Source organism: Erwinia sp. E_sp_B01_1 (genome assembly GCF_036865545.1).
Lineage (GTDB): Bacteria > Pseudomonadota > Gammaproteobacteria > Enterobacterales > Enterobacteriaceae > Erwinia.
The window spans coordinates 630837-746179 of sequence record NZ_CP142208.1 but is presented as its reverse complement, the minus strand read 5'-3'; the positions used below and the strand labels follow the sequence as shown (position 1 = coordinate 746179).

General features: G+C 53.0%; 101 protein-coding genes, 3 tRNA genes and 7 pseudogenes (1 of these 111 only partly in view). 31 read left to right on the top strand and 80 right to left on the bottom strand.

Going from position 1 to position 115343, the window contains the following annotated elements; genetic code table 11:
• The first annotated feature begins 163 nt into the window (after window positions 1-163).
• From atzF to VRC33_RS03535, 9 genes are all read left to right on the top strand, one after another.
• Window positions 164-1966, top strand: a complete 1803-nt coding sequence (atzF, locus tag VRC33_RS03575; protein ID WP_338560910.1) for an allophanate hydrolase — start codon at window positions 164-166, stop codon at window positions 1964-1966.
• The gene (gene uca / locus VRC33_RS03570; protein ID WP_338560908.1) at window positions 1959-5576 is read left to right on the top strand and encodes an urea carboxylase; all 3618 of its coding nucleotides are present in this window, start codon (window positions 1959-1961) and stop codon (window positions 5574-5576) included. The genes atzF and uca overlap by 8 nt, the downstream gene beginning before the upstream one ends.
• 10 nt (window positions 5577-5586) lie before the next feature.
• Complete coding sequence (locus VRC33_RS03565) at window positions 5587-6297, top strand: GntR family transcriptional regulator (protein ID WP_338560906.1); 711 nt, start codon at window positions 5587-5589, stop codon at window positions 6295-6297.
• A gap of 27 nt (window positions 6298-6324) precedes the next feature.
• The gene (urtA, locus tag VRC33_RS03560; protein WP_338560904.1) at window positions 6325-7593 is read left to right on the top strand and encodes an urea ABC transporter substrate-binding protein; all 1269 of its coding nucleotides are present in this window, start codon (window positions 6325-6327) and stop codon (window positions 7591-7593) included.
• Window positions 7594-7718: 125 nt separating this feature from the next.
• Entirely contained in the window at window positions 7719-9293 is a 1575-nt protein-coding gene (urtB, locus tag VRC33_RS03555; protein ID WP_338560902.1) for an urea ABC transporter permease subunit UrtB, read from the top strand.
• Window positions 9293-10369 (top strand): urea ABC transporter permease subunit UrtC, encoded by a 1077-nt coding sequence (urtC, locus tag VRC33_RS03550; RefSeq protein WP_338560900.1) that lies wholly within the window; start codon window positions 9293-9295, stop codon window positions 10367-10369. The genes urtB and urtC overlap by 1 nt, the downstream gene beginning before the upstream one ends.
• The gene (urtD, locus tag VRC33_RS03545) at window positions 10362-11153 is read left to right on the top strand and encodes an urea ABC transporter ATP-binding protein UrtD (RefSeq protein ID WP_338560898.1); all 792 of its coding nucleotides are present in this window, start codon (window positions 10362-10364) and stop codon (window positions 11151-11153) included. The genes urtC and urtD overlap by 8 nt, the downstream gene beginning before the upstream one ends.
• 1 nt (window position 11154) lies before the next feature.
• Entirely contained in the window at window positions 11155-11853 is a 699-nt protein-coding gene (gene urtE / locus VRC33_RS03540) for an urea ABC transporter ATP-binding subunit UrtE (protein WP_338560896.1), read from the top strand.
• Between the two features lie 331 nt (window positions 11854-12184).
• Window positions 12185-16180 (top strand): amino acid adenylation domain-containing protein, encoded by a 3996-nt coding sequence (locus VRC33_RS03535; RefSeq protein WP_338564020.1) that lies wholly within the window; start codon window positions 12185-12187, stop codon window positions 16178-16180.
• A 12-nt stretch (window positions 16181-16192) separates the two neighbouring features.
• Here VRC33_RS03535 and VRC33_RS03530 read toward each other — a convergent pair whose 3' ends face one another.
• From VRC33_RS03530 to rbsK, 3 genes are read right to left on the bottom strand one after another with little or no spacing between them, the layout of a single operon-like run.
• Window positions 16193-17212: an aldose 1-epimerase family protein gene (locus tag VRC33_RS03530; RefSeq protein WP_338560894.1), complete on the bottom strand. Its 1020-nt coding sequence runs from the start codon at window positions 17210-17212 to the stop codon at window positions 16193-16195.
• Window positions 17209-18534: an L-fucose:H+ symporter permease gene (gene fucP / locus VRC33_RS03525; RefSeq protein ID WP_338560892.1), complete on the bottom strand. Its 1326-nt coding sequence runs from the start codon at window positions 18532-18534 to the stop codon at window positions 17209-17211. The genes VRC33_RS03530 and fucP overlap by 4 nt, the downstream gene beginning before the upstream one ends.
• 9 nt (window positions 18535-18543) lie before the next feature.
• Window positions 18544-19461, bottom strand: a complete 918-nt coding sequence (gene rbsK, locus VRC33_RS03520; protein ID WP_338560889.1) for a ribokinase — start codon at window positions 19459-19461, stop codon at window positions 18544-18546.
• Window positions 19462-19650: 189 nt separating this feature from the next.
• Between rbsK and deoC (VRC33_RS03515) the strand changes: the two genes are divergently transcribed.
• On the top strand, window positions 19651-20325 hold the full coding sequence (deoC, locus tag VRC33_RS03515) for a deoxyribose-phosphate aldolase (RefSeq protein WP_338560887.1): 675 nt from the start codon (window positions 19651-19653) through the stop codon (window positions 20323-20325).
• A gap of 24 nt (window positions 20326-20349) precedes the next feature.
• The gene (gene deoR / locus VRC33_RS03510) at window positions 20350-21105 is read left to right on the top strand and encodes a DNA-binding transcriptional repressor DeoR (RefSeq protein WP_338560885.1); all 756 of its coding nucleotides are present in this window, start codon (window positions 20350-20352) and stop codon (window positions 21103-21105) included.
• Here deoR and VRC33_RS03505 read toward each other — a convergent pair.
• Window positions 21102-22049 (bottom strand): 2-hydroxyacid dehydrogenase, encoded by a 948-nt coding sequence (locus VRC33_RS03505; protein ID WP_338560883.1) that lies wholly within the window; start codon window positions 22047-22049, stop codon window positions 21102-21104. The two genes, deoR and VRC33_RS03505, sit on opposite strands and share 4 nt — an antisense overlap.
• A gap of 202 nt (window positions 22050-22251) precedes the next feature.
• Between VRC33_RS03505 and ettA the strand changes: the two genes are divergently transcribed.
• Window positions 22252-23919: an energy-dependent translational throttle protein EttA gene (gene ettA / locus VRC33_RS03500; RefSeq protein ID WP_338560881.1), complete on the top strand. Its 1668-nt coding sequence runs from the start codon at window positions 22252-22254 to the stop codon at window positions 23917-23919.
• 142 nt (window positions 23920-24061) lie between these two features.
• On the opposite strand, the gene VRC33_RS03495 is transcribed toward ettA, so the two are convergent.
• Window positions 24062-24958 carry a LysR family transcriptional regulator gene (locus VRC33_RS03495; RefSeq protein ID WP_338564017.1) on the bottom strand — a complete coding sequence of 299 codons (897 nt, stop codon included), beginning with the start codon at window positions 24956-24958 and terminating at the stop codon, window positions 24062-24064.
• Between the two features lie 97 nt (window positions 24959-25055).
• Here VRC33_RS03495 and VRC33_RS03490 point away from each other — a divergent pair, with 97 nt between their 5' ends.
• Entirely contained in the window at window positions 25056-26057 is a 1002-nt protein-coding gene (locus VRC33_RS03490) for a zinc-binding alcohol dehydrogenase family protein (protein WP_338560879.1), read from the top strand.
• 225 nt (window positions 26058-26282) lie between these two features.
• On the opposite strand, the gene VRC33_RS03485 is transcribed toward VRC33_RS03490, so the two are convergent.
• The 4 genes from VRC33_RS03485 to serB form a co-directional block, all read right to left on the bottom strand.
• Window positions 26283-26699 carry a hypothetical protein gene (locus VRC33_RS03485; protein ID WP_338564683.1) on the bottom strand — a complete coding sequence of 139 codons (417 nt, stop codon included), beginning with the start codon at window positions 26697-26699 and terminating at the stop codon, window positions 26283-26285.
• 151 nt (window positions 26700-26850) lie between these two features.
• Window positions 26851-28077, bottom strand: a complete 1227-nt coding sequence (nadR, locus tag VRC33_RS03480; RefSeq protein ID WP_338560877.1) for a multifunctional transcriptional regulator/nicotinamide-nucleotide adenylyltransferase/ribosylnicotinamide kinase NadR — start codon at window positions 28075-28077, stop codon at window positions 26851-26853.
• Between the two features lie 170 nt (window positions 28078-28247).
• Window positions 28248-29627, bottom strand: a complete 1380-nt coding sequence (gene radA, locus VRC33_RS03475) for a DNA repair protein RadA (protein ID WP_338560875.1) — start codon at window positions 29625-29627, stop codon at window positions 28248-28250.
• 9 nt (window positions 29628-29636) lie between these two features.
• Complete coding sequence (gene serB, locus VRC33_RS03470) at window positions 29637-30614, bottom strand: phosphoserine phosphatase (protein ID WP_338560873.1); 978 nt, start codon at window positions 30612-30614, stop codon at window positions 29637-29639.
• A 116-nt stretch (window positions 30615-30730) separates the two neighbouring features.
• On the opposite strand from serB, the gene VRC33_RS03465 reads away from it, so the two are divergent.
• Entirely contained in the window at window positions 30731-31399 is a 669-nt protein-coding gene (locus tag VRC33_RS03465) for a YtjB family periplasmic protein (protein WP_338560871.1), read from the top strand.
• A gap of 204 nt (window positions 31400-31603) precedes the next feature.
• On the opposite strand, the gene deoD is transcribed toward VRC33_RS03465, so the two are convergent.
• The 10 genes from deoD to VRC33_RS03415 form a co-directional block, all read right to left on the bottom strand.
• Window positions 31604-32323: a purine-nucleoside phosphorylase gene (deoD, locus tag VRC33_RS03460; protein WP_338560869.1), complete on the bottom strand. Its 720-nt coding sequence runs from the start codon at window positions 32321-32323 to the stop codon at window positions 31604-31606.
• A gap of 59 nt (window positions 32324-32382) precedes the next feature.
• Window positions 32383-33606, bottom strand: coding sequence for a phosphopentomutase (gene deoB, locus VRC33_RS03455; RefSeq protein ID WP_338560867.1), 1224 nt, complete (start codon window positions 33604-33606; stop codon window positions 32383-32385).
• A gap of 62 nt (window positions 33607-33668) precedes the next feature.
• Window positions 33669-34991 carry a thymidine phosphorylase gene (gene deoA / locus VRC33_RS03450; RefSeq protein ID WP_338560865.1) on the bottom strand — a complete coding sequence of 441 codons (1323 nt, stop codon included), beginning with the start codon at window positions 34989-34991 and terminating at the stop codon, window positions 33669-33671.
• A 27-nt stretch (window positions 34992-35018) separates the two neighbouring features.
• Window positions 35019-35795 (bottom strand): deoxyribose-phosphate aldolase, encoded by a 777-nt coding sequence (gene deoC / locus VRC33_RS03445; protein ID WP_338560864.1) that lies wholly within the window; start codon window positions 35793-35795, stop codon window positions 35019-35021.
• 364 nt (window positions 35796-36159) lie between these two features.
• Window positions 36160-36936 carry a TatD family hydrolase gene (locus tag VRC33_RS03440; protein ID WP_338560863.1) on the bottom strand — a complete coding sequence of 259 codons (777 nt, stop codon included), beginning with the start codon at window positions 36934-36936 and terminating at the stop codon, window positions 36160-36162.
• Window positions 36933-37985 carry a patatin family protein gene (locus VRC33_RS03435; RefSeq protein ID WP_338560861.1) on the bottom strand — a complete coding sequence of 351 codons (1053 nt, stop codon included), beginning with the start codon at window positions 37983-37985 and terminating at the stop codon, window positions 36933-36935. Before VRC33_RS03435 ends, VRC33_RS03440 begins: the two co-directional genes overlap by 4 nt.
• A 140-nt stretch (window positions 37986-38125) precedes the next feature.
• The gene (locus VRC33_RS03430; RefSeq protein ID WP_071995405.1) at window positions 38126-38287 is read right to left on the bottom strand and encodes a DUF1328 domain-containing protein; all 162 of its coding nucleotides are present in this window, start codon (window positions 38285-38287) and stop codon (window positions 38126-38128) included.
• Window positions 38288-38417: 130 nt separating this feature from the next.
• A complete protein-coding gene (gene osmY, locus VRC33_RS03425) occupies window positions 38418-39032 on the bottom strand; it encodes a molecular chaperone OsmY (protein WP_338560857.1) in 615 nt (204 codons plus the stop codon).
• Window positions 39033-39333: 301 nt separating this feature from the next.
• A complete protein-coding gene (gene prfC, locus VRC33_RS03420; protein WP_338560855.1) occupies window positions 39334-40923 on the bottom strand; it encodes a peptide chain release factor 3 in 1590 nt (529 codons plus the stop codon).
• 278 nt (window positions 40924-41201) lie between these two features.
• Entirely contained in the window at window positions 41202-41849 is a 648-nt protein-coding gene (locus VRC33_RS03415; RefSeq protein ID WP_338560853.1) for a DNA-3-methyladenine glycosylase I, read from the bottom strand.
• A gap of 204 nt (window positions 41850-42053) precedes the next feature.
• On the opposite strand from VRC33_RS03415, the gene yghU reads away from it, so the two are divergent.
• From yghU to VRC33_RS03400, 3 genes are all read left to right on the top strand, one after another.
• Complete coding sequence (gene yghU, locus VRC33_RS03410; RefSeq protein ID WP_338560851.1) at window positions 42054-42920, top strand: glutathione-dependent disulfide-bond oxidoreductase; 867 nt, start codon at window positions 42054-42056, stop codon at window positions 42918-42920.
• 282 nt (window positions 42921-43202) lie between these two features.
• A complete protein-coding gene (locus VRC33_RS03405) occupies window positions 43203-43763 on the top strand; it encodes a helix-turn-helix transcriptional regulator (protein WP_338560848.1) in 561 nt (186 codons plus the stop codon).
• 758 nt (window positions 43764-44521) lie between these two features.
• Complete coding sequence (locus VRC33_RS03400) at window positions 44522-44734, top strand: SymE family type I addiction module toxin (protein ID WP_338560846.1); 213 nt, start codon at window positions 44522-44524, stop codon at window positions 44732-44734.
• On the opposite strand, the gene VRC33_RS03395 is transcribed toward VRC33_RS03400, so the two are convergent.
• The 8 genes and pseudogenes from VRC33_RS03395 to VRC33_RS03360 form a co-directional block, all read right to left on the bottom strand.
• Window positions 44639-45286 carry a hypothetical protein gene (locus VRC33_RS03395; RefSeq protein ID WP_338564415.1) on the bottom strand — a complete coding sequence of 216 codons (648 nt, stop codon included), beginning with the start codon at window positions 45284-45286 and terminating at the stop codon, window positions 44639-44641. The genes VRC33_RS03400 and VRC33_RS03395 overlap by 96 nt on opposite strands.
• A 127-nt stretch (window positions 45287-45413) precedes the next feature.
• Window positions 45414-45848, bottom strand: coding sequence for a hypothetical protein (locus tag VRC33_RS03390; RefSeq protein WP_338560844.1), 435 nt, complete (start codon window positions 45846-45848; stop codon window positions 45414-45416).
• 16 nt (window positions 45849-45864) lie between these two features.
• Entirely contained in the window at window positions 45865-46161 is a 297-nt protein-coding gene (locus VRC33_RS03385) for a hypothetical protein (RefSeq protein WP_338560842.1), read from the bottom strand.
• Between the two features lie 206 nt (window positions 46162-46367).
• A pseudogene (locus VRC33_RS03380) lies at window positions 46368-46682 on the bottom strand (contractile injection system protein, VgrG/Pvc8 family); the annotation flags it as partial.
• A 512-nt stretch (window positions 46683-47194) separates the two neighbouring features.
• Window positions 47195-47776: a hypothetical protein gene (locus VRC33_RS03375; RefSeq protein WP_338560840.1), complete on the bottom strand. Its 582-nt coding sequence runs from the start codon at window positions 47774-47776 to the stop codon at window positions 47195-47197.
• A 19-nt stretch (window positions 47777-47795) separates the two neighbouring features.
• Window positions 47796-48233, bottom strand: coding sequence for a hypothetical protein (locus VRC33_RS03370; RefSeq protein ID WP_338560838.1), 438 nt, complete (start codon window positions 48231-48233; stop codon window positions 47796-47798).
• Between the two features lie 305 nt (window positions 48234-48538).
• Window positions 48539-48976, bottom strand: a complete 438-nt coding sequence (locus VRC33_RS03365) for a hypothetical protein (RefSeq protein WP_338560836.1) — start codon at window positions 48974-48976, stop codon at window positions 48539-48541.
• 57 nt (window positions 48977-49033) lie between these two features.
• Complete coding sequence (locus tag VRC33_RS03360) at window positions 49034-49468, bottom strand: hypothetical protein (protein ID WP_338560834.1); 435 nt, start codon at window positions 49466-49468, stop codon at window positions 49034-49036.
• Between the two features lie 320 nt (window positions 49469-49788).
• Between VRC33_RS03360 and VRC33_RS03355 the strand changes: the two are divergent.
• A pseudogene (locus VRC33_RS03355) lies at window positions 49789-50130 on the top strand (helix-turn-helix transcriptional regulator).
• 79 nt (window positions 50131-50209) lie between these two features.
• Window positions 50210-50428 (top strand): annotated as a pseudogene (locus VRC33_RS03350) (SymE family type I addiction module toxin); the annotation flags it as partial.
• Window positions 50429-50519: 91 nt separating this feature from the next.
• On the opposite strand, the gene VRC33_RS03345 reads toward VRC33_RS03350, so the two are convergent.
• The 46 genes and pseudogenes from VRC33_RS03345 to VRC33_RS03120 all read right to left on the bottom strand — a co-directional run bounded on the left by VRC33_RS03345 (window position 50520) and on the right by VRC33_RS03120 (window position 99842).
• The gene (locus VRC33_RS03345; RefSeq protein ID WP_338560832.1) at window positions 50520-50882 is read right to left on the bottom strand and encodes an SMI1/KNR4 family protein; all 363 of its coding nucleotides are present in this window, start codon (window positions 50880-50882) and stop codon (window positions 50520-50522) included.
• A 278-nt stretch (window positions 50883-51160) separates the two neighbouring features.
• Complete coding sequence (locus tag VRC33_RS03340; RefSeq protein WP_338560830.1) at window positions 51161-51373, bottom strand: hypothetical protein; 213 nt, start codon at window positions 51371-51373, stop codon at window positions 51161-51163.
• 280 nt (window positions 51374-51653) lie between these two features.
• A complete protein-coding gene (locus VRC33_RS03335) occupies window positions 51654-51833 on the bottom strand; it encodes an RHS repeat-associated core domain-containing protein (protein ID WP_338564015.1) in 180 nt (59 codons plus the stop codon).
• A gap of 119 nt (window positions 51834-51952) precedes the next feature.
• Complete coding sequence (locus VRC33_RS03330; protein WP_338560828.1) at window positions 51953-52081, bottom strand: hypothetical protein; 129 nt, start codon at window positions 52079-52081, stop codon at window positions 51953-51955.
• Window positions 52082-52303: 222 nt separating this feature from the next.
• Window positions 52304-52834, bottom strand: a complete 531-nt coding sequence (locus VRC33_RS03325) for a hypothetical protein (RefSeq protein WP_338560826.1) — start codon at window positions 52832-52834, stop codon at window positions 52304-52306.
• Complete coding sequence (locus VRC33_RS03320) at window positions 52806-56693, bottom strand: RHS repeat-associated core domain-containing protein (protein ID WP_338576888.1); 3888 nt, start codon at window positions 56691-56693, stop codon at window positions 52806-52808. The genes VRC33_RS03325 and VRC33_RS03320 overlap by 29 nt, the downstream gene beginning before the upstream one ends.
• Window positions 56694-56754: 61 nt before the next feature.
• Window positions 56755-57171, bottom strand: coding sequence for a hypothetical protein (locus VRC33_RS03315; RefSeq protein WP_338560824.1), 417 nt, complete (start codon window positions 57169-57171; stop codon window positions 56755-56757).
• 202 nt (window positions 57172-57373) lie between these two features.
• On the bottom strand, window positions 57374-58141 hold the full coding sequence (locus VRC33_RS03310; protein ID WP_338560822.1) for an ankyrin repeat domain-containing protein: 768 nt from the start codon (window positions 58139-58141) through the stop codon (window positions 57374-57376).
• Window positions 58142-58149: 8 nt separating this feature from the next.
• Window positions 58150-59445 carry a PAAR-like domain-containing protein gene (locus tag VRC33_RS03305; protein WP_338560820.1) on the bottom strand — a complete coding sequence of 432 codons (1296 nt, stop codon included), beginning with the start codon at window positions 59443-59445 and terminating at the stop codon, window positions 58150-58152.
• Window positions 59438-60592, bottom strand: a complete 1155-nt coding sequence (locus tag VRC33_RS03300; RefSeq protein WP_338560818.1) for a DUF2169 domain-containing protein — start codon at window positions 60590-60592, stop codon at window positions 59438-59440. Before VRC33_RS03300 ends, VRC33_RS03305 begins: the two co-directional genes overlap by 8 nt.
• Before the next feature lie 2 nt (window positions 60593-60594).
• Complete coding sequence (gene tssI, locus VRC33_RS03295; protein ID WP_338560816.1) at window positions 60595-62733, bottom strand: type VI secretion system tip protein TssI/VgrG; 2139 nt, start codon at window positions 62731-62733, stop codon at window positions 60595-60597.
• Between the two features lie 162 nt (window positions 62734-62895).
• On the bottom strand, window positions 62896-63489 hold the full coding sequence (locus VRC33_RS03290) for a hypothetical protein (RefSeq protein ID WP_338560814.1): 594 nt from the start codon (window positions 63487-63489) through the stop codon (window positions 62896-62898).
• Window positions 63486-63962: a hypothetical protein gene (locus tag VRC33_RS03285; protein ID WP_338560812.1), complete on the bottom strand. Its 477-nt coding sequence runs from the start codon at window positions 63960-63962 to the stop codon at window positions 63486-63488. Before VRC33_RS03285 ends, VRC33_RS03290 begins: the two co-directional genes overlap by 4 nt.
• Before the next feature lie 17 nt (window positions 63963-63979).
• Window positions 63980-64417 (bottom strand): hypothetical protein, encoded by a 438-nt coding sequence (locus VRC33_RS03280; RefSeq protein ID WP_338564013.1) that lies wholly within the window; start codon window positions 64415-64417, stop codon window positions 63980-63982.
• 24 nt (window positions 64418-64441) lie between these two features.
• A complete protein-coding gene (locus VRC33_RS03275) occupies window positions 64442-65500 on the bottom strand; it encodes a PAAR domain-containing protein (RefSeq protein ID WP_338560810.1) in 1059 nt (352 codons plus the stop codon).
• Window positions 65501-65521: 21 nt separating this feature from the next.
• Window positions 65522-67483 (bottom strand): type VI secretion system tip protein TssI/VgrG, encoded by a 1962-nt coding sequence (gene tssI, locus VRC33_RS03270; protein WP_338560808.1) that lies wholly within the window; start codon window positions 67481-67483, stop codon window positions 65522-65524.
• Between the two features lie 56 nt (window positions 67484-67539).
• Window positions 67540-69033, bottom strand: coding sequence for a serine/threonine-protein kinase (locus VRC33_RS03265; protein WP_338560806.1), 1494 nt, complete (start codon window positions 69031-69033; stop codon window positions 67540-67542).
• Window positions 69034-69062: 29 nt separating this feature from the next.
• Window positions 69063-71675, bottom strand: a complete 2613-nt coding sequence (gene tssH, locus VRC33_RS03260) for a type VI secretion system ATPase TssH (RefSeq protein WP_338560804.1) — start codon at window positions 71673-71675, stop codon at window positions 69063-69065.
• A gap of 480 nt (window positions 71676-72155) precedes the next feature.
• Window positions 72156-73220, bottom strand: a complete 1065-nt coding sequence (tssG, locus tag VRC33_RS03255) for a type VI secretion system baseplate subunit TssG (protein ID WP_338560801.1) — start codon at window positions 73218-73220, stop codon at window positions 72156-72158.
• Entirely contained in the window at window positions 73217-75094 is a 1878-nt protein-coding gene (tssF, locus tag VRC33_RS03250; protein ID WP_338560798.1) for a type VI secretion system baseplate subunit TssF, read from the bottom strand. The genes tssG and tssF overlap by 4 nt, the downstream gene beginning before the upstream one ends.
• Window positions 75095-75096: 2 nt before the next feature.
• Window positions 75097-75678: a type VI secretion system baseplate subunit TssE gene (gene tssE / locus VRC33_RS03245; protein ID WP_338560796.1), complete on the bottom strand. Its 582-nt coding sequence runs from the start codon at window positions 75676-75678 to the stop codon at window positions 75097-75099.
• A complete protein-coding gene (locus VRC33_RS03240; protein ID WP_338560794.1) occupies window positions 75675-76499 on the bottom strand; it encodes a type VI secretion system accessory protein TagJ in 825 nt (274 codons plus the stop codon). Before VRC33_RS03240 ends, tssE begins: the two co-directional genes overlap by 4 nt.
• Before the next feature lie 25 nt (window positions 76500-76524).
• Entirely contained in the window at window positions 76525-77502 is a 978-nt protein-coding gene (locus tag VRC33_RS03235) for a hypothetical protein (protein ID WP_338560792.1), read from the bottom strand.
• A gap of 18 nt (window positions 77503-77520) precedes the next feature.
• Window positions 77521-78315: a protein phosphatase 2C domain-containing protein gene (locus VRC33_RS03230; protein ID WP_338564882.1), complete on the bottom strand. Its 795-nt coding sequence runs from the start codon at window positions 78313-78315 to the stop codon at window positions 77521-77523.
• Entirely contained in the window at window positions 78315-80600 is a 2286-nt protein-coding gene (gene tagH, locus VRC33_RS03225; protein WP_338560790.1) for a type VI secretion system-associated FHA domain protein TagH, read from the bottom strand. The genes VRC33_RS03230 and tagH overlap by 1 nt, the downstream gene beginning before the upstream one ends.
• 150 nt (window positions 80601-80750) lie before the next feature.
• The gene (locus VRC33_RS03220) at window positions 80751-81161 is read right to left on the bottom strand and encodes a putative T6SS immunity periplasmic lipoprotein (RefSeq protein WP_338560787.1); all 411 of its coding nucleotides are present in this window, start codon (window positions 81159-81161) and stop codon (window positions 80751-80753) included.
• A complete protein-coding gene (locus VRC33_RS03215; protein ID WP_338560785.1) occupies window positions 81158-81700 on the bottom strand; it encodes a hypothetical protein in 543 nt (180 codons plus the stop codon). The genes VRC33_RS03220 and VRC33_RS03215 overlap by 4 nt, the downstream gene beginning before the upstream one ends.
• A gap of 202 nt (window positions 81701-81902) precedes the next feature.
• Entirely contained in the window at window positions 81903-82514 is a 612-nt protein-coding gene (locus VRC33_RS03210; protein WP_338560783.1) for a hypothetical protein, read from the bottom strand.
• 137 nt (window positions 82515-82651) lie between these two features.
• On the bottom strand, window positions 82652-83047 hold the full coding sequence (locus VRC33_RS03205; RefSeq protein ID WP_338560780.1) for a lysozyme inhibitor LprI family protein: 396 nt from the start codon (window positions 83045-83047) through the stop codon (window positions 82652-82654).
• Between the two features lie 118 nt (window positions 83048-83165).
• Window positions 83166-83666 carry a lysozyme inhibitor LprI family protein gene (locus VRC33_RS03200; RefSeq protein WP_338560778.1) on the bottom strand — a complete coding sequence of 167 codons (501 nt, stop codon included), beginning with the start codon at window positions 83664-83666 and terminating at the stop codon, window positions 83166-83168.
• A 335-nt stretch (window positions 83667-84001) separates the two neighbouring features.
• A complete protein-coding gene (locus VRC33_RS03195; protein WP_338560776.1) occupies window positions 84002-84373 on the bottom strand; it encodes a hypothetical protein in 372 nt (123 codons plus the stop codon).
• A gap of 32 nt (window positions 84374-84405) precedes the next feature.
• A complete protein-coding gene (locus VRC33_RS03190; RefSeq protein ID WP_338560774.1) occupies window positions 84406-84768 on the bottom strand; it encodes a T6SS amidase immunity protein Tai4 family protein in 363 nt (120 codons plus the stop codon).
• The gene (locus VRC33_RS03185; RefSeq protein WP_338560772.1) at window positions 84765-85256 is read right to left on the bottom strand and encodes a type VI secretion system amidase effector protein Tae4; all 492 of its coding nucleotides are present in this window, start codon (window positions 85254-85256) and stop codon (window positions 84765-84767) included. Before VRC33_RS03185 ends, VRC33_RS03190 begins: the two co-directional genes overlap by 4 nt.
• Window positions 85257-85303: 47 nt before the next feature.
• Window positions 85304-85786 (bottom strand): type VI secretion system tube protein Hcp, encoded by a 483-nt coding sequence (locus VRC33_RS03180; RefSeq protein WP_338560770.1) that lies wholly within the window; start codon window positions 85784-85786, stop codon window positions 85304-85306.
• Window positions 85787-86265: 479 nt separating this feature from the next.
• Window positions 86266-87765: a type VI secretion system contractile sheath large subunit gene (gene tssC / locus VRC33_RS03175; RefSeq protein ID WP_338560767.1), complete on the bottom strand. Its 1500-nt coding sequence runs from the start codon at window positions 87763-87765 to the stop codon at window positions 86266-86268.
• Between the two features lie 2 nt (window positions 87766-87767).
• Window positions 87768-88295: a type VI secretion system contractile sheath small subunit gene (gene tssB / locus VRC33_RS03170; RefSeq protein ID WP_338560764.1), complete on the bottom strand. Its 528-nt coding sequence runs from the start codon at window positions 88293-88295 to the stop codon at window positions 87768-87770.
• Between the two features lie 47 nt (window positions 88296-88342).
• Window positions 88343-89356 carry a type VI secretion system protein TssA gene (gene tssA / locus VRC33_RS03165; protein ID WP_338560761.1) on the bottom strand — a complete coding sequence of 338 codons (1014 nt, stop codon included), beginning with the start codon at window positions 89354-89356 and terminating at the stop codon, window positions 88343-88345.
• A gap of 17 nt (window positions 89357-89373) precedes the next feature.
• Window positions 89374-90084 carry a type VI secretion system-associated protein TagF gene (gene tagF / locus VRC33_RS03160; protein WP_338560757.1) on the bottom strand — a complete coding sequence of 237 codons (711 nt, stop codon included), beginning with the start codon at window positions 90082-90084 and terminating at the stop codon, window positions 89374-89376.
• Window positions 90085-90100: 16 nt separating this feature from the next.
• Entirely contained in the window at window positions 90101-93721 is a 3621-nt protein-coding gene (gene tssM, locus VRC33_RS03155) for a type VI secretion system membrane subunit TssM (protein ID WP_338560755.1), read from the bottom strand.
• A gap of 3 nt (window positions 93722-93724) precedes the next feature.
• On the bottom strand, window positions 93725-94963 hold the full coding sequence (locus VRC33_RS03150; protein ID WP_338560752.1) for a DotU family type VI secretion system protein: 1239 nt from the start codon (window positions 94961-94963) through the stop codon (window positions 93725-93727).
• Window positions 94964-94980: 17 nt separating this feature from the next.
• Window positions 94981-96324 carry a type VI secretion system baseplate subunit TssK gene (gene tssK, locus VRC33_RS03145; protein ID WP_338560750.1) on the bottom strand — a complete coding sequence of 448 codons (1344 nt, stop codon included), beginning with the start codon at window positions 96322-96324 and terminating at the stop codon, window positions 94981-94983.
• A gap of 25 nt (window positions 96325-96349) precedes the next feature.
• Window positions 96350-96856, bottom strand: a complete 507-nt coding sequence (tssJ, locus tag VRC33_RS03140) for a type VI secretion system lipoprotein TssJ (protein ID WP_338560748.1) — start codon at window positions 96854-96856, stop codon at window positions 96350-96352.
• A 24-nt stretch (window positions 96857-96880) separates the two neighbouring features.
• Window positions 96881-97377 (bottom strand): annotated as a pseudogene (locus VRC33_RS03135) (SH3 domain-containing protein).
• A 947-nt stretch (window positions 97378-98324) separates the two neighbouring features.
• Window positions 98325-99005: a pyrimidine 5'-nucleotidase gene (yjjG, locus tag VRC33_RS03130; RefSeq protein ID WP_338560746.1), complete on the bottom strand. Its 681-nt coding sequence runs from the start codon at window positions 99003-99005 to the stop codon at window positions 98325-98327.
• A gap of 14 nt (window positions 99006-99019) precedes the next feature.
• Complete coding sequence (rimI, locus tag VRC33_RS03125; RefSeq protein WP_338560744.1) at window positions 99020-99460, bottom strand: ribosomal protein S18-alanine N-acetyltransferase; 441 nt, start codon at window positions 99458-99460, stop codon at window positions 99020-99022.
• Window positions 99423-99842, bottom strand: a complete 420-nt coding sequence (locus tag VRC33_RS03120) for a DNA polymerase III subunit psi (RefSeq protein ID WP_338560742.1) — start codon at window positions 99840-99842, stop codon at window positions 99423-99425. The genes rimI and VRC33_RS03120 overlap by 38 nt, the downstream gene beginning before the upstream one ends.
• 180 nt (window positions 99843-100022) lie before the next feature.
• Between VRC33_RS03120 and rsmC the strand changes: the two genes are divergently transcribed.
• The 4 genes from rsmC to VRC33_RS03100 all read left to right on the top strand — a co-directional run bounded on the left by rsmC (window position 100023) and on the right by VRC33_RS03100 (window position 101569).
• Window positions 100023-101057, top strand: coding sequence for a 16S rRNA (guanine(1207)-N(2))-methyltransferase RsmC (gene rsmC, locus VRC33_RS03115; protein WP_338560740.1), 1035 nt, complete (start codon window positions 100023-100025; stop codon window positions 101055-101057).
• A gap of 185 nt (window positions 101058-101242) precedes the next feature.
• Window positions 101243-101329: transfer RNA gene (locus tag VRC33_RS03110), tRNA-Leu, on the top strand.
• 32 nt (window positions 101330-101361) lie between these two features.
• A tRNA-Leu gene (locus VRC33_RS03105) sits at window positions 101362-101448 on the top strand.
• Window positions 101449-101482: 34 nt separating this feature from the next.
• Window positions 101483-101569: transfer RNA gene (locus tag VRC33_RS03100), tRNA-Leu, on the top strand.
• Window positions 101570-101758: 189 nt separating this feature from the next.
• Here VRC33_RS03100 and VRC33_RS03095 read toward each other — a convergent pair.
• The gene (locus VRC33_RS03095; protein ID WP_338560738.1) at window positions 101759-102043 is read right to left on the bottom strand and encodes a DUF1435 domain-containing protein; all 285 of its coding nucleotides are present in this window, start codon (window positions 102041-102043) and stop codon (window positions 101759-101761) included.
• Window positions 102044-102101: 58 nt separating this feature from the next.
• Complete coding sequence (locus VRC33_RS03090; RefSeq protein WP_338560735.1) at window positions 102102-102245, bottom strand: hypothetical protein; 144 nt, start codon at window positions 102243-102245, stop codon at window positions 102102-102104.
• An 80-nt stretch (window positions 102246-102325) separates the two neighbouring features.
• Here VRC33_RS03090 and VRC33_RS03085 point away from each other — a divergent pair.
• The 5 genes and pseudogenes from VRC33_RS03085 (at window position 102326) to VRC33_RS03065 (ending at window position 107571) form a co-directional block, all read left to right on the top strand.
• Window positions 102326-103425: pseudogene (locus VRC33_RS03085) on the top strand (diguanylate cyclase).
• Window positions 103426-103900: 475 nt separating this feature from the next.
• Window positions 103901-104695 (top strand): siderophore-iron reductase FhuF, encoded by a 795-nt coding sequence (fhuF, locus tag VRC33_RS03080; RefSeq protein ID WP_338560734.1) that lies wholly within the window; start codon window positions 103901-103903, stop codon window positions 104693-104695.
• Window positions 104696-104768: 73 nt separating this feature from the next.
• Window positions 104769-105236: a YbaK/EbsC family protein gene (locus VRC33_RS03075; protein ID WP_338560732.1), complete on the top strand. Its 468-nt coding sequence runs from the start codon at window positions 104769-104771 to the stop codon at window positions 105234-105236.
• 85 nt (window positions 105237-105321) lie between these two features.
• A complete protein-coding gene (locus tag VRC33_RS03070; RefSeq protein ID WP_338560730.1) occupies window positions 105322-105885 on the top strand; it encodes a DUF2946 domain-containing protein in 564 nt (187 codons plus the stop codon).
• 84 nt (window positions 105886-105969) lie between these two features.
• Window positions 105970-107571: a PepSY domain-containing protein gene (locus tag VRC33_RS03065; protein ID WP_338560729.1), complete on the top strand. Its 1602-nt coding sequence runs from the start codon at window positions 105970-105972 to the stop codon at window positions 107569-107571.
• 160 nt (window positions 107572-107731) lie between these two features.
• Here the strand turns inward: VRC33_RS03065 and VRC33_RS03060 are convergent, their stop codons facing one another.
• The 3 genes and pseudogenes from VRC33_RS03060 to VRC33_RS03050 form a co-directional block, all read right to left on the bottom strand.
• On the bottom strand, window positions 107732-108709 hold the full coding sequence (locus VRC33_RS03060; RefSeq protein ID WP_338560726.1) for a nucleoside hydrolase: 978 nt from the start codon (window positions 108707-108709) through the stop codon (window positions 107732-107734).
• Window positions 108706-109754 (bottom strand): annotated as a pseudogene (locus tag VRC33_RS03055) (LacI family DNA-binding transcriptional regulator). Before VRC33_RS03055 ends, VRC33_RS03060 begins: the two are co-directional and overlap by 4 nt.
• Window positions 109755-109802: 48 nt before the next feature.
• Window positions 109803-111182 carry an MFS transporter gene (locus tag VRC33_RS03050; RefSeq protein WP_338560723.1) on the bottom strand — a complete coding sequence of 460 codons (1380 nt, stop codon included), beginning with the start codon at window positions 111180-111182 and terminating at the stop codon, window positions 109803-109805.
• A 572-nt stretch (window positions 111183-111754) separates the two neighbouring features.
• Here VRC33_RS03050 and VRC33_RS03045 point away from each other — a divergent pair.
• A complete protein-coding gene (locus VRC33_RS03045) occupies window positions 111755-112324 on the top strand; it encodes a histidine phosphatase family protein (RefSeq protein WP_338560721.1) in 570 nt (189 codons plus the stop codon).
• Window positions 112325-112352: 28 nt separating this feature from the next.
• On the opposite strand, the gene VRC33_RS03040 is transcribed toward VRC33_RS03045, so the two are convergent.
• Window positions 112353-113210 carry a LysR family transcriptional regulator gene (locus tag VRC33_RS03040; protein ID WP_338560718.1) on the bottom strand — a complete coding sequence of 286 codons (858 nt, stop codon included), beginning with the start codon at window positions 113208-113210 and terminating at the stop codon, window positions 112353-112355.
• 92 nt (window positions 113211-113302) lie between these two features.
• Between VRC33_RS03040 and VRC33_RS03035 the strand changes: the two are divergent.
• Both VRC33_RS03035 and VRC33_RS03030 read left to right on the top strand, forming a co-directional pair.
• Window positions 113303-114118: pseudogene (locus tag VRC33_RS03035) on the top strand (SDR family oxidoreductase).
• Window positions 114119-114329: 211 nt separating this feature from the next.
• A complete protein-coding gene (locus tag VRC33_RS03030) occupies window positions 114330-115061 on the top strand; it encodes an SDR family oxidoreductase (RefSeq protein ID WP_338560715.1) in 732 nt (243 codons plus the stop codon).
• 115 nt (window positions 115062-115176) lie between these two features.
• Here the strand turns inward: VRC33_RS03030 and VRC33_RS03025 are convergent, their stop codons facing one another.
• Window positions 115177-115343: the 3' end of an AraC family transcriptional regulator gene (locus VRC33_RS03025; protein WP_338560713.1), read on the bottom strand. Its footprint extends 850 nt past the window's final position; 167 of the gene's 1017 nt are visible here — the last part of the coding sequence; the start codon falls outside the window, past its right edge; it ends in the stop codon at window positions 115177-115179.

Here is a 115343-nt window from a genome sequence, read left to right as displayed (position 1 = left end):
CCGCAGTCTGCCTTACCGCCCCATTTTTGTTCATCTGTTGCCCGTCAAGCGTGCAACCCACAGCATTAACGCAATAATATTTCATACAAATCAATAATATAATCTGTTGGCACAACTTTTGCTCTATTGAATTCCATCTTGTATACCAGACGGAATCCAACGTATGGCTTTGACCACCGGCTTCACCCTGAGCGACTGGCAGCACCATTATCAACAGCATCCTGATGACGTTCTCGTCACGCTGGAAAATCTGGTGGGCGGACTCTCCACCGACGATAACGCCTGGCTTTATCTCGCCACCCCCGCGCAGATTCACGTGCAGGTGGAGCCTCTTCTGGTTGCCTGGCAGAAAGACCCAGCCTCACTGCCGCTGTTTGGTGTGCCCTTTGCCGTAAAAGACAATATCGATGTGGCGGGCTGGCCGACCACCGCCGCCTGCCCTGCCTTCACTTATCAAGCTGCCGCCGATGCCACAGCCGTAGCGAACCTTAAAGCTGCTGGCGCGGTGGTGATTGGCAAAACCAACCTGGACCAGTACGCCACCGGCCTGGTAGGCACGCGCTCGCCGTTTGGTGCAGTTAAAAATACCTTTAACCCGGACTACGTCAGCGGCGGCTCAAGTTCAGGTTCAGCCTCGGTTACCGCTCGCGGTCTGGTCGGCTTTGCGCTGGGAACCGATACCGCAGGCTCTGGCCGCGTTCCGGCTGGCTTCAATAACATCGTCGGGCTGAAGCCGACCAAAGGCTGGTTATCTGCCACCGGCGTGGTGCCCGCCTGCCGCCTGAACGACACAATTTCGGTATTTGCCCTGACGGTGGAAGATGCTTTCCTGGCGGCGACCTGTGCCGGAGGCTATGACAGCAGCGATGCTTACTCCCGCGTTAATCCGGGTCTGGCTCCCGCTTCACTGCCTGCCACACCGCGCCTGGCAATACCCTCAAGACTGGAATTCTATGGCGATGCTCTGGCGCAGGCCGCCTGGGAAGCCTCCGTCACCGCGCTGCAAGCCGCGGGTGCCACGCTGCATCCGATCAATTTCTCGGCTTTCCACCAGCTTGCGGAACAGCTCTATTACGGCCCGTGGGTGGCTGAGCGCACCGTGGCCGTGGGCGAAATGCTGGATCGTAAAGAAGAGATGGACCCGGTGGTGCATGGCATCGTCGCCAGCGGCCATAACTACAGCGCCGTTGATGCCTACAAAGCGGAATACCTGCGTGCAGAACTGACCCGTCAGATCCAGCAAACCCTGAGCCAGTTCGATGCGCTGGTAGTACCGACCTCACCGACCATCCACACGCTGGAAGAGATGAAGCAGGAGCCGGTGCGTTTCAATTCACAGTTCGGCACCTACACCAACTTTACTAACCTGGCGGATCTCTCTGCTCTCGCTTTGCCGGGGCCGTTCCGTGCAGACGGATTACCCGCCGGGATCACTTTAATTGCTCCGGCCTGGTATGACCGTGCGCTGGCAACCTTCGGCCAGCGCTGGCAGGCCAGCCAGGCGCTGAGCCTGGGAGCAACCGGCAAGCCGCAACCCCACACTCACACACCCTTCCCCGCTTCACCCCTGCATGTGCGCGTGGCCGTTGTCGGTGCGCATCTCACCGGAATGCCTCTGAACCACCAGCTCACCAGCCGCGATGCGGTACTGGTTGAAGAGACGATAACCGCGGCCTGCTACCGCCTGTATGCCCTGGCCAACACCAGGCCACACAAGCCAGGTCTCGCCAGAGGCCACGACGGTGCCGCCATTATCGTGGAGTTGTGGGATATCCCGCTGGCGCGTTTCGGCGAGTTTGTGGCTGAAATTCCCTCTCCGCTGGGCATCGGCACGCTGGAACTGGCCGATGGCCGCCTGGTGAAAGGCTTTATCTGTGAACCGGCCGTGCTGCCTGAAGCCACGGACATTACCGAATTCGGCGGCTGGCGTAACTGGCTGAGCCGTAGGGAGACTGACAATGTTTAATACCGTGCTGATCGCCAACCGTGGCGAAATTGCCTGCCGCGCCATCCGAACCCTGAAACGGCTGGGCATTACCAGCGTGGCGGTCTATTCCGCCGCCGATAAAAATGCTCAGCACGTTAAGGATGCTGATATCGCCATCGCACTGGGTGGAGAGAAAGCCAGCGACAGCTATTTACGCATTGATAAGATCCTTGCGGCAGCCACAGAGACCGGCGCTCAGGCCATCTGGCCGGGCTATGGTTTTCTTTCTGAAAGCCTGCCGTTTGCCGCCGCCTGTGAAGAAGCCGGCATCGTTTTTGTCGGGCCAACTGCCCATCAGATTGGCGAGTTTGGCCTTAAGCACCGCGCGCGTGAGCTGGCAGCCGATGCAGGCGTACCGATGACGCCGGGCACACCGCTGCTGGAAACGCTGGAAGAGGCGCTCAGTGCCGCCGTGCGCATTGGCTATCCGGTGATGCTGAAAAGCACCGCTGGCGGCGGGGGAATTGGCCTGACCCGCTGCGCGGATGCAGAGGCATTGCGTAACGCGTGGGAAAGCGTCCGTCGTCTGGGTGAACAGTTCTTCAGTGATGCTGGCGTGTTCCTGGAGCGCTGCATCGATCGCGCGCGGCATGTGGAAGTGCAGATTTTTGGCGATGGCAAAGGCAAGGTCATCGCCCTGGGCGAACGTGACTGTTCCCTGCAACGCCGCAACCAGAAAGTAGTGGAAGAAACCCCGGCCCCCCAATTGCCGGAAGCCACACGCGCCGCGCTTCTGGCATCGGCCGTGAAACTGGGCGAGCTGGTCAGCTATCGCAGCGCCGGAACGGTTGAATATATTTACGATGCAGAACGGGATGAATTCTTCTTCCTGGAAGTGAATACCCGCCTGCAGGTAGAGCATCCGGTCACCGAATCCGTTACCGGGCTGGATCTGGTGGAGTGCATGCTGCTCGTGGCGGCAGAAGAACAAATTGACTGGGATCGCCTGACGAAAGCGCCGCAGGGTGCGTCGATTGAAGTACGCATCTACGCTGAAGATCCGCTGAAAAACTTCCAGCCAAGTCCCGGTGTCCTCACTGAGGTCTGTTTCCCGGATGACGTGCGCGTGGATGGCTGGATCTCCACCGGCACCGAAGTTTCTGCTTTTTACGATCCGATGATTGCCAAGCTGATTGTCCATGCGGAAAACCGCGAAGCGGCGCTGGCTAAAATGCAGCAGGCGCTCAGCGAAACCCGCCTGCACGGCATCGCCACCAACCTGGATTATCTGCGTCAGATTGTCGCCACGGAAGCCTTCCGCAGCGGCAAAATCTGGACCCGGATGCTGGACAGCTTCACCCCGCTGTCACCCGTGGTTGAAGTTATTCAACCAGGCACCTGGAGCAGCATTCAGGATTACCCTGGCCGTCTCGGCTACTGGGATATTGGCGTGCCGCCTTCCGGCCCGATGGATGACTTTGCCTTCCGCCTGGCGAACCGTATTGTGGGTAACGCTGAAGAAGCAGCGGGCCTGGAATTCACCTTGCAGGGGCCAACGCTGCGCTTCCACAGCGACGCGCTGATCTCTCTGACCGGCGCGGAATGCCCGGCCACGCTGGATGGCGAAACCGTAGCTTACTGGCAGCCAGTGAATGTTAAAGCGGGTCAGACTCTGACGCTGGGCCGCGCGCAGATGGGCTGCCGAACCTACCTTGCAGTACGCAACGGGTTTGACGTACCGGAATATCTGGGCAGCCGTTCCACCTTCGCGCTGGGTCAGTTTGGCGGTCACGCCGGACGCACGTTGCGCGTAGCCGATATGCTGGCCATCTCCCAACCTGAACTGGCCGCCTGCACCACGCCTGCGCCGGTCAGCGAACCTCAGGCGGTGGAAGCTTCTCTGGTGCCGGTTTACGGCGACGAGTGGCGTATCGGCGTGCTTTACGGCCCTCATGGCGCACCGGATTTCTTTACTCAGGAATCGATCGACGAATTCTTTGCCAGCGAGTGGCAGGTTCACTACAACTCTAACCGCCTGGGCGTGCGTCTGGTCGGGCCGAAACCGGGCTGGGCCCGCGCCAACGGCGGCGAAGCTGGCCTGCACCCTTCCAACGTTCACGACTGCGAATATGCCATAGGCGCGGTGAACTTCACCGGCGACTTCCCGGTGATCCTGACCCGTGACGGACCCAGCCTCGGCGGCTTTGTTTGCCCGGTCACCATCGCCAAAGCCGAGCTGTGGAAAGTAGGCCAGGTTAAACCTGGCGATCGCATTCGTTTTCATCCCATCAGCTTTGACGAGGCACATGCTCTGGAGCAGGCCCAGGCGAAAGGCGTGGAAAGGCTGCACGCCATCCCGCTGCCCGCTTATCAGGTCCCTTCTCTGGCAGAAACGGAACATGGCTCAGCGACCGTGCTGGCCGCCATCAAAGCCACCGCCTTCACGCCAGCGGCTCTGTACCGTCAGGCGGGCGACAACTACATCCTGATGGAGTACGGCGATAACGTGCTGGATCTGGCGCTGCGCCTGCGGGTTCACCTGCTGATGACCGCCCTGCGCGAAGTGGGCCAGCCAGGCATTGAGGAGCTTTCGCCGGGCGTGCGTTCGCTGCAGATCCGTTATGACAGCCGCATCCTCAGCCAGAAGCAACTGCTGAACCTGCTGCTGAATCTGGAGAAAAACCTCGGCGACGTCAGCAAAATGAAAGTGCCTTCGCGCATTGTGCATATGCCGATGGCCTTTGAAGACAGCGCCACTCTTGGCGCCGTGGAACGCTATAAAGAGACGGTAAAGGCCAGCGCGCCCTGGCTGCCGAACAACGTCGATTTTATCCAGCGTATCAACGGCCTGAACACTCGGGAAGCAGTCCGCGACACGATTTTCGACGCCAGTTACCTGATTCTGGGGCTGGGCGACGTCTATCTCGGCGCACCTTGTGCCGTGCCTGTCGATCCCCGTCATCGCCTGCTGAGCTCCAAGTACAACCCGGCCCGAACCTTCACCGCAGAGGGCACGGTAGGCATCGGCGGCATGTACATGTGTATTTACGGCATGGACTCCCCCGGCGGCTATCAGCTGGTTGGCCGCACGTTGCCGATCTGGAATAAATTCCTGAAAAACGCGCAGTTCGCGGCCAGTGAGCCGTGGCTGCTGCACTTCTTCGATCAGGTCCGGTTTTATCCGGTCAGCGAAGCGGAGCTGGACCTGCTGCGCGATGATTTCCGCGAGGGACGCGCCACCATCAAAATCGAAGAGACGGTGTTTGATTTCGCGGAGCACACGCAGTTCCTCAGTGAAAACGCCGACTCTATCGCCGACTTCCGGGCCAGGCAGGCGACCTCGTTTGAAGCTGAAGTCGCGCTGTGGGCGCAGGAAGAGGAAGGCGCCCCTCTGACCAGCGATGAGAATCTGCTGCCGCAGGAAGAAGAGGAAGGGGCGTTGCAGGTCAGCGCGGATTTGAACGGCAACATCTGGAAAGTGCTGGTGGAGCCGGGCGATGAAGTCACGGCCGGTCAGCCGCTGATCATTGTGGAAGCGATGAAAATGGAACTGGCGATCAACGCGCCGCAGGCCGGGCGGGTAAAACGCATCGCCTGCCAGCCGGGTCGCGCCGTCAGTCCTGGTGATGCCCTGTTGTGGCTGGAATAAGGAAGTCAGGATGCAGGAAGTTCAGTCCGGACGCGGCAAGGCCAGGCCAGAAGCCCTGGCTGAAAAGGTCTACCAGACCATTAAAAACGACATCTTCGACTTCCGGCTGATGCCGGGTGACCGCTTCAGCGAGAGCGAAATGGCCACGCGGATGGAGGTCAGCCGCACGCCAGTCAGGCAGGCGCTGTTCTGGCTGGAGCGGGAAGGCTATGTCGAAGTCTGGTTTCGCAGCGGCTGGCAGGTTCGCCAGTTCGATTTCGGCTACTTCGAAGAGCTTTACGATTTGAGGATTGTGCTGGAGTGCGAGGCCGTGCGCCGCCTCTGCTCTCTGCTGCCGGGCCGGGCCAGCGAACTGCTGAATGAATTGCAGCACTTCTGGGTGGATTCTCCGCGCCTGGAAGAGGGCAAAGCGGTCTCTTGGCATGACGAAGCTTTCCATATGGCGATAGTCGCCGCCGCTGGCAACAGCGAAATGGCCCGCATCCATGCCGAAGTCACGGAAAAAATCCGCATCATTCGCCGCCTCGACTTTACCCGCGAGGATCGGATAGAGGCGACTTATAACGAGCACGCCCGGATTTTGCAGGCGGTCTTACAACAACGTACCGGGGAGGCACAGCGCATTCTGACCGATCACATTTCAGTCAGTAAGGCCGAAGTCAGGAAGATCACACTACACATGCTGCAGCAGGCAAGGATTCAACCAGATTCTCCAACTTAAACAACATTACCTTTGAGGGTTCGCCAGATGAAAAGACGTTCACTGCTTAAGGCTTTTGCACTTTCCGCTACGGTAGTCAGTATGGGTTTAGCCTGGGGTGCGCAGGCTGCGGACACCATTAAAGTGGGGATCCTCTCTTCGCTCTCCGGCACCATGGCGATCTCTGAAACGCCGCTGAAGGATGTGGCGCTGATGACCATCGACGAGATCAATGCCAAAGGCGGCGTGCTGGGCAAAAAGCTGGAGCCGGTGGTGGTTGACCCCGCGTCAAACTGGCCGCTGTTTGCTGAAAAAGCCCGCCAGTTGCTGACGCAGGATAAAGCGGCGGTGGTCTTTGGCTGCTGGACCTCGGTTTCCCGTAAATCGGTGCTGCCGGTCTTTGAAGAGCTGAATGGTCTGCTGTTCTATCCGGTGCAGTATGAGGGGGAAGAGATGTCGCCAAACGTGTTCTACACCGGCGCGGCACCTAACCAGCAGGCGATTCCGGCCGTGGAATATCTGATGAGTGAGGATGGTGGCAGCGCCAGACGCTTCTTCCTGCTGGGCACTGACTACGTTTATCCGCGCACCACCAATAAAATCCTGCGGGCCTTCCTGCACTCAAAAGGGGTGAAGGACAGCGATATCGAAGAGGTCTATACGCCGTTTGGTTACAGCGATTACCAGACCATCGTCTCCAACATCAAAAAATTCTCCGCTGGCGGTAAAACGGCGGTGGTCTCCACCATCAACGGCGACTCCAACGTGCCGTTCTACAAAGAGCTGGCTAACCAGGGCATTAAAGCCACGGATGTGCCGGTGGTGGCCTTCTCCGTGGGTGAAGAAGAGCTGCGCGGCATCGATACCAAACCTCTGGTCGGTAACTTAGCGGCATGGAATTACTTTGAATCCGTGGATAACCCGGTCAACAAGCAGTTTGTGGCGGATTACCGTGCTTACGCCAAAGCTCACAACCTGCCGAACTCGGCCACGGCGGTGACCAACGATCCGATGGAAGCCACCTATGTCGGCATCCATATGTGGGCGCAGGCGGTAGAGAAAGCGGGCACCATCGATGTGGATAAAGTGCGTGCGGCAATGGCCGGACAAACCTTTAAAGCGCCGGATGGCTTTACGCTGACCATGGATAACACCAACCACCACCTGCACAAACCGGTGATGATTGGCGAAATCGAGGACGGCGGCCAGTTCAACGTGGTCTGGCAGACCGACAAACCGGTTCGCGCTCAGCCCTGGAGCCCGTATATCGCTGGCAATGATAAAAAGCCCGATCATCCGGTGAAATCAACTCAGTAACCCCGGCACGGGCGGATCGTTTTCCGCCCGTATAGCCCTGCCCGACTGCCGCCAGTCGGGTAATTCCCTTCAGGGGCCGACTCACCGGCCCGTTTTATGCAACCCTGACATGGACGGGCAATGCGATGATGATTCGCCCCTTTATAACGCTGCTCTTTTCGCTGTGTCTGATGGCACCCTGGCTTGCTTTTGCCGGGCCCGCAGCCGACTTTGCCACCGCCAGCCGGACAGATCAGATCAGGCTGCTTCAGGCCTGGGCCGCAACACCGGACGCGACCCGCCTGCCCTTTCTTCAGGCACTGCGTAAAGAGAACGTGGTGCTGGATGAGAATAAACAGCCCTTCAGCGAGGTTAACGGCAAGCTCACCGCGCTGGACAGCCCTGCCCAGCCGGTAGGCAACACCAAAAAGCTGTTTATGAATAACCGTCTGCGCGTGATGATTGCCACCACGCTGGCGGCCCATCAGCTGGTGAGCGACAGCGTTGCCACCCGTCTGAGCGCCGCCCGTGCGCTGCAAAATGATGCGCAGGCCGACCAGCTACCGCTGCTTACCCAACGGCTGGCAGCGGAACAGGATCCAGGCGTGCATGCCGTGCTAGCGCAGGCTGTTGCCGGTCTGCAACTTGCCGACCCTGCGCCCCAGGTACGGCTTCAGGCAGTGAAACTGCTCGGCGAAACCAGCGATCCTCAGACGCAGGCCGCGCTTGACCGCATTTCCCAGCCGCAGAATGAGCCGGATGCCGCTGTCCGCGCTGCCGCGACCGACAGCCTGAAACAGATCAAACAGCGCCTGATGCTGGGCGATTTGCTGGGCCAGGCGTTTACCGGCCTGTCACTTGGCTCGGTGCTGCTGCTGGCGGCACTGGGTCTGGCTATCACCTACGGCCTGCTGGGGGTCATCAACATGGCCCACGGTGAAATGCTGATGCTGGGTGCCTATTCCACCTGGATGGTACAGACGCTGTTTCAGCGTTTTGCTCCGGAGTGGCTGGCGTTCTATCCCCTGCTGGCGCTGCCGGTGGCCTTTTTTGTCACCGCCGCCATTGGCATGGCGCTGGAACGCACCATTATCCGTCATCTCTATGGTCGCCCGTTAGAAACCCTGCTCGCCACCTGGGGCATCAGCCTGATGCTGATCCAGCTGGTTCGCGTGCTGTTTGGCGCGCAAAACCTGGAGGTGGCTAACCCGCCGTGGCTCTCCGGCGGGCTTCAGGTTCTGCCGAATCTGGTGCTGCCTTATAACCGCCTGGCGGTCATTGTGTTTGTCTTTGCCGTGCTGTTCCTGACCTGGCTGTTGCTGAACAAAACCCGCCTGGGCATGAACGTCCGCGCCGTCACTCAGAACCGCGCGATGGCGGACTGCTGCGGCGTGCCAACTGGCCGGGTAGATATGCTGGCGTTTGGCCTTGGATCAGGGATTGCCGGGCTGGGCGGCGTGGCGCTGTCGCAGTTGGGCAACGTCGGACCGGAACTCGGCCAGGGCTATATCATCGACTCCTTCCTGGTGGTAGTCACCGGCGGCGTCGGCCAGCTTGCCGGCACGGTGGTGGCGGCCTTTGGCCTGGGGATCCTTAACAAAGTGCTGGAGCCGCAGATTGGCGCGGTGCTCGGCAAAATCCTGATTCTGGTGCTGATCGTCCTGTTTATCCAGAAGCGACCACAGGGGCTGTTTGCCTTTAAAGGAAGGGTGACTGACTGATGACACAACCCATAACGCTTACCCTGACGCGAAAAGCGCCGCGCCTCAGCCTGGTGATCGGCCTGCTGGCCTTGCTGGTGCTGCTGGTGCTGCCGTTTCTGGCGCTACTGCCTGCGGAACATCCGCTGGCGCTCTCTACCTATACGCTGACGCTGATCGGTAAAATACTCTGCTATGCCATCGTGGCCGTCGCGCTGGATCTGGTCTGGGGCTATGCCGGGCTGCTGTCGCTGGGCCACGGCCTGTTCTTTGCGCTGGGCGGCTACGCGATGGGTATGTACCTGATGCGTCAGGCCGCAGGCGACGGGCTGCCCGCCTTTATGTCGTTTCTCTCCTGGAGCGAGCTGCCGTGGTTCTGGGCCGGCACCCAGCATTTTGCCTGGGCGCTGTGCCTGATTGTGCTGGTGCCCGGCGTGCTGGCGCTGATTTTTGGCTGGTTCGCCTTCCGCTCGAAAATCAAAGGCGTTTACTTCTCGATCATGACCCAGGCGCTGACTTATGCCGGAATGCTGCTGTTCTTCCGTAATGAAACCGGCTTTGGCGGCAACAATGGCTTCACCGGCTTCACTACCCTGCTGGGGTTTCCGGTGACGGCCACCTCCACACGTATTGGCCTGTTTGTTGCCACCGTACTGTTGCTGGTGGCGAGCCTCGGCATTGGCTTTGCGCTGGCACGCAGTAAATTTGGCCGGGTACTGACGGCGGTGCGTGATGCCGAGAACCGCCTGATGTTCTGCGGTTACGATCCTAAAGGCTTCAAGCTGTTTGTCTGGACGCTGTCGGCGGTGCTTTGCGGGCTGGCTGGCGCGCTTTACGTGCCGCAGGTGGGCATCATCAATCCGGGTGAGATGTCGCCGACCAACTCCATTGAGGCGGCAATCTGGGTGGCGCTGGGTGGCCGTGGCACGCTGATTGGTCCGCTGCTGGGGGCCGGGATCGTTAACGGGGCCAAAAGCTGGTTTACCGTCGCCTTCCCGGAATACTGGCTGTTCTTCCTGGGGCTGATGTTTATTCTTGTGACCCTGTTCCTGCCACGCGGCGTGATTGGGCTGATTCGCCGGAGGAAGCATGACTGATCAACTGTTTACCCAGCCGCACCCGTCCGACCGTTTTCGCGAGCAGACCGACCCGGTATTGCTGCTGGAAAATATCAACGTGTCGTTTGACGGTTTCAAAGCGCTGACCAACCTCTCGCTGGAAATTGGCGTGGGTGAATTACGCTGCATCATCGGGCCAAACGGCGCGGGTAAAACCACGCTGATGGATGTGATCACCGGCAAAACGCGGCCCGATAATGGCCGTGTAATGTATGACCAGAGCACCGACCTCACCACGCTGTCGCCGGTGGAAATCGCCCGCATCGGCATTGGCCGCAAGTTCCAGAAGCCCACGGTATTTGAAGCCCTGACGGTGTTCGAGAATCTGGAAATCGCGCTGAAAACCAACAAATCCGTCTGGGCCTGCCTGCGCAGTAAACTCAACAGCGAACAGCAGGATCGCATCGATGAGGTGCTGAAGCTGCTAAGGCTGGGCGCTGAGCGTTACCGTCCGGCTGGATTGCTCTCGCACGGGCAGAAACAGTTTCTGGAGATCGGCATGCTGCTGGTGCAGGACCCGCACCTGCTGCTGCTGGACGAACCCGCGGCGGGCATGACCGACGCAGAAACGGCTTACACGGCAGAGCTGTTTCGCAGCCTTGCCGGGCAGCATTCGCTGATGGTGGTCGAGCATGACATGGGCTTTGTGGAAACCATTGCCGACCATGTGACGGTTTTGCATCAGGGTCAGGTGCTGGCTGAGGGGTCCCTGCGCGACGTGCAGGCTAATGAGCAGGTTATCGAAGTTTATCTGGGGCGCTGAGATGTTACAGGTATCGGAACTCAATCAATATTATGGCGGCAGCCACATCCTGCGCGGCCTCTCTTTTGAGACCAGACCGGGCGAAATCACCTGCCTGCTGGGGCGCAACGGCGTGGGAAAAACGACCCTGCTGAAATGCCTGATGGGTTTAATCCCGGCGAAATCCGGCACCATTTGCTGGCAGGACAAAACGATCAACAACCGTAAGCCGCACCAGCGCGTGCAGGCGGGAATGGCCTACGTGCCGCAGGGCAGGGAAATTTTCCCCCGGCTGACGGTGGAAGAGAACCTGTTGATGGGGCTGGCACGCTTTTCCGGCTCCGAAGCAAAACAGGTGCCGGAGGAGATCTGGCAGCTCTTCCCGGTGCTGAAAGAGATGAAGCAACGCCGGGGCGGCGATCTCTCCGGTGGTCAGCAGCAGCAGCTGGCCATTGGCCGGGCGCTGGCGTGCAAACCTCAGTTGCTGATCCTCGATGAACCCACCGAGGGGATCCAGCCTTCAGTGATCAAAGAGATTGGGGCAGTGATCCGACAGCTTGCGCAGCGGGGTGATATGGGCATTTTGCTTGTTGAACAGTTCTATGACTTTGCCGCAGAGCTTGCTGATAACTATCTGGTGATGTCGCGCGGCGAAATCATTCAGCGAGGCCGGGGAGAAAGCATGGAGGAGGATGGCGTGCGGGGCCTGGTGGCTATTTAACGTGCCAAAATAAGATCGAAGATAACGGGAATAATGTCCGCCATTATTCCCGTTTTTTATTTTCCGACAGCAATAACACCCCCTGCTTAATTATCAATAATTATAAACGCCCATCTTTTAATAAGATTGCTATCTCTGCCATTAATAATTTAGCTTAAGTTAAAAATAAGATCATCATCTCTCAAAATAACACCCTCCTTAAAATTACAAATAAGATCGCCATCTCCTGCGTATTTCAATAATTACGCAAAGTTACTGAATTATTTTCATAACAAAATAAATATAATTCCGTATCATATTATTGAAATATTCCTATACAATCCTCGGTGATGTGATTTCCCTCTTTCGACTTTCCTTAATTGGAGGTACGCGCTTGTCTATATATCCGTTAACGTCCTCACAGCAAGCCGTCTGGCTGGACCAGGCACTGACTCCCGACACCCCGTGCTACAACGTTGGCGGGCTCTGGCGCATCGACAGCCCGCTGGATATACCGCTGTTGCATCGGGCAATTAATCTGGTTCTGCAACAGCACGACGCATTGAAAATAAACTTAACGGAAGGCGAACAGGTAATTAGTCAGACGACCGTCCATAAAAGAGACCTTATTCTTGAATGTCATGACGTAAGCAGGGAATCACAGCCCACCAGGAAAGCTCGGGAATTACTGAACGAGCGTCTTATTCAGCCTTTCAAATTATACGGTGAACTGCTCTGGCGCTCTTGCCTTGTTAAGATTAATTCCACGACCTCTCTGTGGTTAGTCAATGCGCACCATATTATTGCCGATGGGACTTCCGTGTCTTTATTGGGCAGGCTGATTATGGATCGCTATAAATCCTTACAGCAGGGAGAGACACCAGCAGCAGTAAGCCCGGAAGCAGGCTATACCGATTTTATAGCCAGCGACCGTGCCTATCTCTCCTCCGAACGGTATCAGCGCGATGGTGAATACTGGTTGAATCGCTTTGCTGATGCACCGGATTCCCTGCTGGAGAGACGCAGCGGTTTTGCCGGCACAGAAGCCTGGCCCAGCACGCAAATTCTGCGCCGCCTGCCGCTGGCGCGCTATCAACAATTGAGTGAATACGCGCAGCAGTATGGTGCCTCACCGATGCACTTTTTCAGCGCGCTGATAGCCTGCTGGTTCGCCCGCCAGTGGCAAACTCAGGCGTTCACCCTGGGCGTGCCGGTACACAATCGCAGTGGGGCCAAACATAAACAGACGCTGGGGATGTTCTCGGCAATGCTGCCGGTCAGGCTCCAGGTTGATACCGCTGAGCCTTTCTCTTGCCTGATCCGGCAGGTTTCCGCTGAGCTTCGTCGCAACTATCGCCATCAGCGTTTCCCGATTGCCGAACTCAACCGGCAACTTCGCCTCAGCCAGCAGGGACGCCGTCAGCTCTACGACATGAGTTTTTCACTGGAGACTTTCCCTACCGATATTGAGCTGAACGGCACGCCACTGAAGGTGGAAGCCCTGCATCACGGCTATGAGCAGATGCCGCTGGCGGTTTATCTGCGCCATTATCACCCCGGCGACGATCCGGTGCTGGAGTGTAACGTCAATCAGGCCTGGTTTAGCGAGGCCGAAGCCGGAAAAATTGCCGATCGGCTGCTGCACCTGCTGCAGGCGATTCTGGATGCGCCGCCAGAGCAGCCGATGGCCCTGCTGCCGTTGCTGTTGCCGGAAGAGCAGCGGGATATTTTGGGGCTGTGGAATGACACCGGTGAGCCGTGGACCTTTCCCGAAGGGATTCACCGCTATTTTGAACAGCAGGTAGGTAAAACGCCGGATGCGGTGGCGCTGGGTGGCTGCGTGGCGGAAATGAGTTACGCCGCACTGAATGCTGAAGCCAATAAGCTGGCGGGCTGGCTACGTGACAGCGGCATCAGCCCTGACGATCGTATTGCGCTCTGCGTCAGCCGCAGCGCAGAGATGGTGATTGCCCTGCTGGCGATCCTCAAAGCCGGCGGCGCTTATGTGCCGCTGGATCCTGATTATCCGCAGGATCGACTGCGCCACATGCTGACGGACTGCGGCGCGAAACAGATACTGGTGGATGATGTGGGTCATCAGGCGCTGCAAAAGATCGCGGATGCCAGCCTGCCGCTGGTGCATCTGGTGACTGACCGTGAAAACTGGCAGGCGGGTTCGGCAGAGAATCTTCCTGCGCTGGCAGCCGATCCTCAGCGATCGCTGGCCTATGTGATCTATACCTCAGGATCCACCGGCAAACCCAAAGGCGTAATGAACGAACATCTGGCGGTGATGAACCGGCTGAAATGGATGCAGGAGAGCTATCAGCTGACGCCGCAGGATAGCGTGTTGCAGAAAACCCCCTTCAGCTTTGACGTCTCGGTGTGGGAGTTTTTCTGGCCGCTGATGGTTGGCGCGCGGCTGGCCATAGCGAAACCGGGCGGGCATCAGGATCCGGCTTACCTCAGCGAATTTATTCAGCAACAGCAGATCACCACGCTGCACTTTGTCCCCTCAATGCTGCAACTGTTTCTCCGCCACGGCGAGATGGCGCAGTGTGGCAGCCTGAAGCGGCTGTTCTGTAGCGGTGAAGCACTGCCGCTGACCGCCGTTGAACGCTGCCATCAGCAGTTGCCCACCGTCGGGCTGCATAATCTTTATGGCCCCACAGAAGCAGCGGTCGATGTTTCGTACTGGCACTGCAAACCGGACGAGAACGGCACAGTGGTGCCAATTGGCCGCCCCGTTGCTAACACTCAGTTGCATATTCTTGATGCCCATCTTCAGCCGCTACCGCCTGGCATCAGTGGCGAACTGCATATTGGCGGTATCCAGGTAGCGCGCGGTTATCTCAATCGCGAAGCCCTGAGCCAGGAGCGGTTCATTGCCGATCCGCTGAGTTCTGAGCCTGGAGCCCGGCTGTATAAAACCGGCGATCTGGCCCGCTGGCTGGAGGATGGCAACATTGAGTATCTCGGTCGCAATGACTTCCAGGTGAAGATCCACGGCCTGCGTATTGAACTGGGCGAGATAGAACAGCAGATTGTCGCCTGTCAGCAGGTTGAAGATGCGGTGGTGTTGGCCTGCGAGGATGGCGAAGGCGATAAGCGTCTGATTGCCTGGGTGGTCGCACCAGAAGATCCGCAGCTCAGCGAAAAGCTTCGCCAGCAGCTGCAACAGACGCTGCCGGACTTTATGCTGCCAGCCAGCTTTGTGCAGATGGATGCCCTGCCGCTCTCTCCCAACGGGAAGCTGGAGAGAAAAAGCCTGCCGATGCCGGTCGCCCCCGCCGAAGAGCAGCGAGCCTTTGCCCCACCCGTCACGGAACAGGAGCGGTTGTTAGCGGCGTGCTGGGGCGATCTGCTTGGCGTCACGCCGGTTGGCCGGGACGACGACTTTTTCGCGCTCGGCGGGCACTCCCTGCACGCCATTCAGCTGATGATGCGGCTGAAACGGCTGGGCATTGAAATTGAGATGAAAACGCTGTTCTCGCATCCTAAGCTGCGCGATCAGGCTGAGGCACTTGGTCAGCCGGCAAAGGCGCACGCCGCCCAGCTCGTGGAGACGCCAGAGCCCCTGGCAAATCTGCTGAAACAGCTTAACCGTCCACAGCAGGTATTCAGACTGATCCAGCCGCTGAATCCGGAAAAGCCCTGCGACGATCTCTGGATGATCCATCCGGCAGTAGTCGGCTGCGAAATCTACCAGGATCTGGCTCTGAGCCTGACCGGGAAATTCAACGTGCTGGGGATCAATAACTACAACCTGCACAATCGCCCGTACATTCCAACGCTGGCCGCTCTGGCCAGCTACTATCTGCAACATATGCTGCAACGCGGCATGCCGCGGGATCGTCCGGTAAAACTGCTTGGCTGGTCACTGGGCGGCGTGATTGCGCTGGAGATAGCTGCACAGCTTGAGGAGCGGGGCTTTAAGCAGGTTCATGTCTGCCTGCTGGATTCGCTCTATCAGACCGACGTGCAGAAACGCGTTGCGCCCGGCATGTTAGCGACTTTACTGAAGGCGATAGGGCTGGAAGGCGAAGCGGCGAAACGCGCCATTCAGGCGGAAGAAACCGAGCTGAGCATCAACAATCAGGCAGTAAGTTCGCCGTTGCGACACACGCAGGTGACGCTGCTGAAAGCTACGGAGTTTTTCGATCTCAGCGACAGCGGAGCAGAAGAAGGCAGAGAAGTGCTGACCATCGGGGATAACGGCGTCGGATCGATCTGTTCATCCCTGAACATCGTGCCGCTGGCAGCCAATCACCACTCGATCATTCTCTGCCATCAGGAGATTGCCGCCGCCCTCAGCGGCAGCCACAGCCGGAAAAGCAGCCCGGTGTAACGGGCTGTGGCCTCAGGCTTCCACCAGGCCGGTTTCCACCATAAAGTGACGCTGTTCGCCCGATGCCAGGGCGATCAGCGTCCCGGCCTCTTTAGCCGCAGTAAATCCCTCCGGACGGCAGGTGGCTGGCAGCACAAAGGCCGCGACCTGCTGATCGCTGTTGTGCAGGATCCAGCGAGTTGCATAGTTGAACTGTGCGGTATCAAAACGGGTGCTGAAGCCGTATCCCTCAGGCGAGGTCAGCGTAAACAGCACCTGTTTACCGTACTGCGCCAGATTATCGGCAAAAAACACAATCTCCGGATCGTACATCTCTGGCTGGGTCAGCGCGCCAAACGCCTCAGGCTCATCCTGAAGCTGACGGGTATAATCCAGCCAGCCCGGCGTAGGATGCACATGACCGGGGATGGAGGTGCGCAAGCGGAACGCACTGTCCGGAATGCTCTGGCTGAAGGTGCCGTTTTCCACCCAGGCATAATTCATATGGCACATATACTGGAGCGGCATTTCAGCGCCGGAAAGGTTTTTCACCTCCATTTCCAGTTGGAATCTCGGTCTTTCCGCCAGTAGGGTCACGGCAGGCATAGCCCGGTAGTGATGACCAAATCCCTTGATGTACTCCACCTCGCCCTGCAGAGAAACGCCCTCTTCTTCCAGCACAATCCAGGCGCTGTCCATCCGGGCGCAGGCCATTTCACCGTGCAGAGGATGGCTGTCTTGCGGCCCCGGACAGCCGTTCGCCAGCAGCCCGGAGTGAAACGCAAAGCAACCGTAAGTATCGATAATATCTTTGCCGGGCAACGGCTGTTTAAAGCCGTTGCCCATGGTCAGGCTGCGATCGTCAAAGACCGCATCCCACACCATCTGCCCGTAGAAAGGCAGCACGATGAGATACCCTCTACTGTTCTCCATGCGTACCGCCTCAATCCCTGAGGGGTAACGGAACAGCTCCACCTTAAAATTGGCGTTATCCAGCAGCGTGCGGGGTGTTTCACTGAACTGTGAAGCACTCAGCGGCAGAGTGGTTTTCATTGTGCCTCCTCAACCAGACGTCCACGGGTGGCAGGCTGTTTTTTGTGGCGAAGCTCGCCCCAGAAGTAGAACCCGACCCAGACAAAGCACAGCAGAGAGACACCGAAGGCCAGCTGCATCGATCCCAGACGGTCAGAGACCAGCCCCTGAATAGCTGGCACAAAAGCCGCGCCCACAATCGCCATCACGATAAAAGCGCCCGCAACTTCGGTGTATTTATTCTCGACGGTAGCCAGCGTTCCGGCATAGATCGTCGCCCAGCAAGGTCCGAACAGCACGCTGACAAACACGGCGGCATACACGGCGGTGAAGTTTGGCACCAGCATGACATAGGCCAGGGTTGCCACGCCGACAACCGAATAAGCAATCAGCACTTTCTCAGCCCGGAAACGGGTCATCAGGAAGTTGGCGACAAACTTACCGATAAAGAAGCAGATAAAGCTGTAAATCATAAAGTTAGAGGCATGACGTTCATTGGTTGCCCCCAGATCCAGCGCCAGACGGATGGTGAATGACCAGACCGCAACCTGCATCCCGACATAGAGGAACTGAGCAAGGATCCCGCGCTTGAAGTGGCGATTTTTTGCCAGATAGCTGAAGGTCTCTTTCAGGCTCGGCAGGCTTTTCTCAGCGCTTTGCGGCTTACAGCGCGGATAGCGGGTCAGTAAAAACAGCACCATCACCACCACCAGCACCATAACCAGATATTTATAGGGCTCCAGCGTGTGCTCCAGCATGGCGAGACGGAACTGGTGCAGCTGCTCGGGGTTCATGCCTGCCATCTGACTGTGCAGGCTGTCGCCGTCCTGAAACACCAGATATTTCCCCAACACGATGCCCATCAACGCACCCACCGGGTAGAACGTCTGGCTGATGTTAAGCCGCAGCGTGGCGTGGTCACGGTGACCAATCATCGAACTGTAGGTGTTCGCCGCCGTTTCCAGGAAGCTCAGGCCGATGGCGATGGCGAAGATGGCGGCCAGGAACATGGTATAGGTCGCCATGTGTGAAGCAGGATAGAACAGCACGCAGCCGCCGATATAGAGCGCCAGCCCCAGCAGAATCGCAATTTTATAACTGCTACTGCGGATCACCAGCGAAGCCGGAATGGCAATCAGGAAGTAACCGCCGTAGAAGGCGCTCTGCACCAGCGCGCTGGCGAAGTCGCTGAGGGCGAACACGCTTTTAAACTGGGTAATCAAAATATCATTCAGGCTGGCTGCACAGCCCCACAGCGGAAACAGACAGGAGAGCAGAATAAACTGGAACAGCGGAGTCTTGTTTAAGTAGCCATCAGGCTGCTGCACGATGTTCTGATGCATGGCGAATCCTCAGTTAGCGTTGAGAAAACGGTGAAAGGTATCGGCATCGGGGTATGAAAGCTGAGTTCCCCGTCCGGTGACGCTACAGGCGGCATAAGCTGAGGCGGACTGCATCGCCCTGGCCACGTCCCCGTGCTGCACCAGGCCGTGGGCAAAGCAGCCAATAAAGGCATCCCCGGCTCCGCTGGTATCAATGGCTTTGACCGACATCGGGCTGACACGGTGAACGGCATCGCCGTGCATCCATACCGAACCCCGGCTGCCAAGCGTAATAATCAGATTCTTCAGACCGCGTCCCAGCAGCATCTGACCGGCACGGATAACCTCTTCCTCCGTGCTGACGGGCAGACCGGTCAGGATCTCCAGCTCCGTTTCGTTAGGCATAAAGTAGTCACACAGGCAGGCGTAATCGATATCCAGACCGGCTACTGCCGGAGCCGGGTTGAGGATCACCTGGATGTTGTTCTGGCGGGCGAAATCAATGGCGTGATAAACCGTCGGCAGCGGGATCTCCAGCTGGAGAACCATCAGGCGACAGCGCTTCAACTCTTCTGCGGCATCATCAATATCCTGTGGGGAGAGTCTGGCATTAGCCCCTTTGATAATCAGAATGCGGTTTTGCGACTGGTCATCCACAAAAATGGGTGCCACCCCGCTGGAGGTGCCAGGGGCAACGGTCACGTAACGGGTATCCACGCCAAACTGCTGCAAATTCTTCACCGTATTGTCGGCGAACAGGTCTTCGCCCACTTTACTGACCATCATCACCGCAGCGCCAAGCTTTGCGGCTGCAACGGCCTGATTAGCCCCTTTGCCGCCGCAGCCCAGAGCGAAATCCGGCGCCTCCAGGGTTTCCCCCGCTTTTGGCATCGTATTGGTATACGTAATCAGGTCGACCATATTGGAACCAATAACAGCAATATCCATGACGCTTTCCCCGTGTAAATTTCGATCATTAAATGTTATGAAATTAACAATAACAATCATCATCTGTTATTTTTGTGACATCCGTCTCAGCCTGTAAATCGCACAGGCACTCAGTTAATCAGTGATTGACGCTGAGACAAAAATGTTATTATTTTAACAAAAACACGCCACTCTCTGAGGATCAGGACCATGCAAAACACAGACTTTGCCCGCTACATAGATCACACGCTGCTGGCCGCTAATGCCACCCAGGCGCAAATCACCACCCTGTGCGAGGAAGCAATCACCCACCACTTTTATGCGGTCTGCGTTAATTCCGGCTATGTCCCCCTGGCGGCAAAGCTGCTGGCAAAGAGCGAGGTAAAAGTCTGTTCTGTGATTGGCTTCCCGTTGGGCGCAGCGCTGACCAGCGCCAAAGCTTTTGAGGCGAAAGCCGCCATTGAGGCTGGCGCGCAGGAAATTGATATGGTGATTAACGTGGGCTGGCTGCAAAGCGGCGAGACTGAGGCGGTCAGCGCGGATATTCAGGCGGTGCGTGAGGTTTGCGGCCCGATCCCATTGAAGGTAATATTGGAAACCTGCCTGCTCAGCGATGCGCAAATCATTCAAATCTGTGAAATTTGTCGTGAACATCAGGTCGCCTTTGTCAAAACATCTACCGGTTTCAGCACCGGCGGCGCCCGTGAAGAGCATGTCCGTCTGATGCATAAAACGGCAGGTCCGGATGTGGCGGTAAAAGCTTCTGGCGCGGTTCGCGATCGTCAGACCGCAGAGAGTATGATTAAGGCTGGCGCTACCCGTATCGGCACCAGCTCCGGCATCGCCATCGTCAAAGGCACCAGCCCGGCCGGCGAGGGATATTAACCGTTTTATCAGGAGTCACTGACCATGGAAACCCGGCGCGATGAACGCGTAAATAAGCTGGCGTGTGCGCTTAAGCGAACCGATAAGATCCACCTCAAAGAGGCGGCGCAACTTTTGGGTGTTTCCGAGATGACCATCCGGCGAGATCTCAACGAGCAGCCTTCGGCGGTGGTGTTGCTGGGCGGCTATATCGTCAGCGATCCCAAAAGCCTTCAGGGCCACTATTTTGTCTCCGATCAGCAGGCGCATAACGTCGATAAAAAGCGGCGTTTAGGACTGCTGGCGGCCTCGCTGATTGAACCGGGCGATACGGTATTTTTTGACTGCGGCACCACCATGCCGTGGATAGTGGATGCGATAGACGACGAGCTGGCTTTTACCGCTATCTGTTGTGCCATGAACACTTTCCTCGCCCTGAAAGAGAAGCCTGCCTGTCAGGTGATCCTGAACGGGGGAGAGTTTCATGCCGACAATGCGGTGTTCACCCCGTTGGGCCAGGGGTCAGTGATGGACAGCCTCTGTCCGGGCAAGGCCTTTATTTCGGCTGCGGGTATTGATGCCGTGCAGGGAGCAACCTGCTACAACCTTAACGAACTGCCGATGAAGCATCAGGCCATGCTGCGTGCCAGCCAGAAGATTCTGGTGGCGGACAGCAGCAAGTTCGGTAAAGTCCTGCCTGCCCGCATCGGGGATCTCTGTGAATTTGACACGCTGATCAGCGATGAAGTGCCGCCGAAAGAGCTGGCTTCATTGCTGAAAGAGGCCGGGATGATGCCTTAGCCCTTAACGTTCAGGATCGTTTCGCCATCGCGCAGGCGGCGCAGGTTTTCACAGACGCCCGCCACAATCCCGTTCATGGAATTATCCGTTACCCCGCCAATATGCGGGGTGGCAATCACGTTATAGTGAAACAGCGAATCATCCGGCTCTGGCGGCTCCTGCCAGAACACATCCAGCCCCGCGCCGGCAAGATGGTTAACCTCCAGCGCGGCCTGTAACGCCTGCTTTTCAATCAACCCGCCGCGCCCAAGATTGATCAGGAAACTGCCCTGCTTCATCTGCGCCAGCGCGGTTTCATCAATGATATGGTGGGTGGCCTCGTTGTCGGGCAGGCTGAGGATCACAAAATCGGCTTCGCTGAGCAGCACCGGCAGATTCGCCATATTGCCCAGCCAGTCGAGCTGATGTTCTTTGGCAAAGGCCTGGTCGGCGGTTCTTTTGACCCCAATCAGGCGAACGCCAAAAGGCACCAGTCTTTTCGCCAGCGCTTTACCGATCCCGCCCAGGCCTACCAGCCCTACTGTTTTGCCAGCCAGGCCCATTCCCACTGGCAATCCCAGTTTGCGCGTGGCGATCATCTCCGGGATCTCTCTGGCTTTTCGCGCCAGGCCGATCATCATCCAGATCCCCAGTTCAGCGACCGAGTCAGCATTTCCGGAACTGTGCGAAGGCACATTTGCGACCTGAATGCCCTGAGCGCTGGCCTGAGCAACATCCACGCCCTCCAGCCCGACGCCAGACTGCTGGATCAGCCTGAGTTTATCGGCAGTTTTCAACAGTTCAGGCGTGACCTTAGCCATGCCGGGGATCAGCGCATCATATCCGGCCAGGCTTTCGGCGGCGTGGCCTGCAGAAGCGGTAAACTCGACGTCAGGCAGACGCTGGCGAAACTGCTGAATCATCCCACCCCAGGCGTTCTCTTCAGCCGCTATCAGAACTTTCATCGTTATCTCCCTGCTTTGTAAGGCAAAAAATCAGCATAAAGTTCCCGGCACAAAAATCAAACAGTTATCACCCCGATGCTGCCAGAACAGGATAATCCGCAGGCGATGGCTGTGATTACCAGTGGAAACCAGCTAAACTTCGTCATCTGAGTGGGCACCGGGTGCCCCAATAAACACACAGACACCAAGAGGCTCATCCTACGTGGCTCAATTCGTCTATAGCATGCATCGCGTCGGCAAAGTGGTTCCGCCGAAGCGTCATATTTTGAAAAACATCTCCCTGAGCTTTTTCCCGGGTGCCAAAATCGGCGTGCTGGGTCTGAATGGCGCAGGTAAATCCACTTTGCTGCGCATCATGGCCGGTATTGATAAGGATATTGAAGGGGAAGCCCGTCCGCAGCCAGGCCTGAAAATCGGTTACCTGGAGCAGGAACCCAAGCTGAATCTGGAACACACCGTCCGCGAATCCGTTGAGGAAGCGCTGGCCGAGGTGGTGGGCGCGCTGAAGCGTCTGGACGAGGTTTACGCGCTTTATGCTGAAGAAGACGCAGACTTCGATAAGCTGGCCGCAGAGCAGGGACGACTGGAAGAGATTATCCAGGCTCACGATGGTCACAACCTGAATACCCAACTGGAACGTGCTGCCGATGCGCTGCGCCTGCCAGACTGGGATGCTAAAATTGCTAACCTGTCCGGTGGTGAGCGCCGCCGTGTGGCCCTGTGCCGCCTGCTGCTGGAAAAACCAGACATGCTGCTGCTGGACGAACCAACCAACCACCTGGATGCGGAATCCGTGGCATGGCTGGAGCGCTTCCTGCATGACTTCGAAGGCACCGTTGTGGCGATTACGCACGACCGTTACTTCCTGGACAACGTGGCAGGCTGGATCCTGGAACTGGACCGTGGCGAAGGTATCCCCTGGGAAGGCAACTACTCCTCCTGGCTGGAGCAGAAAGATGCCCGTCTGGCTCAGGAAGCTTCAAGCGAAGCGGCCCGTCGTAAATCCATTGAGAAAGAGCTGGAGTGGGTTCGTCAGGGCGCTAAAGGCCGTCAGTCTAAAGGCAAGGCCCGTCTGGCCCGCTTTGAAGAGCTGAACAACACCGATTACCAGAAGCGTAACGAAACCAACGAACTGTTTATCCCGCCAGGCGCACGTCTGGGCGATAAAGTGGTGGAAGTGACCAATCTGAAAAAATCTTACGGCGACCGTCTGCTGATTGACGATCTCACCTTCTCAGTGCCTAAAGGCGCTATCGTCGGCATCATCGGCCCGAACGGCGCCGGTAAATCGACGCTGTTCCGTATGATGTCAGGTCAGGAAGATCCGGATTCCGGCACTATTGTGCTGGGTGACACCGTGAAGCTGGCCTCTGTGGATCAGTTCCGCGACAGCATGGACAACAGCAAAACCGTGTGGGAAGAAGTCTCCGGCGGCCAGGATATTATGCGCATCGGGACCACCGAAATGCCAAGCCGTGCCTACGTGGGCCGCTTTAACTTCAAAGGCGTGGATCAGGGCAAACGCGTTGGCGAGCTGTCCGGTGGTGAGCGTGGTCGTCTGCATCTGGCCAAGCTTTTGCAGGTTGGTGGCAACATGCTGCTGCTCGATGAACCAACCAACGACCTGGACATTGAAACCCTGCGCGCGCTGGAAAACGCCCTGCTGGAGTTCCCGGGTTGCGCGATGGTTATCTCGCATGACCGCTGGTTCCTCGACCGTATTGCCACCCACATTCTGGATTACCAGGATGAAGGCAATATCGAATTCTTCGAAGGTAACTTTACCGAATACGAAGAGTACAAGAAGCGTACGCTGGGCGCCGATGCGCTGGAGCCAAAACGCATCAAGTACAAGCGCATGATCAAGTAAGCATGACCTGAAGGGCGGAGAAATCCGCCCTTGTCACATCGGCTTGTGCGGCATGGAACTGTTGTGAACATTCGTGCCCGCTGTCAGGATTTTTCTAAGCTGCCTGTGTGCGGCTTTTGTTTCTCAGGATGTCATCAACCCTTTACTGATAAAACTCACGAAAAATGGGCGACTGTAGCGCGAAGTCTATAAAGGAACCCAATGCAGGTGAGTTCAGCTTACGGCTTGGATAGACCAGCCAAAGCTCATTGCCTTCCACCTGCCACTCCGGCAACACCGGCACTAAATCACCTTCCTGTAATACCTGTTCGGTCAAAAATCGTGGCAGCAGCGTAATCCCCGCATCCCCCAGCGCGCATTCACGGGCATACACCAGGTTATCGGTCATATGGACGGGTGGCAGCAGCCAGCGGTAATACTCCTCATCTTTCTTCAGCAGCCACTCGCTCCACGCGCGGTGAGCAATGCAGCGATGTTCAGCCAGCTGCTGAGGATGGGTTAACGCCTCATGCTGTTCGAGATAGCCGGGTGAAGCCACCAGCAGGCGCTCACAGTAGCCAATACGTCGCCCAATCAGCGAAGAGTCCTGAGGCTGCCCGGTGCGCAACGCCACATCATAGCCATCCTGGACCAGGTCGCGGACTTCATCAGAGACCGAAACTTCCAGAGTGACGTCCGGGTACTTTTGCTGGAAAGCCGCGTTAAAACGCGCCAGTAATGTAGCCCCAATCCCGGCTGGAGAGGTGATGCGCAGCCGTCCGCTGGGGTTATCACGCAGACGTTGTATCGCCATATTGGCCCGCTCGCTCGCCTGCATCATCTCCTGACAGTGCACCAGGTAACGTTCACCGGCAAACGTCAGATTGAGCTGGCGGGTAGTGCGGTTAATCAGACGCAGCCCCACAGAGTGCTCAAGCTGACTGATGCGCTGACTGACGCTGGATTTCGGTAAACCCGCGCGCTTTGCTGCGCCTGTAAAACTGCCGCATTCGGCTACCAGCGCAAACAGAGCCATATCCTGCAGCTGTTTAAACATAATTGTTTACCTGAAACGAACACTTCGTTAGTTATTGTACGGCTTATCAATAGCCTGCTTAGGATCTACACTGAATATCACAACTTAAAGGAGTTACGCTATGACAATCAAAGCGATTGCAATCAATCCAGAAAAACCGCAGCAATTTATTGAAATTCAGTGTGAAAAACCGACACCCGGCGAGTACGACCTGCTGGTTGAAGTCAGGGCCGCCTCGGTTAACCCCGTTGATACCAAAGTGCATAAAGGCGCGCAGAAAAATGGTCTGCAACTGCCCAAAATCCTCGGCTGGGATGCCAGCGGCGTGGTGCTGGAAGTGGGCAGCAAAGTCAGCGGGTTTAAAGCGGGCGATGAAGTTTATTACGCCGGGGATATTACCCGTCCGGGTAGCAACACTACTCATCAGCTGATTGATGCCCGTATCACCGGCCACAAACCGGCTTCGCTCGACTGGGCGGAATCCGCTGCGATCCCGCTGACTGCGCTGACGGCCTGGGAAGGTTTGTTCGATCGGTTACAGCTGGATAAAGCGGAAGAAGGCAAAACGCTGCTGATCGTCGGCGGCGCTGGCGGTGTGGGTTCACTGGCTATCCCGTTTGCCAAACTGCACAGCAAGGTCACGGTGATTGCCACTGCTTCTCGCCCGGACTCAGTACAGTGGTGTAAAGATCGCGGGGCTGATCTGGTGATTAACTATCAGGATATGGCGGGTGAGCTTGAGAAGCATGGCCTGAAGCAGGTGGATTATATTTTCTGCCTGAATGACACCGATGGTCACTGGGAAGCGATGGCTAAACTGATCGCGCCACAGGGCCATATCTGCACCATCGTTGAGAACGAAAAGCCGCTGGAGATGAACGAGCTGAAGCTGAAAAGCGCCGCGCTGCATTTCGAGTTCATGTATACCCGAAGCATGTACACCACGCCAGATATCGCCCGTCAGGGAGAGATTCTGGACGCCACAGCGAAGCTGCTGGATGAGGGGAAAATCACCACCTCGCTGAGCAAAACCCTGCAAGGCCTGAGCGTGGACACCCTGACCGAAGCTCACCGTCTGGTGCTGGAAGGCCATATGCGCGGGAAAGTGGTGATGGTTTACTAAGCCAGGGAAAACCTGGTGCCGGGCTTAAGGTCAAAACCTGATGCGGTGGCTTAAGGTCAAAACCTGGTGCGGTGGCTTAAGGCTAAAACCCGGTGCGGTGGCTTAAGGTCAAAACCTGATGCGGTGGCAAGGCGTCACCATAGAGCACGTTATCTGAGACGCCGTGAATACGTCCATGTAGGCTTGGCAGCCGCATCCATGCGGCCGACACTCAGCTAACGTGCTCTATGGCGCCACCCATAACCTTCGATGATGTTGGTTAGCTGAGGGGATACACAGGTCAAAACCAAAACCAAAACCAAAACCCGAACCAAAACCAAAACCAAAACCAAAACCAAAACCAAAATTAAAACCAGAACCCGAGCCAGAACCCGAGCCAGAACCCGAGCCAGAACTCGAGCCAGAACCCGAGCCAGAACCCGAGCCAGAACCCGAGCCAGAACAAGAACCAGAATATCTGTCAGCGCGGTTTGGATCTTTGCAACAGGCCACACTATTGCTTTGGGGAAGGGAGAGTGGGTTGATAAGCAAAGCGTCTCGCCACACGGACGTGGCGAGCCGAGCTATCATGGATGATGCTTTTTGCGTCTTTGTGTTCAACCCACTCTCCCTGACCTTGCCACCTGAGCTGTCAGACAACATGCCCTTCCCCTCAGACAACATGCCCTCCCCCTCAGACGACATGCCCTTCCCCTCAGACAACATGCCCTTCCCCTCAGACAACATGCCCTCCCCCTCAGACAACATGCCCTTCCCCTCAGACAACATGCCCTTCCCCTCAGGCGACATGAATTTACGCCCCCAGCATCTCCTTCACCAGCTCCACGCAGCGCAGGAAACGCTCGTCGTAGTTATCCTGCTCTACATGCTGAAACTCAATATTGTTCTCTTCCAGCATTGAGATCAGCAGCGTCTGAAACTCTTTGCGATCCACCGAACTGCCCAGACTGCGCAACCCATCTGCCACCCAGGGCACGTTATTCTCAACCAGAATCACCAGGTCAAAACGGTACTCATCAATCAGCGCCTGCACAAACGGATGTTCACGCCCTTCGTACTTCTTGCAGAACGCCTGAGTGGTCACGAAATCCGTATCGATAAAAGCTACCTTATTGGCGTACTTCACCGCGAAATCGATGTACTGCGCCTGGCCTAAAGCGATCTTGTCGTAATCAGAATATTGCAGCGCCATCTCATCCCCACCCAGATGAGAGAAGACATAATCGCGGCCAAATTCCCATGCACTGGTGGTATTGAAGATGTTAGCCAGCTTATTCACCAGCGTTGACTTCCCGCTGGACTCGCCGCCGAGGATCGCCACCGTGCGTACAAAGAAAGGCTTCACTTCGGTAGGAATATATTCCCAGTAACGGAAAGGATCGTGACGGATCTGCGCGCCGCTGATGCTCATGAAAGATCGCTTAGGATCGATCAACACCGCCTCGATCCCCAGGTGCTGCTGATACTGCGGCGCATCGAACTCTTCGCTGGTGTACACACGGTTCGGCACTATGCCGTGGTTTTCCATAAACTCGTTGATTCCGCGGCTCCACACGTCCCAACCGTGTGGATAAGGCTCCATGCCCTCTTCATTAAACGAATGAATGCGGATATTTTTCTGATACTTAAAAGTCTGCAACAGCCAGCGCAACCGATCGCTGACGGTGGGCTGTTGTGACATCGCGCTGGCTTCAAACAGCTGGCGATCGCGCGGCTCGTCGTAGCCCATGATGATATGCAGTTCATCAACCTGGCTACAGGCGCGCTGAATCAGATAAATGTGACCGGTATGCAGGGGATAAAATTTACCGAACACCACGCCAATGGTCTTTTCACGACGGGGGAACTCCAGGCCCAAAAACCGGTGCAGCGCTTCCAGTTTCTGCGCGCTCGGGCTTTTGATCTTGGCGTTAAGCAACTGGCTGAGGTAGCCCTTGGTCATGCCACTGGCATCCGCCACCTGTTGCAGCGTGCAGCCCTGCTGGCGAATAGCTACTTTCAGATACTCGAATGACGACATCAAATGCCTCCTGCATAGCGGGCGGGAATTTCCCCGCCCGGAGATGATATAGCGTTAAACGGTGCCGCTTTAATCCTGTTGCTGCGCTCGCTCTGAAGGTGACAACAAATCAGCGTGAACCCTGGCCCCGAAGCAAACAGGCCAGGGTGCTGATCCTGCTTCAAACAGGCTCAGAGGTCTTCCAGAATGGCCAACGCATCGGCCAGCTTCTTCACGCCATAGACTTTCATATTTTCCGGCGGCTTTTTCGGCACGTTTGCCGCAGGCACGATGGCCCGACGGAAACCATGCTTGGCCGCTTCTGAAATACGTTCCTGACCGCTGGGCACCGGACGAATCTCTCCGGCCAGCCCGACCTCACCAAATACCACCAAATCCTGTGGCAGCGGGCGGTCACGAAGGCTGGAAACCATCGACAGCATCAGCGCCAGATCGGCACTGGTCTCGGTGACCTTAACGCCACCAACCACATTCACAAAGACATCCTGATCGGCCATCTGCAGGCCGCCGTGGCGGTGCAGCACAGCCAGCAGGATAGCCAGACGGTTCTGCTCCAGACCCACAGCAACGCGCCTTGGGTTGCCCATCATGGAATGGTCCACCAGCGCCTGAATCTCCACCAGCAGCGGACGCGTCCCCTCCCACAGCACCATCACGGAACTGCCTGAGGTTATCTCCTCGCCCCGGCTGAGAAAAATTGCTGAAGGGTTGCTGACTTCACGCAGCCCCTGCTCGGTCATGGCAAACACGCCCAGCTCGTTCACGGCACCAAAGCGGTTTTTATGGCTGCGCAACGTGCGGAAGCGGGAATCGGCATCGCCATCCAGCAGCACGGAACAGTCAATACAGTGCTCCAGCACCTTCGGCCCCGCCAGCGAACCATCTTTGGTGACGTGGCCGACCATAACGATAGCCACACCACGGGTTTTAGCAAAGCGTGTCAGGTAAGCGGCGCTTTCACGTACCTGCGCAACGCTGCCCGGCGAAGACTGAACGTCCGCCATGTGCATCACCTGAATGGAGTCGATCACCATCAGCTTCGGCTGTTCCTGCTCGGCTATCTGGCAGATCTGCTCGATACTGGTTTCCGACAGCATAAAGAGATTATCGGTAGGCAAACCTAAACGGTGGGCGCGCATAGCGACCTGCTGAAGCGACTCTTCACCGGTGACGTAAAGGGTTTTGGTATCCTGAGCCAGTTTGCTGAGGGTTTGCAGCAGCAGCGTACTTTTCCCGGCACCAGGGCTTCCGCCGATCAGGATGGCACTGCCGGGCACGACGCCACCGCCGAGCACGCGGTCAAACTCTTTAAAGCCGGTAGAGAAACGCGGCTGGGCTTCCAGGCTAATCTCAGAAAGCTTCTGCACCCGGCTCGGGCCTGAACTGCCCGCATAGCCCATACGCTCGTTGCGCGCAACGGTCGGCGACGCCGACAGACGCACTTCAGTAATCGTATTCCAGGCCTGGCAGGCGCTGCATTGCCCCTGCCAGCGTGGATAATCTGCGCCGCATTCATTACAAACAAAGGCGCGTTTTGCCGCTTTGGCCAAATTTACCCCTTAACGCTCATCAAAGATCAGGCTGCCACTGAGAATACAGAACACGCCCATTAAATCCGCATGACGGATGATCACTTCAGTTTGCTCATTCACTGTAGGCTTGGCGTGATAGGCAATGCCTAACGCGGAAGCCTTGATCATCAGCAAATCGTTAGCGCCGTCGCCAATAGCCACGGTCTGCTCGGGCGCAATATCAAAGCGCTCCGCCAGTTTCAGCAGCGTGTCGGCTTTGTATTTCGCATCGACAATATCGCCCAGCACTTCACCGGTCAGCTTGCCGTCGCGGATTTCCAGCACGTTGGCGGCAATTGCTGAGAGGTCCAGCTTATCGCGCAGGTACTCAGCAAACCAGGTGAAGCCACCTGAGGCTATCGCCACATGCCAGCCCAGAGCCTGTAACTTATGCACCAGCTCAGTCAGGCCCGGCATCAAAGGCAGCTCATCGCGCACCTGAGCGAGAATATTGGCATCCGCACCTTTCAGGGTTGCCACGCGCTGACGCAGGCTGGCGGCAAAGTCCAGCTCGCCACGCATCGCCCGCTCGGTCACTTCTGCAACCTGCTCACCGCAGCCCGCCAGTTTGGCTATTTCATCAATGCACTCCACCTCAATCGCGGTGGAATCCATATCCATCACCAGCAGACCTGGCGTTTTCAGATGGGGGATTTTACCCAGCGGTGCCACATCAAGACCGGCATCATGGGCCAGTTTGGTGGCGCGCGGCGTCAGGGATCCAGCCAGGCGAACGACGTGATACTCTTCAACACGCCAGGCGCTGACGATCACCATCGCGGCCCCAAGCTGACGCTGGAGTTCCGTGAGGCTGGTTTTATTCAGATCGCGCCCGTACAAAAGCCAGCCAGTGCGGCCGGCACGGTAGTCGAGCGGCATGACTTCATCGCCACTGAGAGATAGAGGTAAACCCGGCCACAAAGAGACATCGGAAGGCAGGTCGCACCAGGTCAGACTATTTGGCATTACAGCTCCTGTAGGGACATATTAACCACGCAAGAGGCTACCCTGTCCGCCCCGCTTCTGGCAACATAAAGCATCGATACGAACGGTGGTTCGTGCATAAAGTGTGAAGGGTAAAGATGGCAAAGGCCAAACTTAAATTTCGTCTGCATCGTACGGCAATCGTACTGATCTGTCTCACCTTGCTGGTGGTGCTGATGCAGGGTGCCTCGTGGTTCAGTCTGAGCCACCAGATTGCCCGTTCCGAACAGGTGGATGAACTGGCCCGTACCCTGACGCGTCAGGTGGCGTTCAGCCTGACGCCGCTGATGGAAAACAGCGACGATAACCACCAGAAAATTGTCGACGTTCTGGAGCAGATGACCAAAGAGAGCCGTATCCTGGATGCCTCGGTCTATGATGACGACGGTACCCTGCTGGCTCACAGCGGTGAAACCATCAACGTGCGCGATCGCCTGGCGCTGGATGGACAACGGGCTGGCAGCTACTTCAACCATCAGCTGGTGCAGCCACTGGAAAGTCCTGACGGCCCGCTGGGCTTTCTGCGGGTGACGCTGGATACGCACGTGCTGGTGACCGAATCCAAACAGGTGGATAACACCACTAACGTTCTGCGCCTGATGATGCTGCTGGCGCTGGCTATTGGCATTATTCTCTCCCGCACCCTGCTTCGCGATCGCCGCACACGCTGGCAGCAGTCGCCGTTTCTGCTTACCGCCAGTAATCCGGTAAAAGAGGATCATGAAGAAAGCAGCGAAGAGACGCCTACTCAGACCGATAAAATCTGATCAGGCCATCCGCGCAATTTGCATTAAGAAATGGGTAATGATGAATAGATTCATAAACAGATAATCACGATTTATTTTCATGATAAAAAAGGAAATTTTTGAAATTATTCCTCTGTTTGTAAACAGATACTCAGAGTTGAAAGGGGCTGATGAAGAGGCTTGATGCAAAGGAATCTGGCCGGTGTGCCCGGCCAGTAGAAAGACTTAAGCTTTATCGCCAAGCAGAACGGATTCCAGCGCGATTTCGATCATCTCGCTGAAGGTCGTCTGGCGTTCCGCTGCGGTAGTCTGCTCACCGCTGCGGATATGGTCAGAAACGGTACAGATCGCCAGCGCTTTCGCTCCGAACTCTGCTGCCACGCCGTAGATGCCGGCAGCTTCCATTTCCACACCCAGGATGCCGTACTTTTCCATCACGTCGAACATCTGCGGATCTGGCGTGTAGAACAGATCAGCGGAGAAGATGTTACCAACGCGTGCATCAACACCCAAAGCTTTCGCCGCATCAACCGCGTTACGCACCATCTCGAAATCCGCAATAGCCGCGAAGTCATGGTCTTTAAAACGCATACGGTTCACTTTGGAATCGGTAGAAGCGCCCATACCAATCACAACATCACGCAGTTTAACGTCGGAACGAACTGCCCCGCAGGAACCCACGCGGATGATCTTCTTCACGCCGAAATCGGTGATCAGCTCTTTGGCATAAATGGAGCAGGATGGGATGCCCATACCGTGACCCATAACTGAAATTTTGCGGCCTTTATAGGTGCCGGTGTAGCCCAACATGCCGCGCACGTTGTTCACTTCTACCGCGTCCTGCAGGAAGGTTTCTGCGATATGTTTTGCCCGCAGCGGATCGCCCGGCATCAACACCACGTCAGCGAAGTCACCCATTTCTGCATTAATATGAGGGGTAGCCATTTTTCATCCTTTTCAAAGTCTTGCCGGCGTCAGTGCGCCGGCCGGTTACGTTTGGCCAATTACAGCATGCTTTTGCCGTATTCCATATCGGAAAGGCCAAAATAAGTTGCCACAGTCTGGCCGATATCAGCGAAGGTGTCACGGTAGCCCAGCGAGCCCGGCTTGACGCCAGGTCCGTAGATCAGTACCGGGATATGCTCGCGGGTATGCTCGGTGCCTTCCCAGGTAGGATCGCACCCGTGGTCAGCGGTGAGGATCAGGATATCCCCCTCCTGCACCAGCGCCATCAGCTCAGGCAGGCGGCGGTCGAACAGCTCCAGTCCACCGGCATAGCCCGGCACATCACGGCGATGTCCCCAGGTGGAGTCAAAGTCCACAAAGTTAGTAAAGACAATGCTGTTATCCGGCGCGATTTTCATCTCTTCAATGGTCGCATCAAACAGGGCATCCAGGCCGGTCGCTTTGACTTTTTTGGTGATGCCGACGTGCGCATAGATATCGGCAATTTTCCCAACGGAAATCACCTGACCATTCTGCTCATCCACCAGCTTTTTCAGGATGGTTGGCGCAGGTGGCTCTACGGCCAGATCGTGACGGTTGCCGGTGCGCTCAAAGTGGCCAGGCTTGTCACCCACAAACGGACGCGCAATGACGCGGCCAATGTTATAGCCACCTTCGGTCAGCGCTTCACGGGCGATTTCACACAGCTTATAGAGGCGATCCAGTCCGAAAGTCTCTTCGTGACAGGCAATCTGGAACACGGAGTCCGCAGAGGTATAGAAAATCGGCTTGCCGGTTTTCATATGCTCTTCGCCCAGCTGATCCAGGATCACCGTGCCGGAAGAGTGACAATTCCCCAGGTAACCCGGTAAATCAGCCTTCTCCACCAGCAGATCCAACAGCTCCTGTGGGAAGCTGTTCTCTTTGTCGCTAAAATAGCCCCAGTCAAACAGCACCGGCACGCCGGCGATTTCCCAGTGACCTGAAGGGGTATCTTTGCCGGAAGAGAGTTCGCTGGCATAGGCGTAAGCGCCAATGATTTCAGCGTTCTCATCCAGACCCGGCGGGAACTTGCCGGTCGACTCTTCTGCCGCTTTGCCTAAACCCAGTGCGGTCAGGTTCGGCAGATGCAGTGGCCCTTTGCGCCCTTTGTCAGCTTCACCTTTGAAGCACGCCTCAGCGATATGGCCGAGGGTATCCGAGCCTTCGTCGCCAAACTTACCGGCGTCTTTGCTGGAGCCGATCCCAAAGGAATCAAGCACCATGATAAATGCACGTTTCATCCTGGTCTCCTGCGTCTTTAACGCGATGAGCTTAAATTTTATCGATCAGAATAGTATGACGCTTATGCTGTGATTCTGCGACAGATAACTGGCGTCGGGTGCGGTGCAGTTTCGCTTAATGTGATCGCGCGTTTAACTGCCTTAGCCGCTTCCTGCCAGTCAGACTCGGTGGCCGCATGGATCACTGCCAGAGGACGCTGGTTATCGGCCTGGTCACCCAGCTGCGCCATCTCGCTGAAGCCCACGCTGTAATCCAGCGTATCACTGGCCTGACGACGGCCGCCTCCCATTCCCACTACCGCCATTCCCAGCGCACGGGTATCCATGGCGCTGACGATGCCAGGCTTGTCGGCATAAAGCGCCTTGCTGAGCATCGGGGCTGGCAGATACTTGTCCATCTTCTCTATAAAATCTGCCGGGCCTTTCTGAGCGGCTACCATGCGCGCGAAAACTTCTGCCGCTTTGCCGTTATCCAGCACCGCCTGCAGTTTTCTGGTCGCCTCTGCGGTATCAGCCGCCAGCCCGCCAGAAACCAGCATTTCCGCACTCAGCGCCAGCGTCACTTCCAGCAGGCGAGGATTGCGGTATTCACCGGTAAGGAAGCGTACCGCCTCACGCACTTCCAGCGCATTCCCCGCGCTGGAGGCCAGCACCTGATTCATGTCAGTCAACAGCGCCGTGGTTTTGCAACCCGCGCCGTTAGCCACGCCCACAATCGACTGAGCCAGCAGTTCAGACTGCTCAACGGTCGGCATAAAGGCTCCCGACCCTACTTTGACATCCATCACCAGCGCATCCAGCCCTTCGGCCAGTTTTTTCGCCAGAATTGAGGCGGTGATCAGCGGGATGGAATCAACGGTAGCGGTGATGTCGCGGGTGGCATAAAAGCGTTTATCCGCTGGCGCAAGAGAGTTGGTCTGGCCAATAATTGCCACGCCCACCTCTTTGATAATGCGCCTGAAAGTCTCATCATCCGGGAAGATATCAAAGCCAGGAATCGCTTCGAGTTTATCCAGCGTGCCGCCGGTGTGCCCGAGGCCACGGCCTGAGATCATCGGCACATAGCCGCCGCAGGCTGCCACCATCGGGCCGAGCATCAGCGACGTCACGTCGCCCACGCCGCCGGTAGAGTGCTTGTCCACCACCGGCCCGTTAAGGCCCAGCGACTGCCAGTTCAGCACCGACCCGGAATCTCGCATGGCCATGGTCAGCGCCACGCGTTCCTGCAGAGTCATATCGTGAAAATAGATAGTCATCGCCAGTGCGGCGATTTGTCCTTCAGAGACGGTGTTATCACGGACGCCGTTGATGAAGTAACGGATCTCTTCTTCGCTCAGCGCCTGGCCGTCTCGTTTTTTACGGATAATTTCTTGTGGCAGGAACACGTTGCCCCCTGGCATTAATAGAGAAACTTAATAGGCTGAATCGCTTTTCGCGCCCGTATGCCCTGCCGCAGTCAGCAGGCTGGCTAGCAGGCTGGAGGCGCCAAACCGGAAGTGACGGGCATCAGCCCAGTCACTGCCCAGAATGTCGTCGGCCAGCTTCAGGTAGATTGCCGCATCTTCCGCCGTGCGCACGCCACCGGCAGGTTTGAAGCCCACCTGGTGCTTAACGCCTTTGTCGGCGATAACGCGCATCATGATTTCGGCCACTTCTGGCGTGGCGTTGACCGGCACTTTACCTGTCGACGTTTTGATAAAATCGGCACCGGCGGCGATGGCGATTTCAGAAGCTTTGCGGATCAGCTCAGGCGTTTTCAACTCGCCGGTTTCGATGATCACTTTCAGCAGCACGTCGGCGTCTGTGCAGGCTTCTTTACAGGCGCTGACGATCTCATAGCCAATCTCTTCATTACCGGCGATCAGCGCACGGTAAGGGAACACCACATCAACCTCATCGGCGCCGTAAGCGATCGCAGCGTGGGTTTCGGCCAGCGCAATCTCCAGATCGTCATTGCCGTGCGGGAAGTTGGTGACGGTAGCGATGCGGATATCCGGCGTGCCCTGTTCGCGCAGCGTTTTACGGGCGATGGGGATAAAGCGTGGGTAAATGCAGATGGCCGCAGTGTTACCGGCAGGGGATTTAGCCTGATGACACAACGCGATCACTTTTTCATCGGTGTCATCATCATTCAGGGTGGTCAAATCCATCAGTTTCAATGCGCGTACAGCGGCGATTGCGTCGGTCATGTTGTTCTCCAGACAATGTTTAAGGCGGACTGCCAGAGCGCACATCAGCAAAGCGCCAGCAACCACCTGAGCCCCGGCAAGGGCTGTGATGTTAAAATAGTAACGGAAAAGCGCAGCTCTTTTCCGTGATGAAATTCACGAACAGGGGAATGCTGTTGCAGGCATTGTACCTTCCATGTGACTAATATCACAAAACAACCCCATTCAGCGCCAGAGTGCGGGTCAGGAATACGATTACTAACCGGCAGCGGCGCGCAATGTTATAATAATAACATTTTTCGGGCAGTATAACCGCTACAGATGACAATATCGCCGTTCAGGCGGTGAAGCTTTGGATTAAGGGGGACTTTAAGAGTTTAGCCAGTCAGAGCTGAAAAAGGGCGCGGGTGTTCTCACGAAGGGTTTCGGCGATCTCCTGCGGCGATTCGGCGCGCAGTTCACACAGGCTTTGCCAGACATTTTTTACCCGCTCCGGGCGGTTCGCCTGACCCTGGAAGCCCTGCAGGGGCATATCCGGCGCATCTGTTTCCAGCAGCAGCGAAGAGAGGGGCAGGCGCGCAATGGTATTACGGGTTTTGCTGGCCCGCTCATAGGTAATCGTGCCCCCCACGCCAATGGCATAGCCCAGGCGGACAAACGCCAGCGCCTGCTGTTCGCTCCCGGCAAAACCATGCACCACGCCGCGACGGGGAACGTCGAGACGTTTCAGATGCTGCGCCAGCTTATCGTGGGTCCGGCGTGAATGAAGGATCACCGGCAGATCGTATTTTTTCGCCAGCCGCAGTTGTGCATCGAGCACCCTCTCCTGCTTCTCAAACTGGGGATTTTCTATATAGAGATCCAGGCCGATCTCGCCGATCGCCACCAGCTTTGCTGAACGTTGCCGGAGATAACCTTCAAGCCGATCGAGATGCGCATCCTGATGCTGGTCAATGGCCATCGGGTGGGTGCCCAGCGCGGCATACAGCGGTGCCCAGCGTTCTGCCAGCGCCATCACCCCGGCATAACGATCCGCCGCAACGCCCACCACGATGATCTTCTCCACCCCGGCCTCTGCCGCCAGACGAAGGCTGGCTTCCTCATTCCCGCAGAAGGGATCAAAATCAAAATGACAGTGCGTATCGACGAATGTCGGATTCATGCCAGCGATCCTTTATCGTAATCAGCATCATTTCCCGCCAGAGGATCCAGGATCGCGCCCTGACGAATCGGTTCATTAGCCACAGGAGCGGGTGGGATCACCGGCTGCTGGCTGACCAGTGACTCATTTTCCTGCAGCCACTGACCGAGTGTAGCCAGGAAATAGCGCCCACAGCGGCGGCCCAGATGATAATCCTGATTCAGTGACGCCACACGGCTGCCCAACGCCATGCTGGCAAGCACATGCGGCGGAAAGATTTCAATAATGTTCAGCTTGCCCGGCGGGTTCTCAATAAAGTCCTGAGTGGCACGGTAGCTCTCCTCATGCAGATGCATAATATTCATCAGCGGCTGCAAGGCGCTGTCCGTGAGCCAGCGTTCGATGCGCTTCAGCCACTGCGGCGTATAGGTCATCTGCGAAGGCACCGTACGGATAACCACGATGGTTTCAGCCCCACGCCGTGCCGCTTCACGCACCGGAATGGCATCGCTGATGCCGCCATCCAGATAGCTGATACCATCCATATCCACACCGGGGCGGTACAAACCGGGAATGGCGCTGGAAGCTTTAATGATGTTCAGCCAGTTAGCCGCCGTGGGCGCAAAGTAGCCCGGTGAATAATCATCACTCCGACAGGCGCACATATAGAACTCGCGGCCTGAGGAGAACATCTTCTCGCCCGCTTCCATCGCCAGCGGAAACTCCTGAGCGGTAACGTCCACCAGCCAGTCGAGATCGATCAGGTGCCCGCCACGAACAAAACGCAGAGGATCAAAAAACAGTTTACTGGTGGTGTAACGGGTGATGACCCTGCGCGCGTAACCAGGCTGGCCACAGATATAGGCAGAGAGATTTTGCGCTCCCGCAGAGGTACCCAGCATCAGATCAAACGGGTTGTAATTAGCCCGCTGGAATTCATCCAGCACGCCTGCGGTGAAGATACCGCGCTGCCCACCACCTTCGCAGACCAGAGCGAGTTTGCCTGGACGAAATGGGGTCAGCCCCAGCGGCTCAATGTTGCCGAGGGTCAGGGGGATGCGTTTGCCCAAAGACAGTATCCTCAGAGGAGTAAATTGCGAAGGATACACGGGAAGGGAGGAAACTGTTTGGCGGTTGTTGCGTTCTTTTGTATCAAAAATGCCGGAGGCCAGTCATTGACTGGCCTCCGTTGAATCATTTGTCAGACGGTCTATAACTTCTTACGGCCAGTGAACAGGCTGATCAGGAAGATAATGATACCGACAACAAAGACGATTTTAGCTGCCCATGCGGCTGTACCAGCCAGACCACCAAAACCTAACGCTGCTGCGATGAGCGCGATAACCAGAAAAATAATGCCCCAACGAAACATAAGCTTCTCCTTACCCTATATTAGAAATCGAACTGCCTGATTTATTCAATCCGCCTTCAGGCGAGACTGGGTTATTTTCTTCAAACATTTTCGATGTGGGTCGCCTCATCATGAGGCGAACCACCTCTGTTTATGACTTCACAGTCAGATCGTTCTTAACGCTCTTCACACCATCAATAGCTTTGGCAATACCTTCAGCGCGTTCGGACTGCGCCTGGCTTTTCACCGTACCGGACAGCTGGACCACACCGTTAGTGGTTTCCACTTTCACGTTACGTGAAGGAACGATGTCGTCTGCTAACAGTTTAGCTTTAATTTCGCTGGTCGTTGCCGCATCACCGGCATAACCGCTTACGCTGGATTTTGTGCTGTCTTTAACGTGCAGTTTATCGCTGACAGATTTCACGCCTTCAACTTTCTTCGCTGCCGCTACAGCCAGTTCTGCCTGGTCCTGAGACGGAACGAAACCACTCAGCGTCACGACGCCTGAATGTGTCTCAACAGAGATATCCGTACTTTTGATTGCGTCGTTGTCTACCAGTTCGGCTTTCACCTTGGCAGTCACGCCGCTGTCATCCATGTACCCGCCGACTTTTTTCATAGAACTATCGATTTTAGAACCGGCGCTGTCAGTTGAGGACTGCACTTTAGAGGTCGCTGTGTCTTCTGCCATTGCAGTACCGCTAATCAGTGCAGAACCTACCAGTACAGCCATCAGAGTCTTAGTCATCTTAGTCGTATTCATCGATGTGTTCCTTCTTCATGTAATTGCACTCACAACTGTGAGCTTTCAGTCACAAACGGCGTGACTGTAGTAAGTGAGACGTTGCAGCTACCGCGCCGCCTGTTTTCGTCCTGTAGAAATAAATATAGACGGTAATCAGGATTTCACCGCCGCTTGTGGTTGATATGATGGATAAATGCGCAAAAAGCAGTTTTTTTAAGAGCAGTCTGTAACTTTCAGCCGGGAAACGGGCAAAACAGGGCCAAAAAAAAGCGATGCACAATGCATCGCTTAAAGAGTGTAGACGACATTTCGTCCGTTATTAGTGTTCGCGCGTTTTCCGGAACACCACTTCAGGATATCGCTCCTGGGTAATGTTGAGGTTAACCATAGTAGGAGCAATGTAGGTGAGGTTATCACCGCCATCCAACGCCAGGTTCACTTCATTTTTACGCTGGAACTCATCGAACTTCTTCGCGTCGCTGCATTCCACCCAGCGTGCGGTAGAGACGTTGATGGATTCGTAGATAGCTTCAACGTTGTATTCGCTTTTCAGGCGCGCCACAACCACGTCAAACTGCAGTACACCTACGGCGCCTACAATCAGATCGTTGTTATGTACCGGACGGAACACCTGCACGGCGCCCTCCTCCGAAAGCTGTACCAGCCCTTTCAGCAGCTGTTTCTGTTTCAGCGGGTCACGCAGGCGGATTCGACGGAACAGTTCCGGCGCGAAGTTCGGAATACCGGTGAACTTCATGTTCTCACCCTGAGTAAAGGTGTCGCCGATCTGGATGGTGCCGTGGTTGTGCAGGCCAATGATGTCGCCCGGATAAGCTTCTTCAACGTGCGAACGGTCGCCAGCCATAAAGGTCAGCGCATCGGCAATCACCACATCCTTGCCCAGGCGAACCTGGCGCAGCTTCATGCCTTTTTCGTATTTGCCGGACACCACACGCATGAAAGCCACGCGGTCACGGTGTTTAGGATCCATATTGGCCTGGATCTTAAAGACAAAGCCGGTGAACTTGTCATCAGCGGCCGTCACGGTGCGCAGGTCAGTTTTACGTGGCATTGGAGAAGGTGCCCACTCAACCAGACCATCCAGCATATGGTCCACACCAAAGTTACCCAGTGCAGTACCAAAGAATACCGGCGTCAGCTCACCGGCCAGGAAAGCTTCTTTGTCGAACTCATGGGAAGCACCCTGCACCAGCTCAAGCTCTTCACGCAGCTGGCCAGCCAGTTCTTCACCGATCGCTTTATCCAGATCCGGGTTATCCAGACCTTTCACCACGCGCACTTCCTGAATGGTGTGCCCTTTACCGGTCTGGTAAAGGTAAGTTTCATTTTTATAAAGGTGGTAAACACCTTTAAACAGCTTGCCGCAGCCGATCGGCCAGGTGATGGGCGCACAGGCGATCTTCAGCTCGCTTTCCACTTCATCCATGACTTCCATTGGATCGCGGATATCACGGTCCAGCTTGTTCATAAAGGTCAGGATCGGCGTGTCACGCAGGCGGGTGACTTCCATCAGCTTACGGGTACGATCTTCAACGCCTTTCGCGGCATCAATGACCATCAGGCAGCAGTCCACCGCCGTCAGGGTACGATAAGTATCTTCGGAGAAGTCTTCGTGCCCCGGCGTATCCAGCAGGTTCACCAGGCTTTCGCGATACGGGAACTGCATCACCGAGGTGGTGATGGAGATACCACGCTGCTTTTCCATCTCCATCCAGTCAGATTTAGCATGCTGGTTGGAACCACGGCCTTTTACCGTACCGGCGGTCTGGATAGCCTGTCCGAACAGCAACACTTTCTCAGTGATGGTGGTTTTACCCGCATCGGGGTGGGAGATAATGGCAAAAGTGCGGCGGCGAGCCACCTCTTGCATAAAGGGTGCATTAGACATGAAAAAACTCTGTTGGGTGCTGTACCACCGCTGCGCAGACGGCGCGAGGGCAGCACAGGCGATTAATCATCAATGGCCGGCATTTTCACCGATCCGGCGGTTAGAAACAATGCAGAACGCCGCGTAATCCCCATAAATGCGTACAGCATTCAAAGCCAGAAGCCGTTATTGCTGTTTTTTCAGGCGGATTGCGGTGGGGATTCTGGTTCTACACTGGCGTGGCCTCTTGATGAAAAATTGTGGGGATACAATACAATGCCCGGGCAAAAACTTCACGTTCAGGTTGGACGAGTCAGAGCTTCACGCTGCTGTTCGAACGCTTCGCGGCACTGGCAACCGCTGATGTGATCGTTGATCAGACCCAGCGCCTGCATCAGGGAATAAGTGGTAACTGGCCCTACCCATGTCCAGCCTCGCTTCTTTAGCGCTTTAGACATTTTCGTCGCTTCAGGCGAGGTTTTGGCATTCTGCCAGTACGCCAGATCAACGGTTGAGGGGCGATCGGCAGCCGTGGGTTCAAACTGCCAGAACCAGGCCGCCAGAGAACCCGCCTCTTCAACCAGTGCAATCGCCCTTTTGGCGTTATTTATAGCAGAGAGGATTTTTGCCCGGTTACGGACAATGCTTTGGTCCTCCATCAGCCTGGCAACATCCTCATCGGTGAATTCTGCAACCTTGTGGAAATCAAAATCGCAAAAAGCCCGGCGGAAGTTTTCGCGTTTATTATAAATAAGCTGCCACGACATACCTGAATGAAACCCTTCCAGACAGACTTTTTCGAACAATCGACGATCGTCCACCACCGGCTTGCCCCACTCATTATCGTGATAGTCCGGCATCGAGGGCTGCCAGTAACAGCAGACGCGGCCATCATCGGTGAGGGTAAGTCCTGCTTCTTTCAGGTCGGCCAGGTAGTGCTCATCCATTCTGTTTTCCCGTTTATTGCTGATTAGAGTGCTCTTTAAAGACAAACGCCGGAGATATCCCGGTGCTATACCTGACATCCGATGTAACAACCGCGTTTGGTTTTTTGCTGACACAGCAGCTATTTTTAGACCATCAACGGCGAGACGTCTGTGGGGTTAACTCCAGGATGCGCCATTTTTTTATCAGAAAGGGGAATTTCGGTTATGAGCACAACGGATTATCAGCCAGCCAAAGTCTGGACAGAAAATAAAGAAGCGGGCGGAACCTGGGGAAGCATCAACCGCCCCACAGCTGGCGCACGTACCGAAGCCAGCCTGCCAGTCGGCAAGCATCCGCTTCAGCTGTATTCGATGGGCACGCCAAACGGCCAGAAGGTCACCATCCTGCTGGAAGAGTTACTGGCGTTGAACGTCAATGATGCCGAATACGATGCACACCTGATCCGCATTGGTGAGGGCGATCAGTTCTCCTCCGGATTTGTGGAGGTCAATCCTAACTCCAAAATCCCTGCGCTGCTGGACCACTCGACCACGCCGCCTACTCGTGTATTTGAGTCCGGTGCCATCCTGCTCTATCTGGCCGAGAAATTTGGGCATTTCCTGCCAAAAGATGCGGCAGCGCGTACCGAGACGCTGAACTGGCTGTTCTGGCTGCAGGGCTCTGCGCCTTATTTAGGCGGAGGTTTCGGCCACTTCTACAGCTATGCGCCGGAAAAAATCGAATACGCTATCGATCGCTTCACCATGGAAGCCAAGCGTCAGCTTGACCTGCTGGATCGCCAGCTGGCTGAGAACCGCTACATCGCCGGGGAAAACTATACCATTGCTGATATTGCTATCTGGCCTTGGTACGGCGCGCTGGTCAGAGGCCAGGTTTATAATGCCGCTGAATTCCTTGATGCCGGATCTTACAAAAACCTGGTGCGCTGGGCAGATGAAATAGCACAGCGTCCGGCAGTGCAACGAGGCCGTATCGTTAACCGTACATTCGGCGAGCCGTCCGAGCAGCTTCACGAACGCCATGATGCTTCTGATTTTGATCTTCGTACTGAAGACAAGCTGGGTAATTAATAGCAAGTCAGCATAAAAGTCGTTATTAAGGGCATCTGAAAGATGCCCTTAATGTAGATTTGTTACCGGGCGCTGGCCCGGATAATTCTGAAGCACCACACCGGGCGTGTCGGATTAACCATACTATCAATAATAATAATCACTATAATGATGTGTTTTTTTACTTTATAAAAATAACAAACAGAATATATTGCATATTCCTGCGCTGATTAAATTCAGATATGCTTTACCCGATGAGAATTGTCACAGGTAAGTGACTCAGGTTAAACAAGGAATATTGCCATGTCCGTCGCCGCAAGACTTCAGAAACTCCGCGAACAGAGTTCACTTTCTCAGCCAGCTATGGCTGCCAGTATAGGTATAAACGTCAACACCTGGATTAATTATGTGACAGGGAAGATATTCCCGTCAGGTAAAGCTTTACATGCCCTTGCTTTAAAACATCACGTAAGTATTGATTATTTGTTATTTGGATTTAAAGAATCATTACCGGAAGGTGAATTAATGTCGCTTTTCAGACGCGTACATGAGTTAGATAAGGAAGAACAAAAAATCGTGGTGGAAGTACTGGAAAGTATTATTTTCAGATACCAAATGAAGAAAGGTAAAGCGCCAGAAAATAGTCTGATTGCTGACAATAGTGAAACCCATGAGATTATCAATATAGAGGAAAATGGCGTTGGCGATGGCGATGGCGATAACAAAGAACTAAGCCTTGCAAACCGTAAAATTAATGTGCATGAAGAGAATGCCAGAGTTTTAGCCCATGCCTTTGATAACGATCTAATCATAAACGCCAGAAAAGTCTTATCAATAAATATCGGGACTATTGAAAAAGAATAAATTAGTTATCGCAAGATTTGATTCACAGGACACCAAATCATTGCCGCCCTGAGGTCTGTCGAAGCCGGACGAACGGTATAAGATGTCTTTCGCGAGACCACTTTATCCTAATCCAGCGATTACAACTGGCAGGCTAAGTATGGTGGGATAGAAGCTGCTGGTATTAAATGGCAACGCCGTGAGCCCTCAATCAGAGTGGCTCCATCAATTTTATGCACGACACGCTGGTCTGCAGCCTCATCCTGACTTAATGTGCCAACCAAACTCCATAATAAATTACTACAGCTCCGAATGAGACAATACATTTTGCGAACAGAAGCAGTGCGGGTGACAACTTATTAGCTAATGGTGAAATTTTTCATGGTTTTTTGCATTATATACTCTGTAAGAAGTGAGTGATCCCGAAGGGGTCTTTTTTCCAGCTGCGGCGCCCAAAAGCGTCATAACCGTACGTAGTGACCTGTTTAACGCCACGCCTTTCAGTTACCGCCGATTCAAGCTGATGCTCAGCGTTCCAGACAAACCTTTGGCGAGTATGGCGTCCGGTGCGTTTTTCAGAAATGTTGCCGTGCGCGTCAAATTCCCAGCGCCTGTCTTCAAATACCCGCACGCGGTCATCCTTAACCGCAGCAGATTTTTCCTGACTCAGTAAATTATTTGCCGGGTTAAATGCAAACCGTTCTTCTCTGGCCTGAGTGAACCTGCTGAGGGCGTCATAGTGATAGGGGTGTTCTCCGCTGTTGAGAAGCACGCCGCAGGTGAACATTTCGGGTAAGTGGCTAGCTAAGGCGGGGTTTGAGGTGGGAACTGGCGTGAGCCTGCAGGTGCTGGACGGCTGCCTGGTGCTGCTCCCCGACATCCGCAAAGAGACGTGGCTACGGCAGCAACAGAAGCACCTTGGTCAACAGAAGATGGTGATAGAGAAAGCTCGTTGGAAGGCGCTGACGTTGATGGTTCAGGCCAGCGGCTAATGTAGAAACTGGAAGGATCGTTGAGAACGTTTTCAATAATTTACTATTTAAATGTAAAAATCCGAAGGAATGTTTAAAAATTTTCACTGCTTTACTGCGATGCAAAAGATCCCAATTTACTGCTATAAAGAAAATATCGTTGGCGAACGCAGCATAATCACGTGAGGCGCAGGAAGCTTTTGATAAAAAGTAATTACCTCCCCCCTTCACACGATTGTAGTCTTTTTGTACGGTATATCGCGAGATTACCTCATCACCGGATGAATGCGTTTTGATGGTTAGTACATCAGCAACGATTCCCTGCTCTGATGTTTTACCTACAAGACGTCGATGGAGGACTTTTTCTCCCATCAAAGAGAGTTTTTTGAACAACCAGTCAGAAGCGTTCATTTCACACTGGCATCGCTCATATGCAGCCCAGACTTCCAGATAGGGTGAAGAATCCGAAGTGAAATAACGCCCAATATTGGTTAAGCCTGTATCAGGGAAGGCGACCGGCTCCACTCCGGCGGGCTTAACCTTTTCTGGCAAAATCACCCAATAATGCAGCATTTCCTGTTGAGCTGAAGTATAAAGACACTACCAAAAATGTTGCTGTATCTCTTCATTAGTAAACCTGGAAACCAAGGGGAAATCGTAGTAATGCTCAGAACTCATCATTCAATCCCCATTTAGTTATCTATGCCAGCCAAATGCCATAAAATATTAGTACACTACCACATGTTACAACGAATTTTGCCAGAATAAGAAGAGTTGGAGCAAACTTGTTGGTAATGACAGATAATCTATCAAAATTTTCTACATTGTGATTCTCATGGAACGCCATTATATTCCTAAAAATAGCACACAGCATTACAACAAGAAATTTCATTCCTAATACAGATATTAAAGATGCTCCGAAAGCTGTAGTTAAATGCTTTGCAACAGTCAAAGAAATCCCTGGCCATAAATGCATAATCCCTTTCAAGGTAAAACCAAATAGTATTGTAACAATAAAAACACCAATAAATTTAAGTAGGAAAACCAACCAATCCCTTTTGTTAAAAAAATCTTTCCCATCCCATAAATAACATGTACAAAAAAGCAAAAAAAACACAAACCCAATATAACTCATAATAAACTCTGTTAAATCAACTTATTAATCGCCAACTAAAATAGTAATACATCCAGATAAGATGGCCCCATCCCCCCTCTTTGATTACAGTTTTTGATTTAGCTGAACCTTGTTCACCTTCAAAAACCCAATCAAAAAGACCATCGCATACGAACTTCATTCCTACGTCACCTTTCAATCCCAGTACTGTAGCCAGATCTCCTGAAACGCTAAGATTAAGAGAATCATCATTCTTATCCCAGTAACCTGCAATGCCTGCAGATGCCCCTACAGCACCAACACTGCCACCAATTTTAGCATCTGCAATATTCACACCATATATATCAATGTTACCAACTACTTCCCCTTATATCGCTGCAGTTTCCGCTCCAGCTTCTGCATTGAATCCGTAACGCCCATCATTCCCTTTATAGATCTCACTGACGGCCTTAGCTTCAGCTGTACCAATCGTGACATCCCCAGCAATACCACCATATAGCGTACCCGGCTTACCTATGGCGGCAGTACCGCCATACTGTAATGCTGCTGCACGCTGTCCATCAGCACCAGGGTGTGTTTGTCCGCTTCGTGGCGGAAGAAGTAGTAAATCCCCTCCAGCTCCATCAGGCGGCTGATAAAGTTAAAGCTGCTTTCCTGATACTGCACGCAGTATTCCCACCCCCGGTAGTTGCCGGTGAGCTTGTCTTCCACCGTCACGTTGTATTCGGAAAACAGCGTTTTGATAATCTGCACCATGGTCTGGCTCTGGAAAATGCGCAGATTTTTGTCACGCTTCATCGGCCAGAGGTCGGGTTCCATCACCAGGCTGTAAACCGCATAGCGCGTGCCGCCCAGTTTCAAGAAGAGCAACCCTTCCACCGGCAGTTGGATGTAATGCGATCAAACATGAGGATCTCCCTGAATGACCTCGTATTATTCTTGTGCTGACCTACCAGTTCGATATAGCACCACAGTGCAGAATATTTAAAGATACAGGACTGGTATAAAGCGCGCATTTCCTCTACTTCGCTATATATTTCACCAGTACAGGTATGCATCACCCCCAAATCAGGGTTAATATCATTTTCAAACTCTTCAAACTCTTCAAACTCTTCAAACTTTCCAACTCATTCGCCACGAAAGATACAGTATCATCATGTTGATGAAAACGCGCCGTTGATTTTTCAAAAGCATCTTCGGCAAATGAGCAAACAGACTCAGAATAGAAATAAATACTTATGACACCGTAATTAATTTCGTCAATAGTATTAATCGACGATGAGTCTGTTTTTCGAAATTATTTTGGCGTGCCATGAACCTGGTATTTTAAAGGAACCACTCCCTCCAAGATCAACTGTTAAGGGTAATTAAGCCTGGGCTAAATTACTGCGACCCAAAAGATCCCAATTTACTACTGTAGAGAAAATATCGTTGGCGAGCGCAGCATAATCACGTGAGGCGTAGGAAGCTTTTGGTAAAAAGTAATTCCCTCCCCCCTTCACACGATTGTAGTCTTTTTGTACGGTATATCGCGAGATTACCTCATCACCGGATAAATGCGTTTTAATGGTTAGAACATCAGCAAACATCCCCTGTTCTGAGGTTTTACCTACAAGACGTCGATGGAGCACTTTTTCTCCCATCAAAGAGAGTTTTTTGAACAACCAGTCAGAAGCGTTCATTTCACACTGGCATCGCTCATATGCAGCCCAGACTGCCAGATAGGGTGAACAATCCGAAGTGAAATAACGCCCGATATTGATTAAGCCTGTATCAGGGAAGGCGACCGGTTCCAGTTCGGCGGGCTTAATGTTTTTGGGAAGAATAACCCAATAATGTAGCATTTCCTGTTGGGAGGAAGTATAAAGACATTTCCAGCAACGCTCCAGCATTTCTTCCTTTGTAAAATCAGGAGAAACAGGGAAAGCATAATTAATATCAGTATTCATAAACCTTCTTCTTCCTGATTTAATGCGCTAACCAGATTCCATAAAAAACAATCACACTACCGAGTGACACAAGGATTTTTGCTAAGATAAGTAAGCCTTTTGAAAATTTGTTTGCCTGCCTAGATAGCGATTCATAATGCCCTTTATTATATATTTTATGAAGATTCATAATCCTGCTGAAAATAAAGCACAATAATAACACCAACAGCTTTGCAGAAAGAATAGCCAAAAATGATATAGAAAATTTCAACAAGAAGCCTTTTACACTCGCATAATTCGCTATTGGAATAATAGTCAGAAAAACTATTGTTAGCAAGGCCAACAAAAAAAACCCTGCATAAAAAATCACAAACCTTAGTCCAAAACGAACCCATTCTTTCTTATTATAGAAATCTTTACCATCCCATATGTACTTTAAAGTTAATATCAAAAAAATGAAAAAAGCCAACCATTTCATAATATAAAACCTAAAAAAATTTAATTAATAACTAATAAAGTAACACAACCAGTAACAATAGTACCCTCTCCGCTCTCTTTTGGCTTTGGCTGAGCGTCGTCTTCATCATCAAACAAATCGATAACAGGCTTTACTGCAAGCTTAAGACTAACATCACCTTCAAATCCAAAAAATGCAGCATTTCCTGTTGAGCTGAATTATAAAAAGACACTTCCAGTAGCGCTCCTGTATCTCTTATTTAGTAAGAGCAGGAGATACAGGAAAAGGATGATTAATATCAAAATCCATAACTTCCTCCTCCTGAATCAATGCGCCAACCAAATCCCATAATAAATCACTACGGATCCCAGCGAAACAATACATTTTGCAACTATAAGCAGGGCTGGTGCAACCTTAATAGTTAGGGGCGAAAACTTTTGGTAGTTTTTTGCATTATAAATCCTGTGAAAATCCATAATCCGACTAAATATGGCACATAACATTACAATGAGAAACTTCATCCCCAACACCATTATAAATGACATGCCGATCTTTTCCATCAAATCCCCTGCGGTATTATTGGAAAATCCAGGGATAATTTCCACCAACCCTTTAAGTACAAAAGCAAGAATGACAACCCCAATAAGAACTGCGATAAATTTCTTACCCAGCCCAACCCAATCCTTTTTTTTATAAAAATCCTTTCCGTTCCAGACATAATATACTGCAACCGCCAGGAAGAACAAAAAAGCTATAACATTCATACTAACACCAACCCCATAAAAAATTTAATCGCTAATATATGCCCTTACTTCTTATGATTATACCAGCCAGATACCGTAAAATGCCAACAGGCTACTTAATGAAACAATGCATTTTGTAAAGACAACAAGTCCCGTAGAAGTGTTTTCTGAAATTGATGACACAGCAGGGTAATAGCGTGAGTTATATTTTTTATGAAACATTAATAGATTATTAAATATCGTACACAATCCAACAACGCCTAACTTTGCCCCTAAAACAAACAAACATGAAGTGAAAAACTTTAGTATTGAAATTTTTATTATAGCAACAGGTGCGAAATCCCAAATCGAATGCAAATATTTTAAAAAGAAGGTAGACAAAATCATTACAATGAAAACAACAATAAATTTAACAACAAACCCCCACCATTCCTTTTTTTTATATGTATTGTTCCCACTCCAGACATAACTTACAGTTACCATCAGGAAAAATATAAAACCAATCCATTTCATTTTAATTTCCACGAGCTAAAAATTAATCACCAACAAGAACCGTATTGCAACCAGTTGAAATAGAACCATTTTCATCATTTTCAGGCTCCTTTAGTTCTATACTTATCCAACCAATAGTGTAACGCATCCGGTGATGATTTCCCCGTCCCTACTGTCAGTAATGGTATAAATATTAAACATGATGATTTCTCTGAGTGACTTTGCCCGGCAGAGTCAGGAGTAGGCCCGCCAGGAGATGATGGCAGCGCTGGCCTGACGGACTGAGAATGTTAAAAGTCGGAAGGATAAAGGGGATCGCTTCCGGCTTCATTTCAATAATCATGCATCATTTTCGGCATATTGGCGCACGGATCGCTCAGGCACGTAAAGAGCAGCAGCTGACACAGACGCGGCTGGCTGAACAGCTTGGCATTGCATAGCAGACGATGGCGCATTATGAAGGCGGGAAGCTGAAGGTTTCAGCAGCGCTGTTGCCGCCGCTGGCGAAGATCCTGAACCTGTCTCTGGTTGAGCTGCTGGGATCGCCGGTGCTGTCCAGAACCAGGAAGCGTGGCCCGGCTTCACGGCTTGAGCAGCAGATCGAGATCATCAGCCAGTTACCGCGAACGAAGCAGAAGCTGGTTTCTGAGATCCTGGATAATGTGATTGGTAAAACGCAGTAATAACAGAAGCATAGCGCGGTGATTAAGGGCTGCAACCCTTTACCACCGCTGACCACAACTAACTGAACGGGAGTTAATTATGGCTGAGACGCATTCTACGCCAGCAGGCCGGATTTCCAAAACGCAGCGCCGCTATCAGGTCGGTTACGTCAGTATCCGTCATGAGAGCCGCAGAGATGTCACCGCCACGTACTATTCACGCAGCCCCAGCCTGCATCTCAGAGGCGACTGGCTTAGAGAGGCAGGATTGACCGGCTGCCCGGTGACGGTGAGGATTGATGAAGGGCGTCTGATCCTGACCGTTAAGCCGCAGGCTGGCGGCTAAAGTAAAAAAGCCGGAAGGATCGTGAAGATCGCTTCCGGATTTTTTTAATCATAGTTAATTTGGATTAGGCTCTTAATTTATAAATATCTTTAGCTTCTTCATCCATATCCAGACTTCCAAGAGCACCCAGATCTAAGCTATAGACCAGCTCACTACTGTCTTTCACATTTATAAAATAACCAAGATCGCCATCCTGACCTATTAATAAATAATCTGGCTCAACATCTTGTATAGTGTATGTTTCGTTCCGTTCCATAAGGTCTTTATAATTATAAAGGTATACAGTATCTCCCTGACTGGTCTGGATCTCATAAGAATCCGTGTCTTTTATTTCCTCAGATGAGAACTGTTTATATTTATTTGGAAGTTTGATATTGAGACTACTCTCAGTAACTTTAAGCTTATCTAAAATTTCATCTTTATTCATAACAATTCACCTATTTATTTCAAGCGGCAGCATATTAAATATCAAAGAATGGATTACTCATATTACCTTCTCTGAGTCCGTCAAAATATTTAAATTCATCACTGAGAGATTTACGAGCCTGATTAGTAGGCACGCCAGCATCTAACATTTCTTAGCAGCTGAAAGCACAGCAGCAGGAGCTGGATCAGGCTAAGCAGCGGATGATCGCGATGCTGGCGTGACTGGCTATTTAAAGTAAAAAGCCGGAAAGATCTGTGGGGATCGCTTCCGGCTTTAATTTATTTAGTGATGATAATATCTGGATACTGTTTTGATTTCATAAAATTTGTAAAGTGTTCGTGCCCAAATTTATCTCCATTTTTTTCCATCATATTAATTGTATTGTCGATAAAACTTGATAATTCCTTTAACTCATCGATAGTAACTTGTAATGACATTTCCTGAAGAGATACTAACTCACTGTCTTCATTCTCATATCCGTAGATTTTCATAATACCTCTCATGTTTACTCTGGCGGCATCCAACCATGACTAATCAGTCACTTACGAGCTTTCTTGGTAGGGTTTGGCATACCACGATGTGCATAGTGGACACCGCCCCCCACATTAGAGGAAGTCCCGTCAGAATAATGGACGTGAGCTTCCTGACCAGGAATATGACCTCTGTCAACACGCTCTATTTCTCTTGGGGCTTGCCCACGCTCAACTTCTTTTTGCATTGAACCTGGTGATGACGGTTTACACTTAGTAAGACCTAAAGGATCGATCCAGTTCAACGGATTAGGCGCGTACTGAAAAAGATTAATCCTCCCGTCCGCCCTATCGGATCCTGACTAACAAACCGTTCCACATCAGGACCATAGTATCTTATGCGGTTATAATGCAAACCCCTTTCCGAATCGTAATACTGGCCCTTGAAACGTAGGGGCTGATAAAAGCTTTCATCACCCACTGCTACGACGGATATTCTACTTTCAGCGTATTGCCCCACGCACGGTAGTCTGCGCGTCAGCTGATCTCAACGCTGCTATCCGTTAACTCCCGTGGTACCCCCACCTGTTCAGTGTGATATCAGTGGATTTCAGTCTGCTCCACCGTTTCGCCCGCCGTTGCGCTAATCTGCGCCAGCGGCCGGTTGCCATCACAGACAAAGTGTGTAAAGCCTTTGCCAATCATATTGAACTGTCCTGCCAGCGTCATTTCAATTGCACGAGTATTAAATACTAAATGCAATTTAATAGATGATGCCAACACATTTACATTAACTGTACCATCGATTTTCTTGCTGCTAGTGAAAATAGTTCTGTCAACTTACTAATGCAGAGCATCCCGATTGGTTGATGCAATGGATCAATGCATTAATGACTTAATCATTTATAAAAATATTGAAATTTTTGTTATTTTTACAATATAAAAGAAAGTCTAGCCCTGTTTTTTTTCAGAATTGAGGGCTATACATCCAAAACCCACTTCGTCATGAGGATATATAGCAACGTTTAGTTTCGTATTTATGTAAAAGCATACTTGACCGACAACACCAGCATGACACATCAACAATCTCGAAGCATTTATAAAATCATCATTATCAAAGCTTATGTTTAGTGCATTGGCAGGAAGGGGAATATCACCATAAAGATAACTTTCGTAATCTTCCGTCATAGGATTTAAAACCCCTTTACTCTTTAATTCTTCATATAATTTTTGGTATATATTTATAGTATTAACATCATCCTCCCTTTCATCGTCAAATGAAAGAGCAGTTATAATAGTTGAATCATCTCCCTCAACTTCGAAAAAGCCACTGAATAAACTTATTGACTCATCAATAAGTCCGTAATTAAATTCGTTTTTTTTCTCAAAATACCCAACCCAATTATCAGAGGAACTAAATCCACTAAAATTAATGCTGGCAAGTGAAAAGTTACTATTTGTCGACTTTAATGATTTTTCCATCACTCATACCTACAGTTATCTTATGCCTCGGTTTGGGTTCAGACTTTCCAATACCAACTTTCCATTCACCTAATTTATCGCTATGAGAGGTGTTACTTTTACTCCAAATCTCACTGGTATTATTGTTCCTGTAATTACCGCCTTTTATTTTAGCAAAGTCATATGGGTGTGAGGTTGGCGTCCTCACTATATCTCCAATATCAGCGCTGTTTACTTTCTTCCTGGGATTATCTAAATGACATTTTTTTAACCCCAGGGGATCAACCCAATTCAGCGGGTTCGGAGCGTAGACGTATAAGTTGATCCCGCCACTTAACCCTATCGGATCCTGGCTAACAAACCGGCCAACATCAGGATCATAGTATCTGAAACGGTTGTAGTGCAACCCTGTTTCCGCATCAAAATACTGCCCCTGGAACCGCAGCGGTTGCCAGACGGGTTCTTCCCCGTCATTCTGCGCCGGGTAAGTTACCTGTAGCGTGTTGCCCCATGCGCGGTAACTGGCCTGCCAGCAAATTTCGCCACTGACGTTGCTCAGCTCTCGGGGCATTCCCACCTGGTCAGTGTGGTACCAGTGAATATCTGCCTGCTCAACCGGCTCGCCTGCGGTGGCTGAAATCTGGGCAAGCGGGACAAAACCATCATCGTTATAAATCCACGTATAGTTTCGTGAGCCGCGGATTTCACTTAACAGCCGGTTGCCTTCCCATACAAAGTGGGTTACACCAAAACTGTCTTTCTTCCAGCTGCGGCGGCCAAAGGCGTCATAGCCATACGTGGTAACCTGTTTAACACCACGCCTTTCTGTTACAGCGGATTCAAGCTGATGTTCAGCGTTCCAGACAAACTGCTGACGGGTATGCCGTCCGGCGCGTTTTTCAGAAATGTTGCCGTGAGTATCAAATTCCCAGCGTTTGTCTTCAAATACCCGCACGCGGTTATCCTTAACCGCACCAGAATTCTCCTGACTCAGTAAATTATGTGCCGGATCAAATGCAAACCGTTCTTCTCTGGCCTGAGTCAGCCTGCCGACAGCATCATAGTGATAGCGGTGTTCTCCGCTGTTCTGATCGACCATCTGTTGCAGCTGACCATCGCGCCGCCAGCCATAATCCCTGGCAACCTGGAGTTTATTCCCCCTCCTGGCGCGCTGTGTAATCAACCGCCCCATCTCATCATGCACAAAGTCGGTTTTTAACGCGCCCTGGCTTCTGCTGATTTCCTGATGCAGCTCATCACGACTAATTTCGCTGATAACACGCCTGCCCAGATTGATCTGGATACGATGCCCACTGCCATAGTAGAAGTTCTTCAGCTCCCGGCCATCTGGCAACGTGGTTACAGTACGGTTACCCAGCTCATCGTATTGATGGCGAAGCACCTGTTCCACACCGCGCGTAAGGCTCTTTTCCTGAACCAGCTGGCCTGCAGCATCATATTCAAGCTCAACGCGTCCGCCATGATTAATCCCTGCCGTTAAGCGGCCGGTGGCATCATAACGAAATCGCGTGCGCTGCCAGCGGTTTGCACCGCCTTTCATCACCAGTTTTTCCAGCAACCTGCCGGTATCATCACGCTGATAATATGTTTTGATTACTGAAGCTGGCTGGCTGCCGTCGCCCTGTTCCAGCCGGGATGTCAGCATATCGGCAGCATCGTAATGATACCGGGTTATCCTGCCATCAAAACCCTTCTCAACTACCAGGTTATCCCTGGCGTCGTATTCCATTCGATAGCGTGCACCGTTTTCATTGATCAGTGCTGAAAGCCGCCGGGCCTCATCATATTCGTAGCTGACACGATGTTTCAGGGCATCAATACGTGCCTGAGGTTGACCATCAGGTGCCAGTTCCCACTGAGTGATCTGCCCTTCAGCATCTTTGTAACCGGTCAGGCGGTGCCAGCGATCGTATTCAAACGCTTCTGCAGATCCATCAGCATGAGTGATATGCAAAGGCTGACCATCGCGGCTGTGATGAACCTGAGTAACGTGACCGACAGCATCAGTGCGATCCTTTAGCCAGCCATATTTATCGTAGGAGTATTTAGTCGTGCGACCAGAACAGTCGGTGTGAGAAAGCAGAAATCCGGCACTGTTCCAGCTAAAAGTTTGAATGCCTGATGCCGCATCACGAATGCGGACGAGATTACCCATGTCGTCATGATTGAAGTCTGTGATCCGCCCCAGCTCATCCATTTCACGGATAAGATTTCCCGCCACGTCATAAGTATATTCACGCAAATTACCTAGCATGTCCGTGACGCGTACAGGGAGGTTCCACTGAGGATGGTAATCAATATGTGTGGTCTGGCCGTCCGGGGCCGTCACTTCCAGGATATTGCCACGCTCATCGTAACGGTAACGGGTTCGCCTGCCGGCAGGATCAATAATGAGTACAGGCTGACCGCGCCCGTTCAGTTTTCGTTTTGTGTATCCGCCTGAAGCATCTTCAAAACCCGTCAGGTCGTTATTATCGTCGAATTCATAACGAGTTTTACGCCCCAGATTATCAGTAACCTGCGTAAAGCCCTCTCCATACGCGAACTGCCATTCCCCTCCCAGACTGTCCCGGTGAGCGATAACTTTTCCATCAGGCTCAAAACGATCATAGTGATAGAAACAGGCAAACTCACCAGCCAGGCGGTGTGCCACCATCATGTGATTTCGGTAACGGTAATCGCGCGTAACTTCATCTTTGTCATTGCGGACCACAATAAGATCCCCTTCCGCTGAGTAATCGTACTGGCATAAAAGCTCCGGATGATCTGGGGCTGAAGGATGGCAGCAGGCAACGCCAGTAAGGCGACTGACAGTATCCTGGTTAATTAACTTCAGAGTGCTGAAGGTAATCAGGAATCGACGCCCGGCACTGTCAACGATTGCAGAGGGTTGATGGTGCTGGTCATAGTGCAGGGTCAGGCTGTTACCATGTCGATCTTCTATTGCACTCAGCAGCCAGCAGTGGCTGTTCATCTGATACTCAAAAAGCCAGTGACGGCTGCCATCAGCGTCGGTCAGACGATATTGACCAGCAACTGGTTGCGAAAGAAGGAGTTGTTCATAACGATGAAAACGAGGTGGGTAACCGGGTTCTACAGAGGGGAAATCTATTTCACGACCTTGCTCATCGGTAAAGAGCATAATGCCGTGTTTCTTTTCAAGCTTAAGCGAGAAAGATAAAGACCAGCCCTGCCCCAACCAGCCATTGCCAGTCACATCAGAATAGTAAGAGCGTTGCCAGCTAAGAGGAACCGCCGCAGGAAAATCGAAATCCTTATCTTCATTTCCGGCCAGAAGCTTAATACCCAATACAGGGTTAACGGGCGCACCAACGGTGACCGCATTTTTACAAGTGCTGGTTTTTTCCTTGCCGCCTTTGCCCTGATTATGCCCACCCTTTTCGCTTCCGGCTTGTTTTGCTTCTTTCTGCGCGGTTTTAGCTTCAGCTCTGGCAGCTTTAGTTTCGGTTTTGGCCAGCGCTTTTTCCGCCAGTCCGGCACCTTCTTTAGCGGCTGTTTTACCAACTTTTGCGGCTTCTACAGCTTTACCGGCTTTTGCTGCCAGTTTGCCCGCTTTAAAGGCTGCGCCACCACCCGGTACAAAGTTGGCCGCCGCTGAAGCAGCGGAAAGCGCAGCATTTCCGTAATCACCTTCGGCAGAATAAATTGCTGCATTAGCCCCATCAGCTACCGCACCGATAACGGGCACAGCACCCAACACATCCAGTCCGGTGTGCACCCACTCACCGTAGTCGCTCCACCAGCTTTTCTTTTGCGGTGGATTTGCGCTGCCCGCTTTTACGCTACCTTGCGGCGCCGGAGCATATTGTAATTTACCAATGGTATTTCCTGTCGCCATTTGTAGTTCCTGCTAAATAACATTAAATTAAATAACTAAAATCAACTCTTTTCTAGATTAATTATGTTTTAGTTCGATATAATCGTTTACTTCCGTAGAAAATAAAAACGGATAATGCACTTATCGCCACTGGAATAATAAGTTCCTGAACAACTATAGAAAGAGATTCAAACATCATGAAAATAAAATAAAAAGCAACCTGTAAAAAAGGCAATAACAACATTACTATTGAGTTTTTATTCTTAACCGATAAGATAATCAAAATTGTAGAAATTGAGGCATAAATAGCTCCAGAAATGAAAACCAGAAACACTGCCCCCACAAACTTCAAAGTTTCAGTCGATGTCAAATTCCCTTCACCACCCAAGCTTACTATAAAAAAAATAAATCCTACAGATATTACCATTACCTCTCTAAAAACAATAAATATATTGGGGAGAATAACCGCCAGGCGCAATGCATAATTTAAAATCAACATAGTTAATCACTTATAATCAGTTGCTTTCATTAAAAATAATTAAAAAATATTGCTATAAATTATTGAAAGAATTAGCAAACTTTTCAAAGATTCGATTACAACCCCTCATCAGGATTAATAGAATAAAAGCAACACTATCTTTCATCATTTCATAATAAACAATGAGGAAAGATAGATTGTAAATTGACGCGTCAGCTTAGAATTAATGTACCATTGGTGGCCATTTCATTCCGTTTTTAATGGCGAGTTCCTTTATCTCATTTAACTTGTTTTTAGTTTTAGTGTTACTTCCCGACTCACGTTTGATGACGTCATCCAACATATTGGAAAACTCCCAGCCCGGGATCGTTTTCAAGGTAGGGTCGGCTCCTTTTTTAAGGAGGTAAACAACCTGATCCAGTTCCATACGTGCTAATGCATCAATAATAGCGGTCTTACCCGCACTATCTCTTGCATTCACATCAGCACCGGAATCAACCAGTAATTTAAGCACTTCAAAAGAATGATCCGACGCTGCAATAGAAATGACTGGCTTATAGTTACTTTGGACATTTGGACTCATTCCGCCTTCCAGCAGCGCCTTCATAAATGCTGGATTGTCAGATCTTGCGGTAACACCTGCGGCACTACCAAAATCCGGGACACGATATAAAGGATCGGCACCTTTTTTTACCAGCAGAGAAACGATATCCAGACTCTCTTTATTATTATTTGCCGCCACCTGTAATGCATAGAAAAGTAGCGTCATATCTTTAGCGCCTGGTTTGTTTAAATTCGTACTTTTAGCAATACGATCAACGTCATCTACTCTGATATCTCTGATAGCTTGCGCCAACTCAAGTTGCGTACCGCTAAAGTAATCTTCTGCCGGTGGGACTTTCATATTTGAACATCCTAAAATCAAACCTGCCAGAGATGCGACAGCCATAACAACTGCTAATTTCATGAACCAATTTTTAAATTTTTTCATTACTTTCCTCATGTATTTTTTAATATCGCTTCATCCTGGTCTTTCTCCATTTCAATACAATGTATTACCTGGCTCATAAAGTGCCTCGTAATAGGGTCTCCCTTTCCGCCATCCATATCATGCTTTTTGCCAATTGCCGCAGGTAAAGCAGCGATAACTCCCCCTAATCCGGCACCTACAAGTCCTCCCCAGCCTCCTCCCACTTTTAAACCAGCCAACCCCATTGAACCGATAACAGCAGTCCCTCCCCAAAAACCAGGTTCCTGTCCAAGTGTAAGCATTTCACCCTTCACTCTGTAAGCATTGATTACCTGATTTGGTTCAAATCCTTCGACTGGCGAACCTCCATACTTTTTTACTGTACCAGTATTTAAACCGGCAGCATTGAATGTCCATCCTTGTCTACCGCTAGCGGCTGAACATGCAGACGCCATACCGCCACCCAAAGAGTGACCAGTGCAGTCTATAGGTACGCTGCTTTGCTTTAAATTTGATCCAATAGTTACTGCTTGCTGGTAATAGTCGGTCTTGATTCCAAACGCTTGCTTAGCATTCGCTCCCCAATCCGGCCCGGCTTGAGTACCGCGAAACACAACAGAAGGGTTCATATCTTTTCCAAATACACTCTCCTGAGGCTCATAAACTCTTGCTCTGAACTGTGGTGAACCCTCTGCAGACAGATCTCCTGATGATAAACCATACTTCGCCAGAGCCTTAGGGTCATCACTGATGTCTTTCCATCCATCAGGAATGGGAGGAGTAGGAAGATCGGGGTTTCTGGGCTCATAAACGTAATCAGCCAGGCGAGCTTTCTCAACCCCGGTGTTATTCAACTCAAGGCGTTCTGCCGCCGCCCTGACTTTCGGATCGCTGCTTTGCTTGCCTTTAGCTATCAGCGTTTTGCGTCGTACCCAGGTCTCATGTTTTTCCAGCGCCCCACCCCGTCCACCCACAGCTTTACCGTTCATAGCGAACATATCGTTCACTCGATTCAGGGCGTGGCCACCAATAAAGGAGTCGGGGCTGTGTTCAATTGACCAGCAGTCTCCCTCTACCGTGCCGCTTACCACTCCTTTATTGCTCCCTGCGGCATCACCGATAGTGTTAGGGATAAAGCTTTGACCAAACACAAAAGCGGGGTGACCGTTGAAATTCACTGAGTTGACGGTACTTTTGGAAGGTGCCAGCGTGGCCGTCACCGGGTATGGCACCGGAGGCTGAATTCCTGGCGTAAAACAGAGGTCGGGAGCCATCCCAACGACTTTGTAGGAACCATCCTTACGGGCAGCAAAATTCTCAGCCATGAGCTTCTACCTTTTGCAAAGTGGCTAGCAGACTTGCGGGCAGCGGCACAAATTCAATGGCCTGCGGGTCGCTATTCAGTTTCGCTGCTAATGCCAGCTGTGTTTTACGTTCATCCGCTGCGATAAAACGCAGTTCCGTCATCGCTGGCTCCATCAGTTCTGACATCGTCGTGCGATAGCTACAGTGAACTTTGCGAGTGGCAAGATCGACTACCAGCGTGTCCAGCACCATGTCTTTTGCCACACCAGCGCCTTGCTGCGTGGTGATAAAAACAAAGAGGGATTCCACAGGGACGTTGATATGTATCTGCTGGCTGGCAATCTCGCTTGCTGAAATAAAATACTTCAGCGTGATGGGGACGCTTTTCAGCGGTTCAGGTAAGGGAAACTGCAGCCAGGGATGCGCGCCATTCCAGTAAGCAAAATTGAAATCTCTGGGTAAAAAAGGATGGCGGTTTTTCTTCCATTGCTCATCATAATTACCTGCGTGCTCAATCCTTCCCTGCCATCCGCGACCAAAAAACCCGAATCCAGCAGGCATCGCTACCTGGTCGATTTTCCCGACAGGATGGGTTAACCACTCAACCTGAGGTGCTGGCAGACGTTGTACTTTGGTCTTTTTTAACAACGCTGACGGATACCATCCTTTGCCTACTGTATTAGCCGGAGAGGCAATGACATCTTTACCCGCCTCTTCATAAAAACCGCCGACAGCATACTCATAACGTAAATCGAGTGATGTGATGGGCTGTGGCTCGCCCAACTGCCAGCTGGCGATCATTTTGCGCCATTCCCGGGGACCATTAATTTTGATGAGGCGGGTAAAATCCCCAACCTGTATTCCGGCAGTGAAACTTTTTACTGCCTTATCTTCTGGTGCCCAGGCAGTGGCGTTCAATACCAGATCCATGCAGGGTTTATAAGGGGCCAGGTCGCTTTCAAACCGGACGCTGCTTCTTCCCTTTTCACCAAAAGAGCGATCCTCTTCAACCAGCTCGCCCTGATCTTCGCTGAGAGTAAGATCCCCACTCTGACAATCCAGGTCGTAGCTCAGACGGGCAACCACTGTAGAGAAACCATGATCGTGCTGATCAAGAGAATCAAACAGCAGGGCCGGGAAAGCCGTCAGATTTTTGAAATTTTCCATAATCAGTTGATGTCTATCTGCGTGCCATCCAGGTCAATCACCTTCTCGCCGATCAGTTTAAGTTTGGTGCCACTGAGGGTGATGGTGCCGTCTTTTTCCAGAACAATCATGGCTTCTCCGCACACCAGCGAGATTTTATCTTCTGCGCTGTATTCTGCGGTTGTCCCTGCTGAAAGGCTGATATTTTTGCCGCTGTTGACCGAGTATTTCATGCCGACATTATGCATTTGCATCGCGCCAGTATTGGTCATCCAGCCTGCTCCCACATTCAGGATGTAGGCGGCGCCAATATTGGTGTTTTGAGCCAGTCCCACGTTCAGCATGGATGCCAAGGCGATGGTTTCTGATTTAGCCTGATCAACCTGAAGTGACTGATTACCGTTGATGTTAACCGACTGATTCTGTCCGATACGAACTTTTTCATTCATATCCACCGTTTCGGTGCGATTGCTGTGCACGGTGATAGTTTCATTACCATCCACAGTTTCGGTACGGTTCTGATGGACCGTGATGGTTTCATTCTCGTCCACCGTCTCGGTACGGTTTTTCTTAACCTGAGTGGTTTCGTTGCCGCCGATAGTTTTGCTGCGATTACTGCCCACAGAACGGGTTTCATCGTTTTCAATTTCGGTATCCATGTTACGTTCAGCATGAACCCACACCTGCTCTTCCCCTGCCTTGTCTTCAAAGCGCAGGGCGTTGGCGTTGTCCGGCGAACCGTCTTTGGAGCGGCTGAGGAAGCCCATCTGCGTGGCGGAAGCGGGCAGCGCCCAGGGTGGCATGCTGGCTTCGTTATAGACGCGGCCCGTCACGATCGGCCTGTCCGGATCGCCGTTGATGAAGTCGATCACCACCTCATCATTCACGCGCGGGATCTGCACGCCACCAAAACCCTGTCCCGCCCAGGCACTGGAAACGCGTACCCAGCAGGAGCTGGTGTCGTCGCCCTTAGCCAGGCGATCCCAGTGGAACTTCACCTTGATACGGCCATATTTATCGGTCCAGATCGATTCGCCTTTTGGCCCCACCACTTTGGCTGTCTGCGGGCCGTGGGTGCGAGGCCATTCGGTAACGGGCGGTGCGCGGAAGGTCACGCCGGAAGGCAGCACCCTGATGTCAACAGAGTGCGTTGTACTGCCCCCGCCGCCGCTGGCGTAGGTGTTTTCTTCAAAATAGTAATCTGCCTGAATCGTCAGGTACTCGCCGTTGTCGCTGAAAAACGGCGCGTTCAGCAGCGTAAAGGTGCTGCCCGGCGCCAGGCCCAGCGCAGTGCCGGAAGCCGTAATCTGCTGATGTTCAGCCTGCCACACTTCCTGACGAATTTTGGCATAGAACTCGCCGTGGCCGTGATCGACAAAATGGCCCGGCCAGTCGTAAACGTCGATTTGCCCCGGTGAGGGCGAGGATGGATTCTGTCGTGCCTGGAACATCCAGGCGTTCGGTTTGCGGAAGTCGTAGTCATCAATGCTGTAGATGCCCGGCGTGACCTTATCTTCCAGGCTCCACAGGCTGATACCCTCTGTGCTGGTCGAGCCACCGGAGGGCGTGACGTGATACGGAATAGTTTCATAACCCGGGAACGGCTGATGCTGCTGCGCGCTGTCCATCAGCACCAGCGTGTGTTTGTCCGCTTCGTGGCGGAAGAAGTAGTAAATCCCCTCCAGCTCCATCAGGCGGCTGATAAAGTTAAAGCTGCTTTCCTGATACTGCACGCAGTATTCCCAGACGCGGTAGTTGCCGGTGAGCTTGTCTTCCACCGTCACGTTGTATTCGGAAAACAGCGTTTTGATAATCTGCACCACGGTCTGGCTCTGGAAAATACGCAGATTTTTGTCACGCTTCATCGGCCAGAGGTCGGGTTCCATCACCAGGCTGTAAACCGCATAGCGCGTGCCGCTCAGTTCCGTGCTGCTGACCGAGACCTTAGTGATTTTACCGTTGAGGTAGCGTGTCCCCATCAGATTCTGCGTGGGAACAGTGACGGTGATGGGCTGGCCAAGCAGCGCCTTGCGCTCAATGCGTGCGTCGGTGCTCAGCAGTTGCACGGTGATTTCAAAAGCGCTGGAGAGCGCCTCTGTGCCGCCCAGTTTCCAGAACAGCAGGCCTTCTGTCGGCAGTTGGACTGTAATGCGATCAAACATGAGGATTTCCCTGAATGACTTCGCCCGGCAGAGTCAGTCACCAGGCAGATTAGAGAGGATTTACTTTGGGGATTAAGTAGCGACGCGATAACGATCGGCGTTTTTTTCCAGGGGGCGGTAGGTGGACTTGAATGCGCTCCAACATGAGGGCCTCCCCGACCATCATTTCCTGGAATTAATATTCAACGTAGACAGGATGATTTCCACACAGCGTTTATTAGCTTCGAAATTATAATTAGTATTATTCCTGTGTTGGCCTACCAGTTCTACATAACACCACAGCGTAGAACATTTAAAGATATAGGACTGGTATAAAGCGCGCATTTTCTCTGTTTCGCTATATATTTCACCAGTACAGGTATGCATCACCCCCAAATCAGGGTTAATATCATTTTCAAACTCTTCCAACTCATTCGCCACGAAAGATACAGTATTATCATGTTGATGAAAACGCGCCGTTGATTTTTCAAAAGCGTCTTCGGCAGATGAGCAAACAGAATCAGAATAGAAATAAATATTTATGACACCGTAATTAATTCCGTCAATAGTATGATCGATGATGAGCCTGTTTTTCGCAATAATTTTGGCGTGCCATGAACCGGGTATTTTAAAGGAACCACTCCCTCCAAGATCAACTGTTGAGGGCAATTCAGCCAGGGCTAAATTACTGCGATGTAAAAGATCCCAATTTACTACTGTAAAGAAAATATCGTTGGCGAGCGCAGCATAATCACGTGAGGCGCAGGAAGCTTTCAATAAAAAGTAATTCCCTCCCCCTTCATACGATTGTAGTCTTTTTGTACGGTATATCGCGAGATTACCTCATCACCGGATGAATGCGTTTTAATGGTCAGAACATCAGCAAAGATTCCCTGTTCTGATGTTTTACCTACAAGACGTCGATGGAGGACTTTTTCCCCCATCAAAGAGAGTTTTTTGAACAACCAGTCAGAAGCGTTCATTTCCCACTGGCATCGCTCATATCCTGCCCAGACTTCCAGATAAGGCGAATCATCCGTAGTGAAATAACGTCCGATATTGATCAAGCCCGTCTCAGCAAAAGTGACCGGCTCCAGTTCAGTGGGCTTAATGTTTTTAGGCAGAACTACCCAATAATGCAGCATTTCCTGTTGAGCTGAAGTATAAAGACACTTCCAGTAGCGCTCCTGTATCTCTTCTTTAGTAAGAGCAGGAGATACAGGAAAAGGATGATTAATATCAAAATCCATAATTTCCTCCTCCTGAATTAATGCGCCAACCAAATCCCATAATAAATCACTACGGATCCCAGCGAAACAATACATTTTGCAACTATAAGCAGGGCTGGTGCAACCTTATTAGTTAGTGGCGAAAACTTTTGGTAGTTTTTTGCATTATAAACCCTGTGAAAATCCATAATCCGACTAAATATGGCGCATAACATTACAATGAGAAACTTTATCCCCAACACCATTATAAATGACATACCTATCTCTTCCATCAAATCCCCTGCGGTATTATTGGAAAATCCAGGTATAATTTCCACCAGCCCTTTAAGTACAAAAGCAAGAATGACAACCCCAATAAGAACTGCGATAAATTTCTTACCCAGCCCAACCCAATCTTTTTTTATATAAAAATCCTTTCCGTTCCAGACATAATATACTGCTACCGCCAGGAAGAACAAAAAAGCTATAACATTCATACTCACACCAACCCCATAAAAAATTTAATCGCCAATTAAAACCGTAGCACACCCGTTAATGATAACACCATCACCATTATTTTTCTCTTTGGAATCCCCTATACTATCTTTCTTACCAAAAAATAAATTACGTAATGGCTTTAGCGCAACTTTAACATCAATTTCTCCTGCCAGCCCCAGTAAAAAAGCAAACTTCCCCGTAACTTTTACCGTACCGGAATAATCAGTATCATCTATATAAGCGGCTAATCCGGCTGACGTACCTATTGCCCCCAGATGTGCTCCTGCTTTCGCATTTACTATAATAATGCCATACAGACTCAATTTGCCTTCTGCTTCCTCTTTCACTGCAGCAGCTCCGGCTCCGCCTTCAATATTGAAACCGTAACGCCCTTTATTGCCAGTGTAAAGTTCAGCAACAGCCTTTGCATCAGCAGTAGCCAGAGTGACATCTACCTTTGCTACAGCGTACAAAGTATCTTCTGTTCCTGCTGTTCCGGTAGCGCCATATTGCATAGCTGTAGCCGTAGCTTCGCTATTTATGCCATATATACTGCTGTCGCCATTGTAATAAGCCCCTTTAGCATCAGCCTCACCTATCTTATTTCGTAGCTCGCCTTTAAACAGATCGTCACTTTCCGTATTACCCAGCGTGAGATTTTCCAGAGCAAAGCCGGTCGAAGCTGTGTCATAGCTGCCGTCACTGGTACTGTCTTCAAGGCTGGCGTAAGCACCAAGGATCCGGGCGTCGTAAAAGTCGCCATGCATCATGCCGTCTTCACCAGCCTTTTTCGCCAGGCTTCCTCCCCAATACTGCGGCGGTGCAGGTTTGGGCTTTGATGAAGCTGGCGTTCCGCCAGTGTTGCACTGCGTCTTATCTCCCTGACGTGCCAGTGACACGCCATTAATTAATACGCTGCCAGAACCCCCGACAATAATGCCACTGCCGTGCTGCGTACAGGAAAACGAATCGCCTTTTCGGGCTGCAGGAAAACCACCGATGATAACGTCCGGACTCCCGGACTGAATTGGGCCGCTGTGAGCTGCTTTATCAACAGAAGCTCTGGCCGCAGGATTACCCATGCCTGTATTCCTTTTCAGCCATTAACTGTTAATTTTTACTACGGCACCTTTGATATCGGTGATGTTCGTTCCGGTAATACTCACCGTATCATTTGCCTTCAGCTCACTATTTTTACCGTCACCCAGAGTGGTCAGTTCATTGCCTTTGAACAGCGCCTGTAGCTCGCTTTCGGCATGGATGTTTCCTGAATCCACCTGGATTTGAATGCCGTCAGGAGAAATCAAAATATAATTATCCTTAACCTTTAATTTGATGCTGGTATTGGCTTCAAGCAGCGCATTGCCATCTTTATCCATGGTAAGGACCGTTTCGTCTTCACCCACGTTGATGACATGCTTAGTTCCCGTATTGCTTAGTGCATTTTCGCCAACGTTAGCCTGCCGGTTGCGCTTTATCGTGACTTTTTCATCCCGGCCAATGGTTTTCAGTCGATCCACGCCCACATGATGCGTCTCGCAACTCTCAACTTCGGTATCCATATTTTTTTCAGCATGGATCCAGATTTGCTCATGGCCTGATTTGTCTTCAAAACGAAACGCATTCGCCGTATCCCGGTGCCCATCTTTACTGCGGCTGTAGAATCCCATTTGGGTTGCAGATGCTGGAAGATCCCACGGTGGCATACTCGCTTCGTTGTAGACTCGCCCAGTCACGATAGGCCTGTCCGGGTCGCCATTAATGAAGTCGATAACCACTTCATCTCCCACGCGGGGTATTTGTACACTCCCGTAGCCCTGTCCCGCCCAGGCGCTGGAGACTCGTACCCAGCAGGAGCTGGTGTCGTCGCCCTTAGCCAGGCGATCCCAGTGGAACTTCACCTTGATGCGGCCATATTTATCGGTCCAGATCGATTCGCCTTTTGGCCCCACCACTTTGGCTGTCTGCGGGCCGTGGGTGCGAGGCCATGGCGTTTTAGGGTCGGCGCGAAACGTTATCTCTGAGGGGATGACTTTTATCGCGATATTATGTTTCGTACTGCTATCGCTGCCGCTGGCGTAGTTGTTTTCCTCGAAATCATAGTAAGCCTCTGTTGTCAGATACTCGCCGTTGTCGCTGAAAAAAGGAGCATTAAGCAGTGAGAATGTATTACCCGGAGCCAGCCCAAGGGCGGTTCCAACAGCACTGATTTGTTGGTGTTCAACCTGCCAGACTTCCTGACGGATTTTGGCGTAGAACTCACCGTGATCGTGGTCGACATAGTGACCAGGCCAGTCGTAGACATCGATTTGTCCTGGAGAGGGTGAAGAGGGGTTCTGCCGCGCCTGGAACATCCAGGCGTTTGGCTTGCGGAAGTCGTAATCATCAATGCTGTAGATACCCGGTGTAACGCGATCCTGTAGTTCCCACAGGCTGATACCTTCCCGGTCAGTAACGCCACCGGATGGCGTGACGTGATAGGGAATGACCTCGTAACCTGTGTAAGGCCGATGCTCGTAAGCGCTGTCCATCAGCACCAGGGTATGTCCATCAATCTCATGACGGAAGAAATAATAAATTCCCTCAAGTTCCATAAGGCGACTGATGAAATCGAAACTGGATTCCTGATACTGCACGCAGTATCCCCAGACACGATAATTGCCCGTCAGCTTATCCTCAATATTCACCTTATATTCGCCGAGCAATGCCTTGATGATCTGCGGCACGGTCTGGCTCTGAAATATGCGCAGGTTACGGTCACGTTTCATCGGCCACAAATCTGGTTCCATTACCAGGCTGTAGACCGCATATCGCGTCCCGTTCAGCTCCTGACTGTAAACCCTGACCTGAGTGATCTTACCGTTGAGGTAGCGGGTGGACATAATATTTGGGGTGGGAATTGAAACGGTAATGGGTTGACCTAAAAGCGTTTTGCGATCGATGCGGGCAACGTAGCTTAAAAGATCGACAGTGATTTCAAAGGCGCTGGAGAGCGCTTCGCGGCCGCTGAGCTTCCAGAACAGCAACCCTTCCACTGGCAGTTGTACGGTAATACGTTCAAACATGAAGATGTCCCAAACTGGCATAGCCCGGCAGAGTCACCCGCCGGGCTTACTGAAGATTAACTTTGTGGATTAAGCAGCCATACGCCTTCACGATCGACGCTGATGCTCTGGTCGCGGGTATGACCTTTGTTGCTGATGCTGAAGCGGTACTCACCTGGTGGCAGTTGCAGCATGGCGAAGCCATTCGGTGAAGGCACCAGCGCCTGAGCGTTACCGTTCACCGCTACTTCGTCACCCTGTTGCAGTTTGATATAGACCTGTGCCACAGGTTCCGGCGGTGGAGGCGGCGTAGCTGGCTGCGCGGCTGAAGAATCTGCCACAGAAGCTGGCGGCTGGCTGGCTGCCGGGAGGTTTTCCGTAGTGGATGACGCTGAACCCTCAGCAGAAGTAGCATTCGATGCGTTCGCCACGGTAGATTGCCCGCTACTCTCTGCGCCCGCTGAAGCGGTCTGTACAGAATCATCACTGCCACCGCCCGCAATCATCGCGCCCACACCTATGCCCACCAGCACACCGGCAGCAATCAGGCCTGGCACCCTAAAGCGCTTCAGCGGAGAAACAGCTTTCGCGGGGGCTTCCTCTTCCTGTTCAACCGGCACCAGCATCGTGCCCGGTCCGCTGACTTTCACTTCGTGTATTTCGTTGATATCAGTTGGAGAGAGTTCCATCCGCGCGGCAAAGGCATCCACTGTCTGCGGGCGATCTTCTGCCTGCAAAGCCAGAGCCTGATCGATGGCGTTCAGCAGCGGCAGCGAATAGCCCGCCGGACGCAGTTGCATCAGGGGCTTATAGCTGTCTTCAATGCTGCGCACCACGCTGACCGGCGGCGGCGAACCGGTGATCAGCGTATGCAGCACCGCACCCAGCGCATAGATGTCGGTCCAGGTGCCCTGCTCGTTTTCGTTGTCGTCACTGTACTGCTCGATAGGCGCAAAACCTGGTTTGAGCATGGTTTCGGTTTCATCGGACATATTACCGATGGCTTTTCTCGCCGATCCAAAGTCCAGCAGCACCGGCACGCCGTTCTCCTGAATCTGAATATTATCCAGTGAGATATCGCGGTGCAGATAGCCTTCCTGATGGATGGTATTGATCGCCCCGAACAGCGGCGGCAACGCTGTGCGGATCCAGGTTTCGCTAATCATCTCCGGGCGCTTGATATGCAGCTGGGAAAGCGTGGTGCCGGTATAAAACGCGGTGCCCATATAGGCAGTATCGTTCTGCACCCAGAAGCGCAGCACATGCAGCAGGTTAGGATGATTAAAACGGGCCAGAAGGCGCGCTTCCTGGATAAAGCTGTTCAGCCCGGCATGGAACGTCTTGCTGAAGCGCTCACTGCGCAGGACCAGCGTCAGGTCGTCATTGCGCACCGCCAGCGAGGCCGGCATAAATTCTTTGATGGCAATGGTACGTTCGAGCTGATGATCCCAGGCGCGGTAGACAATGCCAAAGCCGCCGCCGCCGATCACTTCCTTGATTTCAAACTCGTTAAAGCGGTAGCCCACCGGTAAGGCATTCGGGACTGCGCGCGGATTATCGTGTTCTGACATAGTGGACAACTCTCTGATAGTGGCGGGCTTTACGCCTCAAACTGACACTGGAATTCGCCCTGCTGCAGGGTCACCCGCAGACGGCGATACTGTTGGTCCTGCGCGCTGGCGGTGAGCAACATCTGACTCATCTGCGGCAGCAGGGTATTGGTAAGGATGGCGTCAACCATACGGCCGCCGGATTCCACTTCGGTGCAGCGCTGTACAATCCGGGCAATCACGCTGTCATCCACTTCGGAAACAATGCCGTGGTTCTGCTCCAGGCGGCGCTGGATGCGCTTAAGCTGCAAACGCACAATGCTGGCCAGCATCTCATCGCTTAGTGGGTAGTAAGGCACCACCAGCAAACGGCCCAGCAGCGCTGGCGGGAAGACTTCCAGTAGCGGAGGACGTAAGGCACCGGCAAGCGCATCCGGATCCGGCATCAGGTCTGGATCGGCACACATGGCGCTGATTAACTGGGTGCCAACATTGGAAGTCAGGATGATGATGGTATTGCGGAAATCGATATGACGGCCTTCGCCATCCTCCATCCAGCCTTTGTCGAACACCTGGAAGAAGATCTCGTGGACATCCGGGTGAGCTTTTTCGATCTCATCCAGCAGCACCACGCTGTAAGGACGGCGGCGAACGGCTTCGGTCAGTACGCCACCTTCGCCATAGCCCACATAGCCGGGAGGCGCGCCCTTCAATGTCGAAACGGTATGTGCTTCCTGAAATTCACTCATGTTGATGGTGATGATGTTCTGCTCGCCGCCATACAGGGTTTCTGCCAGCGCCAGCGCGGTTTCGGTTTTGCCCACGCCGGACGGGCCGCAAAGCATAAATACCCCCACCGGTTTATTGGGATCGTCCAGACGGGCGCGGGAGGTGCGGACGCGTTTAGCAATCAGATCCAGACCGTGCCGCTGACCAATGACCCGCTCGTTCAGGGTATCGGCGAGCCTGAGCACCGCGTCGATCTCGTTTTTCACCATGCGGCCCAGCGGGATGCCGGTCCAGTCAGATACCACGGCAGCAACCACGTTGGCATCCACGGCAGCGAACAACAACGGCGCCTCGCCCTGCAACGCTTTTAATGCCTGCTGACGTTCTTTCAGCGTTTCATGCAGGGCTGCAACCTCTCCGGTCTGGTCATCATGAAGCTGCGCACGCAGGTCGATGATGGTATCCACCAGCTCGCGCTCTGACTGCCAGCGGGTGGTCAGCGTTTCAGCCTGAGCGGCCAGGTCGGCCAGTTGCTCAGTAAGTGCTTCAAGGCGGGTGGCATCGCCAATGCCTACTTTCAGCTCGCGGCCCACGATCTCTTTTTCGATTTCGAGCGCCTGAATGCGATGCAGGCAATCTTCCAGCTGCGGTGGCTGAGCGCTCTGGCTGACGGCCACACGAGCGCAGGCAGTATCCAGCAGCGCAACGGCTTTATCCGGCAGCTGGCGGGCTGGAATGTAGCGATGCGAGAGCTTCACCGCTGCGGCTACAGCCTCATCCAGCAGCAGCACGCGGTGGTGCTTCTCCAGCGGGCTGACGGTGCTGCGCAGCATCAGTAACGCTTTCTCTTCATCCGGTTCCTGTACCTGCACGGTCTGGAAACGACGGGTCAGAGCGGGATCTTTTTCGATATATTTTTTGTATTCGGCCCAGGTAGTGGCGCCGATGGTACGCAACTGGCCGCGTGCCAGCGCTGGCTTCAACAGGTTGGCCGCGTCGCCAGTGCCCTGCTGCCCGCCTGCGCCCACCAGCGTGTGGATCTCGTCAATAAACAGAATGATCGGGATCGGGCTGGACTGCACTTCGTTGATCAACGCCTGAAGACGAGCTTCAAACTCGCCTTTCATCCCGGCACCCGCCTGCAACATGCCGATATCCAGCAACCACAGCTGCACATCCTGCAACGGCTGAGGTACATCGCCTGCGGCAATACGCAGCGCCAGACCTTCCACCACCGCTGTTTTGCCCACACCGGCTTCACCGGTCAGTAACGGGTTGTTCTGCCGGCGGCGCATCAGGATATCAACCATCTGGCGGATCTCTTCGTCACGTCCGGCGATCGGATCGATCTTACCTTCACGCGCACGCTCAGTGAGATCCTGAGCATACTGTGCCAGGGTGCCCTGCTGCTGAGGTACCGCCCCGGCATCCACTGGTGCGGAAGTCACCTGCTGAGCTTCTTTGCTGTCGGCGAACACTGCGTCAAATTGCTCCAGCAGCGCATCAGCACTGATACGACCAAACTGTGGCGAGATGCTTTTCAGCAGGTTGGCGAGGTTGAACGTTTTCAACAGGCCGATCAGCAGGTGGCCGCCCCGGATCTGTTGAACGCCAAATTTCAGCGATCCGTAAACCCATGCGCGTTCGACTGCGCTGTCAATGTGTTCAGAGAGATCCGATACGGCACTGGCTCCACGAGGCAAACGATCCAACGCCGCCACGATGTCCCGCGTCAGGGCCTCTTCATCCAGCGAGAAATAGCGTATCAGCTGCTGAAGATCGCCCTCCTGCTGTTGCATAAGCTGATGCAGCCAGTGCACCAGTTCCACATAGGGGTTGCCGCGCAGTTTACAAAACGTGGTAGCACTTTCCAGAGAGGTAAATAACAGCTTGTCCAGTTTGCCGAACAGTACGGCGCGGCTGATTTCTGACATAGTTTTTCTCAGTGAGTTGAAGTCTGTGAATACGCGGATGACATCAGGCGAGCATCCATGCTGCGGCAGCGGCCGAATGTGTATTCAGCCGGTTAAATATTTAATTCAGTATGCTGTGTAGCTTATTATTGATTCTTATTATTTTTACTGTAATTGAGAGGGATCGAGTACAAACAGGCTATAGTGAAAATTAACGCACCGGTACGTAAATAAACGCTATCATCAGGGACCTGATTAAAGTAGTGATAAACCCAATCCATGCCAGACATTAAAATGGAATACTGGAAAATTAAAAATGGTAAAACAGAAATAAACACCACCACTTTACCAAAAACTTTAATGCGGGTTTTCTTATGATTCAGAATTAAAAAAGGAATTAAAAATAATATTGAAAGAAATATGAGATCATTATCCATCTCCCGTTTTGATGGAGGGTAACTTCTTCGTACATTACTCGCTCCCTGATATGTTAAAAAACCCTCAACAGCCGATGCTTTCACCCGGTTCCAGACTATAAATCAAATCATTACGCGGTGTAGGTTCCGCCGTTTTGCCCAGCCACGCGTTTAAACCCAGCTGGGCAGGGCCACCGAGGGTGACGCCTTGCACTTCTTCCGCCGCCAGGATCAGGCGCACATCCCAGACGTATTCGATGCCCAGATACTGGCGCACCCAATCCCGCAGCTGAATTGCCTGAGGCTTACCCGGCAGAAACTGGTTGTACTCTTCCAGGCTCAGCGGACCCAGCTCTATACGAAACTTATGCTGGACATCGCGAACCGCCGCTCCCAGAAAAGCTGACTGCCCGAGCCTGGGCATTCTTCTTCCGGCTCCTAACTGAGCGCGCTCGCGGCGATCGATGGGCAGCCAGTGCGGGACGTTTTCAATCAGCGTAACCGGCACTTTAAAGTAGTGGCTGAGAATTTTTTGTAGTCCTTCAGCATCGCGGCCATGACGGGTCAGGTGGCCCGCCACGGCAAAACGGGCATGGTCGCTGAGGCTGCCTTTGTCCAGCTGACCTGGCTGGCCCATTCCCGTCAGGCTGGCCAGATAGCGTTCAAAGTGATGAGCGTCTTGCCTGTCCAGCGACACCGTTGGCTGGGCATCGGCCCAGGCACGGTAAAACAGTAAAGTCAGCCGGTGATGAAACAGATCGGCAAAGGCTGCCAGGCTCTGGTCCTGGTGGTGATAAATCCGCTCGCGTGCATACTCAGTCAGATGCACTGGCAGCGGGCCATTGGGGCCGAACAGCCCAAAGCTGAGGATCGAGATATCATGCAGCGAAGTGCCCTCCCGCACCCTGGCTTTTGCCAGCGTGGAGGGTGCAAAGGCCAGTGAGGGCTCCTGCCCGATCCGCAGGGGTTCATGGCGGGGCAAGGGTGCCCGGCCAAGCGGATAGCGCTCTCCGCCCTGAGCATCAAGCTGGCGGAGCAGCTGGAACAGGTCATAACGCCAGGGAGCCAGCGTCACCCCCTGCCAGAAAGTCCCGGGCAGACGTTTCAGGCCGCGGATCTTTAGTCCCGGTTGTGCCTTCTCATCCCTCATATCAGTGCCCTTTTCCCCATGCGCGGCGGCCAGTACCCCACTTCACCACGTTGCTGGCTGGTCAGCGTCATTTCGGTAAAGGAGTTTATCGCCACCAGCCGTGAAAAGACTCTCTCCAGCACGCTGCCCAGCATCCAGGGACTGGTCCCTGAGAAAGCCTGCTCATCCACGCTTAACTCAATACCTATACCTCTGGCAAACACCACCGGCCCTGGCTCTGGCACCCGGCGATAAACCGGTTTCAGCTGACAGTGACGGATGCCTTCTATCTGCCTTGCCACCGGCGCGTCGGCCAGGTTGGCATACAGCCCCAGTAACTGGCGCAGCGCCGAAGCCCCCTGCCCGTCATCGCTGTCCATCAGGCTGAGATAGTTCATCTGTAAATGGCTGATCAGACGCCAGGTTGTCAGTCCTTCGGCCAGCGCAGGGCGTGGCGGCGTAGGGCCTTTTTTGAGGATCAACTGCGCAACGGGGATTGAGTCTGGCATCAGGAAGTTACCCTGATCCTGTTGCAACAGCATCAGCGGCAGGTCACGGCTGGTACAGATCACCTCTGCCGTGAGATGGCGCAAATCCTCGCTCCAGGGCGAATGACGCTCATCCACCAGCGAGAGAAAGACTTCGGAGCCGATATAACCGGTGCGGGTTCCGTAACGCTGGGCATGTTCGGACAACGTGCGCTGTTCACGACGCAGTGAGAAATAGGCACCGTAGTCGCCCTGGTCCTGACTGAAAGTACTCCAGAATGGACGGAAAACCTGCTCTTCCCGCCGGTTATCGCCGGTGGCATACAGTTTCTGCACCGAAAAAATTTCGTAATCCAGCGGGCGGATATTGTCGACTACCAGATGATACTCATGCACGCCATGGCTGATTTTTTGCCGCTCGGCGGTTTTCGGGAAAAGGTTTATCACCGGCGTGCAATGCAGCGCCAGATGGCTTTTATCCACCACTTTTTCCAGCGCGGCATCGGCCCTGTCCAGCAGCAGCACAATCTCGAACTCTTTGACCTCCGGCCCGCATTTGCCGAGGATGCCACGTAACTGGCTGAGGCTGAAAAACTGAAAACGGGCAGGTAGTGCAAAAAATTCCTGCAGCAGCCGGTAGCCATCAAAATTACGCAGATCGTCAGGCAGCAGCGCCTGATCGGGCGAAAACCCTTCCTGCTTTAACGCCTCATCCCCCATCACCACACGCTGGGGCCGTGCTTCAACAGTCTGGCAAAAGCTGCCCACCGTGTGCTGCATAATCAGCTCCAGCAGTTGCTGAGCCTGAATATCCGGGCCGCTGAGGAAAAACATCAGGCTGTCGAAAGTCAGATGATTCAGCGACACATCTTTAAAGCAGGAAAGACGGATACGTAAGGCGCTGGCTGCACCGGCCTGACTCAGCCCCATTGGGCCTAAGGGGATATCTGCCGGTACGCCGCCCAGCTCAACACTTTTGATGACGATCGGTTGCAGCATCACGTCGTGTGCAGTGGTGTAGCTACAGGTCACGCCGCTTTTTTTCAGCGTCTGGCTGTCCATCATTGTGCCGCGCGGCACCAGAAAGCCGCCGCTGATATCGCCTTTTCGGCTGTCGGGATGCAGTTCAGCAATCGCCATTGAGGGCGTGGGCGCCAGATAGTTGGGTGCGATCATCTCCAGCATTCGCTGGGAAAAACGCGGGAACTCAGCATCCATTTTCAGCTGCACGCGGGAGGTCAGGAAGGCAAACCCCTCCATCAGCCGCTCGACATACGGATCGGCTACTTCAATCCCGCGCATACCCAGACGACCCGCCACTTTCGGGTAGCGTTCCGCGAACTCCGCCCCCATCTCACGCAGGTAGGCCAGTTCACGGTTGTAATAATCGAGCAGTTTGCTGTCCATGGTTACCCTACGTCTTTGAACTCAAAATGACCGTTTTCCAGATCAACATCGGTGCGGAACAGGAATTCCAGCGGATAAGGCACGCACCAGAGCCGTCCCTTAATTTCTATCGACAGCACGTTATGCAGGTTAAGCGAGTTCGTGTCTGAGATGCATTTCACCTGCAACCCGGCAGGCAGAATACGCGGCTCAAAATGCAGGATGGAGGTGGTCAGTTTGCGCTGCACATCCTGCCATTCGATATCCGACATACGCTGTCCGGATAAGGGGGCCACGCCGTAATTCAGCACCGAGCGCTGTACCTGCGCAAAAGGATTAAGATCCTGCTGCGCCTCGTTGTTGGTGCTGTTAAACAGCCACTGCAGATCCCGCAGAACATTCCGGCGCAGCGTACTGTGAGAGATCACCGTATTGCCTGCCGCCTCCTGCACTTTGTCCGGCGCATTATCCGTCAGCCTGTCCAGCAGCGAGGGCTGCATTTTGTCGCGTGCAGTCAGCGCATCCTGCCTGTTACGAAAACGGTGCCCGCCCCGCAGAAGATCGCTCTCCTGCTGCGCATGATTCAGATCGAAGTCATTGCTCATAGCACCTCAGCTTCGGCGAAGGTCACTGCTTCCAGGGTGAGTAAGGGGTACTCTGCATCGCCGCTCAGCCAGGTTTTTTGTCCCTGCCCGATAAAATGCTCGCCGGTGCGATCCAGCGGCAGCCATTCGGTCATGCGGGCCAGGCGCAGCTCATCTGCCGCGTCCTGGTCAAAGGGATAGCGCACCGGTATCTGGCACACCTGCTCGCTGCCATCAATCAGCCGCACGGAGGTATGCCGCCAGACCAGATCGGTCACGCTGCCGGGGGCCTGAAAACGCAGCTCGCTGATGGCGCTGAACGGCAGCCAGGTGTAGTGGCCGTTAACGATCAGTTCGCACACTGGCCCCAGGCGTCCGTCGCCATCCGTCAGCCATGCCACCGCCTGTGGCTCCTCGTGCGCCTGTTGCTTCACGCTGCCCGGATTGACTTCCGCCATTTCAAACGCCGTTTCACGCAATGCCTCCGCCTTTTCCGGTTGACCGGCGTTATCGGCCTGTAAGGCGCTTAACAGTCCCGCCGTCCAGCCAAACGCCTCACCCGGCATCCGGGGTGAAGCCTGTCCGGCAAATACCGCCGCACGCTGCATTTCACCGGCAACCGCCTGTTCCAGCAGGGTCACGGTTGGCTTAGCCTGCGGCTTCAGCGCCAGCCAGGATTTCAGTTGGATCTCAGCCCGCGTCCAGTTCCCCACCAGACACAGGAGTTGCACAAAGGCCGCACGCAAATCAGCATCAGCCGGGCGACGTTTGATATCGTTTTCAACGCGCGCCAGAGTTTCAGCCAGCGAATCGCCGGACATCAGGGTAGTGAGAGAGTACACAGGCTTTCCTTAAACGGGCAGAGAACTAATTAATCGTGCGGAATGAACCGGCAGCCGGATCTTTCAGCTGCGGATGCAGCTCTTCCACCAGTCGGATGGTGAGCGAACTTTTATCGGCCAGATAAGGAGCCCAGACTTTGCGCACCTCACTGAGGCGGGCGCGGACTTCACTCGCATCCTGAGCCTGATTTTCAGCAATCTGAACCACCAGGGTGCCATCGGTTTTCCAGCCGTTCAGCGCCGGGTCAAACGGCACCACCATCCAGCTCTGTGGCGACTTCTCATCGCTCAGCACCATCCGCTCATTGTTGACGGTGGTGATTTGCACATCGCCACTCAGCGCTTTGCGGTTCAGCCCGGAAACGGGGAAGCCTTGCAGGAAAGTCATTCGCAGGCTTTTACTTGATCCTTTACCCATCCGGGTGATCTCGCTTTCGCCGCTGAGCCAGCCGTCACTGCCGCAGGACACACCGCCTTTGGCTGGCACGAACAGCGCGCTGGTCTGGCTGTCGCCACGGAACCAGGTGCGGAAATGGCACCCATCCATCAGGCTGAACTGCACCCAGGGAGTGGTATCCGCTGGTGGCGAAAGATCTTCCGCTGATACCGCAGCCGCTTCCGCGACCGGTTCAGCTGCAGCGGCTGGCATTTCTGGTTCCACCGTTACCGCCCAGGATTGCGCTTTCGCCGCGCTGCCGTGCGCCAGAGAAGTGCCACTGGCGTCGTTCATCTGCCAGTGAATCACCGCCATTTTTGCGCACTGACGCTGCAACACGCTGGCCACGCGCGGCAAAAACTCTTTCAGCACCTGGGGATCCTTACTGCCTTTGGTGACGATCCGCAGCGACAGTTCGCGGCTACACCAGTCGGTGGATTTTGTGCTTTTAACGTTGTCGATCCAGATATCCAGCTTCTGAGACGGAGAGGAAACCACGAGATAATCCTGTCCCCAGGCACTGGAGGCGATAAGCAGGGAGAGCGCACCTGATAGCCAATATTTCATATAAGTCCTTTAAGGCTGTTAATCACGAAGAGGGAAAAACTGCGCTGCTTGCGACAGCGAGTGCAGCAGCGTGGTGTCCTGCGGATCACCCACCCAGACGGCGATAGCGCTGTAATTGTCCTGGCTGACGTCCGACTGCTGAGCGTTCTTGCGGATCACTTCCTGCATCAGCGTCAGCCATTCGTCCGGCGTATTCACCATATGCAGGGATTGCTGCATATGCTCCGGAGAAAGACCGTGCCAGAAGCCGTCGGTGCAGAGCAGAAAAGCGTCGCCATCTTCAATCGGCACCACATCGCTGTAGCTGGCATCCCGCTCTTCATCGCCCATTCCCAGCGCAAAATAGAGCAGGTTACTGTTGATCCCTTCCGTCTGATGGCCGGCATCTTTCATCTGCTGAACCAGGCTGTGGTCCGTGGTGACGTGAAACAGATAGCCACGCCGGAACAGATAAAGGCGGCTGTCGCCCGCGTGCGCCCAGTACGCCAGTTCATAATCACGGTCGATAAACAGGCTTACCAGGGTGGTCCCCATGCGCCGGTAATCGGTCACCGCTTTTTGCTGTTGGCGGATGGCGCTGTTGGCCTGGTTGACGTAGCGGCGAATGCTCTGCGCATCCAGATGCTGCTCGCCATCAAAGTGCTCAAGAAGAGTGTCACGAGCCAGCCCGGCGGCCATATCGCCTCCCGGTAGTCCCGCCACACCATCGCAGACTACAAAGCAGGCCGAACGCTCGCCGATGCGCTCACCGGTCTGGTCCTGATTGCTTTCGCGCGCTCCCTGATTCGACATAGAGGCAAGGGTGATATTCATCATTCTTCCGATCTGATTTGAGAGTCTTTGTACTGATTCACTTCCATGTCATAGGCATGTAAAAACGCCTCGCCGAACAGGGTATGGAAGTCATCTTCGATTTCACCGGCAGTCTCGCCATAGCGTTTAGTGAAGTGTTCCCACAGCGCGGCTTTACGGCTTGAGGGCAATGAAAGACGGGAAGTCACACCTTCCCGCTTCGCCTCTTCTTCCAGCTGCTGCGGATTAAACGATTGCAGCATCGAGGCGATGATGGCGCGGATACCGGCAATCATACCGAGCTGATGCGCCTGCAGATCGACCAGCGCATCACGCACCGACTGCCTGGGCGGCATAAAGCCCGGCATACGGCTGCCAAACATCTGCATCAGCACGGATTTGCCGGAAGGCAGCAGCTTGAACGGGTTATTGGCTTCGTCCAGGATCACCGTCATTTCGGCTTTTACACCACGCTTAAGAATGGATCGGGAAGAGAGCAACGCTACGGTACCCTGCGAGAACATGCTCAGCATCTGCCCCAGCTCCTGCATCGAATCACGATCGATGCGTGGCGTGGGTTGCAGGTCATTCAGCCCCATCCCGCCCATCAGCGCTTCCAGCAACTCACCGTCCAGCATCTGGCCGTCACCAGAGGCGTTGGCGTGCTGCGAAGCGGTGTTGGATACCGGATCAATACGCAGGCGGCCTTTCGGCGGCGGCGTGTTGGTGCGGGTGACAGCCTGAGGCGTCGGCAGCGTGATGCCGCCGTAATCAGGTTGTGACCCCGCAGACTCAGCCGGTTGGCCGTCAAACAGCGGTGAGGATGGTGGAGTCAAGGCAGCATCAGAGGACTCTTCGTGCTGAGGAGCAAACAGCGGCGATGCCGATAAGTCCTGAGGCATGTCATCGAACAGTGAGCTGTTGTGATCGCCTGGGTTCTGCTGCGCTGGCTCATCGAATAATGAGGCATTGTGACTGCCGGGGTTCTGCTGCTGCCTGTCAGACAGGGTTGAGTTATGGCGATCGTTAGCCTGCTTCGGCTGCTCGTCGGAGAGCGAGGAAGCCGCGCCTGAATTCTCATCCATAAAGAGATCGAAATCGCTGTCCAGCGCTTTTGGCGCAGGCGGCACGATAGTCTGCTGTGGTGGCTGCTTCGTTGCCGGACGAGGTTGGCTGGATGAGCTATCCGGCGGCGTCAGTGGCACCGCATTGCCCATCATCAGCCCCAGCGGATCGTCGCTGTTGGACTGGCCAGAAACCGCTCCCCCGTTATTGCCAAACAGCGCCAGTGGATCGTCACTACCGGGCTGTGCAGGATCACCACTCCTGTTGTTACCGAACATCGCCAGCGGATCATCACTGCCGGATTGGGCAGGAGCACGGCTTTCGTTACCCCCAAATAGTGTCAGCGGATCCTGTGCTTCCCTGCCTTTGCCTGACTTTCCAGACGAAGAAGGCTGCTGCATCAGCGTACTCGGCGTGTTGTCTTCAAAAATACTGTTCTGCCTGAACAGCGGATCATCATTAAACAGCGAGTCCGGCGTTTGATCGCGACGATCGAGGTTCAGTGAATCCGGTTGAGCAGCAAACTGCGCCAGAGGATCGACAGGATTACGGTCGATCGCCGGTGCCTCAGTTAACGGATTCAGATTGCTTTGCTGCGGCCTGCTGCGGCTGGAAAGACTGTCAGAAATGGAAAACTCCTGCGCCAGGCTGTCCCAGATCTCGCTGGGAATGGCTGCGGCCGTATTCTCTTTCGCAGCGGACTGAGAAGAGGCAGGCTGTTGCGCAGAGTTGGCAGACCCGGCTTGTGTTGATGCGAGCTGTTGTGCGGAGTAGGCATGTCCGGCTTGCGAAGCCGCAGACTGATGTGCAGCGTTTGCATGTCCGGCTTGCGAAGGCGCAGACTGAGGTGCGGTGCCTGAATGACCAACCTGTGACGTTGCCGTTGAAGCTGCAGACCAGGCTGCGGCTTCAGGACGCGCGCTTAGGGTCAGATCGCTGACCTGAAGGCGATACTCATCAATGCTGAGGATATCGCCATCCTGCAAATCCACCTGACGGCCCCGCTCCAGCGGGATGTCATTCAGGTGCACCAGCGTAACGTTACCGCGATTGGTAATGCGGCACTCGCCATCGGCCGTAATGTGCACGATAGCCTGCAAACGGGAGATGGTACGGTCTTCATCCGGCAGCACCAGATTATTATCCGCTCCACGGCCGATGGTGCCGCCCGGCGGCATAAAATCGCAACTGCCCTGCGGCGGCTGATGACCCTGTTTAGTCGCTATTATCGTAAATCGCATAACGTTTTCCTGCGTTGGATTTATTCGGCGTTCAAGCCTCGCGAGTTTTAATAAAACCAGCGAGGCTTGGAGGCTGAGGAGTAAATTTATTATTTCACACAAACTGGCGATAATGATCGCCTTGAAAGAACAGATAAATCAGAGGGAGGATTAATTTTTATTAATAACAGTAATTCTTCCGGAATTATCTTTCATTATAAAGAAATCAGAGCGAAGACGAAGGGAATCATTTTCGGAAGCATTATTCAGCCGCATCAGAACAGAGTACTCCCCCGGATTCCAGGAGATATTTCCCCAAATTGTGCATTCACCTGCGGAGACTGTTCGTTCAGGTAAACTGTCACCTGGAGGCGAAATGACTTTCCATTGTTTTTGGTCCAGCCATGAAACCATGACGCCGTTGCTGGTTAGTTTATCTTTTTTATTAGCCACATCTTCAGGAATAATAAAACAGGGTTGATTATTAAAGCTGTTTACTTGCATCACTTCAAAGGGGGGCTCCTCAAGCTGACAACCCGTTAACACCGAGACAGCGGCAGCAATGATAATAACTCGCTTCATAAAAACACCCTCTTTTCTCCGGGACTTACTAAAAACAAACTAAGTGTGGTTTCATATTTTTTCATGAGATCCGGACCGATTATCCCTTGAAAACCTGACAGACGCCTGAAATCACCAAGACCATAATACTTAAGATAATAGTAGTCCGAAATGATTGAAGCTTGCTGTTCCATACCAAAATCTGAAAGTTTTTTTTCCGGTGGTAGAGAGTATTTATAGCTGGCTGCCCAACTCAGAGCACCCCGAGTTCTGACATTCATTCCAACCTGATGCTGTAGCACGTGTACCATTTCGTGAATAAACCAATGCATATCACCAGGATTAGCCATTGAAAAATCATCTTTATAATAAGGCTCTCTGAAATATATTTCACCATTGGGTGTCATTGCTATATTTTTTGACTGCATATTGAATGGTAAGTAACTACCATTATGTACCTTTACTTCATCTAACCGTATTGCGTTTTTAAAAACCTTCTTTACAAGGAATTTTTCACCCACAGTAAGTTTTCTTGCACTTCCTACTTTTAGCTTGTTCATATCACACCAAAATCGTACAGGAAAATAGAGCTATCATTTGCACTAAGTTAGCTTTAGTAGGTGTTTACTACCTTGACGAATTTGAGTATCACCCCGACAAGCACCACCGAGTTCCTCCACAACATCCAGACCGGTTTTAGTTGAAAGCGTCACTGAATACTTATCGCAGGCAGGCTGAGTTAACCCCCGATCATTACGACTTTCACTGCTGGGGCGAAACCTGATTTTTCCGCGTTGAGTCCTGTTTCTGATACAGCTTTTTCAGTTGTGCAAGATTTGATGCACCTGCAGAACCTATGGAATCAGTCAACGGCCCATCAATGCTCAATTTCTGCTGTGAGTCTAACGTGAGAATAACCGATTCTGCAGCTACTGCATTAGGCGAGGTGACTGCATAAAGTACCGCTATTTTTATCTCTGCTTCTGCCGGACTGGAAATCACTCTAACTGCTTTGGTTGCACTACAAGCTGTGGCTTCCCATTGTTCAAACCCGATCGTAGGGATCAGCGTATAACGTGCAGACTTCAATGGTTTCCAGCTAATAAAGCAGACATTAACATCGTTCTCACTGGTTCCCTGTCCTGCTGAAAGCGTGCCAATATTTTCTCCATCGATCAGAAGATGAAAACTCTGATTACTCAAATACTCAGCATCCCTGATGCCCTGCATGACAGCATTTTCATGCAAAGTTTTTCTGGGAGATTCAGGATGGAAACTGATTAACCTTGTTGCAGCACAGGAATTTGAAAAATTCAGTAAAGCAGCCAGTAACGTGACTATAAATAAAAACTTATTGCTCAAAAATGAAACCATAACTTCCTCAGCAGCAACCAGTTAAATAATTATTCTATTGAATGATAAAACTCAGCATCTGCACTCATTCTCAGGGTAAGTCATATAGATTAGAGTCATTATTTTTCTTCTGTCAGGTCATCTTTCTCTGAGGATTTTCAATCATAAGGGATTTCTTTTAGTTCAGCAGTTCTTTTTTCGTTAATCTTTGCCACACAATTATTCTTGAAGACCATATAAGGATTTGTATTTTTATCTGCAACATGAGCATAAATTTCACATTGGCCATCCCGATATTTCAGCCAGTTCTTTTGAGAGTCCACAAATACTGAAAGATAGTCTTTTTTTACTTTATCCTGACTATTGAAAGTTTCATTAATTCTTTTCCTGGCTGCCGAATACTCTGCATTAAGATTCTTTTCGGCGGCTGTTCTGTTACGTTCAGAACAGGTAAAGACTTCTGCATCACTGGTTTCAGTTGAACAGTTTTCAAAGGCAAGTGTAAAACAACTATAAGTTAAGGAAAGTAACAGAAGCACCGACAATTTATTCATTTTCTTTTTCTTTCTTTATGTGGTTTTAAACCAGAAAACATTTTCTCATTTACATCCGCTGGATGAGAAAACCTGATTTACCGATCCTGAAAACCCTAATGGGCAAAACCCGTTATGGTTACTGCGCATCGGTCATATCAGATAAAGCATCGAGTCTTTCAACCATACTTTTTCTGATACAGGAAACGTCATCTTCACAAGCATGACGTTTTTTTAGCCATTCTTTCTGTGAAGCAACAATCCTGGCTTTCAGCTCTTTATCACCAACTGAAATTGCGCCTGCCTGTGCCGATTTCCAGGCACTGTTAACACTCTTGTCCCAGGAAGAAAGTTCATAATCCGCACAGATAGCTTTCTCGGATGGGCTCTTTGCTTTTGCACAGGAGAAAGAGGGTGTCGGGGGCGTACCTGCAATGACTGGTGAAAGTGTAAGTATGATTCCATCGTTCCAGTTAACCAACATGTGGGCAGAGTCTGGCATCGCAATCCAGGGGTTTTTATCTATATCCCCACCGCCGAAACTGCCACTTTTACAATCAGTGTTTATAACGGAAATACTCTCGTTTCCCTTAATGTCTGATTCATAACTTTTAGCACTGGCAGAATCAGCATCACCCATTGCTTCATGAATTAAACGATCAATGGAACCCTGTGAGATATTGTAAACTGGCTGCTGGCAGTCAACTTTACCAGGCAAACTCGATGTAATATTATCTTTATTGAAATAAACACTTCGACCAACCAGTCGGTCGTCATTATATTGATAACTTAATATCCTTTCGGACTCAGTATTAATACTGGCTTTATCAACATTTCAGTGACTCCCTTCCAACACCACCGGACTAAGTGGAGCGGCAAAGAGATTTAGCGATAAACTTGCTACAGCTACAGTCAACAAAAATCTAAACATATACAATCCCTTGCTACTTTAAGGCGCTTACCGTCAGTAAAGATTTACTTAACCGTTCCGATATCAGTCGAGATAACCTTGCCATTTTTAAATATATTTAAATTCCAGCGGTCGGCATTTCCTGCAACGAAGTAATATTTATAGGCGCCATTATGAAATTCATAACCACGAAAATCACAAACTTCAGGGCAATTCACATTAACTGTTTTACCCTTTAACGAAACGCCCTTGCCCGTTTTTTTACTTTTTGATTCAAGGGTTACATTTTCGCAGGACACATCACCTTCAGAACAATGTTCGGTGAAGCTGGCAAGAAATTTCTGACCATTAAAAACCACTGTACTCTCTGCATCTGAAGCAGCAGAGTATCCAGATAAAATTGTGATACTAACAACTACCAGTGTAAAAACTCTCACAGCCGCACCTTAATTGACCAGATTCAAGCCTTTCATTTAGAGTACTTATTGAATATTTCTTTTGCTTCCTTGCTTTGACTAATCAGAGAGCATTTCAATACTTTAAATTCCCCTCCTGTTGATCCAGATAATTTAATCTTTAATGCATTATCAATCAAAGTATCGCCTTCATTGAAGGCTCCTACAGGTAACTGACTGACTTCCAGCCAGGTTGCTGCACTTTTGAAAGCATCATTCTGAAGAACTTTGCTGGATGAAATTTTTCCTGTGCACCTGTTCTGGATCCAGTTCTCATAAACTTCAGATTGACTGAACGAATCCATTGCCGGGAAAGTCATAGCAAAAACAGGAGATGCAGCACTGATTCCAAGCAAGATTAATAAAATTTTTTTCATTTCAATATCCAGAGTGAAGCAACAGTAGGTACGAAACTGCCATTTTCTGCGCCGCCCATGAAGTGGCAAGCATCAGAACAGTTGTTTCCATTCCACAAGGTTACATGACCTCGGGCATTACTCCATCCATTCCCCTGAAAAACAATGATTCCCTGTTTGCCGTTGAAAGTACCAGGAGTTGGAGAGTTCTCAGTTAAATCGGGTTTTCCAAGCACAGTGACTAAAAAATCCATCATATCGTTGACACGGTACATGTACTGCTTTTTATCCTTTCCTGAAACAGTAGCATAGCGGCTATTTGAGGGAACAGGGATACCTGTATAGTTCAGTACATAACTCATTCTTATCGGGCAGGCATTTTGAAAAACGCCTGATGTCACATTGGCTTCAACTTTACCACCAAGAAAACTCCCCACTCGCTCAACACTAATGTTTACTTCAGAAAACCGATTCCAGGCTGCACCAAATGCTGGTCTTATAGCAGACATAAAAATTCCTTTTGAGGACCTCCTCTTTCGAGGAGGTCAGGCACAAATTAAGCTTCTTTGTTTTCTTTGATGTTCCAGCCAGCGCTGCTTTCTGCGCCTTTACCACCGGAAGTGCTCTGCTCCCAGTACTGCTGTTTCACTTTAGAAGCCTGGAAGGAGTAAGTCATTCCCAGGGTATCGCCATTGTCAGAACCGTTATAGTTGACCGTGGTGACCAGTACATCTTCTAAAGTAATACGTGCATACTCAATCTGAGTGCCACCAGCTTTGCAGATAGAAACTTCTACTTTAGCCAGGTGCTTACCGCTGGCGCAGTTTTTCAGCAGTGCAGTCACAGATTTGTCGATCAGCGCATTGATGTGCAGATCGTTAAAGTTTACTTTACCGGCCCCGCCGCCGCCGCCCACAGACATATTGCCTGGCTGTGAAGCGCCCCAGGAGAAAGATGTAATATCGGTCCAACCGGTGTGGTTTGAGTCTTTTGACTCGCCAGTCACACCATCTACTTTCATAAACATATCAATAGCCATGATTATCTACTCTTCATTAGTTAAAATTTGCTTTAGATAAAGCACTGATATGGCAAACAGGTAATGGGGCTGAATAAATCGTCCATATTTTACCTCTGCCTCTATTCTGAATCCCGCTACATGGGATCATTCAGAAATATAGAAACCCAACTTCCTGGGTATAACTATAGGGTTACTCTGGAGCATGATAGTCATCAGCCCCAGATAAATTACTGTTCATCCTTATGATTGTTTATCCCGGACAATCCTTAATAAAACAATGCATTAATTCATTTTCATCTTAACTTTTCTGCCAGGCCGTATATACCAATACAGACAGCCATTAATATTAAAATCATCATTCCTTTGATGACTATCCCCCCTACAGAAACATGCCAGTCAATCAGAAAAACTGAGTATCCACAAAGGGTGATGAAACCAAGGGAACTAAAAAACAACAATATATAGCCTGACAGTATGCAGATGAATTTTCTGAACATTCAGGAATCGTTAGATTTCAGGGAAGGCAATTTTGACACCAGGCGCAGTGAAACGGTCAGGCCTTCCAGTTGATAGTGCGGACGCAGGAAGAACTTGGCGGCGTAATAGCCTGGATTATCTTCAAGCTCTTCTACCTGCACTTCTGCAGAAGCCAGCGGCTTGCGGGATTTGGTTTCCTGTGAAGAGTTAGCCGGGTCGCCGTCGACATAGTTCATCACCCAGTCGTTGAGCCAGCGTTCCATCTCGTCACGCTCGCGGAAGGAGCCAATTTTGTCGCGCACAATGCACTTCAGGTAATGGGCGAAGCGGCAGCAGGCGAACAGATACGGCAGGCGTGATGCCAGACGGGCATTAGCGGTGGCGTCCGGATCGTGATATTCCGCCGGCTTTTGCAGTGACTGCGCGCCGATAAAGGCGGCGAAGTCGGAGTTTTTGCGGTGAACCAGCGGCATGAAGCCGTTTTTCGCCAGCTCGGCTTCGCGACGGTCACTGATGGCAATTTCGGTCGGGCATTTCATGTCCACGCCACCGTCATCGCTTGGGAAGGTATGGCACGGCAGATTTTCTACCGAACCACCCGATTCCACACCCCGGATAGAAGTACACCAGCCGTACTCTTTGAAAGAGCGGTTGATGTTAGCTGCCATCGCGTAAGCGGCATTGGTCCAGGTGTAGTTGCTGTGATTCGCGCCTTCGGTCTCTTCTTCAAAGTCGAAGCTGTCCACAGGGTTGGTGCGAATGCCATAAGGCAGACGTGACAGGAAGCGTGGCATCACCAGCCCCAGATAGCGGGCATCTTCAGATTCACGCAGGCTGCGCCAGGCGGCATATTCGCTGTTCTGGAAGATTTTGGTCAGGTCGCGCGGGTTTGCCAGCTCCTGCCAGGATTCCATCTGCATCACGCCCGGTGCGGTACCGGTAATAAACGGGCAGTGGGAAGCGGCACCGATGCGGGCCATTTCACCCAGCAGCTCCACGTCCTGCGGGCTGTGATCAAAGTAATAGTCACCGACCAGGCAGCCGAAAGGTTCGCCACCGAACTGACCGTACTCTTCTTCATACACTTTTTTGAAAATGGGGCTCTGGTCCCAGCCCACGCCTTTATAGCGCTTCAGGGTACGGCCCAGTTCCTGCTTAGAGATGCTCATAAAGCGGATCTTAAGCATTTCGTCGGTTTCGGTATTGTTAACCAGGTAGCTCAGGCCACGCCATGCGCTTTCCAGTTTCTGGAACTCATCGTGGTGGATGATCTGGTTCACCTGCTGCGACAGCTTTTCATCAATCTCGGCGATCAACGCCTGAATGGTGCGGTAAGCATCGGTGGAAACGGTGACGGTGTTCTCCAGCGCCTGCTGAGCCAGCGTTTTAACCGCGCTTTCCACGGCGGCACGCGCTGAGTCAGTCTTGGGACGAAACTCTTTATTCAGCAGCGCGCTGAACTCGTCCTGGCTGTATGCCTGCTGCTCCGGCAGGCCGGTTTGCTGTGAAGGGTTGCTCATGATTACTCCTCCCCGCCTTTCGCCGCATCATCCTGCTTTGGCAGATGGCTCAGTGATTTCAGCAGCGTAGGGTCCTGCAAAATTTTCGAGATCAGCTCTTCCGCACCGTTTTTGCCGTCCATATAGGTCAGCAGGTTGGATAGCTGTGTGCGCGCATCCAGCAGCTGGTTCAGCGGCTCAACGTTACGGGCAACCGCATCCGGAGAGAAATCTTCCATGCTGTTGAAGGTCAGATCGATATTCAGACGTCCGTCGCCCGTCAGCGTGTTATCCGCCTGGAAAGCCACGCGTGGCTTCAGCGCTTTCATGCGTTCGTCAAAGTTGTCGATGTCAATTTCAAGGAATTTACGCTCGTCAACGGAGGGTAAACCTTCCACCGATTTGCCGACCAGATCGGCCATAACGCCCATCACAAACGGCAGTTCAATTTTGCGTTCCGCGCCATAGATCTCCACGTCGTATTCGATCTGCACACGCGGTGCGCGGTTACGGGCGATAAATTTCTGCCCACTGGATTTACTTGTTGCCATGGGAATCTCCATTGGTATTCGCGGTAAAACGTGAATGAACGTGCAAATCAGTTATCGCGACGTCCGAATATATTTTCCAGCTGATGAACGCCGTCTGGCGCCAAATCGCGGATGATGTCCATAAAGTCGAGCTCGATCATTCGCTGAACGCGGTCAATCATTAGCGGAGCCGGATGGCTTGGCTCATGCTGTACAAAGTACTGCTTCACTTTTTCCAGCATCAGCTGGGCATCAGAGCGCGATCCGGGCTGAACGCTCCGCCAGTCGGTCTCTTTGCGAACCGGTTCGGCAGAGGCTCCGGCCTGTTGCTCTTCACTTTGTCCGGCCGTTACCGGGATCAGCGTGCTCAGGTCAGTTGCGTTGCAAGCCTGCGCCACGGTTGAGACCATTTTTTGCAGCTGCTGCATCTCCGGAACACCGGTTTCACCAAGGTGCTCCATCAGCGTGTCGCGAATAGTTTGTAAACGCTCACTTACTTTTAGTATGGCTTCCACACCCGGCTGATCGCCTCGAGCCAGCTCATCTGACAGGCGGGCGCGCCCTCCAGGATATTCCGGGCAGTCAGTTTTGCTGCCGTCCAGTAATGCGCAGGCATCACGCAGCGAAATCACATCTGAGGCGCTGCGGATTAGCGGTGCCTGTCGCATAGCGGTAGTAAGTGCTGACTTATCACCTAAGGCCGCCAGCGCATTGACACGGTAGAAGGGATCGCGCTCACCGTCCTCTTCCAGCACCGGCCATACCGGCTCCCAGTAGAGCAGCAGCGACTGCTGAATCAGGTGCAGCCCGCTGGCGTAGCCCGGCAGCCCTTTCAGCTGCGTCCAGGCGCGGGTCAGGGCGAGCATGACGCGCAGATCTTTGGTGCGGGTCAGTAAGGTACTCGCCAGCCGTTCCACTTTGTTCCAGTCTGCAGGCTCAGCCGGAATGATGGTGTCACCAAACTGTTGTTCAGCTTTGCCCGCGCAGGCCTGTTCCATGGCCATGTAGTCGGCGTCGTATTCCAGATTGTCACCGCACGGCCTGTCGCTGCTTATCGGGGCGAGTAGCGCATCGATATTCATGGTGTTTCCTTACCTCATTACTCAAACATGGGCGGGTAAAGGCCGTGGCGGCCAGGTTTGGCTCCGGCGGCCGGGTCGAACAGCATCGAAAATAGCTGACCGGTAAAGTTGCCGCTGTGGACATGGGTATAAAGCGGGTAACCGTCGGTCTGATTTGTCCACCAGAAGCTGGTGTACTGCTGGGGATCGAAGCAGTCGGAAACCTGTCGCCAGCTCAGCGTGCTGGGGCGGTCGGCGTAGCCAATCACATCCAGAATGTCAGAACGGGAGGCTTCCGTCGGGCACGGTGGCGCTGGAATCGACAGCAAAGCCTGATCCAGTTGCTCAGCGGAGTAGCTGCTGCGCACCGCATGAAGCAGCGTGCGCCCAACCTGCTGATACCACTCTCCGGCCATCGCCAGCTGTAACTGAGTCCAGCTTTGCGGCGAGAAGGTCAGCAGTGCGCACACCGGATACTGACGTCCCACGTTGTCACGCGCGGGCAGCAGGCATCCCATTTGTACCAGCTGGCTCCCCAGCATTGGCGGCACCACAAAATTCCATACCGGTGCATTGCTGAACTGCCTCTCACCACCGGGACGCTGTTCTTCGTTCTTCTGCCAGTTCAGCAGCCCCACCTGAAACCAGTGGGTCCATTGCTGCCAGAGCGTTTCGGGAAAACGGCGCTTGAGAAAATCACCGGCACTGGGCAATTTCCCGTACCAGCCAATCGCAGGAGTCTGGCTCATTATCATTTCCTTGCGGTTATGGGCATGAGAACCCGGGAAGCTGAAACGGATTACGGATACTGTTTGGCGTGAACTCCAGCGTCACGTTGTGACCGTTGACGCTAAACTCCGCCTGACGGCTGAGCGTGCTGCTGCCACGCGATAGCCGGGCGCGATCGAAGAAGCGGTTCAGCGCCCAGGCTCCGTTAGTGACCAGCGTGGCAGTGGTGCCGTTGGCCAGGCCCAGCTGCATCCGTACCTGGTTAGTGCCACCGGGGCCCGGCCAGCTCATCAGCTGCACCGCCTGTGGGCCGTGGCTGTAACGCAGCAGTTGTCCATCCACATCCAGCGACAGGGTCAGGATGTCGTTGTCCATCTGCAGGGTACGGACGGTCACACGCCAGGAAGGCGTGGTGGCTCCATTGGCAAAGAAGGCGTCCCGAATGCTCTGCGCCTGCTGGAATGGCCGCAGTACGCTTTCACCGCCGGGCAGCGTTTTACCATCAATGCCAGGCGTGAAGCGCCAGTTCGACTGTGTCGTATCCACTTTGTTGGCCAGATTGTCGCGGAAGAAGCTGTCCATCAGGCCGGTACCCGGCGCAAACATGCGGGCGAGATCGTCAGGCGTGACTTCTGACCGGCCAGAGCGTGACAGGGGATAGCGCCCGGCGATGGCCTGACGGCAGAAGCTGCCCACCTCCACATTGATGCGTTTGCGGACGTTATCCAGATCGCGGCGTTGCGTGTCGCTGCTGGCCCCCACGGCCATGCTGGTAAACATGTTCTGCAATGCACCGGGCAGACGGCCCGCGCTGGCCTGAAGACGGCTGATTGAATCGCCCGCCGGTGGCGGCATTCCGCTGTTGGCGGCATCCTGCACCGCCGTCAGATAGCGGTAGAGATCGTCGATTTGCTTCAGGAAATCATCAAAGGCGATGGTTTTGCCGTCCTTCTCCAGCGGCTGCGCCAGCTCAATCACAGGTGCGAAGTGAGCGGTTACTGACTGCTCCGGCGTTTGCTGCTGCTGGCTGGCAGCGGTAGTGGCCTGACGGGAGCGGAACAGCGCCGTCAACGTGCGGGTGGCACTGTTATCCTGCTTATCCGCCTCGCCTTTTGCCGAAGCCTCTTCAGGTGCGGTCTTCTCCAGCATCAGAAAGTGGCTGAGATTGATCACCAGCTTACGCAGCGGCGAAGAGCTGCCGGAGAGCACTCGCGCAGCGTTGATCCGCTGGGACAAATCGGCGCTGTTGTTCAGCTGGATATCCTGCAACAGCCCATCCCACTGGCGCATATAATCCGCCATATAGCGCTGACGGACGGCCAAATCGGTCTGCTGCTTCGTTTCGCCCTGTACCTCTCCGCCCAGTACCCACCGATCGTCGTCATGCAGGGCATCCGTGACGCTGTTGATGTTTTTATCGAAGCTGTTCCAGTAGCCTTCCGGGGTGAACAGACCCGGGATCCCTTCGCTGACTGGCTTGCCACTTTTACGCGAAAACACCAGCTCGCTCTGCGGCCCGCCAAGTGAAGCCAGCGATACCGGTTTCAGCCCGTCATCCTTTTCCAGCAGGCGTCTGAGGCGGCCATAGACCCGCTGTGACAACGGCATCTGATTAATCAGCGCCTGCTCGCGCTTTACCAGCGCATCATCCTGCGCATAAGGCGATGCCTGAATCTGCGTTTCCAGCAGTTGCCTGAGATGCCATTCAAGCTGGCTGATTTGCGCCTGAGTAATATTTTGCGGCTGATTACGCTGGATATTCAGCATCAGCCAGGCATGAAGGAATTTGCCATCGTAATGCTTTGGCTGATAGAGCATCTGATAAGCTTTCAGCGCCTCATAGCTGTAGTCCGCATCGCTGCCGTTGTCGTTGCGCAGCCAGGTTGTGATTAGCCGGGCAACCTGTGGCAGCAGCAGTTGCTTAAGAGATTTCTGGTAAAGCGCCAGGGTTGCGTCGCTGACTTCAACCCCACGATACAGTCCCATCCGGCGGGTAAGCGGCGGGCTGTTGAGGTCAAAATCCTGGCTTTCCGGCAGATGCAGCACGCCATTCAGGAAAGGCAGCAGCGCATAAAGATCGCTAAGGTCATTTGCCTGCAGGTTCTGGCTCAGCTTTACCACCTGCGGCACTTTGGCCTGCACTTCCTGCAGATAGGATTTGTTGTTGTTGTAGCTGGTCATCCAAAGCAGCCCGGCAATGACTAAAGCCGCGGCCAGTAACACATAGCCGGACCAGAGTACGGCCCGGTTTCGCAGCTCCCACCAGCGGTTGCTGCCCGCCAGCCCGGCTTCCTGGAAGATGACATTTTGCAGTAGATCTTTCAGGAAGAAGCTCTGACCTTTGTTGCCAGGTATCGGCGACTCTTTGTTAACGTTATCCCAGGCTCCGCCGCTGCTACCCTGATCATGTGGCAGTTGCAGCGCACGACTCAACTCCCCCATCACCCGGTCAAACGGCAGCCCTTCCTGGGTACCGCTGGCGAAGTAAATACCGCGCGGAGAGAACTGCGTTTCGAAGTTGGAGCGGCTGAACACTGTTTCCAGATAGTCATTCAGCAGCGGACGCAGTGCCGCAAACTCCTGCGGGAAGAGGTAGCTTTCTGCCCTGGCTTTGCCATCACTCTCCTGTAACAGCGTATCCGGCAGACCGGCATCCAGCCGCTGCTGAAGCAGCGCATATTCCTGAGTAAAGGCGCTCAGCAGATCAAAATCGGCCAGTTTTGATCGTTCCCAGGGGAAGGTGAAGCCCCATACCTGATCGCGCTGCGCCTTGTCGAAGTTAGCAAAATAGGCGCGGAAGCCTTTAAGCAGATCCGTTTTAGTCACCAGCACGTAAACCGGGAAGCGGATGCCCAGCTGCTCGTGCAGTTCCATCAGGCGCTGACGTAACGACAGAGCCTGCTGGCGTGAGGCCTCGGCGGACTGCGTCAGCAAATCGGAGAGGCTGACGGTGACGATCACCCCGTTGATCGGCTGGCGACCGCGATATTTACGCAGTAGCCCGACAAAGTGGCCCCACTCACTGGCATCCTGCTGCTGCTCGCTTTCCTGAGTGGTATAGCGTCCAGCGGTATCCAGCAGCACCGCTTCATTGGTAAACCACCAGTCGCAGTTGCGCGTGCCGCCTATCCCGCGAAGAGCGGCTTTGCCAAAGCGATCCGCCAGCGGGAAGTGCAGGCCCGAATTTATCAGTGCGGTAGTTTTGCCTGCACCAGGCGCGCCGATGATCACATACCAGGGTAGCTGATACAGATACTGGCGGCTGAAGCGCTGGGTCCAGCGTTTGTTGCCCGTTCCGCTGAAGTGGGCTTTTTTGAGCATGTCAGCCGCTTCGGTGAAGCGTTCAGAGAGCACCGGGTCTTCGTTGGTCAGTCGCTTATGATCGCCCGGCTCCTGCTCGCCCGGCGAGGTTTTCAGGCTGCCCATCAGTTTGCGGTTAAGCCACGAGTTATACAGGCGCGGCACCAGATTGCTCAGCCCCCAGGCCACATACAGCAGCGCAATACTGATCTGACGGTTGACTTCCGGCTCCAGCGGACGCGAGTCAACGATCGAGAACACCGGGCCAATCACCCAGATGATGAAGGAGAGTGCGGTGATGCCGATAAAGCCCCACATCAGACGGTTGGTCATGATGGCAAAAAGAATATTCAGCATCCGTTAGTTTCCTTGCTGCAAACCGTTAACTTCCGCGCGGGTGTTCTGCGGCGAAACCAACAGCGTGATGTCCACCCGGCGATTGCGGGCGCGATTTTCTGCGGTGGTATTCGGCACCAGAGGATTGGTTTCCCCTCGCCCTTCCGCCTTCACGCGTTGCGGTTGCGACAACGTCTGTTGCAGACGCGCCTGAACGGACTGCGCCCTTGCCAGCGAAAGCTCATAGTTAGAGGCGAAGCGGGCGCTGCGGATCGGCACGTTATCGCTGTAGCCAATCACCAGAATGCGGCCATTGACGTTGTTCATCGCCTGCGCAATACGGTCCAGCACCTCTTCATAGCGACCGCGTACGGCGGTTGATGCCGAGGTAAACAGGCCATCGCCTTTGAGGGTGACCACGCTTTGATCGGCCTGATCTTTCACCTCGACCAGTCCCTGTTCAATCTCCGGACGGAGAAACGCTTTCAGATTCAGTGCAGCCGGTGGAGGCGGCGCCGGGTTGTGGATGGTGACTTCCGGTAAAGGCGTCTGATAAACCGCTGCCAGCACCGGGCTGGTAGCATCGCCCAGCCGCCAGTTCAGCAGGATGTAGAACAGACAGGCAAGAAACCCTGCCAGCGCAGCGCAGGCCCATAAAGGCACCACCGGCCGCCATAATTTGCGCATAACCGGATGATCTTCAGGATGAGGAGAGAGCGGAGGCGCGTAGCCGCCACGAACAGAGCGGATCATCTGCAGCAAACGCTGTTTGATGGTTTCAAGCTGCGAACGACCGTTATCCAGCACGCGATAACGCCCTTCAAAGCCGAGTTGCAGGCAGTAGTTGATCAGCTCCAGCAGAACGATCTGTTCACGCGGATTCTGCGAAAGTTTGGCCAGCAGCTGAAAGAATTTTTCGCCGCCCCAGGTTTCGTTATGAAAGGTCACCAGCAGGCCCTGACCGGGCCAGACGCCACGGCTGCCCCAGGGCGTCAGGGCTGCCGCTTCATCCAGTGCGGTACAAAGACAGTAGCGCGCGCCAATGATCACCTCATAGGGCAGACCGGCGCGCTGGCAGTTCATCTCAAACTGCCGTATTTCATCGATCAGGCGCTGGCGCAGACCACCAGGATCGTCATGGGTGACGGAGTGGCGGATCTGTGGAATGGCATTGAGTAAGCCATTCGCTGCCGCGACCAGCGGGTTGTTATTACTGACGCCAGAGAAGAGATCGCCCTGAGCGTACGCCTGTTGTTGCTGCATCTTTCTCGCTCCCTGCGTCAGACTGAATGGCTACGGATAGCCCAGAACTCCATCATCAGACCGGGGAAATCACCGGCCAGATGGAGGGCGAAAGTGCCGGATTTCTCCATCTCCTGCCACAGCTCACTGCCCTTCTCCAGCTCAAAATAGCTGTAGCCGGTGTGCCAGGGGATTTGCGGCGGCGCAACAGGCATAGGCCGCAGGACCATACCAGGTAACTGAAGCTGCACCAGGTCTCGTATTTTGGTTACCGGAGCCACTTTCATCTGTGCCGGGAAATGGATTTGCAGCGCTTCGCCAGGCACGTTGGCGCGCACGGCCAGCACAAAACCAAATTCGCGGATCATAGAGGTTTCCGGCACGGTTGCCACATTCAGGCCGTGTGACCTTTCGGTCAGCGGCAGCTGGATGGCGTTTTCTTCCATCACCTGAGACAGCCCCTGGCGCAGCATCAGCATTAATTTGCCAAAGGAGCAGGCCAGATCGTCGTGATCGTAAGCGGGCAGCGAGGCATCCGGGAAACGCTGTGGCGTCCAGGTGGTCAGCTCGCTGGCAAACGCCAGCCAGGTTGAGAAGAGCTGTTCCGGGTGCAGTAGCGGCAAGTTTTTAAGGTGACTGACCTTGCCGAAGTGCTGGTTCACCAGCGCCAGCAGCATAAAGTCGACCATATCGGCGGTATTAAAACGGCCCGGCTGTTGCAGCCGCTGACCGATTTGCCTGCTGCGCTGTTCCAGTAACCCGGCCATGTCGCTGAGATAGTCGGACAACTGGTGATGCGCCACACAGTTAAGCATCGGCGGAATGTAGCTGCTGTCGAGGCGAACCTGACTGTCATTACGTTTTTCCATCACCCGTACCACAGCCATCGCCGTCCATTCAGCAGAAAGCTCGCTTTCCAGCATCAGACGCAGACGGAGCTTGCCAAACTGTACCGTCGCCTGGCCAACCGAAAGCGCATTAAAGTCATCCACTTCCTGCTCAAAGGTGACGTAGCGAGCCAGCGAGTCGGTGGCTTCACTGAAAATCACCTCTTCACGGCCATTACGGCAGGCAGGCAGCGCCAGCACCACTTTTTCATTGCCCTGGTTATCCGGGATCGCCAGCGGAGGCGGCCCGTTACGCGCATCGCGAAACGAGAAAAAGGTGCCGTCGGGTAGCAGCCCACTGGCGGCGCTCAGGGCAATTTTTCCCTGACGCAACATCGCTTCGTCGATTTCGTAATCCAGAAAGCCCCAGAGATAAGGCCGCTGGCTCATTCCCCAGTTACGGAGAGTGCTTTGCTGGTAGCTCTCTGACTGCTGGAAATGGTGTGGACGCAGGAACATCCCCTCGGTCCAGACCACTTTTTCTGCTTTATTCATAATGGCTTCCGTTGTCAGGCTCTGCTCACTCAGTGACGGGGCGCAACCCGCTGATATCCGCGATGATGTCGGCTTTCAGTTCGTCCGGTGATCCCTGCCAGAAGTTATAGAAATGGCGCTCACGGGAGACCGGCAGCGGCAAGGAGATCCGCCATTTTTTGCCATCAAGCGACTGATACTCCGCGAGAATACCGATGTAACGGGCCTCTGAAGTGCTCTGTCCCCTCAGGACTTTGTTTAGCTGTCCCGGCATCAGGAAGAACTGTTCGTTGTTGATCAGATTGCTGCCCAGCAGCGTTGTCGCGGAATTTTGCAGCGAGTAAAAGTCGGCAGACATGAAGTCCGCATCCGATTTCAGCAACATCACCCGCACTTTCAGTGGGGCACCGTCGTTGATCTGCGGATGCGCCTGGAAGACCAGGTCGTAGTGAGCGGTATCGCGGTGTGAAGAAGAACTGCAGCCAGCCATCAGGCTGGCTGCGATCAGCAAAAGCGCCTGAAGGCTCAGGCGCAAAAATGAGTATCTGTTCATATTGATGCGGCCATCAGCACGTTATCAGTCGATGATCCAGGTTCCGCTGTTGCTGTTCTGGCAGGCTTTGCTGTCGCCAGCTGCAACGCAGGTTTTTTCGCAGCAGCACGGACGCGCTTGCGGCGGGAGTCGGCTTTCACCGTTTTGGTGTAAAGATCGCTCTTTACCACGGCGCGCAAAGGAACGTAACCCATCATCTGCTCTTCACCCTGTTCGGCAATCGCAAACCAGTTGTTTTCTACAGTACCCAGCACGGTGTAAGGCTTACCGTTATCCAGATAACTGACCAGCTTGCCGCCGAAATCCGGACGGGTCATAACAGAGGCACCGTACAGCGCGCGATACTCTTCATTCACCGGCGTAAAGGTCGCAGGTGGCTGAACAGCATGACGGTAAGTCAGGGTGACGCCATCTACAGTGCTGGAAACGATCGTGTCATCCGTCATTGCTGGCGGTGGCGCTTTACATCCTGCAACGGTCATAACAAAAAGCAGACTTAATGCGATTCGAATGTTCACCATAATCCTCATGAGGTTTTTTTAACTAAAGGCGCGTATGAAAACTCAACAATACGCATGTACTAAACAGAGAGGGGGTCAAGCTACTAAAGCTACGTGAAACGCATTTCTGAACGGGGGATAATGAAATGCGGCTGAACTGGACCAGCCTTAAGCACAGCTCTGGCGAGCAGGCTCGGTCTCATAACCGGAAGCACGCTTCACAGCCTGGAACGCAAAACAGGCATCATCAAACCAGGGGGAAAGAAAATCTGGCTTGGTTAGCAAGTTAATTGTGAAGCAACATGATCGATATTCCGACAATTTTGCACCCTGAACGAGCAGAAACGCGGTCGACTTCCTTTCACCTGATAAATCCCTTCACGATATCCTGCCTTGAGGAATGAATTAATTTGAACAAATTAAATTCCTGAAACAACACACGCTCCGCAAATCAGTTACTCGTTTCTGTAAAAAAAACACACTTAATTACCTGTATAATAACAACTTATAATTTACATCGCTGCCATAGCTACCGCACGAGCTGGAGCTAACGCAATCCGCCCGGGGTTCAGGTTACAGTTGATAGTGAAATTTTCGGCAAGTTTACAGAGTCTTTCCGATTATTCAACGCTGTGGGAAAGCGCGCTCTTTACGTAAAATTATCTAATGTAAAAATTTTAAGCGAAATTTACCTGTATTGACCCTTTTTTGCTGTGCCATTATACCGGTGGTGACTATTTTTTAACTTTTATATGCAAATTGGTTATTTAAAGTATTTTATTAATAACCAAATATCATAAAACAAAATTATCTATTGGTACTGTAAAAGCGGTGTTTTTAGCGGGGGATTTTTGAGATCGGGGTCTACAGGATTTAATTTTACGGGGTGGGTAATTAAAGCGGAGTTGCCAGCAAATTATGCTGGCATAACGCGGTTCACACGATAAAAAAGACTAAAAATGGCAAACTTAAGAAATAAGAATCTCTTCCAGTTCCTGTAACGTTTTTACCTGCCAGGCGGGCTTGATACCCTCCGGTCGCGGGCGGTTATCCGCGTTCAGCCAGCAGGTAGCCAGGCCAGCGTTAATCCCGCCAAGAATGTCAGAGTCAGGATTATCCCCTACCATCATCACCCGCTCACGCGAGGGGTTGCCCATTTTATTCAGAGCGTAGTCAAAGATGGCCGGGTGCGGTTTGGCATGGCCTACCTGTTCAGAGATCACCAGCAGATCAAAGTACTCCAGGAAACCGGTGCGCTTAAGACGGGCCTGCTGCAACGCGGTAAACCCGTTGGTGATGATGCCCATCTTCACATTACCTTTCAGCACGTTGAGAAGGTTCACCGCGCCTGCCAGAGGGACGCAAAGCTCAGCCATGGCCGAGAGGAAACCCGCATTGAGATCCAGCGGCGTCACGTTCAGCTTATCCGCCCAGCCTTCAAAGCGCTGATGCTGGAGCTGCAATGCGGTGATTGCCCCGTTCTGATAATCCACCCACAGTGGCTTGTTTACCGCCTGATAATCGTCGTAATCATCCGTGGTGAAGGCCACATCGTACTGCTGAAACAGACGCTGTAAACCGGCAAACGCATCAAAGTGAAACAACGTATCGTCAGCGTCAAATAAGATCCAATCCCAGTCTTTAAGCATCTTTTACTCAGTCCTTACAGGGTCAGGGCCATAATAATGGCATCTTCTTTGCCGTCCGCCGTAGGATAGTAATTACGGCGTACCGACACTTCGTTGAAATCTAACTGCTCATACAGCGCGATAGCCGGACGGTTTGAGGCCCGCACTTCCAGCCATAAAGTCTGGATGCCACGGCTCTCCAGTTCGACGATCACGTGCTGCAACAATTGCCGCCCAATTCCCCGGCGCTGGAAATCTGGATCCACCGCCAGGTTAAACAGCGTGGCTTCGTCCAGCACCACCTGAGTGATGGCAAAGCCAGCCAGCTGTTCATCCACCCTGAGCTGGTAGTTCAGGTAACGTTCGCCCTGATTACTGGCAAAGGTTTTTTCAGTCCAGGGAAAAGCGTGGCTACGCTGCTCAATAAGGAAAGCACGCTCAAGGTCTTGCGGGGTCAGTAAAGAAATCTGATTCATAGTGGGAGATCTGCTGCCACAGCGCACGTTTGGCACTGGCATTATGGTAGAGCTCCGCAAGAACAGGCGAAGCGATCTGCGATCCGTTCAGTGCCGGAGGTGGGTCAATACCCAGACACCAGGCAGCACAACGGGTCTCTTCTGGCAACATGGCCAGTTGATCCGGGGTAAGCACGACCACTTCATGTTCACGCATCCGCATTGAGCGCAGCACATCGCCGATCAACGGATCCGTCAGCAGCGGGGGCACTTCAGCCACAATCAGCAGGCGCGTCTGTTCCGGCAGTGAAACCGCAACCTCGCCATGCAAGGCACGCGGACGCCGCAGTGTGTACTGCGTAATGCCCATTTGATCTAATAACCAGTCACGTCTGGAGGACATCTTTTTTCCCGTCTGATCGCCCGATTGCGCAGCTATGCTAGCAAACCCATCAGGTCTGCGCCACCAGGCCAGCCCCTGCTTTGCACCCTCTCCACAAGGAATCAGCGGATCTCTGCGGGCTTTGCTGCAACTCTGGCTAATTTGGGTATAATCGCCGCTCTGATTCGTAAGGAGCCACCGATGTCTGCATTTAGCCCGGCCAGTGAAGTGATACTGCGCCACAGTGATGAATTTTCTCAACGCCGCGTACTGTTTGCTGGCGATCTGCAGGATGACCTGCCCGCCCAACTGGACACCGCATTGAGTCGGGTGCATACCCAACAATATCATCACTGGCAGATCCTCAACCCTGCTATGGGTGAGAATGCCCGGTACGGACTGGTGGCGACTGCGGAAGACGTAGCCGGATGCGATACCCTGGTCTATTTCTGGCCAAAGAACAAACCTGAAGCGCAGTTCCAGCTGGAAAACCTGCTATCGCTGATGCCTGTCGGCACCGACCTGTTTGTAGTGGGTGAAAACCGCAGCGGCGTGCGCAGTGCAGAGCAGATGCTGGCGACCTGGTCAACGCTGAACAAGATTGACAGCGCCCGCCGCTGTGGCCTCTACCATGGCCGCCTGGACAGCCAGCCTGCCTTTAACGAGCAAGCCTGGTGGGATGAGTATCCGTTGGGCAATCTGACCATCAAAACGCTGCCAGGCGTGTTCAGCCGCGATGGCCTGGATGCCGGCAGCAACCTGTTGCTCTCAACGTTACAACCGCATATGAAAGGCAAAGTGCTGGATATCGGCTGTGGTGCTGGCGTGTTGTCCGCCATGCTGGCGAGCTTCTCACCGAAGGTTCGCCTGTTTATGACCGACGTCAATGCCGCCGCAGTGGAAGCCAGTAAAGCCACCCTGGCAGCCAACGATCTGCAGGGGGAAGTGTTTGCCAGCAACGTCTATTCCGAAGTGAATGGCCGTTATGACATGATCATTTCTAACCCGCCATTCCACGATGGTATGCAGACCAGTCTGGATGCCGCTCAGACATTGATTCGCGGCGCGGCGAAGCATCTGAATATGGGCGGAGAGCTGCGTATCGTAGCCAACGCCTTCCTGCCTTATCCGCAGGTACTGGACGAGACCTTTGGCAGCCATGAAGTGCTGCTGCAAAATGGCCGCTTCAAAGTTTACCGTGCCGTATTGCAGCGCGCGGCTAAAGCCAAACGCTAATGCTAAAGGCGGTGAGCAATCACCGCCTTTTCCGCCAGCAAGTTCCTGATTCCTCAACCGGGCCTGGAGAACGCTGCTTTTTACAGCGATCGTTGCAGGCAGGCTAAATAACTGTTGACGTCCCCTGGAAAATCTCTAGAATGCGCCTCCGTGGTTGCAATACAGTTTAACTGTATTGAAGGTATGCGAAGGTGGCGGAATTGGTAGACGCGCTAGCTTCAGGTGTTAGTGTCTTAACGGACGTGAGGGTTCAAGTCCCTCTCTTCGCACCATAATCACGTTGTTCATATTACGCAGCATCTGCGCGAAGGTGGCGGAATTGGTAGACGCGCTAGCTTCAGGTGTTAGTGTCTTAACGGACGTGAGGGTTCAAGTCCCTCTCTTCGCACCATTTGCGGTGATATGAATAAAAAGTTCAACAGGACGCGAAGGTGGCGGAATTGGTAGACGCGCTAGCTTCAGGTGTTAGTGTCTTAACGGACGTGAGGGTTCAAGTCCCTCTCTTCGCACCATGTTGAATACTTCCCTCTGCAAGACCCGTATGACTCCCCGGCACTTTCTGATTTACTTCTCCCTGTATTACTCAATACGTTACTGAACTCCGTGTTTCTCTCTCAGATTACCGATCTTCCCTGTTTCTCTTTCACGCTACCGTACTTCCCTGCTTCGATTTCAGCTTACTGAACTTCCCTGTTTAGCTGTTAAAGCGTGCCGAAATTGACTGAAATAGCCGCCATGCCGCCAGCCAGTGCCAGACAGGATGGCAGCAGCAGGTAGTGACGCAGACGTTTGTGATAAAGCATGGCTACTGTAGCCAGCAAGGCAATCACCATGACCAGCCGCCACTGGGAAAACGAAAGGTTCATCAGCGTGATTAACGGCATTACTGCACAGGGAAGCAGCACTCCCCAGGCGCTATCGAGTCGTTTTCCCAACATCCAGCTTACCCCCCAGAGTCCACATGCGGTGACCATTGCTGTCAGCATCGTCGTACCCACACCCTTTCAAATGATAATGATTACCAATATCATATAAGAATATTTATCATTTTGCAGCATTATTTGATCTGTTCTGGCTGATTGCTGGCGCTGTTCCTGTCGAATGTTTACGCTCGCTGATGACAGTCCCGATATTAAGTGATAGATTGGCCTGGTTAACTATTAAGTAAATCCAAATAATAACAGACATAAACTATTCCAGGCACGAAATAGCCCGCTACTTCAGGTTAACGGCAGGTAATATTTCAATGCAGTCACGAGTAGATAAAAATGAAATTACAAACTTACGATGAATTGCTTCACAGCAAGCACCGGCTTTCGCTGATGCTTTTTCTTTTTTAAACACAGCAACGTCTTTATTTAGCTTAAGTAGTATTAGTGGGAAAATCGCAGCCTGTTCGTTCCTGCTCCCAACCATAATCATCGCCTTTACCAGCGCGGTAATTGTCATCTGGATGGTTTTAAGACCCAGCGGAAAATTCCCAATATTAAATACCGTCGCGCTATTAACTGGCCTGCTCTGGACGTGGCAGATTGTCCTTAAGTTCGAGTCAGTGTTTTATTTTGATGGCAGTTTTTTAGTTATCAGCCTGATTAGCATATTCTTTATCAGTGCCATTGCCCTGGGCGATCATCTGCTGGCGTTTTGCCTGCATACTGCGCCTCCCTCTGTTGCGGTGCTGGTGCTGGATCACGGTGAGAATACGCTGCTCATTCTGTTTACTGTGGCGCTGCCGCTGATTGGCTTCACTCTTAACCATCTTATGCAGCGCCGGCAGGACAGGTTTACCCGCCGGCTGATGCATCAGCTGTATGAAGAGAAAGAGACCTACAGCGATCTCAGCATGCTGGACCCGCTGACGGGGCTTTATAACCGGCGCGGGCTGAAAAACCGGCTGGAGACCGTGCTCGAGAACCATGCGGGCAGCCATTATGTGCTGCTGCTGGATATCGATAATTTCAAAGCCTACAACGATAATTATGGCCATGCCATGGGTGACCAGGCTCTGGCGCGCGTCTCTGTAGCGATTCGTGATGCCGTGCGCTCACGCGATATCGTCACCCGCTATGGGGGAGAAGAATTTCTGGTGCTGCTGACCAATGTCAATGAGTCGATCGCCATGAAGCTTTCTGAACGTATCCGCCAGTACGTGCTGAATCTTGAGATCCCGCATCGCTTTAATGACCTTGTGGCAACGAATGTCACCATCAGCGCCGGGTTTGCCCCCTTGTTTGAAGATGATTTTGACGCTGCTGTGGCCAACGCCGACCGGGCGTTATATCTGGCAAAAAATCGTGGCCGTAATAACATTCTCTCTTACGATCAGATCGCTAAAACCAGCCTGACCCAGCCTGCGGATGCAATGTAATTACCTGACTGGCCCGGTATTCCGGGCCAATACATTTACTAAATTAATAATAACCCTTAATTCAAACTCAGTCTTTACCGGGGTTTATCAACCTTATTGTACGAAAGACCTTTTCTTTGCATTACCAGCATGAATGAAAAAAAATCTTATTATGCTGACGTACTCCGAAAGACCTCCATAAGCCAAAAGAAAACCACCTGTTATTAATTATTCCGCAAATACCGAATTAATTATCTTTTCCCGGTTATTTTATCTGCAACTTCGTCTGTCAGTAATTTAAAACGAAAATAAAACGCATTTGTATTCGCTGCTGGCCAGCTAAGACTGGCCTGAATGCAATGCTGCTACTGATGAATAGTGCTGCTCCCCCTGCTGACAAATCACACAAAATGAGGCTTGTTTGTGCCAATCCGCTCAGATAGAATCAAGAACGATTATCATTTGTTTTTGCACTACGGTTTAACCTGGGAACGTCATGACCGCAATTACCCGTCAGGTATCTGAGTATGGTTCATATCCGCTGATCTTCTTGCAGAACAACCGGCCGCTTAGCGCTTCGCTGCACGCCCGGTTCAGCGAGCAACGTGCTTATTTCCTTGAAACGGTAAAACTGGGTGAAGAAGCGCCCGCCGGTTGCATGACGCTGGACCGCTGGTCTGAACCCAGGACGTTTTCTGAGCTGATGACGCAATACGGTGATTTTATCTACCGTGAGCAGCCTGAAATGCCGCGCGAAAACAAGCCGCTGCACTCGTTGTGGGCGCAGTGGTATTTCGGGCTCATCCTGCCGCCCATGATGATGGCTCTGCTGCTTGAAGAGCAGGCTTTAGACTGTTCCCCACGCCATTGCCACGTCGCCTTTCATGAGACAGGCCGTCCGGCCACTTTCTGGCTGGATACCCGTGAAGATGAAGAGGCCCGCTATCTTAGCCCCCGTCGCCGTATGGATCGTCTGATCCAGCAGCATCTGATCCCGGTGGTTAGCGGCATCGAACAGCATGGCGAAATCAACAGCAAACTGATCTGGAGCAACACCGGCTTCTCCGTCTGGTGGTTCCTGGGCGAGCTGGCTCCCCTGCTGGGCAAAGCGTTGCATCTGGAGCTTGAACAGGCCTTTTTCTTCTCCCGCACGTTGCTTGATGGCTCAGACAATCCTTTCTATCGCACTATGCTGCCCCGCGAAGGTGAAATGCAGCGTCGTACATGCTGTCAGCGCTATCGCCTGCCAGATGTCCAGCGTTGCGGCAACTGCACGCTAAAACCTGTCTGATTTCATCTCACTCCCGTTTACAGCTGACCTGCTCTGTGGCAAGTTTATTCGCTTCGTTTTGAGGGAGATAAACATGAGTCTGGAGTCTGTACGTCAGTTCTTTGCCGAGCGCGCCCCTGATATTGGCATTATTGAGCTGGCCGAGAGCACAGCAACGGTCGCTTTAGCGGCGCGGGCCCATCATGTGGAGCCCGGCCAGATAGCCAAGACATTGTCGCTGAAGGTGAAAGATCGGGTGGTGTTGATCGTAACCCGGGGCGATGCCCGGCTGGATAACCGCAAACTGAAAACCACTCTGGGGGCCAAAGCCCGCATGCTGAGCACGGATGAAGTGGTAAACTGGACCGGACATCCGGTTGGCGGCGTCTGTCCCTTTGGTCTGGAAACCCCTTTGCAGGTGTTCTGTGATATCTCATTGAGGCATTACGCTGAGGTGCTGCCCGCCGCAGGATCTGTTAACAGTGCCGTGCGTATCGATCCTGAGACAATGGCACAATTAACCGAGGCGACCTGGGTCGACGTCTGCGAAATTCCGGCCTGAATCTTCAGACAGCCCCTATTTTTCCCTCAGAATATTCCTGCTTTTTTGCTACACTCCCGCGGTAAAGTTAAGCCGGGATAGTCATTTGTCACTGATTGTGCTGAACCGCACCCCCAACCGCCTTGCGGCCTGGTTGGGGATGTTTGCCATTCTGATGCTGTTTATTGCTCCGGTGATTTCCAAATCACTGGTGAGAGAGGGTGCGCTTCCCATGGCGGGAATGTCGCATGGCGGCCACTCAGAAGATCACGCTGTGATGATGATGGCTGATAAGCATGCCGCAAATGCCGCTGATGAACAGCCCATGTCGATGCATGATAAGCATGCCGCAGATGCCGCTGATGAGCAGTCCATGTCGATGCATGATAAGCATGCCGCAGATGCCGCTGATGAGCAGTCCATGTCGATGCCCGGGATGTCTGCCGCCGGGCATGCGCGTATGATGCAGCACCATCCGATGTCGATGATGGATGACAGCGCCTGTGGCTATTGCGTGCTGCTGGCCCATCTGCCGCTCGACCTGAATAACCTGCCCCCTCTCTGGTCCGTGCTACAGGCTGCAAAACAGCCCGACTTACCGCTTTTCCGCCCGGTGGCGGCACGTTTCATTCCCCGTTATTTCAATCCCCGGGCACCTCCCATCCGCTGAGCCAGTAACTGCTGTAAAAAAATTCCTGTCGGTTAAGCGACAGGCACCTGCTCATGCCTGGCAACAGGCGGATGGAACAAAACTATGTCAGAGAAAATCCTGGCGCACTCTGCACGCGCCGAAAAATCCCGCAGCGCACTTCTGCCCTTACTGCGCCGGCTTCACTTTTATATCGGCCTGTTTATCGGCCCCTTTATCTTCGTCGCGGCCCTGACCGGCGCGCTCTATGTGCTGACCCCGCAACTGGAAAGTGCGCTCTATTCGCATCAGCTCTATACCGACAGCCAGGGAGAGGAAAAAACCCTGGCGGAACAAATCCGGGTAGCGGAGAAATTTATCGGGCCGGAAGCGAAAATTACTGCACTGCGCCCGGCCCCGACGCCAGGAGAAACCACGCGGGTGATGTTTTCCACGCCGGGCACTACCGCCACTACCGCTGTATTTATCGATCCTCATACGGCGGAGGTTCGCGGGATGCTGAACGTCTATGGCACCAGCGGGGTATTGCCACTGCGCACCTGGCTGGATTATCTGCATCAGAATCTGCTTTTGGGCGATGTGGGGAGAAACTACAGCGAACTGGCGGCTAGTTGGCTATGGGTGGCTTCGCTGGGTGGCCTGCTGTTATGGGCCACCAGCCGTGCGCCCGGCCGCATTAAAAAGGGCAGCCGTTCACGTGGGCAGAGCCTGCTACGCCATCGATACTGGCACAGCACCCTGGGTATTATCCTGCTGGTGGGGCTGATTTTCTTCTCTGCCACCGGTCTGACCTGGTCCCGCTGGGCAGGCGATAATATCTCGGCAATGCGCGCCCATTTTGGCTGGATGACACCCTCAGTGAATACCGCGCTGAAGCGGCCAGAAGATCAGCAGGCCAGACCTTCTGAACAAGGCGATGTCGCACCGGAAAGTGAGCATGCCGGGCATAACATGCCCCATGATGAGCATGCCGCACATTCAATGCCGGGTATGACTATGCCGGGTGATGACCATGCTGCGCATTCTGTGCCCGGTGATGAACACGCCGCACATGCAATGCCGGGTATGACTATGCCAGGTGATGAACATGCGGAACACAACATGGCGGGCATGGCGATGCCGGAAGATCCGGCTCTGGCGGCCAGGGTAACGCCGGAGCAGTTTGACCGGGTGGTGGCTGCCGCACGCGCAGCAGGCATTGCTGCCGGAAAAATTGAGGTGCGTCCTGCAAAGCTGGCGGATAAAGCCTGGACGGTCAGTGAAATCGATCGTCGCTGGCCGACCCAGGTCGACAGCGTAGCCGTGGACCCCCGTGATTTCACCGTGATCGATAAGGTGGAGTTCGCCCAGTTCGGTCTGCTGGCAAAGCTGACCCGCTGGGGCGTGGATGCGCATATGGGCGTGCTGTTCGGTCTGCCCAATCAGCTCATTCTGGCGGCGTTTGCGCTGGGTCTCTGCGTAATGATTGTCATGGGATACCGTTTGTGGTGGCTGCGGCGTCCCGCTGCGGGCCAGGGAACGCATCCGGCTGAGACTCTGCTTTGTCACTGGCGTCAGCTTTCACTGAGCGCGCGTTTCATGCTGACGGTATGTGCCGTGGCGCTGGCGGTAAGCCTGCCGCTGATGGGTGTCACTCTGCTGGTCATGCTGGTGATTGACGCCGTGCGCTGGACGCGGGCAACCAGACAGACAGTAGCAAGTGAATAGGGGAAAAAGCAGGTGACAAAAAGGCCGCTCAAAGCGCTTCACGAAAAAAGTGGGTTACAATGCAGGCTGCTCAAAGTGAAGCACGCAAAAGCGAAAATGAATTAAGCAGTCCGGAGTAATACTTCATAAAGCCGGGCGGATCCTTCGCCCGGCAACCTGCTTAACGAGCCAGCGCCGTTTCGATCATGGAGATCAACAGACGGTTATCCACCGTTTGCAGAACGTGAACCAGCCCGCCGGTTGGCGCACCGATGCCAACATCCACACGCAGCGGATGACGGTATCGCCATGATTTCCCGCGGGTCTGGCCGGCGCGAAGCTCCACATCCACATAATAATCTGCGGCAGTAGCCACCTGCTGATTCAGCAGCCAGGCAACCACCAGCGCATCATGGACCCAGCAGCCCGGCAGATTTCGGGTCTGAATCGAGTAATCCATCCACGGCCTCAGTGTTTCCGTAACAAACTGCGCCAGCGGCGTATTGAGCTGAGAAATGCGCTTCAGATCGTTGTGGGTCATCAACGTCCGCGTGGTCACGTCCATTGGTACCAGTGTGATACTCGCCCCGCTGGTTAACACCTTGTGCGCCGCTTCCGGGTCGAGACCGAAGTTGGTGTCCTTGATATAGTCATCGACCGCGAAAACACCCCCCATAATGGCGATCTCCTGCACGGCATCAATCATCTCCGGATAGCGTTCCATCGCCAGCGCAACGTTGGTCAGGGGACCAATCGCTACCAGGGTGATTTCACCCGGATTCTCACAGATCAGCCTGGCGATCGCCTCTGCTGCCTCTTCTTCCGGTGCAGTGTAGGCCTGCGGCTGACGAACCCCCTGCCAGAGATGAGCCAGTTTGTTACCGTGAACGCGGTTATCCAGCGCTTCACGCCAGGGTCCGGAGGGTTCTTCAAGCGCCCGATCTGCCCCTTTACGCACGGGCACATTTACCCCTAAACGTTCGACCAGATCTTTTGCCACGTTATAGCCAAGCTCACAGGGCGTGTTTCCAGCCACGGTGGTGATTAATTCCAGCGATACATTGGCAGATCCCAGTGCGAGCGCTATTGCCAGTCCGTCATCTACATTGGCACCAACGATGCCATTCCCCGGGTCACAATCAATAATCAGTCTTTTCATTTTTTATAATCATTTTGTCCGGCGGCACGACGCTCTGTAAACGAGCAGCCACAGGATTCACCAATTTCCAGCTGATGAGCAAACTCACTCAACTGTGCCTCGCCTTCCGGGGCTGTCAGCATTTCAATCGCCCTTTTTGCCATTTCCCTGACCGGCTGACGCACGGTAGTTAATGAAGGGACATGAAACGCAGATTGTTCCGTACCGTTAAAACAGACCAGAGCAAGCTGGCCTGGTACCGTTATGTTGTGCTCCGCCAGCGCCCTGATGCAGCCGATGGCCTGGGTTTCGTTGGTGGCAAACAGAGCGCGGGGCAAAGCGTCACCGGCAAGCATGCGCTGCCCGGCCTCGTACCCGCCTTCCCGGCTGTAAGCCGTGGGGAAAATCCACTCCGGCCGCTCTTTCACACCAAAATCGACCAGCGCCTGACGCCAGCCCGCAAGACGATCCTGAGTATTCAGTCTTTCGAGCGGGCCGCAGATGATGCCGACTTCCTGATAGCCATGACTCAGCAGATGTGAAGTGACCTGATGGGCCGCTTCATACTCATCCACCCGCAAGATATTGACCTTAAGATCGGGATTAACGCGATCCAGCATCACCAACGGCGTGCCGCTGGCCTGAATAACGTCAATATAGGGATGGCGATCGACGCTGTTGTAAAACAGGCCATCGACCTGCTGACTCAGAAGATTGTTGATCAACTCCAGCTCGCGCTTACGGCAGTCCCCTGCATCACCCAGCAGCATGACCATGCCATTGCTCAGGGCTTCCTGCTGCAGGGCATGGGCAAAGGAGGCAATAAAGGCGTTGGCGATATTGGGCACCACCAGCCCGTAAGTTTTGCTGGTGCCGGAGGCGAGCGCTCTGGCAACGCTGTTAGGCCGGTAGCCGGTTTTTTTACCGCTTCAAGCACACGAAGCCGCGTTGCTTCCGCAACCGGCCTCGGACCATTATTCACAACGTAGCTCACCACCGCGACTGAGGTGCCAGCTTCTCTCGCCACATCTTTTCGGGTAGCGCGATTAAGCGTGTTTTTTTGCACTATTCCGCCTTGTTACCGCAGCCCGCTCAGCGGGCTGCCTTAGTCCCGTCAGATCGCGTCTTCAGGAGCATTCAAATCTCGCCCTCGGGTTTCCGGAGCAACAAAAGTGGTCAGGAAGCCAATGGCCGCCATAACCGCAAAATAGGTGGCGATCGGCCACCAGTGACCGGTCCATGACAACAGCGCAGCAGCAACCAGCGGCGCCGTACCGCCAGAAAGAATCGATCCCAGCTCTTTCGCCGTCGCCATTTTAGTGTAGCGATGATTCACGCCGAACATCTCCACGCCCCAGGCCGCCTGAACCCCGAAGATGCCCAGCGAAGCCAGCCCCATCCCCACTACAATGGTGGAAATCACAATCACCGGCTCGCGTGAGTCCAGCAGCATAAAGGCCGGGAAGGCATACAGAATCAACAGCAGGCAGAAGCATCGGTAGGTAATCCGCCGGCCAAAGCGATCCGAAAGCCAGCCAGCAAAGGGGATGATCAGGAAGCCAAGCAGGGAAGCGATAAAGACGGCGGTGGTGGCAACAGATTTATCAACCGCCAGCACTTTCACCACATAGCCGATGATAAAACCCTGGGCCAGATAAGAGGGGCCGTTTTCACCAATGCGCAGACCAACCATCACCAGGAAAGAACGGCTGCGCTGCCAGAAGCTGCGACCATCGACCGGCTGCGCCGCCAGCGTGGTTTCACGCGCGGCCAGCACTTCAGCCTGTTTACGTTCAAACACCGGGGTTTCTTTTAGATGACGACGGATCCACAACGCCACTATCGCTATCAGTGAGCTGCACAGGAACGGAATACGCCAGCCCCACTCCTGCAACTGCTGCTGATCCATCTGCACCACTGCCAGCCACACCAGCGAAGCCACCAGCGTGCCGCTGTTTGACCCCAGAGCAATAATCGACGACACCAGGCCACGTTTTTCTGCCGGAGCGTATTCCCCCAGCATCACCGTGCCCCCCGACAACTCTGCTCCTGCCCCAAAGCCCTGACTGAACCTGAGCACCACCAGACAAGCCGGTGCCCATACGCCGATCGACGCATAGCTGGGAATAAAGCCGATTAATGTGGTGGAAGCCCCCATCAGGATAATGGTGGAGACCATCACTACCTTGCGTCCTTTACGATCGCCCAGCCAGCCAAAAAACAGCGCGCCGATAGGTCGGGCAATAAAGCCCACGGACCAGGTAGCAAAAGTAGAAAGCAGTGCCATGGTGGGAGTGGCTTCCGGGAAGAAGACATCGCCAAAGATAATACCGGCAGCCAGACCATAGAGTGCAAAATCCGCATACTCCATCGCTGTGCCAAGCCAGCATGAGACGGTTGCCCGCCAGAAATCTTTGCGCCCTTCCGGGGTGGTCAGACGATCGTCGGCGGCAGAAGATGCAGCCCCTTGCTGAGTGCTTTGAAGAGTTGACATAAAAATCCCTGATGTACAGATACTGTTTTGCCTTCCCTGGCGATGTCGTTCGGGAAAATTCGCCAGCGAGGACGCTCTTTTGCTAAGCCATAGTGAGGTCAGAAACAGGTTCCCTGGTGTGGAGTGTTTTATTCGTTTCCCGTCCGCCGGTTTTAATAACCAGTCGCATTATTAACGTGAAACAAAGTGACCTTCACCGGGCAGATAAGCATCAGGCACCGTGAATTTTTACAACGGGCCTATTGTATCTACGCGCGTAGATAATGCAACAGCATGAGTGAAATAAATTAGATATACTTCACAGTTCAGGCAGCTCAATTATTAATTTAACCTTTAAAAACAGTAAATTAATCTTTAATAACTTTATTGATGCTTATTATTTACCACTAATACAGCGTTTTCACTTCAGTAATGATGTTATTTCACTCAGCTTATCGCGGACTCATCTAAACAGCCTTTTGTTTCAGCAACATGACGAATCTGCTGCGCGGTCAAATCTTAAAAACTGGCCGATGATTTGTCTTAAGAAAGCTGACAGCTTACTCTTGATAAAACTCATCCGGGGAGAGGCAATGACCATAATTCTGATGCGCCACGGCAAACCCGACCATCAGGTGGGAGGACGTCTGCCCGCGCTGGCTATGACGGAATGGTGTGAGGCCTATGATTTGTCGAACGTGCAGGATGGGCCGCCTGAGAAAAGCGTGCGGGTAGCGGCTATGGCAGATTATGTGGTGACCAGCCCCCTTCCCCGGGCCCGCTCTTCGCTGGAAAAGCTGGGGCTGGTGCCAGCCTGCGTGGACGATCTCTTCAGCGAAGTCTCCCTCCCTGCAATGTCCATGGCCTGGCCACATCTTCCTCCTTCGCTATGGCTCTCACTGTTGCGGCTGATGTGGCTTTGCGGTTATGCAGGCTCGGTAGAATCTTTCAGGGAGGCAGAACAGCGAGCCTGTCTGGCTGCTCAGCGACTGATTGACCTGTCAGACCAGGGTAACGTCCTGCTGCTGGGGCATGGCATCATGAATAAGATGATCGCCCGCCATCTGCGTAAGCAGGGCTGGATGGCCGAAAAACATGCCAGCAGCCGCCACTGGAGCAGTGCTATCTATCATCCTCCCGTTATTCCTCCCGGTGTGGCTTAGGCGGACTTCAGGAGATCGATAAAAGCTCTCAGCGTTGCCGGAACGTGTCTGTGCCCCGGATAATAGAGCGCCAGTCCCGGCGTGGGGGGCTCCACTCATCAAGCAGGGTTTGCAGCTCGCCCTCTCTTAGCCAGGGCCGGGCTACGCTGTCAGGCAGGTAGGCGATACCCAGCCCTGCTGCAGCGGATTCTGCCATCAGTTCCAGATGATCCAGCATCAGCGCTCCCTGCACATCAACATGATGCTCCACGCCCCGGCGCGAGAACTCCCAGCGATAAAGTTTGCCACTGGGCAGGCGAAAACGAATGCACTTATGCCGCACAAGATCCTCTGGCGTCTCTGGCTTGCCATGCAGTTTCAGGTAATCAGGTGAAGCAACGGCAATAAACCGCATTTCGCCACCAAAAGGTACGGCGATCATATCCTGTGGGACATTTTCAAGCAGGCGCACACCGGCATCAAACTGCTCGCTGACGATATCAATCAGTCTTCCCTCAGTCACGAGATCCAGGGAAATACCGGGATTGCGGGATAAGAATGTCGGGATAATCTGCTGCAAAAGCTGCCGGGCGGCACTTTCGCTGGCGTTGATCCTCAGGTTTCCCGCTGGCTTTTGCCGGAACGCTTCCACCGAACTCAATGCATTTTCCAGCCCGTGAAAAACGGGAAGCAGTTTAGTGAGAAGCTGCTCTCCGGCTTCCGTGGTCGAGACGCTACGGGTAGTGCGGTGCAGCAGGCGCACGGCCATTCCCGCTTCCAGACTCCGCATCATATGACTCAGCGTGGAGGGGGACAGGCCCAATTCATCGGCGGCTTTGCGAAAGCTGCGGCGGGTAGCAATCAGCACAAAAGCTTTCAGGGAGGCTAAATCAGGCTCGTGATTCATGGGTTATTTTCACCAACTCATGCAGGATTAGGTGGATAGTAGCATCAATCTGCCGGGCGTAAGCTTTCCTGACATTCCCGAGGAGAAACACTATGTCCAGAACCTGGTTTATCACCGGCACTTCTTCCGGCTTCGGCCTTGAAATGACAGAACGCCTGCTCGAACGTGGCGACAGAGTCGCGGCCACCTTACGTAAACCCGATGTGTTACAAAGCCTCAAGGCTGGCTATGGCGACCGGCTCTGGCTGGCAAAGCTGGACGTGACCGGGGTGGATGACGTAAGGCGGGTCATCGACAGCGCCTTTACTGAACTGGGGCAGATTGATGTGGTAGTCAGCAATGCCGGTTATGGCCTGGCCGGCGCGGCGGAAGAGCTTTCTGACGAGCAGATAGTCCGCCAGATCAACACCAATGTGCTCGGCTCAATCAATGTGATCCGCGCAGCGTTACCTCATCTCCGGCGGCAAGGTGGGGGACGTATCCTGCAACTCTCCTCAATGGGAGGCCAGGTGACCTTCCCTGGATTAAGCCTTTATCACACCAGCAAATTCGCTATGGAAGGCTTTGTTGAAGCGGTGGCTCAGGAAGTGGCTGAGTTCAATATCGACTTCACTCTGGTTGAGCCAGGCACCGCGCAGACGGACTTCACATGAGGCCTGGTAATGGCCGATCCTCTGCCCGCTTATGAAAATACCGGGATCCGGAAACTGCTGGAGAACTAGCCGAACGTGGGGGATGCGAAGAAGATGGTGCAGGCGATGATCGCCTCTGTCGATCGTCACCCCGCCCCGCGAAGGCTGACGCTGGGAAGCGATGCTTACACGCTGGTTCACGCCGCCCTGACGGAACGCCTTGCAGCTCTGGAGGCGCAAAAGGAGATCGCCTTTTCCACCGATATCACTGCCTGACTGGCCCATCTCAGAGTGAATCCTCGTTGCAAAACGGCTGGCATTTCAGAGAGAAACCAGACAGAAAACGGGCATATTCAGCCACTGTGTCAATCTCAGAGAAACAGGCAAGTCTGCCAGAGTCCTGGATATTCGCAGTGGAGCACAGGAGCGTTAGGCTGGAACTCGCTGGCGGATGTGCCGTTCAGCGAATCCCCTGAAGGAGTGTCCCGTGTCTGAACTGAATAAAATTGTCGCCATCACCGGTGCCAGCAGTGGCATTGGCGAAGCAACGGCCCGCCTGCTGGCCGCCAAAGGTGCCCGCGTTATGCTGGGTGCCCGCAGAACAGAACGTCTCGAAACGCTGGTTGCAGAGATCCGTGCGGCTGGCGGCGAAGCGCACTTTCGCTCGCTGGATGTGACCCAACTGACGGAGATGGAAGCCTTTGTGGAAGAGGCAACATCGCATTTTGGTGGGCTGGATGTGCTAATCAATAATGCCGGGGTGATGCCGCTTTCGCCTTTGTCTGCCCGTAAAGTCACGGAATGGGACCGGATGATTGATGTGAATATCCGGGGCGTGCTGTACGGCATCGCCGCTGCGCAGCCGCTGATGGAACGGCAGCAGCATGGCCACATCATTAATGTCTCTTCGATTGGCGGCCATGCGGTATCCCCTACCGCCGCAGTCTACTGCGCGACTAAATATGCGGTTCGTGCGCTGTCTGACGGGCTGCGTCAGGAAACGGATAAATTGCGGGTAACGGTAGTTTCGCCCGGTGTGGTGACCTCTGAACTGGCTGACACCATCAGTGATGATTCCGCCAGGGAAGCGATGAAATCTTTCCGTCGTGTTGCTCTTGAACCGGAGGCGATCGCCCGTGCCATCGTTTATGCCATCGAACAGCCTGCGGATGTCGATGTCAGTGAGATCGTTGTCCGGCCTGTGGCGAGTCCTTACTGAGGGGGCCGGGTAAATCAGACCTGGTTATATAACAAAGCTGATTTACCCGGCGCGGCGCAGATTCAGTGATGGATTACTTTTGCAGTACCCGGCATCACCTGACTAATTCATACGGTTATCCAGCCATTTCCAGTGCCGGCTCCAGCCTTAAGATCTCTTTCATATAGAGGGCTTCCTGCACCGGGCTGCGGCCAAAGAAGCGCTTAAACTCACGGCTGAACTGGGAGGGACTTTCATAGCCCACTTCAGCCGAGGCTGCGGCTGCCGACATCCCACCGCGTA

What these genes read in the sequence shown, in the direction of transcription:
- VRC33_RS03330 (WP_338560828.1), bottom strand. Translation starts at nt 52,081, where the DNA reads ATGACGCTGGCAGGACAGTTCAATATGATTGGCAAAGGCTTTACACAC.
- VRC33_RS03065 (WP_338560729.1), top strand. Translation starts at nt 105,970, where the DNA reads ATGTCAGAGAAAATCCTGGCGCACTCTGCACGCGCCGAAAAATCCCGC.
- VRC33_RS03310 (WP_338560822.1), bottom strand. Translation starts at nt 58,141, where the DNA reads ATGAAAAAATTTAAAAATTGGTTCATGAAATTAGCAGTTGTTATGGCT.
- tssJ (WP_338560748.1), bottom strand. Translation starts at nt 96,856, where the DNA reads ATGAACAGATACTCATTTTTGCGCCTGAGCCTTCAGGCGCTTTTGCTG.
- VRC33_RS03215 (WP_338560785.1), bottom strand. Translation starts at nt 81,700, where the DNA reads ATGAACAAGCTAAAAGTAGGAAGTGCAAGAAAACTTACTGTGGGTGAA.
- VRC33_RS03465 (WP_338560871.1), top strand. Translation starts at nt 30,731, where the DNA reads ATGGCAAAGGCCAAACTTAAATTTCGTCTGCATCGTACGGCAATCGTA.
- VRC33_RS03340 (WP_338560830.1), bottom strand. Translation starts at nt 51,373, where the DNA reads ATGAAAATCTACGGATATGAGAATGAAGACAGTGAGTTAGTATCTCTT.
- VRC33_RS03190 (WP_338560774.1), bottom strand. Translation starts at nt 84,768, where the DNA reads ATGAAAAAAATTTTATTAATCTTGCTTGGAATCAGTGCTGCATCTCCT.
- serB (WP_338560873.1), bottom strand. Translation starts at nt 30,614, where the DNA reads ATGCCAAATAGTCTGACCTGGTGCGACCTGCCTTCCGATGTCTCTTTG.
- urtB (WP_338560902.1), top strand. Translation starts at nt 7,719, where the DNA reads ATGATGATTCGCCCCTTTATAACGCTGCTCTTTTCGCTGTGTCTGATG.
- VRC33_RS03395 (WP_338564415.1), bottom strand. Translation starts at nt 45,286, where the DNA reads ATGCTGCATTATTGGGTGATTTTGCCAGAAAAGGTTAAGCCCGCCGGA.
- urtA (WP_338560904.1), top strand. Translation starts at nt 6,325, where the DNA reads ATGAAAAGACGTTCACTGCTTAAGGCTTTTGCACTTTCCGCTACGGTA.
- VRC33_RS03490 (WP_338560879.1), top strand. Translation starts at nt 25,056, where the DNA reads ATGACAATCAAAGCGATTGCAATCAATCCAGAAAAACCGCAGCAATTT.
- VRC33_RS03045 (WP_338560721.1), top strand. Translation starts at nt 111,755, where the DNA reads ATGACCATAATTCTGATGCGCCACGGCAAACCCGACCATCAGGTGGGA.
- tssK (WP_338560750.1), bottom strand. Translation starts at nt 96,324, where the DNA reads ATGAATAAAGCAGAAAAAGTGGTCTGGACCGAGGGGATGTTCCTGCGT.
- VRC33_RS03235 (WP_338560792.1), bottom strand. Translation starts at nt 77,502, where the DNA reads ATGAAATATTGGCTATCAGGTGCGCTCTCCCTGCTTATCGCCTCCAGT.
- tssF (WP_338560798.1), bottom strand. Translation starts at nt 75,094, where the DNA reads ATGGACAGCAAACTGCTCGATTATTACAACCGTGAACTGGCCTACCTG.
- tagF (WP_338560757.1), bottom strand. Translation starts at nt 90,084, where the DNA reads ATGAGCCAGACTCCTGCGATTGGCTGGTACGGGAAATTGCCCAGTGCC.
- urtE (WP_338560896.1), top strand. Translation starts at nt 11,155, where the DNA reads ATGTTACAGGTATCGGAACTCAATCAATATTATGGCGGCAGCCACATC.
- uca (WP_338560908.1), top strand. Translation starts at nt 1,959, where the DNA reads ATGTTTAATACCGTGCTGATCGCCAACCGTGGCGAAATTGCCTGCCGC.
- nadR (WP_338560877.1), bottom strand. Translation starts at nt 28,077, where the DNA reads ATGTCGTCATTCGAGTATCTGAAAGTAGCTATTCGCCAGCAGGGCTGC.
- VRC33_RS03565 (WP_338560906.1), top strand. Translation starts at nt 5,587, where the DNA reads ATGCAGGAAGTTCAGTCCGGACGCGGCAAGGCCAGGCCAGAAGCCCTG.
- tssH (WP_338560804.1), bottom strand. Translation starts at nt 71,675, where the DNA reads ATGTCAGAAATCAGCCGCGCCGTACTGTTCGGCAAACTGGACAAGCTG.
- yjjG (WP_338560746.1), bottom strand. Translation starts at nt 99,005, where the DNA reads ATGCTTAAAGACTGGGATTGGATCTTATTTGACGCTGACGATACGTTG.
- rbsK (WP_338560889.1), bottom strand. Translation starts at nt 19,461, where the DNA reads ATGGATATTGCTGTTATTGGTTCCAATATGGTCGACCTGATTACGTAT.
- VRC33_RS03200 (WP_338560778.1), bottom strand. Translation starts at nt 83,666, where the DNA reads ATGGGTGATGCTGATTCTGCCAGTGCTAAAAGTTATGAATCAGACATT.
- tssE (WP_338560796.1), bottom strand. Translation starts at nt 75,678, where the DNA reads ATGAGCAATGACTTCGATCTGAATCATGCGCAGCAGGAGAGCGATCTT.
- tssI (WP_338560816.1), bottom strand. Translation starts at nt 62,733, where the DNA reads ATGTTTGATCGCATTACAGTCCAACTGCCGACAGAAGGCCTGCTGTTC.
- VRC33_RS03265 (WP_338560806.1), bottom strand. Translation starts at nt 69,033, where the DNA reads ATGTCAGAACACGATAATCCGCGCGCAGTCCCGAATGCCTTACCGGTG.
- VRC33_RS03325 (WP_338560826.1), bottom strand. Translation starts at nt 52,834, where the DNA reads ATGGAAAAATCATTAAAGTCGACAAATAGTAACTTTTCACTTGCCAGC.
- tssB (WP_338560764.1), bottom strand. Translation starts at nt 88,295, where the DNA reads ATGGCAACAAGTAAATCCAGTGGGCAGAAATTTATCGCCCGTAACCGC.
- VRC33_RS03305 (WP_338560820.1), bottom strand. Translation starts at nt 59,445, where the DNA reads ATGGCTGAGAATTTTGCTGCCCGTAAGGATGGTTCCTACAAAGTCGTT.
- VRC33_RS03320 (WP_338576888.1), bottom strand. Translation starts at nt 56,693, where the DNA reads ATGGCGACAGGAAATACCATTGGTAAATTACAATATGCTCCGGCGCCG.
- urtD (WP_338560898.1), top strand. Translation starts at nt 10,362, where the DNA reads ATGACTGATCAACTGTTTACCCAGCCGCACCCGTCCGACCGTTTTCGC.
- VRC33_RS03220 (WP_338560787.1), bottom strand. Translation starts at nt 81,161, where the DNA reads ATGAAGCGAGTTATTATCATTGCTGCCGCTGTCTCGGTGTTAACGGGT.
- VRC33_RS03090 (WP_338560735.1), bottom strand. Translation starts at nt 102,245, where the DNA reads ATGTCTGTTATTATTTGGATTTACTTAATAGTTAACCAGGCCAATCTA.
- VRC33_RS03505 (WP_338560883.1), bottom strand. Translation starts at nt 22,049, where the DNA reads ATGAAAGTTCTGATAGCGGCTGAAGAGAACGCCTGGGGTGGGATGATT.
- urtC (WP_338560900.1), top strand. Translation starts at nt 9,293, where the DNA reads ATGACACAACCCATAACGCTTACCCTGACGCGAAAAGCGCCGCGCCTC.
- VRC33_RS03360 (WP_338560834.1), bottom strand. Translation starts at nt 49,468, where the DNA reads ATGAAATGGATTGGTTTTATATTTTTCCTGATGGTAACTGTAAGTTAT.
- tssG (WP_338560801.1), bottom strand. Translation starts at nt 73,220, where the DNA reads ATGAGGGATGAGAAGGCACAACCGGGACTAAAGATCCGCGGCCTGAAA.
- VRC33_RS03050 (WP_338560723.1), bottom strand. Translation starts at nt 111,182, where the DNA reads ATGTCAACTCTTCAAAGCACTCAGCAAGGGGCTGCATCTTCTGCCGCC.
- VRC33_RS03060 (WP_338560726.1), bottom strand. Translation starts at nt 108,709, where the DNA reads ATGAAAAGACTGATTATTGATTGTGACCCGGGGAATGGCATCGTTGGT.
- deoD (WP_338560869.1), bottom strand. Translation starts at nt 32,323, where the DNA reads ATGGCTACCCCTCATATTAATGCAGAAATGGGTGACTTCGCTGACGTG.
- VRC33_RS03300 (WP_338560818.1), bottom strand. Translation starts at nt 60,592, where the DNA reads ATGGAAAATTTCAAAAATCTGACGGCTTTCCCGGCCCTGCTGTTTGAT.
- deoB (WP_338560867.1), bottom strand. Translation starts at nt 33,606, where the DNA reads ATGAAACGTGCATTTATCATGGTGCTTGATTCCTTTGGGATCGGCTCC.
- yghU (WP_338560851.1), top strand. Translation starts at nt 42,054, where the DNA reads ATGAGCACAACGGATTATCAGCCAGCCAAAGTCTGGACAGAAAATAAA.
- VRC33_RS03415 (WP_338560853.1), bottom strand. Translation starts at nt 41,849, where the DNA reads ATGGATGAGCACTACCTGGCCGACCTGAAAGAAGCAGGACTTACCCTC.
- osmY (WP_338560857.1), bottom strand. Translation starts at nt 39,032, where the DNA reads ATGAATACGACTAAGATGACTAAGACTCTGATGGCTGTACTGGTAGGT.
- VRC33_RS03280 (WP_338564013.1), bottom strand. Translation starts at nt 64,417, where the DNA reads ATGAATGTTATAGCTTTTTTGTTCTTCCTGGCGGTAGCAGTATATTAT.
- VRC33_RS03210 (WP_338560783.1), bottom strand. Translation starts at nt 82,514, where the DNA reads ATGGTTTCATTTTTGAGCAATAAGTTTTTATTTATAGTCACGTTACTG.
- tssM (WP_338560755.1), bottom strand. Translation starts at nt 93,721, where the DNA reads ATGCTGAATATTCTTTTTGCCATCATGACCAACCGTCTGATGTGGGGC.
- tssI (WP_338560808.1), bottom strand. Translation starts at nt 67,483, where the DNA reads ATGTTTGAACGTATTACCGTACAACTGCCAGTGGAAGGGTTGCTGTTC.
- VRC33_RS03405 (WP_338560848.1), top strand. Translation starts at nt 43,203, where the DNA reads ATGTCCGTCGCCGCAAGACTTCAGAAACTCCGCGAACAGAGTTCACTT.
- VRC33_RS03230 (WP_338564882.1), bottom strand. Translation starts at nt 78,315, where the DNA reads ATGAATATCACCCTTGCCTCTATGTCGAATCAGGGAGCGCGCGAAAGC.
- VRC33_RS03345 (WP_338560832.1), bottom strand. Translation starts at nt 50,882, where the DNA reads ATGAATAAAGATGAAATTTTAGATAAGCTTAAAGTTACTGAGAGTAGT.
- VRC33_RS03375 (WP_338560840.1), bottom strand. Translation starts at nt 47,776, where the DNA reads ATGAATACTGATATTAATTATGCTTTCCCTGTTTCTCCTGATTTTACA.
- VRC33_RS03275 (WP_338560810.1), bottom strand. Translation starts at nt 65,500, where the DNA reads ATGGGTAATCCTGCGGCCAGAGCTTCTGTTGATAAAGCAGCTCACAGC.
- VRC33_RS03430 (WP_071995405.1), bottom strand. Translation starts at nt 38,287, where the DNA reads ATGTTTCGTTGGGGCATTATTTTTCTGGTTATCGCGCTCATCGCAGCA.
- fhuF (WP_338560734.1), top strand. Translation starts at nt 103,901, where the DNA reads ATGACCGCAATTACCCGTCAGGTATCTGAGTATGGTTCATATCCGCTG.
- VRC33_RS03365 (WP_338560836.1), bottom strand. Translation starts at nt 48,976, where the DNA reads ATGAATGTTATAGCTTTTTTGTTCTTCCTGGCGGTTGCAGTATATTAT.
- deoR (WP_338560885.1), top strand. Translation starts at nt 20,350, where the DNA reads ATGGAAACCCGGCGCGATGAACGCGTAAATAAGCTGGCGTGTGCGCTT.
- rsmC (WP_338560740.1), top strand. Translation starts at nt 100,023, where the DNA reads ATGTCTGCATTTAGCCCGGCCAGTGAAGTGATACTGCGCCACAGTGAT.
- VRC33_RS03285 (WP_338560812.1), bottom strand. Translation starts at nt 63,962, where the DNA reads ATGGATTTTGATATTAATCATCCTTTTCCTGTATCTCCTGCTCTTACT.
- prfC (WP_338560855.1), bottom strand. Translation starts at nt 40,923, where the DNA reads ATGTCTAATGCACCCTTTATGCAAGAGGTGGCTCGCCGCCGCACTTTT.
- VRC33_RS03485 (WP_338564683.1), bottom strand. Translation starts at nt 26,699, where the DNA reads ATGTTGTCTGACAGCTCAGGTGGCAAGGTCAGGGAGAGTGGGTTGAAC.
- VRC33_RS03185 (WP_338560772.1), bottom strand. Translation starts at nt 85,256, where the DNA reads ATGTCTGCTATAAGACCAGCATTTGGTGCAGCCTGGAATCGGTTTTCT.
- VRC33_RS03370 (WP_338560838.1), bottom strand. Translation starts at nt 48,233, where the DNA reads ATGAAATGGTTGGCTTTTTTCATTTTTTTGATATTAACTTTAAAGTAC.
- VRC33_RS03205 (WP_338560780.1), bottom strand. Translation starts at nt 83,047, where the DNA reads ATGAATAAATTGTCGGTGCTTCTGTTACTTTCCTTAACTTATAGTTGT.
- VRC33_RS03180 (WP_338560770.1), bottom strand. Translation starts at nt 85,786, where the DNA reads ATGGCTATTGATATGTTTATGAAAGTAGATGGTGTGACTGGCGAGTCA.
- tssC (WP_338560767.1), bottom strand. Translation starts at nt 87,765, where the DNA reads ATGAGCAACCCTTCACAGCAAACCGGCCTGCCGGAGCAGCAGGCATAC.
- VRC33_RS03075 (WP_338560732.1), top strand. Translation starts at nt 104,769, where the DNA reads ATGAGTCTGGAGTCTGTACGTCAGTTCTTTGCCGAGCGCGCCCCTGAT.
- VRC33_RS03040 (WP_338560718.1), bottom strand. Translation starts at nt 113,210, where the DNA reads ATGAATCACGAGCCTGATTTAGCCTCCCTGAAAGCTTTTGTGCTGATT.
- VRC33_RS03390 (WP_338560844.1), bottom strand. Translation starts at nt 45,848, where the DNA reads ATGAGTTATATTGGGTTTGTGTTTTTTTTGCTTTTTTGTACATGTTAT.
- VRC33_RS03150 (WP_338560752.1), bottom strand. Translation starts at nt 94,963, where the DNA reads ATGCAGCAACAACAGGCGTACGCTCAGGGCGATCTCTTCTCTGGCGTC.
- deoC (WP_338560864.1), bottom strand. Translation starts at nt 35,795, where the DNA reads ATGACCGACGCAATCGCCGCTGTACGCGCATTGAAACTGATGGATTTG.
- VRC33_RS03095 (WP_338560738.1), bottom strand. Translation starts at nt 102,043, where the DNA reads ATGCTGACAGCAATGGTCACCGCATGTGGACTCTGGGGGGTAAGCTGG.
- tssA (WP_338560761.1), bottom strand. Translation starts at nt 89,356, where the DNA reads ATGAATATCGATGCGCTACTCGCCCCGATAAGCAGCGACAGGCCGTGC.
- fucP (WP_338560892.1), bottom strand. Translation starts at nt 18,534, where the DNA reads ATGCATCAGAACATCGTGCAGCAGCCTGATGGCTACTTAAACAAGACT.
- VRC33_RS03315 (WP_338560824.1), bottom strand. Translation starts at nt 57,171, where the DNA reads ATGTTGATTTTAAATTATGCATTGCGCCTGGCGGTTATTCTCCCCAAT.
- deoC (WP_338560887.1), top strand. Translation starts at nt 19,651, where the DNA reads ATGCAAAACACAGACTTTGCCCGCTACATAGATCACACGCTGCTGGCC.
- VRC33_RS03530 (WP_338560894.1), bottom strand. Translation starts at nt 17,212, where the DNA reads ATGAAAACCACTCTGCCGCTGAGTGCTTCACAGTTCAGTGAAACACCC.
- atzF (WP_338560910.1), top strand. Translation starts at nt 164, where the DNA reads ATGGCTTTGACCACCGGCTTCACCCTGAGCGACTGGCAGCACCATTAT.
- VRC33_RS03120 (WP_338560742.1), bottom strand. Translation starts at nt 99,842, where the DNA reads ATGTCCTCCAGACGTGACTGGTTATTAGATCAAATGGGCATTACGCAG.
- VRC33_RS03440 (WP_338560863.1), bottom strand. Translation starts at nt 36,936, where the DNA reads ATGAATCCGACATTCGTCGATACGCACTGTCATTTTGATTTTGATCCC.
- rimI (WP_338560744.1), bottom strand. Translation starts at nt 99,460, where the DNA reads ATGAATCAGATTTCTTTACTGACCCCGCAAGACCTTGAGCGTGCTTTC.
- tagH (WP_338560790.1), bottom strand. Translation starts at nt 80,600, where the DNA reads ATGCGATTTACGATAATAGCGACTAAACAGGGTCATCAGCCGCCGCAG.